Source organism: Paenibacillus sp. FSL R5-0517, assembly GCF_037974355.1.
GTDB lineage: Bacteria > Bacillota > Bacilli > Paenibacillales > Paenibacillaceae > Paenibacillus.
Map to the genome: position 1 here is coordinate 6,516,735 of NZ_CP150235.1, position 115,343 is coordinate 6,632,077.

107 protein-coding genes and 1 pseudogene (1 of these 108 only partly in view) are annotated in these 115,343 nt (G+C 47.7%); 31 read left to right on the plus strand and 77 right to left on the minus strand.

The window, feature by feature from the left end:
• The 13 genes from MKX40_RS29080 to lspA all read right to left on the minus strand — a co-directional run.
• Positions 1 to 586, minus strand: partial view of a response regulator transcription factor gene (locus MKX40_RS29080; RefSeq protein WP_339238580.1) — the 5' portion only. The gene continues 125 nt to the left of window position 1, outside the view; the window shows 586 of its 711 coding nt (coding positions 1-586); its start codon is at positions 584 to 586; the stop codon falls past the left edge of the window.
• Positions 587 to 797: 211 nt separating this feature from the next.
• Positions 798 to 1,637: an Rpn family recombination-promoting nuclease/putative transposase gene (locus MKX40_RS29085; RefSeq protein WP_339238582.1), complete on the minus strand. Its 840-nt coding sequence runs from the start codon at positions 1,635 to 1,637 to the stop codon at positions 798 to 800.
• 85 nt (positions 1,638 to 1,722) lie between these two features.
• Entirely contained in the window at positions 1,723 to 2,619 is an 897-nt protein-coding gene (locus MKX40_RS29090) for an AraC family transcriptional regulator (RefSeq protein ID WP_339238584.1), read from the minus strand.
• Positions 2,620 to 2,799: 180 nt separating this feature from the next.
• Positions 2,800 to 4,209 (minus strand): MATE family efflux transporter, encoded by a 1,410-nt coding sequence (locus tag MKX40_RS29095; RefSeq protein ID WP_339238586.1) that lies wholly within the window; start codon positions 4,207 to 4,209, stop codon positions 2,800 to 2,802.
• 236 nt (positions 4,210 to 4,445) lie between these two features.
• Positions 4,446 to 5,309 (minus strand): carbohydrate ABC transporter permease, encoded by an 864-nt coding sequence (locus MKX40_RS29100; protein ID WP_339243237.1) that lies wholly within the window; start codon positions 5,307 to 5,309, stop codon positions 4,446 to 4,448.
• A gap of 54 nt (positions 5,310 to 5,363) precedes the next feature.
• Entirely contained in the window at positions 5,364 to 6,245 is an 882-nt protein-coding gene (locus tag MKX40_RS29105) for a sugar ABC transporter permease (protein ID WP_339238588.1), read from the minus strand.
• A 38-nt stretch (positions 6,246 to 6,283) separates the two neighbouring features.
• A complete protein-coding gene (locus MKX40_RS29110; RefSeq protein WP_339238589.1) occupies positions 6,284 to 7,603 on the minus strand; it encodes an extracellular solute-binding protein in 1,320 nt (439 codons plus the stop codon).
• Between the two features lie 126 nt (positions 7,604 to 7,729).
• Entirely contained in the window at positions 7,730 to 8,512 is a 783-nt protein-coding gene (locus tag MKX40_RS29115) for a response regulator (protein WP_339238591.1), read from the minus strand.
• Positions 8,502 to 10,274: a sensor histidine kinase gene (locus MKX40_RS29120; RefSeq protein ID WP_339238593.1), complete on the minus strand. Its 1,773-nt coding sequence runs from the start codon at positions 10,272 to 10,274 to the stop codon at positions 8,502 to 8,504. The genes MKX40_RS29115 and MKX40_RS29120 overlap by 11 nt, the downstream gene beginning before the upstream one ends.
• 335 nt (positions 10,275 to 10,609) lie before the next feature.
• Positions 10,610 to 11,437, minus strand: a complete 828-nt coding sequence (locus tag MKX40_RS29125) for a carbohydrate ABC transporter permease (protein ID WP_105600348.1) — start codon at positions 11,435 to 11,437, stop codon at positions 10,610 to 10,612.
• Positions 11,437 to 12,303, minus strand: a complete 867-nt coding sequence (locus tag MKX40_RS29130) for a sugar ABC transporter permease (RefSeq protein ID WP_339238595.1) — start codon at positions 12,301 to 12,303, stop codon at positions 11,437 to 11,439. The genes MKX40_RS29125 and MKX40_RS29130 overlap by 1 nt, the downstream gene beginning before the upstream one ends.
• Before the next feature lie 24 nt (positions 12,304 to 12,327).
• Positions 12,328 to 13,566, minus strand: coding sequence for an extracellular solute-binding protein (locus MKX40_RS29135; RefSeq protein WP_339238597.1), 1,239 nt, complete (start codon positions 13,564 to 13,566; stop codon positions 12,328 to 12,330).
• Positions 13,567 to 13,829: 263 nt separating this feature from the next.
• Positions 13,830 to 14,321: a signal peptidase II gene (gene lspA, locus MKX40_RS29140; protein ID WP_339238599.1), complete on the minus strand. Its 492-nt coding sequence runs from the start codon at positions 14,319 to 14,321 to the stop codon at positions 13,830 to 13,832.
• A gap of 225 nt (positions 14,322 to 14,546) precedes the next feature.
• Here lspA and MKX40_RS29145 point away from each other — a divergent pair, with 225 nt between their 5' ends.
• On the plus strand, positions 14,547 to 15,026 hold the full coding sequence (locus MKX40_RS29145) for a heme-degrading domain-containing protein (protein ID WP_339238601.1): 480 nt from the start codon (positions 14,547 to 14,549) through the stop codon (positions 15,024 to 15,026).
• 71 nt (positions 15,027 to 15,097) lie between these two features.
• Here the strand turns inward: MKX40_RS29145 and MKX40_RS29150 are convergent, their stop codons facing one another.
• The 12 genes from MKX40_RS29150 to MKX40_RS29205 all read right to left on the minus strand — a co-directional run bounded on the left by MKX40_RS29150 (position 15,098) and on the right by MKX40_RS29205 (position 25,117).
• The gene (locus tag MKX40_RS29150) at positions 15,098 to 16,075 is read right to left on the minus strand and encodes a permease prefix domain 1-containing protein (RefSeq protein ID WP_339238603.1); all 978 of its coding nucleotides are present in this window, start codon (positions 16,073 to 16,075) and stop codon (positions 15,098 to 15,100) included.
• A gap of 6 nt (positions 16,076 to 16,081) precedes the next feature.
• A complete protein-coding gene (locus tag MKX40_RS29155) occupies positions 16,082 to 16,411 on the minus strand; it encodes a PadR family transcriptional regulator (RefSeq protein WP_339238605.1) in 330 nt (109 codons plus the stop codon).
• A gap of 161 nt (positions 16,412 to 16,572) precedes the next feature.
• On the minus strand, positions 16,573 to 17,520 hold the full coding sequence (locus tag MKX40_RS29160) for a nucleoside hydrolase (protein ID WP_339238607.1): 948 nt from the start codon (positions 17,518 to 17,520) through the stop codon (positions 16,573 to 16,575).
• Between the two features lie 58 nt (positions 17,521 to 17,578).
• Positions 17,579 to 17,983, minus strand: a complete 405-nt coding sequence (locus MKX40_RS29165) for a DUF350 domain-containing protein (RefSeq protein ID WP_339238609.1) — start codon at positions 17,981 to 17,983, stop codon at positions 17,579 to 17,581.
• Complete coding sequence (locus tag MKX40_RS29170; protein ID WP_339238611.1) at positions 17,971 to 19,380, minus strand: glutathionylspermidine synthase family protein; 1,410 nt, start codon at positions 19,378 to 19,380, stop codon at positions 17,971 to 17,973. Before MKX40_RS29170 ends, MKX40_RS29165 begins: the two co-directional genes overlap by 13 nt.
• A 4-nt stretch (positions 19,381 to 19,384) precedes the next feature.
• Entirely contained in the window at positions 19,385 to 19,669 is a 285-nt protein-coding gene (locus tag MKX40_RS29175; protein WP_192135170.1) for a hypothetical protein, read from the minus strand.
• A complete protein-coding gene (locus MKX40_RS29180) occupies positions 19,669 to 20,091 on the minus strand; it encodes a hypothetical protein (RefSeq protein ID WP_339238614.1) in 423 nt (140 codons plus the stop codon). The genes MKX40_RS29175 and MKX40_RS29180 overlap by 1 nt, the downstream gene beginning before the upstream one ends.
• A 317-nt stretch (positions 20,092 to 20,408) precedes the next feature.
• Positions 20,409 to 22,406 (minus strand): ABC-F family ATP-binding cassette domain-containing protein, encoded by a 1,998-nt coding sequence (locus tag MKX40_RS29185; protein ID WP_339238615.1) that lies wholly within the window; start codon positions 22,404 to 22,406, stop codon positions 20,409 to 20,411.
• Positions 22,407 to 22,503: 97 nt separating this feature from the next.
• Positions 22,504 to 22,665: a hypothetical protein gene (locus MKX40_RS29190; RefSeq protein WP_339238616.1), complete on the minus strand. Its 162-nt coding sequence runs from the start codon at positions 22,663 to 22,665 to the stop codon at positions 22,504 to 22,506.
• Positions 22,666 to 22,778: 113 nt separating this feature from the next.
• Positions 22,779 to 23,063: a hypothetical protein gene (locus MKX40_RS29195; protein ID WP_145149676.1), complete on the minus strand. Its 285-nt coding sequence runs from the start codon at positions 23,061 to 23,063 to the stop codon at positions 22,779 to 22,781.
• Between the two features lie 53 nt (positions 23,064 to 23,116).
• Positions 23,117 to 24,115: a glycosyltransferase gene (locus MKX40_RS29200; protein WP_339238617.1), complete on the minus strand. Its 999-nt coding sequence runs from the start codon at positions 24,113 to 24,115 to the stop codon at positions 23,117 to 23,119.
• A gap of 18 nt (positions 24,116 to 24,133) precedes the next feature.
• The gene (locus MKX40_RS29205) at positions 24,134 to 25,117 is read right to left on the minus strand and encodes an aminoglycoside phosphotransferase family protein (protein ID WP_339238618.1); all 984 of its coding nucleotides are present in this window, start codon (positions 25,115 to 25,117) and stop codon (positions 24,134 to 24,136) included.
• Between the two features lie 160 nt (positions 25,118 to 25,277).
• Here MKX40_RS29205 and MKX40_RS29210 point away from each other — a divergent pair, with 160 nt between their 5' ends.
• Complete coding sequence (locus MKX40_RS29210; RefSeq protein WP_339238619.1) at positions 25,278 to 25,868, plus strand: TetR/AcrR family transcriptional regulator; 591 nt, start codon at positions 25,278 to 25,280, stop codon at positions 25,866 to 25,868.
• A 184-nt stretch (positions 25,869 to 26,052) separates the two neighbouring features.
• On the plus strand, positions 26,053 to 26,634 hold the full coding sequence (locus tag MKX40_RS29215) for an NAD(P)H-dependent oxidoreductase (protein WP_339243239.1): 582 nt from the start codon (positions 26,053 to 26,055) through the stop codon (positions 26,632 to 26,634).
• Between the two features lie 533 nt (positions 26,635 to 27,167).
• Here MKX40_RS29215 and nikE read toward each other — a convergent pair.
• The 11 genes from nikE to MKX40_RS29270 all read right to left on the minus strand — a co-directional run bounded on the left by nikE (position 27,168) and on the right by MKX40_RS29270 (position 39,543).
• Entirely contained in the window at positions 27,168 to 27,968 is an 801-nt protein-coding gene (gene nikE, locus MKX40_RS29220) for a nickel import ATP-binding protein NikE (RefSeq protein WP_339238620.1), read from the minus strand.
• A 159-nt stretch (positions 27,969 to 28,127) separates the two neighbouring features.
• Positions 28,128 to 28,934, minus strand: a complete 807-nt coding sequence (nikD, locus tag MKX40_RS29225) for a nickel import ATP-binding protein NikD (protein WP_339238621.1) — start codon at positions 28,932 to 28,934, stop codon at positions 28,128 to 28,130.
• Positions 28,935 to 28,973: 39 nt separating this feature from the next.
• Positions 28,974 to 29,804 carry a nickel ABC transporter permease subunit NikC gene (gene nikC, locus MKX40_RS29230; protein WP_339238622.1) on the minus strand — a complete coding sequence of 277 codons (831 nt, stop codon included), beginning with the start codon at positions 29,802 to 29,804 and terminating at the stop codon, positions 28,974 to 28,976.
• The gene (gene nikB / locus MKX40_RS29235) at positions 29,801 to 30,745 is read right to left on the minus strand and encodes a nickel ABC transporter permease subunit NikB (RefSeq protein ID WP_339238623.1); all 945 of its coding nucleotides are present in this window, start codon (positions 30,743 to 30,745) and stop codon (positions 29,801 to 29,803) included. The genes nikC and nikB overlap by 4 nt, the downstream gene beginning before the upstream one ends.
• Positions 30,746 to 30,821: 76 nt before the next feature.
• The gene (gene nikA / locus MKX40_RS29240; RefSeq protein WP_339238624.1) at positions 30,822 to 32,456 is read right to left on the minus strand and encodes a nickel ABC transporter substrate-binding protein; all 1,635 of its coding nucleotides are present in this window, start codon (positions 32,454 to 32,456) and stop codon (positions 30,822 to 30,824) included.
• Between the two features lie 312 nt (positions 32,457 to 32,768).
• On the minus strand, positions 32,769 to 33,731 hold the full coding sequence (locus MKX40_RS29245; protein ID WP_339238625.1) for an alpha/beta fold hydrolase: 963 nt from the start codon (positions 33,729 to 33,731) through the stop codon (positions 32,769 to 32,771).
• 140 nt (positions 33,732 to 33,871) lie between these two features.
• Positions 33,872 to 34,813 (minus strand): 1,4-beta-xylanase, encoded by a 942-nt coding sequence (locus MKX40_RS29250; RefSeq protein ID WP_339238626.1) that lies wholly within the window; start codon positions 34,811 to 34,813, stop codon positions 33,872 to 33,874.
• Positions 34,814 to 35,008: 195 nt separating this feature from the next.
• Positions 35,009 to 36,046: a glycoside hydrolase family 130 protein gene (locus MKX40_RS29255; RefSeq protein WP_339238627.1), complete on the minus strand. Its 1,038-nt coding sequence runs from the start codon at positions 36,044 to 36,046 to the stop codon at positions 35,009 to 35,011.
• Between the two features lie 269 nt (positions 36,047 to 36,315).
• Positions 36,316 to 37,155, minus strand: a complete 840-nt coding sequence (locus MKX40_RS29260; protein WP_339238628.1) for a carbohydrate ABC transporter permease — start codon at positions 37,153 to 37,155, stop codon at positions 36,316 to 36,318.
• Entirely contained in the window at positions 37,152 to 38,039 is an 888-nt protein-coding gene (locus tag MKX40_RS29265) for a sugar ABC transporter permease (protein ID WP_339238629.1), read from the minus strand. Before MKX40_RS29265 ends, MKX40_RS29260 begins: the two co-directional genes overlap by 4 nt.
• A gap of 190 nt (positions 38,040 to 38,229) precedes the next feature.
• On the minus strand, positions 38,230 to 39,543 hold the full coding sequence (locus MKX40_RS29270; protein ID WP_339238630.1) for an extracellular solute-binding protein: 1,314 nt from the start codon (positions 39,541 to 39,543) through the stop codon (positions 38,230 to 38,232).
• 223 nt (positions 39,544 to 39,766) lie between these two features.
• On the opposite strand from MKX40_RS29270, the gene MKX40_RS29275 reads away from it, so the two are divergent.
• The 3 genes from MKX40_RS29275 to MKX40_RS29285 all read left to right on the plus strand — a co-directional run bounded on the left by MKX40_RS29275 (position 39,767) and on the right by MKX40_RS29285 (position 43,355).
• Complete coding sequence (locus tag MKX40_RS29275; protein WP_339238631.1) at positions 39,767 to 40,957, plus strand: AGE family epimerase/isomerase; 1,191 nt, start codon at positions 39,767 to 39,769, stop codon at positions 40,955 to 40,957.
• The gene (locus MKX40_RS29280) at positions 40,954 to 42,138 is read left to right on the plus strand and encodes a glycosidase (RefSeq protein ID WP_339238632.1); all 1,185 of its coding nucleotides are present in this window, start codon (positions 40,954 to 40,956) and stop codon (positions 42,136 to 42,138) included. Before MKX40_RS29275 ends, MKX40_RS29280 begins: the two co-directional genes overlap by 4 nt.
• Positions 42,139 to 42,278: 140 nt before the next feature.
• Entirely contained in the window at positions 42,279 to 43,355 is a 1,077-nt protein-coding gene (locus tag MKX40_RS29285; RefSeq protein WP_339238633.1) for a substrate-binding domain-containing protein, read from the plus strand.
• A gap of 75 nt (positions 43,356 to 43,430) precedes the next feature.
• Here MKX40_RS29285 and MKX40_RS29290 read toward each other — a convergent pair whose 3' ends face one another.
• From MKX40_RS29290 to MKX40_RS29300, 3 genes are all read right to left on the minus strand, one after another.
• Positions 43,431 to 44,108, minus strand: coding sequence for a hypothetical protein (locus MKX40_RS29290; RefSeq protein WP_339238634.1), 678 nt, complete (start codon positions 44,106 to 44,108; stop codon positions 43,431 to 43,433).
• Positions 44,109 to 44,387: 279 nt separating this feature from the next.
• A complete protein-coding gene (locus MKX40_RS29295) occupies positions 44,388 to 45,815 on the minus strand; it encodes a hypothetical protein (RefSeq protein ID WP_339238635.1) in 1,428 nt (475 codons plus the stop codon).
• 289 nt (positions 45,816 to 46,104) lie between these two features.
• Positions 46,105 to 46,620 carry a DUF2179 domain-containing protein gene (locus MKX40_RS29300; RefSeq protein ID WP_062836740.1) on the minus strand — a complete coding sequence of 172 codons (516 nt, stop codon included), beginning with the start codon at positions 46,618 to 46,620 and terminating at the stop codon, positions 46,105 to 46,107.
• Positions 46,621 to 46,865: 245 nt separating this feature from the next.
• Between MKX40_RS29300 and MKX40_RS29305 the strand changes: the two genes are divergently transcribed.
• Positions 46,866 to 48,182, plus strand: coding sequence for a Glu/Leu/Phe/Val dehydrogenase dimerization domain-containing protein (locus MKX40_RS29305; RefSeq protein ID WP_339238636.1), 1,317 nt, complete (start codon positions 46,866 to 46,868; stop codon positions 48,180 to 48,182).
• A 370-nt stretch (positions 48,183 to 48,552) separates the two neighbouring features.
• On the opposite strand, the gene MKX40_RS29310 is transcribed toward MKX40_RS29305, so the two are convergent.
• From MKX40_RS29310 to MKX40_RS29355, 10 genes are all read right to left on the minus strand, one after another.
• Positions 48,553 to 50,220: a hypothetical protein gene (locus MKX40_RS29310; protein ID WP_339238637.1), complete on the minus strand. Its 1,668-nt coding sequence runs from the start codon at positions 50,218 to 50,220 to the stop codon at positions 48,553 to 48,555.
• Between the two features lies 1 nt (position 50,221).
• Entirely contained in the window at positions 50,222 to 51,007 is a 786-nt protein-coding gene (locus MKX40_RS29315; RefSeq protein WP_339238638.1) for an ABC transporter ATP-binding protein, read from the minus strand.
• 258 nt (positions 51,008 to 51,265) lie between these two features.
• Complete coding sequence (locus tag MKX40_RS29320; protein ID WP_339238639.1) at positions 51,266 to 52,780, minus strand: RICIN domain-containing protein; 1,515 nt, start codon at positions 52,778 to 52,780, stop codon at positions 51,266 to 51,268.
• A gap of 364 nt (positions 52,781 to 53,144) precedes the next feature.
• Complete coding sequence (locus MKX40_RS29325) at positions 53,145 to 53,774, minus strand: PepSY domain-containing protein (protein ID WP_339238640.1); 630 nt, start codon at positions 53,772 to 53,774, stop codon at positions 53,145 to 53,147.
• Between the two features lie 247 nt (positions 53,775 to 54,021).
• Positions 54,022 to 54,822 (minus strand): PepSY domain-containing protein, encoded by an 801-nt coding sequence (locus MKX40_RS29330; protein ID WP_339238641.1) that lies wholly within the window; start codon positions 54,820 to 54,822, stop codon positions 54,022 to 54,024.
• A gap of 300 nt (positions 54,823 to 55,122) precedes the next feature.
• Positions 55,123 to 56,499, minus strand: a complete 1,377-nt coding sequence (locus tag MKX40_RS29335) for an ATP-binding protein (protein ID WP_339238642.1) — start codon at positions 56,497 to 56,499, stop codon at positions 55,123 to 55,125.
• Positions 56,496 to 57,251 carry a response regulator transcription factor gene (locus tag MKX40_RS29340; protein WP_339238643.1) on the minus strand — a complete coding sequence of 252 codons (756 nt, stop codon included), beginning with the start codon at positions 57,249 to 57,251 and terminating at the stop codon, positions 56,496 to 56,498. The genes MKX40_RS29335 and MKX40_RS29340 overlap by 4 nt, the downstream gene beginning before the upstream one ends.
• Positions 57,252 to 57,306: 55 nt before the next feature.
• Positions 57,307 to 57,951, minus strand: coding sequence for an SDR family oxidoreductase (locus MKX40_RS29345; protein ID WP_339238644.1), 645 nt, complete (start codon positions 57,949 to 57,951; stop codon positions 57,307 to 57,309).
• A 275-nt stretch (positions 57,952 to 58,226) separates the two neighbouring features.
• Positions 58,227 to 59,408, minus strand: a complete 1,182-nt coding sequence (locus MKX40_RS29350; protein WP_036606574.1) for an NAD(P)/FAD-dependent oxidoreductase — start codon at positions 59,406 to 59,408, stop codon at positions 58,227 to 58,229.
• 24 nt (positions 59,409 to 59,432) lie between these two features.
• The gene (locus MKX40_RS29355; protein ID WP_017691658.1) at positions 59,433 to 59,879 is read right to left on the minus strand and encodes a DUF1641 domain-containing protein; all 447 of its coding nucleotides are present in this window, start codon (positions 59,877 to 59,879) and stop codon (positions 59,433 to 59,435) included.
• Between the two features lie 687 nt (positions 59,880 to 60,566).
• On the opposite strand from MKX40_RS29355, the gene MKX40_RS29360 reads away from it, so the two are divergent.
• Positions 60,567 to 60,740: a CsbD family protein gene (locus tag MKX40_RS29360; RefSeq protein WP_091012520.1), complete on the plus strand. Its 174-nt coding sequence runs from the start codon at positions 60,567 to 60,569 to the stop codon at positions 60,738 to 60,740.
• A gap of 164 nt (positions 60,741 to 60,904) precedes the next feature.
• On the opposite strand, the gene MKX40_RS29365 is transcribed toward MKX40_RS29360, so the two are convergent.
• Entirely contained in the window at positions 60,905 to 61,906 is a 1,002-nt protein-coding gene (locus tag MKX40_RS29365) for an NAD-dependent epimerase/dehydratase family protein (protein WP_339238645.1), read from the minus strand.
• A 152-nt stretch (positions 61,907 to 62,058) separates the two neighbouring features.
• On the opposite strand from MKX40_RS29365, the gene MKX40_RS29370 reads away from it, so the two are divergent.
• Positions 62,059 to 62,577, plus strand: a complete 519-nt coding sequence (locus tag MKX40_RS29370; protein ID WP_339238646.1) for a cupin domain-containing protein — start codon at positions 62,059 to 62,061, stop codon at positions 62,575 to 62,577.
• A 286-nt stretch (positions 62,578 to 62,863) separates the two neighbouring features.
• Here MKX40_RS29370 and MKX40_RS29375 read toward each other — a convergent pair whose 3' ends face one another.
• The 9 genes and pseudogenes from MKX40_RS29375 to MKX40_RS29415 form a co-directional block, all read right to left on the minus strand.
• Positions 62,864 to 63,943, minus strand: coding sequence for a DUF1835 domain-containing protein (locus MKX40_RS29375; RefSeq protein ID WP_339238648.1), 1,080 nt, complete (start codon positions 63,941 to 63,943; stop codon positions 62,864 to 62,866).
• Between the two features lie 70 nt (positions 63,944 to 64,013).
• A complete protein-coding gene (locus tag MKX40_RS29380; protein WP_339238649.1) occupies positions 64,014 to 64,673 on the minus strand; it encodes a TVP38/TMEM64 family protein in 660 nt (219 codons plus the stop codon).
• 270 nt (positions 64,674 to 64,943) lie between these two features.
• Positions 64,944 to 65,378: pseudogene (locus MKX40_RS29385) on the minus strand (HNH endonuclease); the annotation flags it as partial.
• A gap of 1,253 nt (positions 65,379 to 66,631) precedes the next feature.
• Positions 66,632 to 66,781: a hypothetical protein gene (locus tag MKX40_RS29390; RefSeq protein WP_210109379.1), complete on the minus strand. Its 150-nt coding sequence runs from the start codon at positions 66,779 to 66,781 to the stop codon at positions 66,632 to 66,634.
• Positions 66,782 to 66,967: 186 nt separating this feature from the next.
• Positions 66,968 to 68,143, minus strand: coding sequence for an acyltransferase (locus MKX40_RS29395; protein ID WP_339238651.1), 1,176 nt, complete (start codon positions 68,141 to 68,143; stop codon positions 66,968 to 66,970).
• A 279-nt stretch (positions 68,144 to 68,422) separates the two neighbouring features.
• Positions 68,423 to 69,769 (minus strand): deoxyribodipyrimidine photo-lyase, encoded by a 1,347-nt coding sequence (locus tag MKX40_RS29400; RefSeq protein WP_339238652.1) that lies wholly within the window; start codon positions 69,767 to 69,769, stop codon positions 68,423 to 68,425.
• A 27-nt stretch (positions 69,770 to 69,796) separates the two neighbouring features.
• Positions 69,797 to 70,960, minus strand: coding sequence for a response regulator (locus MKX40_RS29405; RefSeq protein ID WP_339238653.1), 1,164 nt, complete (start codon positions 70,958 to 70,960; stop codon positions 69,797 to 69,799).
• Positions 70,961 to 71,221: 261 nt separating this feature from the next.
• Positions 71,222 to 74,317 (minus strand): ATP-binding protein, encoded by a 3,096-nt coding sequence (locus MKX40_RS29410; RefSeq protein ID WP_339238654.1) that lies wholly within the window; start codon positions 74,315 to 74,317, stop codon positions 71,222 to 71,224.
• 288 nt (positions 74,318 to 74,605) lie between these two features.
• Positions 74,606 to 75,031 carry an SRPBCC domain-containing protein gene (locus tag MKX40_RS29415; protein WP_339243240.1) on the minus strand — a complete coding sequence of 142 codons (426 nt, stop codon included), beginning with the start codon at positions 75,029 to 75,031 and terminating at the stop codon, positions 74,606 to 74,608.
• A 257-nt stretch (positions 75,032 to 75,288) separates the two neighbouring features.
• Between MKX40_RS29415 and MKX40_RS29420 the strand changes: the two genes are divergently transcribed.
• Positions 75,289 to 76,056, plus strand: coding sequence for a class I SAM-dependent methyltransferase (locus tag MKX40_RS29420; protein WP_339238655.1), 768 nt, complete (start codon positions 75,289 to 75,291; stop codon positions 76,054 to 76,056).
• 279 nt (positions 76,057 to 76,335) lie between these two features.
• Here MKX40_RS29420 and MKX40_RS29425 read toward each other — a convergent pair whose 3' ends face one another.
• Positions 76,336 to 77,370 (minus strand): NADH:flavin oxidoreductase/NADH oxidase, encoded by a 1,035-nt coding sequence (locus tag MKX40_RS29425; RefSeq protein ID WP_339238656.1) that lies wholly within the window; start codon positions 77,368 to 77,370, stop codon positions 76,336 to 76,338.
• Between the two features lie 44 nt (positions 77,371 to 77,414).
• Positions 77,415 to 77,609, minus strand: coding sequence for a 2-hydroxymuconate tautomerase family protein (locus MKX40_RS29430; protein ID WP_253441854.1), 195 nt, complete (start codon positions 77,607 to 77,609; stop codon positions 77,415 to 77,417).
• 405 nt (positions 77,610 to 78,014) lie between these two features.
• Between MKX40_RS29430 and pepT the strand changes: the two genes are divergently transcribed.
• A complete protein-coding gene (pepT, locus tag MKX40_RS29435; protein ID WP_339238658.1) occupies positions 78,015 to 79,253 on the plus strand; it encodes a peptidase T in 1,239 nt (412 codons plus the stop codon).
• A gap of 144 nt (positions 79,254 to 79,397) precedes the next feature.
• Here pepT and MKX40_RS29440 read toward each other — a convergent pair whose 3' ends face one another.
• Positions 79,398 to 80,090 carry a cyclic nucleotide-binding domain-containing protein gene (locus MKX40_RS29440; RefSeq protein WP_339238659.1) on the minus strand — a complete coding sequence of 231 codons (693 nt, stop codon included), beginning with the start codon at positions 80,088 to 80,090 and terminating at the stop codon, positions 79,398 to 79,400.
• Positions 80,091 to 80,373: 283 nt separating this feature from the next.
• Here MKX40_RS29440 and MKX40_RS29445 point away from each other — a divergent pair, with 283 nt between their 5' ends.
• Positions 80,374 to 81,213 (plus strand): methyl-accepting chemotaxis protein, encoded by an 840-nt coding sequence (locus tag MKX40_RS29445; protein ID WP_339238660.1) that lies wholly within the window; start codon positions 80,374 to 80,376, stop codon positions 81,211 to 81,213.
• 148 nt (positions 81,214 to 81,361) lie between these two features.
• On the opposite strand, the gene MKX40_RS29450 is transcribed toward MKX40_RS29445, so the two are convergent.
• A complete protein-coding gene (locus MKX40_RS29450) occupies positions 81,362 to 82,798 on the minus strand; it encodes an alanine/glycine:cation symporter family protein (RefSeq protein ID WP_339238661.1) in 1,437 nt (478 codons plus the stop codon).
• A 330-nt stretch (positions 82,799 to 83,128) separates the two neighbouring features.
• On the opposite strand from MKX40_RS29450, the gene MKX40_RS29455 reads away from it, so the two are divergent.
• Complete coding sequence (locus MKX40_RS29455) at positions 83,129 to 84,058, plus strand: response regulator (protein ID WP_339238662.1); 930 nt, start codon at positions 83,129 to 83,131, stop codon at positions 84,056 to 84,058.
• 175 nt (positions 84,059 to 84,233) lie between these two features.
• Here the strand turns inward: MKX40_RS29455 and MKX40_RS29460 are convergent, their stop codons facing one another.
• Complete coding sequence (locus MKX40_RS29460; RefSeq protein ID WP_339238663.1) at positions 84,234 to 84,410, minus strand: aspartyl-phosphate phosphatase Spo0E family protein; 177 nt, start codon at positions 84,408 to 84,410, stop codon at positions 84,234 to 84,236.
• 435 nt (positions 84,411 to 84,845) lie between these two features.
• Between MKX40_RS29460 and MKX40_RS29465 the strand changes: the two genes are divergently transcribed.
• Both MKX40_RS29465 and MKX40_RS29470 read left to right on the plus strand, forming a co-directional pair.
• On the plus strand, positions 84,846 to 85,469 hold the full coding sequence (locus MKX40_RS29465) for a GPR1/FUN34/YaaH family transporter (protein WP_091012490.1): 624 nt from the start codon (positions 84,846 to 84,848) through the stop codon (positions 85,467 to 85,469).
• 210 nt (positions 85,470 to 85,679) lie between these two features.
• Entirely contained in the window at positions 85,680 to 86,192 is a 513-nt protein-coding gene (locus MKX40_RS29470; RefSeq protein WP_124116913.1) for an acyl-CoA thioesterase, read from the plus strand.
• Between the two features lie 35 nt (positions 86,193 to 86,227).
• Here the strand turns inward: MKX40_RS29470 and MKX40_RS29475 are convergent, their stop codons facing one another.
• Positions 86,228 to 87,304, minus strand: coding sequence for an anthranilate phosphoribosyltransferase (locus tag MKX40_RS29475; RefSeq protein WP_339238664.1), 1,077 nt, complete (start codon positions 87,302 to 87,304; stop codon positions 86,228 to 86,230).
• 18 nt (positions 87,305 to 87,322) lie between these two features.
• Positions 87,323 to 87,916: an ANTAR domain-containing protein gene (locus tag MKX40_RS29480; RefSeq protein WP_339238665.1), complete on the minus strand. Its 594-nt coding sequence runs from the start codon at positions 87,914 to 87,916 to the stop codon at positions 87,323 to 87,325.
• A 591-nt stretch (positions 87,917 to 88,507) separates the two neighbouring features.
• Here MKX40_RS29480 and nirB point away from each other — a divergent pair.
• From nirB to cobA, 4 genes are read left to right on the plus strand one after another with little or no spacing between them, the layout of a single operon-like run.
• Positions 88,508 to 90,949, plus strand: coding sequence for a nitrite reductase large subunit NirB (nirB, locus tag MKX40_RS29485; protein WP_339238666.1), 2,442 nt, complete (start codon positions 88,508 to 88,510; stop codon positions 90,947 to 90,949).
• 15 nt (positions 90,950 to 90,964) lie between these two features.
• The gene (nirD, locus tag MKX40_RS29490) at positions 90,965 to 91,282 is read left to right on the plus strand and encodes a nitrite reductase small subunit NirD (RefSeq protein ID WP_074092734.1); all 318 of its coding nucleotides are present in this window, start codon (positions 90,965 to 90,967) and stop codon (positions 91,280 to 91,282) included.
• 37 nt (positions 91,283 to 91,319) lie between these two features.
• On the plus strand, positions 91,320 to 92,201 hold the full coding sequence (locus MKX40_RS29495) for a formate/nitrite transporter family protein (protein ID WP_339238667.1): 882 nt from the start codon (positions 91,320 to 91,322) through the stop codon (positions 92,199 to 92,201).
• Complete coding sequence (gene cobA, locus MKX40_RS29500) at positions 92,198 to 92,968, plus strand: uroporphyrinogen-III C-methyltransferase (RefSeq protein ID WP_339238668.1); 771 nt, start codon at positions 92,198 to 92,200, stop codon at positions 92,966 to 92,968. The genes MKX40_RS29495 and cobA overlap by 4 nt, the downstream gene beginning before the upstream one ends.
• A 271-nt stretch (positions 92,969 to 93,239) precedes the next feature.
• Here the strand turns inward: cobA and MKX40_RS29505 are convergent, their stop codons facing one another.
• Complete coding sequence (locus tag MKX40_RS29505) at positions 93,240 to 93,878, minus strand: TetR/AcrR family transcriptional regulator (protein WP_339238669.1); 639 nt, start codon at positions 93,876 to 93,878, stop codon at positions 93,240 to 93,242.
• Between the two features lie 196 nt (positions 93,879 to 94,074).
• On the opposite strand from MKX40_RS29505, the gene MKX40_RS29510 reads away from it, so the two are divergent.
• Entirely contained in the window at positions 94,075 to 94,842 is a 768-nt protein-coding gene (locus MKX40_RS29510; protein ID WP_076332059.1) for an SDR family oxidoreductase, read from the plus strand.
• Between the two features lie 433 nt (positions 94,843 to 95,275).
• Here the strand turns inward: MKX40_RS29510 and MKX40_RS29515 are convergent, their stop codons facing one another.
• From MKX40_RS29515 to MKX40_RS29525, 3 genes are all read right to left on the minus strand, one after another.
• Positions 95,276 to 95,530: a hypothetical protein gene (locus MKX40_RS29515; RefSeq protein WP_339243243.1), complete on the minus strand. Its 255-nt coding sequence runs from the start codon at positions 95,528 to 95,530 to the stop codon at positions 95,276 to 95,278.
• Between the two features lie 259 nt (positions 95,531 to 95,789).
• Positions 95,790 to 97,142: a HAMP domain-containing sensor histidine kinase gene (locus MKX40_RS29520; protein WP_339238670.1), complete on the minus strand. Its 1,353-nt coding sequence runs from the start codon at positions 97,140 to 97,142 to the stop codon at positions 95,790 to 95,792.
• Positions 97,142 to 97,819: a response regulator transcription factor gene (locus MKX40_RS29525; RefSeq protein WP_339243244.1), complete on the minus strand. Its 678-nt coding sequence runs from the start codon at positions 97,817 to 97,819 to the stop codon at positions 97,142 to 97,144. The genes MKX40_RS29520 and MKX40_RS29525 overlap by 1 nt, the downstream gene beginning before the upstream one ends.
• A 253-nt stretch (positions 97,820 to 98,072) precedes the next feature.
• On the opposite strand from MKX40_RS29525, the gene MKX40_RS29530 reads away from it, so the two are divergent.
• Genes MKX40_RS29530 through MKX40_RS29540 form a run of 3 tightly spaced genes read left to right on the plus strand, consistent with a single transcriptional unit; the run spans position 98,073 to position 101,894 of the window.
• On the plus strand, positions 98,073 to 98,897 hold the full coding sequence (locus MKX40_RS29530) for a polyphosphate polymerase domain-containing protein (RefSeq protein WP_091013215.1): 825 nt from the start codon (positions 98,073 to 98,075) through the stop codon (positions 98,895 to 98,897).
• Positions 98,890 to 99,570 carry a DUF4956 domain-containing protein gene (locus tag MKX40_RS29535; RefSeq protein WP_339238671.1) on the plus strand — a complete coding sequence of 227 codons (681 nt, stop codon included), beginning with the start codon at positions 98,890 to 98,892 and terminating at the stop codon, positions 99,568 to 99,570. The genes MKX40_RS29530 and MKX40_RS29535 overlap by 8 nt, the downstream gene beginning before the upstream one ends.
• 26 nt (positions 99,571 to 99,596) lie before the next feature.
• Positions 99,597 to 101,894 carry a carbohydrate-binding domain-containing protein gene (locus MKX40_RS29540; protein ID WP_339238672.1) on the plus strand — a complete coding sequence of 766 codons (2,298 nt, stop codon included), beginning with the start codon at positions 99,597 to 99,599 and terminating at the stop codon, positions 101,892 to 101,894.
• Positions 101,895 to 102,057: 163 nt separating this feature from the next.
• Here the strand turns inward: MKX40_RS29540 and MKX40_RS29545 are convergent, their stop codons facing one another.
• On the minus strand, positions 102,058 to 102,636 hold the full coding sequence (locus tag MKX40_RS29545) for a class I SAM-dependent methyltransferase (protein ID WP_339238673.1): 579 nt from the start codon (positions 102,634 to 102,636) through the stop codon (positions 102,058 to 102,060).
• Positions 102,637 to 102,662: 26 nt separating this feature from the next.
• Positions 102,663 to 103,334 (minus strand): FHA domain-containing protein, encoded by a 672-nt coding sequence (locus MKX40_RS29550; protein WP_339238674.1) that lies wholly within the window; start codon positions 103,332 to 103,334, stop codon positions 102,663 to 102,665.
• Between the two features lie 450 nt (positions 103,335 to 103,784).
• Between MKX40_RS29550 and MKX40_RS29555 the strand changes: the two genes are divergently transcribed.
• From MKX40_RS29555 to MKX40_RS29575, 5 genes are all read left to right on the plus strand, one after another.
• On the plus strand, positions 103,785 to 103,940 hold the full coding sequence (locus tag MKX40_RS29555) for a hypothetical protein (RefSeq protein ID WP_017691624.1): 156 nt from the start codon (positions 103,785 to 103,787) through the stop codon (positions 103,938 to 103,940).
• Positions 103,941 to 104,433: 493 nt separating this feature from the next.
• Positions 104,434 to 105,036 (plus strand): hypothetical protein, encoded by a 603-nt coding sequence (locus tag MKX40_RS29560; protein ID WP_339238675.1) that lies wholly within the window; start codon positions 104,434 to 104,436, stop codon positions 105,034 to 105,036.
• Between the two features lie 53 nt (positions 105,037 to 105,089).
• Positions 105,090 to 105,254 carry a hypothetical protein gene (locus MKX40_RS29565; protein ID WP_339238676.1) on the plus strand — a complete coding sequence of 55 codons (165 nt, stop codon included), beginning with the start codon at positions 105,090 to 105,092 and terminating at the stop codon, positions 105,252 to 105,254.
• A gap of 33 nt (positions 105,255 to 105,287) precedes the next feature.
• Positions 105,288 to 105,590 carry a hypothetical protein gene (locus MKX40_RS29570; protein ID WP_339238677.1) on the plus strand — a complete coding sequence of 101 codons (303 nt, stop codon included), beginning with the start codon at positions 105,288 to 105,290 and terminating at the stop codon, positions 105,588 to 105,590.
• 56 nt (positions 105,591 to 105,646) lie between these two features.
• Positions 105,647 to 105,973 (plus strand): hypothetical protein, encoded by a 327-nt coding sequence (locus tag MKX40_RS29575; RefSeq protein ID WP_339238678.1) that lies wholly within the window; start codon positions 105,647 to 105,649, stop codon positions 105,971 to 105,973.
• Between the two features lie 132 nt (positions 105,974 to 106,105).
• On the opposite strand, the gene MKX40_RS29580 is transcribed toward MKX40_RS29575, so the two are convergent.
• A complete protein-coding gene (locus MKX40_RS29580) occupies positions 106,106 to 108,694 on the minus strand; it encodes a DUF2339 domain-containing protein (RefSeq protein ID WP_339238679.1) in 2,589 nt (862 codons plus the stop codon).
• Between the two features lie 192 nt (positions 108,695 to 108,886).
• Entirely contained in the window at positions 108,887 to 109,930 is a 1,044-nt protein-coding gene (locus tag MKX40_RS29585) for an LCP family protein (protein ID WP_339238680.1), read from the minus strand.
• A gap of 112 nt (positions 109,931 to 110,042) precedes the next feature.
• On the opposite strand from MKX40_RS29585, the gene MKX40_RS29590 reads away from it, so the two are divergent.
• On the plus strand, positions 110,043 to 111,017 hold the full coding sequence (locus MKX40_RS29590; RefSeq protein WP_339243246.1) for an aldo/keto reductase: 975 nt from the start codon (positions 110,043 to 110,045) through the stop codon (positions 111,015 to 111,017).
• A 144-nt stretch (positions 111,018 to 111,161) separates the two neighbouring features.
• Here MKX40_RS29590 and MKX40_RS29595 read toward each other — a convergent pair whose 3' ends face one another.
• From MKX40_RS29595 to MKX40_RS29605, 3 genes are all read right to left on the minus strand, one after another.
• Complete coding sequence (locus MKX40_RS29595; protein WP_339238681.1) at positions 111,162 to 111,623, minus strand: MarR family transcriptional regulator; 462 nt, start codon at positions 111,621 to 111,623, stop codon at positions 111,162 to 111,164.
• A 130-nt stretch (positions 111,624 to 111,753) separates the two neighbouring features.
• Positions 111,754 to 112,431, minus strand: coding sequence for a TIGR00266 family protein (locus MKX40_RS29600; RefSeq protein WP_339238682.1), 678 nt, complete (start codon positions 112,429 to 112,431; stop codon positions 111,754 to 111,756).
• Positions 112,428 to 112,823: a winged helix-turn-helix transcriptional regulator gene (locus tag MKX40_RS29605; RefSeq protein ID WP_017691613.1), complete on the minus strand. Its 396-nt coding sequence runs from the start codon at positions 112,821 to 112,823 to the stop codon at positions 112,428 to 112,430. The genes MKX40_RS29600 and MKX40_RS29605 overlap by 4 nt, the downstream gene beginning before the upstream one ends.
• 164 nt (positions 112,824 to 112,987) lie before the next feature.
• On the opposite strand from MKX40_RS29605, the gene MKX40_RS29610 reads away from it, so the two are divergent.
• Positions 112,988 to 114,202 (plus strand): MFS transporter, encoded by a 1,215-nt coding sequence (locus tag MKX40_RS29610; protein WP_339238683.1) that lies wholly within the window; start codon positions 112,988 to 112,990, stop codon positions 114,200 to 114,202.
• Positions 114,203 to 114,396: 194 nt separating this feature from the next.
• Positions 114,397 to 115,254, plus strand: coding sequence for an aldo/keto reductase (locus MKX40_RS29615; RefSeq protein ID WP_339238684.1), 858 nt, complete (start codon positions 114,397 to 114,399; stop codon positions 115,252 to 115,254).
• Positions 115,255 to 115,343: the final 89 nt, after the last annotated feature.

Here is a 115,343-nt window from a genome sequence, read left to right on the forward strand (position 1 = left end):
GTGTCCCACCCGCATATTCCATGCCCCATACCCGATCCAGCAGATCGTCTCGTGTGTACACCCGCTCAGGATTGGACATGAGAATGGTCAGCAGATCAAACTCTTTCGGTGTCAGATCCAGCTTCTCCTCATTCACAGTCACCGTGCGATGAGCAACATGAATACGCAGTGTGCCATTCACGATGGCCTGATTCTTCGAATCGTCAGGTGGTGGACTGCTTTTCTCGACACGACGCATGAGCGCTTTCACCCTTGCCAGCAATTCTCGGATCTCGAATGGTTTGGTCATGTAATCATCGGCGCCCATTTCCAGGCCAACGATCTTATCCACGATATCATTTTTGACGGTCAGCAAAATAATGCCTATATCCTCCCGGTCCTCCAGCCTGCGGCATACGCCGTATCCATCGAGCCTGGGCATCATGACGTCCAGAATCATGACTTGCGGGTGAAACGATGCGACCTTAACCAAGGCCTCTTCGCCGTCACTCGCAGTCTCAACTTCATATCCTTCGCGCCGCAGCGCGTAAGCAATGGCACTGACGATGCTTGATTCGTCATCTACCACGAGCACTTTTTTATTCATGAGATTCATCCTCTTTATCTATGTCATGGGTTAGCTTATGGGTCTATGTTAGCAAGGTCTATGTTAATTGGCTATGGATGAGTTGCAATTTGTATGACAGGTACATATCCTCTCAGCTTAGTCTTGGCTTAACTTTCTTTATACCCCAAAGGCAACAAAAAGAGCCAACCCGCGATTGGATCAGCCCTTGATCTATAGATTCCGATTCATGTTACGGTTTAGGCAACAACTTGTTAATTTCGTCTTCCGAGAGTCCAGATGCTTTAACTATAGCAGAGAGATCTACGCCAAGCATGAGTAACTGACGAGCCATTTCTCTCTTGCCTTCAGCCGCTCCTTCAGCTCGTGCGCCTTCAATCATTGATTTTTCGTCACTCAATGCTTTCATCCGAGCATCATAGGCCATTCTCGTGGACGCATCTTGACTCAAAAATTCCAGCGTATCCATCGCCTTTTTCAACATCGGTTCATTCATGGCCAGCACCTCCCAGTTTGATGTATCTATTCCTTTCAGGAATAATAACCAGTTCACGAGTCCGCCTTTTTCCATCGGAACAGAATACTGATCCAATTTGGTTAGTTCCATCACATGTATTTCGATATCATCCGTCAAACCAATACCTGTATGATCTTCCCGTAAATGAAAAACATTGTGATACCGCTCATTATCCAGACAGGAGTAATTGAGAATATTAATAGTCACGCATTTTTTTAGTAGACTGTAGTTTTCACCCTTTTTTATCTGATGAAAGTACATCTCACTCCAATAAAACAACGTCCTTTTCTCCATGTTATACGGGTTAAACAGCTGCATTTCAATGTTAATCAGTTTGCCTTCTACCGTCTTTGCTTTAATATCCAGAATGGATTGTTTATCCTCTGGACTATCCTTATCTGTATACGTGTTAACCACAGTGATCTCCGTAAGAGGAGATTCGCCGGTCTCTATAAACGTGCTGTTCAGAAAAGCTAACAAAACATCTTTGTTTTGCTCACTTCCAAAAATGCGCTTGAACACAAAATCTACTCGTGGATCGAGTAATTCCGTCACTTAGCATCAGCTCCATTCTCACCAGCATTATATCATAATTCCCATATAACCTCAGCTTGATAATGGATCTACACATATATTGCATTTACTCCTCAAATGACAGATTGAGCGGCTCGTCCGACATCTCATACTCTGTCTCCATATGTGTCAGCGGCGTGTTCAGATCAACCTCTTCGAAGCGGAAACTGTCGACCCACACTTTTCCTTTACCGTTCAAAATCACCCCGAACGAAATGACCGCGCTGCCCTCCGGCACATCAAGCACAATACTGTACTGGTTCCATGGCTGCGTACCCGTAATTGGCCGATCATGCATGTTATCAAATTGGAGCACATCATGAACGTTATTATCCACACGCATCCATAATCCGCAGAACGCCTCCACACGCTCGGTCCTCACGAATCCCGATAATTCCATCCGCTTGCCCACATACTTGTCCGCTTTGAACTGCTGCATCATCGTTGCGAATTCATTAGGCTCCATCGGTGTAACTGCCTTCAAATAACCTGAAGCTTTCCCCTGATGCACTTCGGCAGGATCAATGCCCATCTCATAATTTTGCGGATGACTTCCGGTTAACATCCAGCCTGTAATCGTTGACGTCTGACTCATCTGTACTTCTCCTCCTCTGGTTCTTCCTTCGAATAATTTTAGATCGAACAATTTGCGGAAACGTCCTGGTGGCATGCCATAACATTTGCGAAATGCACGAGTGAAGGCTTCCTGACTTTCAAATCCACATGCCAGGGAAATGTCCAGAATGCCTGCATCCGTCGATCGGAGGGTCGTGGACGCCAGACTCATCCGGCGATTGCGGATATAATCCACCACGGTCATGCCCACCTCATTACGGAAAATTCGATGGTAGTGATATGGCGACAACAACGCCTCGGATGCCACTTCTTCCAGCCCGATCTCTTCATGCAGATGGGTTTCAATATAGAACAAACTTTGCTGAATCATTGCACGGTAACGGCTCAACTGTGGTAAATCCCCCTTCCATATCCTTACTATACGTGAATGATGTATGTATCGTTTTGACCATTTTTGCTAACTTCACTTCGGTAGTCCTCTGCCGAAAACGCAAAAAAGAGCCAACCACGGATTGAATCTTTTCCGTCATTGACTCTCCTTTTATTTATCCGCACATCATATTCTTCGTCAGACAGCCGGTACCGGCTGTGCGCCAACCTCTTCGTCATCATGCTCCACCAGTTCATGTTTCTCCCAAGCTCTACTCTTCCAGCGGAAGAACATAATGACTGCACGGGTCCACTCATCCGCCGCAATGGCAAGCCATACACCAGCAAGCCCCAGATGAAGCTGGAATATGAGCAGGTACCCCAGTGGCAGACTCATGCAGACCATGGAGATCAGACCCATATATACCGGGAACTTCGCATCCCCTGCCGCACGCAGGGAACCAATGATAACAATGTTGCAGGTACGTCCGGTTTCGAGTAAAAGACTGAGCAGAATCACTTGAGCACCCAGCTTGATAATCTCCGGATTATCCGTAAAAATGCTCATCAGCGGCACACGGAAAAAAATGATAATTACATCAATGATGACCGTGGCCAGAAGCGCCCATTTTACACTGTCAAAAACACGTTTGTACGCATCGTCTTTGCGGCGCGCACCGACAAGCCGGCCTACAATGATCGATGTCCCCATACCAATCGCCATGCTGAACAGGTAGATATAGCTGGAGATATTGCCCGCATATTGCTTGGTTGCCATGGCTTCTGCGCCCAGATAGGTCACATACAGTGTGAACACGAGCTGGCAAGAATGATATACCATGGACTCCATCGCAGATGGAATGCCAATCCGCAGAATTTTGCCAATAAAATGTTTGGACAATTTAATGTAGTATTCGAAATCCACCCGCACCTCGCTTACACGATACAACAACCAGAAGAAGATCAGCAGGCAGATAAACCGACTTCCTACCGTGGAGATGGCTGCACCTTCCACGCCAAGCTTCGGCAGGCCGAAGTGACCAAAGATCAATGCATAGTTACCAACAACGTGAATCACGTTCATGAATACAGCGACGTACATCGTTTCTTTGGTGTAACCATGTGTACGGATCGTCGCAGCCAGCGCATTAATGAGTGCCTGGAGGAAGATCCCGCCACCGACGATATTTATATACGAACGGGCAAAATCATAAATTTCGCCTTGAATATTCAAGAGTGATAACAAATGTCCTCCGAACAGAAGGAAGATTCCGCTCAGGACCAGACCCACAATAAGGTTCAGTGTAATGGCATTACCTGTAACCTGTGCTGCTTCACTTAGCTTTTTCGATCCGATATATTGTGCCACTACAATCGCAGCACCATGTCCAATGACTTCCAATACAAGGATAGCGATAGAAATAATCTGATTGGCTGCTCCAACGCCCGAGACCGCATTATCGGATACCGAGCTGAGCATGAGCGTATCCACGCTCCCCATCAACATAAATAAGAAGAGTTCCAGGAAAATAGGCCATGTTAGTCGAATCAGATTCAGATCCTTGGCATCAGAACGAAGGGACTCTTTGGTTGAGGATATTGCTGTCATTTTCTCACCTTTCCCATGTGGGCTTTAATTCTTAGGGTATGTTAGCACAGGTAGTTTGAAAATGCAGTAGTTTTGCGAAAATAGTTGAAAGTTTTTTGTAATTCCATAAATAGGTATTTTCAGCGTTTTCATCTTGTCCTTTTTCCGTACGACTATCCAAGGTTTTAGAAGACAAAAAAGGCCCCTCCCCACTCGCTTTTAAGCAAGTGATGAAAAGACCTTCGACGTTCAGCCTTTTAACCTTTAACTGAACCCGCAGCAATTCCCTCTACAATTCGATTACTCAGGATGAGAAAAGCAATCAGGATCGGCATAATGCTAATCATCAGCGTGGCACCAATGGCTCCCCAATCCGTTGTATATTGACCGATAAAGTTCTGTACCCCCACGGTCAGGGTCTTGTATGAATCCGTACTGATGAACGTATTCACAAAGATGAACTCATTCCAGTTATAGATCATGTTGATGATTGCCGTTGTGGAGATAACCGAAGCTGTCATCGGCAAGATAATCCGAAAGAAAATCCGATGCACGGAGCAACCATCCATCACTGCGGCCTCTTCCACTTCCCGAGGAAGTGCGTAGTAGAATCCGAGCAGAATCATAATAGTGATTGGCATATTAAAGGCAATGTAAGACAAGATAACTGACAACGGATGATCTGTGAGATGAAGCTTCAGGAACAAGCTGAACAGCGGAATCAACGTGGAGTGCACAGGGATCATGAGACCCACCATGAATAACCCCAATACCAGCGAACGACCCTTCCAGCGCATACGTGTAATGGCAAAGGTAACCAGACTGGCAAACAGCACGGTGAACACCACTGAGACTACCGTAATCCATACACTGTTGAAGAAGTATAAGCTGATATTTCCCTCTGTCCATACCTTGACATAGTTTTCCCAACGTGGGGTAGCAGGAAGAGAAAAAGGCGCCATGTCGAATACTTCCTGATTATTTTTAAGCGAGAATAACATTAGCCAGACCAAGGGCAAAATTTGCAGCAAAGCGACCAGGGACAAGAGGAAATACAGCAGAACATATCCGAATCTCCTTAACCATGCCGAGCCTCGGCCTGTCCCCGGGTAAGTTGGCAATCTAACGGCCGTTTCCGTCTTCACCGGGATGGACCTCCTTTCATTTGACATGCGTCAGGAATACTGGATCGTATCTTTGGATGCTGTCGCTTTACGAAGCAGCCAGGTAACAAACAGACAGATCAATAGCAGGAAGAACCCTACAGCACTGCCGTAACCAAAGTCGAAGCTACGGAACGCCTGACGATACATATAGGAGGCCATCACTTCGCTGGAGCCATTCGGTCCGCCATCGGTCATCACGTAGATAAGATCGAAATACTTGAGTGAGCCTACCACAGCCAGTACTACGGTCACCTTGATGACTTCAGTAATAAGCGGCAGCTTGATTCGAAAAGCGATCTGCCAAGGACTTGCCCCATCAATCCGGGCTGCTTCCACCAGAGATTCCGGAATGTTTTTGAGGGCCGCATAATAGATCAAAATATAGAAGCCTGCATACTGCCACAGAATTGGTACGAACAGTGCATACAGTACCAGGGATGGCTCCGCCAGCCAGGCTGGCGGATTGCTGAAGCCGATCGCTTCCAGAAAGGTGTTAAGCACACCGTTGCTGGGATGATAGATCTTCAGCCATAACTGGGCGATCGCGACCGAAGACAGCAGCATCGGGATCAAATATATTTTGCGGAACAGGTTGGCACCCTTAATCTTGCCTGACAGCACCAAAGCAATCATCAGATAACCGATCAGACTCAGCGCGGAGAACAAAGCAAGCAAAAAAGTATGATTCGCACTCTGCCAGAATGTTCCGTCCTGAAGCAGTCTGGCGTAATTATCCAATCCGATAAAGGTCATTGCACCGATCCCGTCCCATTGCATCAACCCATAATACCCGGTGAGCACAATCGGGATGTAAACCAAGATCAGCAGCAGAAGCAGTGCAGGTAGCACGTACAACGCAGCAACGAGACGGTTGGACATGACTTTGTCCATCACATTATCCTCCCTTCAAGCGTTCAAGCACGTGTACGTCAATTGCCTTTATCAATCGCAGCCTGATGATTCTTCACAAAGTCCTCCGGTGTCACCGCTTTGCCAAACAACGCCTGAATCATGTCCAGATGTGCCTGAGCGGCTGCCGGTTTCATCTGCACGTCTGCAAAGAGTGTGAGACTGCTGGCCTGATTCAATTCGTTCAGCAGGTCGATGTAGAGCTGTGGCAGCTGTACTGTCGCCGTATCCACTTTGGTTGCCGGGATAACACCTGCTTCAGTCACCGAACTCTCACCCCATTTTTCCACAAAGTATTGCACGAACTTCTGTGCTTCTTCCTTCACTTTGGAGTTCTGGGCCACGAACAATCCTACGCCTGGGCCACCTACCCAGCTGTTAATATCGCTCTTGCCATCTTCCATCGTTGGGAATTTGAAAAATCCGATCTTGTCCTTGAACTCCTGTGGAATATCCGGGTTGGTCGTAAAGTTCGGAAGCTCCCAGGTGCCCATCAGATACATGGCAGCCTTTTCGTTCATGAATTCAGATTTGCCCTCATCGTTGGACAACCCGTTGAAGCCTTTGTTGAAGGCATTCATATCCACCAGCTTTTGTACCTCGGCAGCAGCTTGAGTGAGAGCAGGATCGTCAAACTTGCCGGAGCCATTGATCGCCTTTTCCAGTGCATCTCCACCTAACCGATTCGCCAGATACATATACCAGAGTGATCCGGTCCAGCGGTCCTTATTGCCTAGTGCGATCGGAACCTCACCGTTCTCGGTCAGTGTCTTCAGCACACTCAGGAATTCATCGTACGTTGCTGGCGGCTGCAAGTTATATTTCGCAAAAATGGCTTTGTTATAATAAATGGGGGAGATATTTAACTCGATAGGCAGGGCATATGTTTTGCCGTCAATCGCATAGGCTTCTGTTGTTCCGGCTATGAACTTGTCGCTAAGTGAGCCGCTAAGCACATCATCCAACGGCGCAAACAGATTGCCCTTTACATAAGGCTCCAGAAACCCGGCAGCCCAAGTTACACCCACATCGGGAAGTTCATTGGATGCAGACAGAATTTTTAATTTATTCTTGTATTGTTCATTCTCCAGCACTTCCTGCTTGATGGTCACATTCGGATGATCCGTCTGATACTGCTTGATGATATCGTTGACCAATTTATTTTGCTGTGCAGAACTGCCTGCCGGCCAGAGGTGCATGAATTTGAGGGTTACTTTCCCATCTGTGCCGCTGCTGCCCGTTTCACCCTCTTGATCCGAACTTGAACTGTTACATCCGGATAAAATTACGGCGAGAACCAGCGTCCATGACAGAAGTATGGCCATCGTCTTTTTGCTCATTTTCCCAACCCCCTTGGTTTTTTCGGTTAATGTAACCGCTTTAACCAAATTGTAGCATGGGTCTATCTCCCCCATAAGACCAGAGTAATTAGGAAAAACTCCACTTTTTTGAGGTTATTTGTTATTTTATTTAGATAGGGAATGCCGATATTTGCTTGGACTAAGCCCCTCCAGACTTTTAAATACCGTGATAAAATACTTATCCGTCTGATACCCCACCTGTTCGGCAATTTCCGAGATCGGCAGGGTCGTCTGCACAAGTAGCTCCTTTGCCCGCTGAATGCGTTTCCGGGTGAGGTATTCACTAAAATTGATGCCGATCTGTTCCTTAAACAATACGCTAAAGTAACTGGAGTTGAGATGGAGTAAATCAGCAATTTCACGCATGGTCACATGTTCCCCCAGATGCGTATCCACATAGGCCAATGCTTCACTGATCTGGCTATTGAGTCTCTGTTCCCCACGCTCCTTAACATCCAGCAGCTTGGGGTCCACCAGTTCCTGCATCGTTTGAATACGTCGCTGTTGTTCGCTAAACTTCAAGGCCTTTTCGACGGTCTGCAGCAGCTGTTCCTTATCAATCGGTTTTAACATGTACTCCACGACACCCAGCTTAATGGCCTGCTGAGCGTATTGAAAATCGGCATGTCCCGACATAATCAGGACGACAGGTTTGTTTGCAAAATGCTGAATGGCTTCAATGAGGGACAAGCCGGAGAATTCTGGCATGCGAATGTCCGTGATTAATAGATCTGCTGGCTGTTTCCTGAGACACTCCACGGCCTGGGTGCCACTCTCCGCGGTCAAGATGTGATTTCGTCCTGCCGACCATCCTTCCAGTGTCTTGCGAATACCCTCTCTTGTACGCGGTTCATCATCGACGATAAGAATCGTTTTGTCATGAATCATATTCACCCTCCGTCCCCTTGGGAATCTCAAAGCAAATGACAGTCCCTTCCCCAACCTGACTAGTTATGGAGAGCTTGCAACGTTCACCAAGTTGGCCGCCAAAGTAAAGCTTCAGTCGCTGATGTACGTTGATTAGCCCTACACCTGTCCCTTTCTTGGATACAGCGGGGCCACCATCTAAAGCATGAATGACAGATTGAAGACGTGATTCATCCATTCCTGGGCCATCATCCCTAACCTCAATACGAACCAGGTTTCTCTCGGTCGAAGCATCCACATGGATGCTTATCTTTCCCGGTCCCAGTTTACTTTCAATGCCATGGAGAATCGCATTTTCCACCAAGGGCTGTATAAGCAGTTTGGGAATGGGGACCTTACGCACCGCATCGCTGAGCTCAATTTCCCATTGCATTCGATCTCCCAACCGCATCTGCATAATTCGAAGATACCGCTCTGCGTGTTCCAGCTCGTCGGCAATCGTAACCCATTCATCCTGCTGCGAACTGGAGATCGTGTAGCGGAATAATCGGGACATCGCCACAACCATACGTGCCATCTCCTCGTCTCCCTTTTCCTCAAGGGACCAATAAAATGCCTCCAGCGTGTTGAATAGAAAATGGGGATTAATCTGAGACTGCAACGCCTTCAGCTCAGCCCGGGACTGCATGACTTCCTTCTCATGAACCACACGGGTCAATTCGTTCTGCCTGTAGACCATCTGGTTATATACGTTGTTGAGTTCGTTGATCTCCATCGTAGCGCTGACCATTAGATTAGGCCTCATGGCTCCCGGTTGTGCACTGCGCATGGCCCGCATCAGACGTATGAGCGGACGTGTAATCATCGTGGACAGAAAGAAGGACATGATCAGGAACAGAACAACACCAATGATTCCCGAAACAAGAAGCGCCGTCCTCAGGATGGATACCCCTTCCGTTGTCTCCCGCAGCGGAGTTAGCACAGCAAGTGTCCATCCCGTTAATTCAGACTTTTGCCGAACGACGATATAGGATTCCTCCCCGTTTTGCACGACGGATTCGCTGTCCAATATGGCTTTTGGATCGAGATTAATCTCCAGATCCGAAGTCACCACTTCGCCTGCCCCATCCAAGAGCATGATCGAGTCCTGCGAACCATCTGCCCCATTGGAATCATTGAGTTGAAAAAAACTGCGTTGCATCCGCACCACAATATAGCCTCCATGTTCGAAAGAATGATCCAGCAGATTAATGCGTCGAATAGCCAGCAGCACTCCCGGGTCTTCAGGATCATCACCTGCCCATACCAGTCTGCCCTTTCCTTCATCCGCCTTGGTTATCCAGCTGCGTTCTACTCTAAGATCGAGGGATCGGTCATCCATAGGGAAGATGCGATGGTAACCGGTTGTGTATATCTCCATACTTTGCGCACCATTGATGAAAGACTGATAACTGCCTGCAATCTGCAAGAGAGCTTGACGCTGATTGAAGGTGGCCGGGTTGCCTTGCTTCTCATCGCTGAGCAGACGCTGCACATAAGAATCATCCGCCACCTGGGCGGTCAGCGAGTTCACTTGTGCAATGAGTGCATCCAATCTGCCACTGGCTTGGACGGCAGTTTGATGAATATGTTTCTCCGCATTGCTTGTCAGCAGAGCAGCTACCCGATCATAAGCCGATATGCCTGCGAGTAGCAGAACAACAAGCATCACCAGAACGAAACCAATGAAGATCTGATTGCGGAGGGAGTTAAAATGTCCTTTTTTCCTATGCAACTTCCCCATTCTCCTCTCTTTTCTGCATGTAAAAGAACCCACCACTTTACGCCCGTGCTCCTGAAGACTGGGTACTAACGATGCCGGATTTATCTACGTATTCAGTTCTTCTCATTAAAGCGCTTGCAAAAAAAATAAACCTGAATTCCCTCTTCTCTTCTAGTCTTTGTTTATTGATTAAACTAACGACTAAAAAATAGCATAGATTTACAGGTTAATCAATCCTTCTGACAGTTCCCGAACGTCAAATGACAAGGATCAAAAAAAGAGAGGGGACTCTTAGAGTCCACCTCTCTTGGTTCATATCCCATTCACACCTATTCTTTTCTTTAGCACATCTTCGGTTATTTTACAGACCCCTGTGTAACCCCGTTGATAATCCACTTCTGTGCAAACAGGTAGATGATAATCATTGGCAGCAACGCGAGCAGGTAGGATGCAAACGCAAGGTTAAACTCGGTATTAAACTGTCCTTGGAATACATACTGTACAAGCGGCAACGTGTACTGTCCCGGATCACTGATAATAATGAGTGGCAGCAGGAAGTCATTGTACGTGGACAGGCAGGTCAGAATACCAACCGTGGCACTGATGGGTGCCATGAGCGGGAAAATAATTTTCCAGAACGTGCCCCAAGTTGTTGCACCATCCACAAAAGCCGCTTCCTCCAGCGCTACCGGAATGGACCGGATATATCCAACGTACACAAATACGTTGAATGCCAGACCATAGACCGTGTGCAGCAGGATCAGACCTACCAGATTTGTCATCTCCAGCGATGCCGTCAGCTTAACAATCGGCAGCATGATGATCGGGAACGGAATGAACATCGCACTGACGAAGTAATAATAGAGTCCTTTGAAAAACTTGCGTTTCTCCATATTCCGCGCGATGGCATAGGCCACCATGGAGTTACTGAGCAACGTCAAAAGCACGGTGGAGGCGGTAACGATTGCACTGTTACGGAACGATTGGAAGAAGTTCGTCATGTCGATGGCTCTTGCGAAATTCTCCCAGTGAAGCGTTGTCGGAAGGGCAAAGACCGATTGGGCCATCTGCTCCGGATTTTTCAAAGCAATCGTAACGGTCATATACAATGGAAACAGGATAAACAGGGTACCCAGTACAACGAGCAGCATAACGAGCCAATTGATTCTTGTACGGCTTCTCATTACAGATCCATCTCCCTTCTTTGCAGGAACCGGATTTGCAGAATTGAAATCACCGCAATAACGATGAAGTAAATAACCGAGTTCGCAGATTGATATGCATATTCGCCGCCTTCAAATCCTCCGGTGTAGATCAGATGGGAGATGGACTGCGTCGCCCGTCCGGGACCACCGTTGGTCAAGGCTACGATTTGGTCGAAGACCATCAGCGAGTTTTTCATCGCCAGCACCATATTAATGGTGAAGAATGGGGCAATGAGCGGGAATGTAATGCTCCAGAATTCACGCCATTTGCCTGCACCGTCGAGGTTGGATGCCTCGTACAGTGTTGTTGGTATCGTTTGCAGACCAGCCAAATACAGGATCGTATTCAGGGCCACGGATTGCCATACGGCAACAATGACGATACCGATCCAAGCCAGACTCTCGCTACCAAGTATGTTCGTGGAGAGCGCATTGATGCTCAGATTTTGTCCCCAAATCGGGAATACGTTGGAGAACAGGTAGTTAAATATGTAACCTACGATCAGTACACTCAGAATATTGGGCAGGAAGTAGATGCCACGGAAAAAGTTACGGAACTTGATTTTGGCATTCAGCCCGAGTGCAATGAGCAGGCTCAGGATATTGGTCAGGATCGTCACCACGATCGCGAATTTGAACGTAAACCAGTAGGCGTTACCTACATTGTCGTCCTGGAACAAATTGAAATAGTTTTTGAAGCCAACAAAATCATACTCTTTCCCAAATCCGTTATAATTCGTAAATGAATAATAGATACCCTGGAGGGCCGGCAGTGTCATAAATACAAAGAACAATACTACCGCCGGAACCGTCATCCAGTAATAAGGTGCGATACGCTTGTTCATACTCCATCCTCCTTCAGACAAGGCTTAGCGCCGATTGGCAACCTTGTCCCATTCTTTGTCGAGTGTATCTAGATAGTTATCGATGTTTTGGTTCTGCAAAAAGGACTGTACGATGGAATTCAGCTGCACCGCAGCCGGAATATAGTGATCGGGGAAGTCAATAACCTTGCCCTGCTCGATATAAGGCATCAGTTCCTGCACGGCAGGATCATCCTGCTTCACATCTTCGACCGCAGAGAACAGCGTCTGTTCGTCAATATATCTTCCGATATTTTCAGGCTTTAACAGAAACGCAATAAACATCTCTGCCTGTTCGCGATTAGGCGTGTCTGCCGCAATGGTAAACAGGGAGTCGATCCCGTTCACCAGCTTAATCTTGCTTGCATCGTTGCCCGTTGGGAATGGGAAGAAACCGATGTCTACATTCGGGTTCGCTTTGCGGATCTCCGAGATGGCCCAGGTTCCCTGGATGTACATGAAAGCTTCACCATTTGCGAAGGCACGGTTACCATCTGAATAGGCCTTACCAAAGTTATCGCCGTGGCCGTACTTCATAAGCTCCAGCTGCTTCTCAGCAACCTCGCGGTATGACTCCTTAAACGTCACTTTGTTATCCCGACGCTCCTGATAGAAATCAATGCCGACCAGGTTGGAGGCAAGTGCATTGAACGGCAGGCTTGTCTGCCAGTCATCCTTGTATGTGAAGTAAAATGGAATTTCGCCCGCATCCTTAATCTTTTGGGCAGTCGCGATAAGTTCATCCCACGTTTTGGGTACGTCCAATCCCATTTCCTTAAACAGCGTCTTGTTGTACATGATGCCGTTTGCATTCGTCGCATAAGGAATACCCGTCACTTCGTCCATACCTGTGAGATCCTTAAGCATTTGTATGTAGTTTGGATCAATCGTCTGGAGTAATGAGCTGTCCGTCAGATCGGTGAAAATATCACTCTGGGCCAGAATGGAATAGGTGTCGGTTGCCCCCATGGCCATAATGTCCGGGATATCATTTTTGACAACACGTGTCTTCAATACGGTCTCCGCATCTGGCGGATTCACCTGTGTCACCTGAATATCGTCATGCTCCGCGTTGAACGACTTGATCAATTCGTCAAAGGTTGTTTTGGCTTCAGGCTTGTTCTGGAAAAATTCAATCTGCACTTTGCCATTTGCACTATCCCCACTGGTACAGGAAGATAGAAGTACAGCCATCATTCCGCATAGCAACATTGTCCCGAGAGCCTTGGTAAGCGTTGTTCTCATGTTGTACCTCCCTCAGCTTTATATACGTAAAGATTTACCCATTCAGGTGGTGAAATAACCAATTGGTTAATCCTTCCACACACTCATACTATGAGCGTTGGCTATACAAGCCTTTATTATTCCTAAAACGGTTTCGATAAAAATGAATCAAGGCATTTCTTCCCACGACCCGAATTGGGCATAAGAAAAGGGACACTGGATGATATCCAATGTCCCTTATTTATTAAGCTATATTCACCCACTATACAGCTTTTATCCGTGTGTCACGAACGCTCAGCTTTTGGCAAAGCATTGCGTAAACGCTTGGCTCGATAACTCTGATATGCACGAATCAACATGCCGATGATGATCATAACCACACCGATGTTAATTGCGACATCAGCCAGATTCAAAATGCCGCGTCCTGACGGAAACACGAGGAAATCCGTTACCCGCGCATAGATAAATCGATCGATTGCATTTCCTAAAGCCCCGCCAACCATAAAACCCGCGCCAGCTTGCATCCAGAAACCACGAATCTCACCTTTACTCCGGTAATACAGCATGCCCGCTATGAACAGAACAGCAATCACACCAAACAGACGTGCATTTCCCTGAAACATGCTGCCTGCCATTCCACTGTTCTCATAATGCTGTAACTGCATGCCCGAGTCACCCAGTCTCATGACATCGCCAACTTCCATATACATCCTCACTGCAATCTTGGTTCCCTGATCCACCAAAGTCACCAGCAGTGCTACCAAATAAAACAGCATCGTGCTTCTCCTCCTGCCTACTGAGCGCTAACTTATTTTAACTTTAAGAGTTTTGTATATTAGGTTACCTTCACTTTAACACAGCTGATGTACGGTCTCCAAATGAGCCAGCTCCAGCCACATATATAGCGTCCAGTAACATGGTCCAGTCGCACTTGGAAGGTACTGTCCCCATTCATGTCGAATGTAGACATCAACCATATATGTAAAGGGGATGCCTGTAATTTGAACCTCACCATGATCGAAAAATTAAAGGAAATGGCACAGGAAGAAATAGAATTGGTATTTGGCACATTTGCTTCTGAAACGGCGCTTAACCTTGGCCTGCATCTGGTTGAAGAAGCGAAGCGTCGTTCCCAGGCCGTGACCATCGACATTACCCTGAAGGGACATCGTCTCTTTTTGCATGCGATGGAAGGCACTCATCCCGACAACGAGGACTGGATTCGACGTAAAAACAACGTGGTGAATCATTTTTCATCCAGTTCTTGGCATACCGCCCTGCGTTTGAGAAACGAGAACCAGACCCTTGAGCACAACTTCAATCTGCCTTCATCGGACTATGTACTGGCTGGTGGCGCTTTCCCGCTGATTCTGGAAAATGAGGGACAGGTCGGCACCATTACAGTATCGGGTCTGCCTGATGAGGAAGACCATGATCTGGTCACGACAGGAATTCGCTCGTTTTTGTTGCAGCAAGGGTAGATTAAACGTGTAAAAAGCCCACGTGATCTATATAGTAGATCACGTGGGCTTTACTATCCAAAGCAACATGCTCAGGACGGATTTTTGCTTTTCATAATATGGTACACATTGCTAAAGCTGCCGGAGAGAATACCGGTAATCGGAAATATGGCCCAATTGATATCCCACCGTTGATATACAAAACCTGTGAACAAGAAGATGGCTGTCGCCAGCGGCCATACAATCGCTTCCACGGCTCTCACAACCTTGACCTCCTGCTTCTTCTCTACCGTCAACTGGTGCTTCTCCAGCAAGTTTGTGTAAGCCCCCTGAATATTACCGTAATATACAAACAGGAATACTCCTACCCCAGCCATGACCATAAAGGCAGATACACCATAAGAGGCGTAGTTATCATTGATAGAAGAGGCTCCGAAAATAAACACCGGAGACAGAATGCACAGGCAGACACCCGTAATGATGGCTATACGATAAGTCAGAGCGAAGCTTTCCCGACTATGCTGAATACTCATTTTGAGTGTATAAGGAAGCTGGAAGCCCTTCTCCATATAATTGAAGCGTTCCAACTTCATACCGCTGTATATGAACATGCTTACCGCAATGGCAATCAATACGAACATGCCGATCAGGCCTAGTACAGCGCCCGTTTCCACCGAACGGTTTGCAGCTGAAATGGCATAGTTCTCAAATAAGGCATCCATGAAAATCAGAAATGCCACACCTGACGCGCACAATAAAACACCCAGCCCAATCCAAAATCCGGCATTTCTCTTCGCAGTGGTATATGCGTAAATCTCTTCTTCCGTTAACACAGGTACTGTCTCTTCCGGGCTCACTGGCTGAATACCGAGTTCGGCTGTTAATTCCTCGATGTTACCAAATTCCGAGATCACAATGCCGATGGCTTCATTCTCCGACTTGCCTTCTCGCTTCAATTCCAGGTACTTATCTTCCATCCCCGAAAGGAGCTCCTGCTTCAGATGTTCCACCTCGGATGTCTTCGGCAGACCAACAAACATGTTCTCCAGATACACCATAATTGTCTCCATGTTCCGTCACAACTCCCTGATAAATAGATTAACAACCTCCTGCGTAACCTTCCATTCCTCACACTTTTCTCTGTAATAGTCGAGGCCGGACGGCGTAATCCGGTAATAGGTACGACGCTTCCCCAAACTATTCTCATCCAGGTAAAACGATTGAATATAACCGTTCTTCTCCAATCGGGTGAAGGCCGAGTATAATGTCGTTTCCTTCATGACGTACTTTTCCTCTGTCAGCTGTCTGATGTTCTTGGAAATCTCGTAGCCGTACGACTCCCCTTCGAGCAGCATGTAGAGGATCAGCGTATCATTGTAGCCACGTATAACGTCACTGCTGATCACAAAAGATACTCCTCCTCGTTACTTCATCTGTCGTAGTAGTTGAAGTATAGCACAACTTACTACGACAGGTGAAGTAGTTATTCCAAAAATGGGCAATAAAAAATCCGTACCTGGGAAAGGTACGGATTTTTTTTGTTTTTCCTGCAGATTAATTCCTGCGTTTATTGGATCGTTGAGAGCACATCGAGCAACATGGATTTGAACTTCGGCCGATCAATGGCTTCACAGACACGTACATTCGGCTCTTTGCCAAAACGTCCGTTAATATCAACCACACTGTATCCGCGTGTCAGCTCTCCTGCCGCTTCGACATCCACATAATACTGACCCGACTTGGTCATGACGGATTCATCTGCTGCAACAGCCATCAGCAACGTATCGGGATGAGTAGTACCATTCAGCTTATGTACCGACTTGTTGAACTGCATAACCACTTTGTTAATTGCGGTGAAGAAATCAGCACCCGATGTCCCCAAAGCCGCAATCTCTGCATGATCGTCATCGTCCATCACCGAATATTGCGTACACATCTCCCAACCAACCATTGTGATCGGAATGCCCGCATGCAGTACAATTTTCGCAGCTTCCGGGTCTACGTAGAAGTTATACTCCGCTGCCGGGGTGATATTGCCCAGTGCATTATTCGTTCCGCCCATGATGTACAGGTGAGCAATCTCCGGAATAATCGTAGGGTCTTTCTGAATCGCCATGGCAATATTGGTCAGCGGGGCAATTGCCAGCAGTTCAATTTCACCTGGATGTGCATGCACCTTCTCAATGATAAAATCAACCGCATGCCCGCTCTCAGGACGCTGCTCCGCCTTCGGGAAATGCGCGCCGCCCATGCCGTCATCGCCATGCACGTCTTCCACTGTACGGTGCTGAGCTTTACCGTAAGCCATTAGCGGTCGCTCGCATCCTTTATACACAGGCACCTTGCCGCCATGTCCAGCAACCTGTACCGTGTACAGGGCATTTTCAACCTCTTGGTCGAATTGTACGTTACCGCCCGTAATGGTGATGCCTTCCACCTGAAAGTGATGCAATGCCGTCAGGATCGCAATCGTATCGTCTCCTGCTGTATCTGTATCGATGATGACTCTTCTCATGATGCCGCGCCCCTTCTTCCGTTTATATAGTACATTCTATAAAACACTATGTCTTATTTTACATCAAAAATGTACCGATGACGATGGAAACGCCGATGATAATCGAACGCAGCAGCTGCGCTACCGCCATATTCCCTCGTGCAATTTCGTCGCAAACTCGCATTTTGGGCGTGAGGAAGTCAAATATAATATAGACCAGGCACAGCACAATAATTCCAAACGCCGACCACAGCAGCATATCCAACCACGAATGTGTCGAGAAAGATACCATGCCCACAATAATACACAGTCCTAGCAATTTGCTGCCCATGTACATGCCTGCCGCTTCGTTTCCTTTCGCAATCTCCTCACTATCGTTATACCGGGTCAATTTACTAAAAGCGAAATACCCACATACCAATACCACCAGCAAAATGCCTATACCCACCGCAACATTCAGCAAGTTCAATCCTAAGTTCTCCATTCCTTCTCCTCCTCATCATTCATCCGTTCACGAACCGCAGCCGCGCAATAATAGGCCATATCACCGGTTACTTTCTCCCCGACCCTGGGTAACAACCCAGCCAAACGCCCACCGATCACAAATACCCCTGTAAGCAGATAACCGCTGTACGCGCCATCTTCTGTCTCGATCACGACCTGCTCCATCGGGACCAGTTTCTGATAGATTTTGGGCTGGTTATTGTAGTAGGCCGCAATTTCTTCATCCTCGTCTTCTTGGAGTGAATCTGCCGCTCTCAAGGTTAGAGGAGAAGCCGACTTTTCCTCCAGCTCCGTAAGCCTCTGATGATCCAACTTCTGCTGTACTTCATTCCCATCCAGCAAAAGAGTTCCTCTGCCTTCGCGCCCCCAATAGCTTTTGGCTACATATGGCATGGCGTTCAGCTCGAAGGGTTCAGCCGAAAAATAGGTTGGCAGCAGATATTGGGAAATGATGTCCATCTCTGTATCATCAAAGAGGGTAAACCCGCAATATTCTGGGGTTTGCTCATTACGCTCGTAGAGCGACCAGATCGCCGCCATGAAACCTTTGCTCTGCATCAGCACATGCTGAACGGGGTTCATCAGGCCCAATCGTCCCTCCCGTACCAGATCAAGAAGCGCAGCCCCAATGTCCACCCCTGTTGTCTCATCCCGATCATCAACTAGATATTCCAGTGGATAGAGACGGTAGAGCAGATTAATCTCCCGACCTTTATGGTAAAGCGCCTCTCCCGGAACAATCTCCAGTTCCTCCAGCGGGGCATAACAGGCTTCGTATCCCGCTTCCCGGCAACGCTTCATCAGGTACTCGGTATTCGTTCGATCTTCAACATGTTCCCCAAAAGAAGTGAACGTCACGGGTCCCTGTAACCCCTGCGCTGCATAGAACTCCAGCCATATCCTGAAACATTCTCGAATACGTTCATCCATCTCGGCAGATGGCGCTGCTAGCGTAGCATCCTCGGCAAGACCGACCAGGATATTTTCCAGAGCAGCAGCTTCCGGTATCCCCGTAGGGGTGTCTGTATTATTTTCAATACACTTTGGCCCCGCTTCTCCAATAATCCAGTCCTGGCGGGTAATGCCTCCAGTCACCATCTCCATACGTGCCGCCGGAATAAGCCCAGGATGAATACCTAACTGATGCTCCAAGAAAGAATCCGGCATATATTGTTGGATAAATCGCATCACTTTACAGTAAATGCCGTCTACCGCCTCTGCTGCAGTACGCAGCTCTTCTACCTCCGAGGGAGAATAGACTGTTAATGCAGGCACACAATATTGCTTTCCATACATTCGATGATATGGAACCTGTTGTGCCGTTTCTCCCTGAAATACCTCTTCGTGACTTAATGGCAGTTGGATCACGTGCCTCATCCGGTTATCCTCCCGAACTGCGGAAGAAACTGCCGAAGCCGCTTGATTTGGACTTGGATTTGCTATAGGAGCTGTTGCTGTCCTTATTGCTTCGATACGACGACCCGCCATAGTAATAGTGCCCGCTGCTGGAATCATATTCACATCCGGTATCATACTCCGGGTCACATTCATCATTGTTGCTGCCGCAACCGGATAACACGGCAGGAACTGCCAGCATCAGGGAGAAAGCAACCAGCTTCGCTTTTGATCCGGGTTTCGATGCTTGCCCCCGCTCTTGCTCACTCATCACAGATCCACCTCTTTCATATAAAACAACACTTTCTTGCGATCCGCATCCAGCACGGAATACAGGAATTCATACGTCTTGCCATCCCGAACCATATAATGGTCAAGCAGCTGCTCGGCAAGCTCCATCGTATAGGTAGATGAAGCTGTGAGTTCCAACTCCTGAAATGAACTTCCATTCCACAACATATACTCTGCGCTGTACATGGAAGACATTTTGCACATCGCCAGCGCAGCATCCGCAATGGCTGCACCGTACTCGTCCGGCATCTGTTGGTCATACGCAGTTACATATACCGCATGTTCCCGCCCATCCTGGCATTCATTGGACAGATGCGCCCAGAGTTTATTTTTCACCAAGGTGGCATCCACCAGTTTGCGCATGAACAGTTCATCCCGTGTGACTGAAGTCTGTTCCAGCACCCCCGTCTCCGCCTGTCGATCATCTGACCAACTCCGATACGTCAATGAATAATAGATACCGATAACCTCCCTTTCTGTAAGCTCTTAGGTGAGCCGTTTCCATTCATACAAACGTATTTAACGCATGTGGAGGAAAAAAGTTACACTATTCACCATGACATGTAAAAATGAGAACAGGTTGTCGCCACGTTCTTGGATCAATAAAGCTTGAGAAAACTAGCAGATTCCGCGTTTGGTATGTTTTAACCCCGCTCCAAAAAGGCCGGAGAAGATTCCCCGACCTCGTTTGTTCAACCTTATGCTCATGCCATTCGGACCTATAACTCAGCCCACTGAGCCAATACATCATTATATTCAGCGGACAATTGCTCACGATCATGCCAGATTTGTTCCAGTTCAAGCGGATTGTTCTGCACCGTTTCCAGCTGTTGATCCAACACCTGAATCTGTGCCTCAAGACGAGCCAACGTCTGTTCCAGCTTCTCCGCAGACGGTTGGTTGCCATTGCCACTTCTATCGTTCGATGCAGTTGCTACCGAGGTAGCTTCTGGCTTCTTCCCTGATCGGATAGTCCCGCTCGACGCTGTGGTCATACCTGACTTCATCTCTGAATTGCCTTTTCCGCCGGATGGTACGGCGGCTCTCCCGGCTGTACTCTGACCTGTCGCCGCCGCACGAGCTTGCAATTCAAGCTTCTTCTCGCGATACGCCTCATAGTCTCCCAGATAAGCGTTCATCTGTCCGTCCTCCAGTTCCCAGACACGGGACGCCAGGCGATTGACGAAGTACCGATCATGTGAGATGGCAAGTACGGTACCTTCAAAATCAACCAACGACTCTTCCAGCGCTTCCCTGGATGCGATATCCAGATGGTTGGTCGGCTCATCAAGAAGCAGTACATTGGGTTTACGCTGCACCAGCAGAGCCAGCCGCAGGCGTGTCCATTCCCCGCCGGATAATTGCCCCACTGCGCGGAATACATCCGCGCCATAGAATAGATATCGTGCCAGAATTCCGCGTGCTTCCCCTTCCTCCACACCTGCTTCAAGTCGGAAGTATTCGAGTACATTCAGCTTCGGATTCGTAGGTTCCTCCTGTTGAGCCAGATACCCTACATCCACACGCGCCCCCCACTCCAGCTTGCCAGCATTGGGTTGCTCGTCACCAAGCAACAGCTTGAACAGGGTCGTCTTACCGGAGCCGTTCCGACCAATAAGAGCAATTTTGTCACCATATTCCAGCAGACCCGAAATCCCGCGTAGAATCACTCGCTCGCCATAACTCTTCTCCACTTGTTCAAGAACCACGACCCGTTTACCCGTTCGATCCGTAGGACGCACATCGAAATCGGCATTGCGCCGCTCCAATATGGGACGCTTCACCTGTTCCATCCGCTCCAGCGCTTTGCGCATGGAAGCGGCCCGCCGGAAGAACTTTTCATTGCCACCAACTCGGCCCCACTCCTCCAGTTGGCGGATCGTTTCCTTCATTTTTTTGATCACCTTCTGCTGCTCCTTGAACTCCTCAAATTGCTGCAACAGCCGCTGTTCTTTCACGGCCATATATTCCGTATAGCCCCCCGCTGCCGTTAACGCCTCACCATCCTCCAGCTCCAGCGTTCGATTCACCACCCGATCCAGAAAATAGCGATCATGCGAGATCAGGACAATGGTACCGGAGTATTCTCGTAAAAATCCTTCCAGCCACTCCACCCGCTCCAGATCAAGATGGTTCGTCGGCTCATCCAGCAATAACAGATCGGGTTTTACGATCAGCTGCGAGGCCAGCACCACCCGGGTCTGTTCCCCACCGGACAGTGAACCGAAGCGCCATTCATAATGCGTCTTGACAATATCCAGACCGTCCGCAACCTGATCGATTCGGGCATCCATTTCGTATCCACCCTCACGCTCAAACTGTTCTTGCAGTGCCGCATATCGTTTGAGCAGACGCTCCAATTGATTAGGGTCTGCTGCACATGCCGGATCGGACATCTGCTGCTCCATTTCCTTCATTTGCGTGCGACATATCATAAGCTCCTTGAATCCAAGGCTCAGCACATCCAGTACGGTATAGTCATCCAGCCCTTCTGGAACTTGTGCCACGTAACCGGTCCGTGTATCTTTTTTGATCATCAATTGCCCTTCATCCGGCTTGTTCATTCTTGCCATCAGGCGCATAAGTGTGGTCTTGCCGCTTCCGTTGCGGCCGATTAAGGCAACCTTGTCACCTTCCATAATTTCAAATGTAATGCCGTCCAGCACCAGATGTGCTCCGTGGTATTGAGTCAGTTGTTGCGCGCTAATCATCATCATAATAAGGTTCCTCCTATAGTTGGAAGATCCTGACCGCAACACAAAAAGAGCCGCAGGAGGTTAGCTCCGCGGCCCTTCAGAATTCAAGCAATATCGCTTATCGTCCGAATGAGGTCAAGGCAGGCATCTTCTCGCACATGTTAACTTCCGTATATTCATAATTGGACAGACTTCTCCCGTTGGTCAGAAAAGTATGAACAATGCCAGCCATAGCAATCGGCAGCTGGCTAATACGGTTGTTAAGCATCTCGTGATTCACCTGTCTTCACCTCCCTTGTCATAATTAATGTCAATATATCACAGACGAATGCATTCCTGCAACCATCCTTTGGCCCAATTCATCCTTACTCGACAATAGCTTTACTGCTCGATCTAGTTCCTGCCCCGTCGTCGAAGCATCACATCCCTGATCGCCACCGTAATAAGTGTTAACATTCCGGCAGTGCCGAGTGATACACCGAGCAACGCATATCCGATGCCATTCCAGCCGCCCATATCGATACTGATCATGATTACAACGGCACCACCGAGCAAGGCCACACATGGCAATATATATTGTACCCACGTCATTCGGCGTCCTTGTAACCGATAGATCAGCCATTCAATCAGCAGCTGCACCGCCCACATTCCCAATGTCCATAAGATCAGTACTTCCATAAGGTTCCCCTCCTGTTGCTGGATGGATCAAGCGCTTTATTACAGACATTACGTTACTTCAACCAATCGGAGAAAAAGTTCCTGTATCCTTCTTTCATCTTCGTGCGCGAAAAAGCACCAAAAGCATACTCCCGATTGTCTTCCGACACACTGCGCGGCGCTGCCGCAGCCATGTTCACCAGTTCAAACCAGTTGTCCTCGTTGCCTGCAAAGGCATGCGTGGATCGAATGTGACCGTAGCAAGCGTGTTCCGGCTTCACAACCATTTTGCCCATCGCCATCGCTTCGGTCAGCGGCATTGCAAACGTATCAAAGGCGGAACAGTTCCAATAGACCTTAGCGGAATTCATCAACGTAAATATCTCATCCTGTGTGAGCGCGAACTTCAGCTTCACGTTGGCAGGAATGTCGTACTTCTTCATGGTTTCCTTATAGCGAACACCGCCGAACACCATGTACACTTCCTTATCCGGGTTCTGCCGCGCATATTCCAGCACCAGATCCGGACGACGGTTTGCTTCATCCCGACCGATCCAGAGCACCCGATTATGCACGACCTGGCTCGGGTCATAGTGCCGGTTCGCCAGCTCTTCACTAAAGCCAATCGGGATGACGTTCACGTCATGTACGCCGAAGTTGCGGCCTAGTTCTGTTTTCAAAAACTCGGTCTGCACAATTGCTTTGTCCACCATCGTGTAAAATGGCTTCATCATCTCATATCCCGTCAGCGCGGGATCGGGGAAACTGTGCGGGAACAGTACACTCTTGGGTAGGAACATCTTCAAAAACGTAAACCCGGATACCGTGTAGATGACATGCTCTATATTTTGGCTATAAATCTGGTCCAGCACGATATCGTAGTTCACCAGGTCACCTTTCTCATGCTCATACCCCGGCAACCAGTCGTATCCGCTGACATGACGCTCCGGCGAGATGAACACAATCTCCACGCCCAGCTCCAGGCCGATCTGCTTCAGCCGATCCGCAAATACACGCGGCCCCTGTGCTTCTGTGAATTGAATTTTACGCATTACAAGTCCGACTTTACGCAAGCTTCTCACCCCTCATTTCTATTCCTCACGCATCTGCTTCATGCACTGTTCCAGCGTCGCTGTCGTCTCAAGCCACTGGTTATTCAGCTGTTCCTTCGGCCATACACATTCCTCACTTCTCAGGTCACCATCAATCAAACGCAGCATCCAGAGTGAGAATACAATAGCATAGGCGTTGTACCATCCTGCCAAAGAATCCCGTTCAATCTGCACGCCCAGGCTCTCTAGTTTGTCCAAATAAATGTCTATGACCCGCTCTCGCAAAGCAGGCGTAACCGTTCTGGGAAACAGCGGATGCGAGAGATCTACCAGATGGTACATGTCCCAGAGCGGCGTATTCAGATGGGCATGCTCCCAGTCCAAGACAACCAGCCTACCGTCAACTTCCGCCAGATTCCCGGGATGCAGATCTCCGTGACACAGAACGGTAGGAAGTTCTTCCTCTGCTGTGAGAATCAACATGGCAATCTTGTCCCAATCCGATGAAGACAACCGCATATCCAGCGTAGACAACAGGTCATCCACAGATTGTCTGTGCATCTGCAACTCATCCAACATGGTGCGAATAGACGGTTTCTGGCCCACGCGAGGCAACTCGCTCCATTCCGTAACAGGCAACGCATGCCACATTGCCATATGCACCGCTGTGTTCAGCATTGTCACTTCTTGCGAATCATGTACCAGTTGCCCCAGATCCTCATAGATCATCCAGCTCTGTGCCGGTGCAATGGTAGGGTCCGACGTTGCAACAAGCTGCGGATAGATGGGGGGTAGACCAGACATCACACGCTCGTACATCCATCGTTCTCGTCCGTGCTGTGCGGGATTCGTCAGCGGTTTAAAAATATAACTTTTACCGGTAGGAACAGTAAATCGCTCCACATATCGTCCGTTCATTCCTTTATACAACTGTTCGCGGCTTGTTATATGGTGATCATCCAGCATTCCTTCGGGTGTCACCCAGCTATATGCATCCATCTCATCTTTCACGCAATCCACCATCCGTTTCGTTCTTCCTGCTGCTCCGATGTTGATTTCTATTCATCATACGTTGCCTCTCTCAAGCCTGCAAGCTTTGTTCGTAAGCGCTTATTCCGTGTTTCCAATTAGAGTTTCAAAATTGCTTGTTGCATTTTAGTTAGTAACCACTTACTATACGAATATGAAGAACAAACCTCATGTGGATAGTAAAAAGAAAGATATTTTACAAGCGGCGATGCGCTTGTTTGCAACCAAAGGCGTTGACGGCATATCCGTCAAAGAGATCGGTGACGCCGCCGGAGTAACCGATGCGGCGATCTACAAACATTTTAAAAACAAAGATGCCGTTGCCCTGGAAGCCTTCACTCAATACTGCGCGGACTATACTTCACTGATTGACGGGTATGTTCGACAGGAAGGTCCCGTGTTGAAACGCTTCAAGCAACTGATTACCGAGGTTCTTCACCTGCACGATGAAGATCCCTACGGACTGCTGTTGATCTCACAGAATCATGAAATATTCATTGAAGCCGGCAGCAGTGAGGACTACCGTCAGCCATTGGATGCGTTAATGGATCTGATCGATCAGGGAATGATGCGGGGCGAACTGCCTCAGCAGGATTCACGGCTCACAGCCGTTCTGGTGATCGGTGCGATTACACGTATGGCCGTCTCGAGTATGCAAGGTGAATTGCCAGAGTTGTTGGTACCTTACACCGGGGAAACCGTCCACCGACTATCATTGATGTTGGGGCAAGTACCTCAGGAGTAGAATTGGAGAGGGGCAACCCTTCTGACCTCGCAGAACACCGGGTTCAGAGCTGCACGATATAAAAACAGAGTCTGTCTTCAACATACCATCAGGATATACCGATGGATTACCGGGTCATACGTGACCTTTTCTTTTTGCACATGAGGTTAGTGTTCATTAACTAAAATAGTCAGGACGTGTCGTCATCATGAAGAAAATATTAATCATCCAAGGCAATCCCGTTTCCCCAAGTTACAATGGCTCAATCGCCGAAGCTTACCGTAAAGGTGCGGTGCAGGCTGGTGCCGAGGTTCGCATGATCACCCTGAACGAACTGGAATTCAACATGAATTTAGAGGGAGGTTATCGTAATAAACTGCCGCTTGAACCGGACTTGTTAGAAGCACAAGAGGCGATTAAATGGGCCGAGCATCTCGTATGGGTATTCCCGATTTGGTGGGGAGGACCGCCTGCCCTGCTGAAAGGTTTCGTCGACCGGATCTTTATGCCAGGTTATGCCTTTAAGTATCAAAAAGGAAAACCTTTCCCGGATCAACTGCTCAAAGGCCGCACCGCTCGCATGATCACCACGATGGATGGTCCTAGCTGGTACTTCAAATGGTTCCAAGGTGAGCCCGCACACAAAATGATGAAAATCTCCACCTTTGCGCTGACAGGCATCAAACCTGTGCGGATAACAACTATAGGTCAAGTCGGTAAGAAGTCCGATGAACAGAGAAAGAATTGGCTGGATAAGATTGAGCTACTTGGGCGGAAGATGGGGTAAAAGATTTCTGCAAGGAATCCTCATCGGAAGTATAGGTTTCTTTCCAGATGTCCACCTTATATAAGTTAAATCAAAAATCTGGGGATACGTGTAATTCAAAGGTAGTTCTGTACTCCGAGTGGCGGAAGTGTAATTGTAGTTTAACTTGTATCAGAAAGCAGGAAATGTGCCTATTCCCAGGTACAAAAAAGGGTTGTCCCCTACGTCTTGTTCAAGGCGTAGGGGACAACCCTTTTAGCATTCATTTTCATTATGGTCTAACGAATCTTACACACGTTAATAGCTCCATTTCCGACAAGTCTGCGGTTTAACGAATCGTAGAAGCGTTATACTCCCCATCTGTATGTGCTTTCGCAGGTTTTGGCAGGTTTGCATCGAAATAACTTCACTGAGGTTCGTTACATTTTGCATTCCGCGCTAAATCGCCATTTAACGCTCACTGGGTTCGTTAGCGACTTCGTAGCCGTCATGCAATGGAGCAACCATGGTACGCAACTCCAACGAATAGCCATCTACAACCATACAAGCAACCACTACCCAAACGAAATACGACCAGACGGATGCTCAGGCAAAATGGACGATACCAACTGCTGCACAGCCGGATGATCCGACTGCATGACCGAATTCCCGGCATCAGCGCTATAGACCAGCTTCCCCTGATCCATCACGGCAATGCGGTCACAGATCGTCATGGCGGCCCGGATATCATGCGTGATAAAGAGATACGACAACCCATAAGATGCTCTGAGCTCTGCCAGCAAAGATAGGATTTGTGTCTGGTGCACCATATCCAGGCTGCTGATCGATTCGTCCAGTACGATTAACTTTGGCTTGAGCGCGATGGCTCGTGCGATGTTGACCCGCTGTAATTGGCCACCGCTGAACTGGTGCGGAAGCTTGCTCCCATCCTCTGGTGTAAGTCCGACCTGCTCAAGCAGTTGTCCAACCACACGAAGTTGTTCTTTTGCCGACAATCGCTCGTAATTATCCAGCGGCTCACCGATGATCTGCGCGGCAGTCATAAGCGGATTCACAGCCGAATAACAGTCCTGGAACACGACTTGCAGATCACGTCGTAATCCCTTAAGCACGGGTTTGCTGGATCGATAGATATCCTGACCTTGAAATAAAACCTGACCCTGTCTGGGCTTCTCCAGACCAAGAATGATTTTGCCCAAGGTGCTTTTACCTGCCCCGCTCGTACCCAACAGTCCCAGACAAACACCCTTTTCAATCGTAAGTGAGATGTCTGCCAGCACAGGAGGACGTGCTCCCGAACGATCTAGCCAATTGCGTTTGCCATAGCTATGGCTCACTTCACGTACCTGAAGCATCAGGTCATTCTCCTCTCTTGTACTTGGCAGAAGCAATCTCCGAAGAAGACGAAATTACACATCACCATGTCCATTCCACCCCTACACTGCCCGCTCAAAATACAGTTCATACCTGCTCTACACATACACTCACTGAACGATTCAATTCACCTGTAATCACTATCGTCCCAAAGACATACTGGGTCTGGCATTTAACAACATCCGGGTATACTCATGCTGCGGGTGATCGAACAGCTGGTATACATCTGCCTGCTCTACAATTCGACCCTTCTGCATAACCGCGACTTCATCTGCCATTTGCGAGATCACACCCAGATCGTGGGAGATGAGCAAGATGGATGTGCCGTATTCGGTACGTAGTCGATCCAATTCCTGAAGCACCTTCAACTGATTCACAACATCCAGTGCCGTCGTTGGTTCGTCAGCAATAACCAGGGCGGGGCGCAGGCACATCGATATCGCGATCATCACCCGCTGCAACATGCCGCCACTCAGTTGGAAGGGATATCGCTTCATCAGCTTGGCCGGCTCGGGCAGGTTCATATCTGCCAAGGCAGCAATGGCCCGCTCTCGGGCCGCGGCTTTGGACATTCCCGTATGCGTACGCAAAGTTTCAATGAATTGAGATCCAATCGTATATACGGGTGTAAAAGCATTCATCGGATTCTGCATAATAAATCCGATGTCCTTGCCACGGATGCGCCGCATCTCCTCGCCAGACAACGAGCCAAGCTCCCGTCCATTCAGACGGATGCTGCCCGATACCTCCATCCTGCGCGGATCAAGCAGATGGAGCAATGCGTTACAAGTAACGGTCTTACCGCTGCCACTCTCGCCGACCAGACCGAAGACACGACCTTTTTTCAATTCGAAATCAATGGGCGCAAGTAACGGGACGGAACCCTCGGCTGTTCTAAGATTCACTTGCAGACCTCGAACTTCGAGTACTTTCGTTGCATCATCCACCGTTACGTTCACCTCCGTGTGAGTTTGGTTCCGAATCAACTACCGTTTTGCAATGCCATAACGCTCGGATAATGCTTCACCCAAGATGTTGAACGTAATGACGACCAGCAGAATCAATGCACCCGGGTAGATCATTAACTCCGGATGACTGCGAATATAACCCGTTCCTTCATGAATCATGGCGCCCCACTCTGCATTGGGTGGTTGAATGCCAAGCCCCAGGAAGGACAGTGCGGATATATCCATAATCGCCCAGCCCATCTCTAACGTGCCCATGACAACAATGGGACGCTGCACGTTGGGGATGATATGTTTACGAATAATCGTCCACGAGGAAGAGCCGCTAATCCGCGCCGCTGCGATGAAGTTCCTTTCCTTCAGACTCACGACCATATTCCGGCAGATGCGTGCATAATGCACCCACTGTACCATCATGAGTGCTAGGAGCACCTGCATCAGACCTGGACCAAAAATCCCCACAATACCAAGCACTAGCACCAGATTCGGAAATGCCATAATGCCTTCACACAAGCGCATTAGCAGACTGTCCACCCAGCCACCAAGATAACCGGAGATTGAACCTACAATGACACCTATAAGCAATGAAGACAGAAAGATCAGGGTAGCAAAGCCGAGCGATACCCGCGCTCCATATATCAGTCTGGTGAGATTGTCGCGTCCCAGATGATCCGTTCCGAGCCAATGCTCAAGCGATGGACTCGACAGCTTCTGCAACAGATTCACCTTCACCGGGTCATGAGGGGCAATCCATGGAGCAAGTATAGCAATCCCGAAGAAAAGCAATATGATCACCGAGCAGATCTGGATGGCTCTCTGTCCTTTAAATACCGCACGCCATTTGTTTATCAATGTTCTGCCCGTCCTTTCGCCGAAATCCGTGGGTCCATATAGAGCTGCACCAGATCAACGAGCAGATTGCATACGATGAACAGGCATGCCGCGAGGAAGACATAACATTGAATCACGGGAATATCCCGGTTAAATATCGCATCAACAAAATATCGTCCGAACCCCGGCCAGGAGAACACCTGCTCTACAATAATCGTGCCTGTGAGCAGCTTGCCCATACTCATCCCCATCCCCGTAATGAGGGGGGATATAGCGATCTTCAGGACATGCTTGAGCATAATGACTCGTTCGCGAATTCCACGTGTTCTCGCGTACTGTACATACGTTTCCTGCAATTGCTCCAGTACACTGGAACGCAACAATCGGGTGTAGACCGCAATAAGAATCAAGGAGAGTGTAATCGTAGGCAGAACCAGATTCTCCCACGATCCACGCCCCTCCACAGGCAGCCAGTCCAGCTTCACCGAGAAAAAGAAAATCAGCAGATAACCGAGCCAGAATTGCGGAATAGATGCTCCAATATAGGAAATGGCCCGGCTGACCATATCAATCCAGCTATTCTTATACACCGCTGCTAGGACTCCCAAAGGAATACTCACCAAGGCCGATAACAATATACTCCAAAAGGCCAGTTCAGCCGTAGCCGGAAGCCTTAATTTCACTTCATCCCATACGGGTTTATTGGTGAGATACGAGGTGCCGAAGTCAAGCTTGGCAATCTTCTGAATTGTATGCGCATATTGGGTTAACAAGGGCTGATCCAGACCGAATTCATGCCGTTTTTGCGCAAGCAGCTCCGGTGTTGGATAGATATGAGCTGCTGTCAGATAAGCCTCGGCCGGATCAACTGGTGAGATATGAATAAGTGCAAAGGTAACAAGTGTAGCGATAAAAACGATAGGAATGATCGCGATCATTCGTTTACCAATATAGCCGATCACCAAACGTTCCTCCCTTTCATCAAGCTACATGGCCTTACCAAGGACCATCCACTTCCCTAATTAAAGTATTTACTATTTATTGATTGCCCAGTTCAATGCCGACAAACGGATTCTCATCACGGTTCGCCGGGAAAATAAAGTTGGAGATTTTCTTCTGATATACAGCCGTTTTCTTAATGTAAGAGATCGGTACGATCGCCGATTGCTCCTGAAGAGTTTTCAGGATGGAGCCATATAACTCCTGGCGTTTCGTCTCGTCTGTAGATGAAAGGGCTGCATGCACCTGATCGTCCAGTTCCTTTTTCATCGGCAACGCACTCAGGGTCTCGGAAATCCCGAATCCAGGGCTCGCTACAACGTTAATGAAAGAATGGGGATCATACGGCGCGCCATAGTTATACCAGAAATACAGGTCGAAGTCATTGGCTTTCAGACGTTTGATCTGAACCGTCAGTTCCAGTCCAGTGAGGTTTACTTTAACCCCCAGCTCGCTCCACTCAGCCTGAATGGTCTCCACCATCGCTTTCTGAATCGGGTCCGTTTTGTCAAAAATCATTTCGAAATCAAGCTGCTGTCCGTCTTTCTCACGAACCGTACCACCAGCCGGCAGCTTCCAGCCCGCTTCATCCAGTAATGCTTTGGATTTCTCCACGTCATACGTGATCGGTTCCAGGTCTACATTGGTGTACGGATAGTTTTTGGACAATACGGTGTCGGCTGGTTCTTCCAAACCGGAAGTGACCCCCTCAACCATCGCCTGTTTGTTAAACCCTTGCTGGAGCGCCATCCGCACTCTGACATCGGACAGCTTGGGATTGGAAGAGTTCAGCAGCAGACTGCGTGTGCCCACCGGATCAGACAATTGCGTCACATATTCATCGTTGTCACGAAGCTGTTGGAATGCATCCAGACTGATCACACCTTCCCCGTAGATCAGGTCGAGATCGCCTTTTTCAAATGCAAGGACACGGGTTTCACCGTCAGGAATGATTTTGACCGTAATCTGATCTACCTTCGGTGCTGTTCCCCAATAATTCGGATTGCGTTTGAAAACAGCATATTCGTCCTGCTTGTAATCAGCCAGCATCCACGGGCCCGTTCCAACTGGCTCTTTGATGCCTTGGGAAGTATCTCCGTTATCCGGGAATCCAGCTTCACCCAGGAAGCGGAAAGGACGAACCACCGACAAATCCTGAAGAACAGGATAATACGGCTCTGTAAGTGTCAGTCGGAAAGTCTGGTCGTCCACAACCTCCGTCTTGTCGAGCACGCCTACAATGCCCAGCCAGCTATGTGTATCTTTATTTTTCATTACAGCATCAAAGTTCTTTTTCACAATCTCAGCATTAAATGGCGTACCATCTGAGAATTTCACACCTTGGCGAAGCTTGAATGTATATACTTTGCCGTCATCGGAGATGGTCCATGATTCTGCCAGCGCAGGTTCCAGTTTTCCGTCCTTCTGGTAACTGATCAATGGCTCATAGAGCATGGATTGGGCAAATAATTGCGAAGGATTGTACGTATGCGGATTCATTGTACCGATATCACGCGGCCATGACATCGTAATCGACTTCGTAGATGTTTGATCCGAGGCAGCAGATGAGGACTCATCTCCACTTCCTGTATTGCTGCAGCCCACGATAACCAATAGCAACAACAGCATCGTTGCCAGTGTGAGAGCCGAAGATTTGCGATGTTGTACAGACATGGATGTTGAACCCCTTTTCTCTATTTTATGATAATGATTATCATATTCATCCATTAAGAATAGGCAGGAGTCCTTCTTTTGTCAACAAAATTCGACATTATATGTATCCCTATTAAATATGCCAAAAAAGCCCTTCCTGTGGGAGGAAGAGCCACTTGACCTGAATATGCCCTCATATATAGGAATAAGCTTGCCTTTACGAGTTATTCCTTGCTCACAGCACGAATATCATCAAAGATAACGTGCCCGAAACAGGTTGGGTTGAATCCACCGCATAGTATAGATGGAGAACTCCTGAATGATGATCTACATCTAAAGATCCAAAAATGCCTGTAACGTTCGATCGGATAAACCCGGAATGTACTCGTGCCCGTACTCGTGATAGACCACTAACTCTTTTTCCGAACGAATCCGGTTGTATGTTGCAAACTGGGTGGATGGCGGGCAGATGGTGTCTGCAAGTCCGGTAACAAACAAAACCTTGGCCTGAATCCGTTCAGCCAGATTGGAGATATCGATGTATCCCAGCTTGTTGAAAATAGCATCCTCCCGCTCATGATTTGGATCAAATAACCGGAAGTAATACACCAGTTCCTCATAGGCAGAGGTTGAGGCACCCAGTTCCCAGGCTTGTCTGTAATCTGATAAAAAAGGATATACCGGCACCGCCAGCTTCACGCGTGGTTCAAGTGAAGCACACGCCGTGGCTAACGCCCCACCCTGTGAACAGCCGTAGACACCCACCCGCTCCGCATCAACATGTGGCATTGACATCAGAATGCGTACGGTCTGTACCGTATCGAGGAAAACATTACGGAAATATAACTTATTGGGGTCAGGGTCATCGATGCCCCGAATGATATGTCCCCGCAGAGTTGTCCCCTTAACTTGCAGGTTATCCTCGGAAAGGCCTCCCTGTCCACGGCAATCCAATGCCAGCACGGTGATGCCATGAGCTGCATATGTAATCTTGTCGAACCAGTCGCCGCTATCACCGGAATATCCATGAAACATGGCCATTGCTTGGCCCTTGTCATCAATAGATGCTGCTATAGGCCGAACCAGCTTACCATGTATACGTGCGCCTCCCACACCCGGGAAATAAAGATGGAAGCATTCTGCAAGCGGCGATGTGAAAGCCGCTGGAATCAATTCATATTCAAGCGATTGCGCATCAAGCTCCGCGAGGGCCAGGCTCCAATAAGCATCGAAATCTTCCGGTTTCGGACTGCTTCCGCTGTATTTTTTCAACTGTTCCAATGACATGTCGCCCATGGGATTCACTCCTGTCTGCATGCACACAACACGTCTCTTCGTGAGTCATGTTCATCTCGTATTTTAAATTGATACCAAAAGAGACGCATATGAGGATATCACTAAAGGTTCATCTTCACATACGCCTTCTTGCTTCTCGTTTAAACTTCTACAATGATGCCCTCATAGAACCGACGAATAACCTTCTCCGCTGGCTTACCAAATACTCCATATCCGTCATCCATCAGCGCATCCTTCTCTGCGTACAACTGTGCGCTCCAGTCCCATAGGCCGAATCCGCGCACCCAGTCACGCTGACCAACATGCCGGAACATGGCTTCATAGAAACGTTCCTGTTCCTCCGCGCTCACTTCGCCTTCCAGTCCCCAATCGTTCGGTACATGAGCTGATCCGCTGCGGCTAGGACAACCGGCTTCCGCAAAGAAAAAGGGTTTGCCATAGGGAGCAACTTCCTGCTCAATACGATCGAGCTGTGCCTCCCAATCTCCAATGGGGTAATAACCGCTGGATGAGATTACATCCACAGCATCCCACCACTTCACATGGGCTTCCTGATATTTGTCCGTGTTGTATGACACCAGTCCAGTGTACACTTCACGCACGCCAGCGATCACCTCGCGCCACTCCTGATCCCGACGCTCGGATTGCACCATCTCACAGCCCACGATAAACATCTCACACTTTTCCTGCTCTGCAATGGCTGCATAATGCTTCTGAAATGCCGTGTAGCTGCGGAACCAATCCTTCCACTTCGGTTCACAAGGCACATCGATATCAAAAAAGTTAATATGTGCACGCCATGTGCCATCGGTGCAGTTGACGGTTGGTTTCAGAATGACACGCAGCCCGAGTGCCCGGGCATAACGCATCATATCGACCAGTTCATCATCATCCACCAGATGGTCACCCCGATATTTGACCTCTACCGCCTGCGGATGATCCTGATGTGCCGCCAGTGCAAAAATAACATGCGAACTGCCTGTACGTTCAGCCATCAGGCGCAAGGACTCCTTCGCTTCCGGCTTGCGGAAGTCTCCCCTGCCACTCATCCAGCCAAATGTAAATCCTTTGATATATTCCATGTGCAATACTCCCCTGTGTCCCATTCACTTCATTTAAAAAACAGTCGAATATATTCACTTCCACTACGATTGCAGTACCATCTTCCGATCGCCGTTATCCCCAGATTTCTGTAAATCCCTTTTATACAAGGGAGAAATCCGGGGATAAATGCGACCACTTCGCTTCTTCAGATTGGTTCTGCACTTTCACTTCAATTACAACTTGCCTTCCTCGTGATCTCCTGCAATGACTTCGTCCGTCTCGATCACATAGTTCACGATTTCTTCGATGGTCGTATAAGCCACACCGACATAGGTGTCGGCAGCACCGTAATAGATGGCGATACGCCCGGTATCGGCATCATGCAGTGTTGCACACGGGAAGATGACGTTATCCACGAAGCCTTGCTCTTCATACCATTTTTCCGGGGTCAGCACAAAGTTGGAGGAACGATATTTCACTTTGGACGGCTCATCCAGATCCAGGATAACCGCCCCCATGCTATAGACGAAACCGTTGCACGTTCCAGTTACGCCATGGTAGAACATCAGCCAGCCTTCGGACGTTTCGATCGGAGCAGGCCCGCCGCCAATTTTTACCGATTGCCACCAGCCTTGACCGCCTTTGCTCATGACATGACGATGTTTGCCCCAGTACACGAGATCCGGGCTTTCGCTCAGGAAGATATCCCCGAATGGCGTATGTCCACTGTCACTTGGTCTGGACAACATCACATAGTTATCGTTGATTTTGCGCGGGAACAACACACCATTCCGGTTGAACGGCAGCATCGGATTTTCGAGACGGACAAACGTTTTGAAGTCATCCGTCTTCGCCAGTCCTAATGCAGCGCCGTAGAAGTCCGTACACCAGATGATGTAATATGTATCCTCCACTTTGACCAGACGTGGGTCGTAAGCATAGTTCGGCATAAACGGATCGCCATTTTCATCGACAAAGGCAATGCGTTCCTCTTCAATCGTCCACTCCAGACCGTCCTCACTCGCTCCCATGTGAAGATGCGGACGTCCATTAACGGTTTCAGCGCGGAATACCCCAATGAATTTCCCTTCATAAGGTACAACGGCACTGTTGAAGATACGGGCAACGCCTTTAACCGGGTTACGCGGAACTACCGGATTCGCCGAATGTCTCCATACCGGCCCTTCTGTTCCCTCCGGTTTGGCTTCCCACGGCATATTCGGCAAAGCATCCCCCACAATGTGTACGTTTTTCTTTTCAGCAACTGACATTTTCATTTCTCCCTTCGGTTAGGCTTTTATGAAATGAACATTTTAAATTTACACAAGGCCACTTTGATGACAGAACAACCTTCCGATCGCCATTATCTCCAGATTTTTTGATCCCTTAACAAAGGGGAAAATCCAGTTATAGCGTATGCTTACGAAGTGAGCTTTCTTTCAGAAATCTTTTAGCGAACACTCCGTTTCTCCTGCTTTTTTCTGTCCTCTTCGTTCCTGTGCATTCTCATTGCATTTCATAAAACCTTTCGTCGTTTCATTCATTTAACAGAGCCTTGTGCGAAGCCGTTATAGATGTACTTCTGTAACAGCAGGAAGATGATCATCGTTGGTATAATGGCGATCATGATGCCGGCACTGATGACCTCCCACTGCGATCCGAACGGTCCCTTGAATTTGAACAAGGCAGTGGATATGACCTGTAGATCGGTCTTCGGCATGTACAGAAACGGTGTGTAGAAGTCGTTATAAATGTTAACGCCCTTCACGATAATGACCGTTACAATGGCCGGTTTCAGCAATGGCAAGATGATTTTCCAGTAGATCGTGAAGTACGAAGCACCGTCCAGCATGGCGGATTCATCCAATGCACTGGAGATGGAGCCCAGAAATTGCAGGAAGATATACACCGCGATGATATCTGTACCCAAGTACATCACGATGGCTGCCCAGCGTGTGTTGAACAGGTCGAGCGCGTTGATGATCTGGAATGTGGCAACCTGCGTTGTCACACTGGGGATCAGGGTAGCGAGCAGGAATGCGGCGACCATGATCTTTTTGCCTTTGAATTTGAACCGATCCAACACATACGCAATCATGGAACCCGTTAAGGTTGCACCGATAATGGAAATGACCAGGATAATAATTGTATTTTTGAAACCGACCAGCATGTTGCCGTCCACAAATGCCTTCGCATAGTTCGCAAAGTTCAGCCAGTTGGCCGGTGGGGCAAGCGGGCTGCTGGTGGCGTATTCCGCATTGGTTTTGAGGGATGCAAACAGGATCACCACGATAGGTAACAGTGCAATAAACGCCGCAATAATCAAGGAAGCATATTTAACTACGCTCGCAAGGGTGTATTTGAATTGTGTCACGTTCATTCCTCCCCTTTCATGGTGACGCGCTGCACGAGCGTAACGAGAATAACGATTAAGAGCAGCACGACTGCCATGGCAGATGCCAGTCCTAGCTTGCCATATTTAAACGCCAAGTGAACCGTTTGGATGACAAATGTCATACTGCCGTTGGAACCATCGGTCATGATATATGGAATATCGAACGCACTAATTGCGCCGCTAATGGCCAAGATCAGGTTAAGCTGCAGGATGCGCGTAATACTCGGCAGAATGATATGGCGGAATTGCTGCCAGCGATTGGCGCCGTCAATATCCGAAGCTTCATATACATCCTTCGGGATGGAGGAGATTGCACCCAGAAAGATAATAAAGTTGAAGCCCATGTATCTCCATACCGATGCGCCTGCAAGGGACACATTGATGATATTCGGATTACCGAGCCAAAGCTGCGTGTATTGTCCAAGCCCTACAGCATGCATGAGCATATCGAGTGTGCCGTCCGGTTTGAAGAAAAAGAGGAAGATAAAACCGATAGCTACCCCATTCAGCAAATAAGGGAAGAACAATATGCCTTTGAAGAAGTTTTTGCCTCGGACTTTGAAACTCAGAATTGTGGCAAAGTAAAGCGCCAAGCCCATCTGCACAAACGTAGCTGCGAAGTAGTACAAACTGACAATAAATACTTTGAAGTATTCCGGATCACTGAAGATGCGTGTATAGTTCTCAAACCCAACATAATCGAATCTTTTGCTGTATCCATTCCAATCGGTGAAACTGTATTTGAACATGTTGATGACCGGTAAGTATGCAAACGTGAACAGCAACGCCAGCGGAATAATTGAGAAGGCACAGATGATAAATATGCGTTGCGCTGAGTAACCCCAATTCGAAACCTTTAAGTACTTCATGCTCTCCACACCTCCAAGCGGTTGACCCGCCTATATATCGAAAGACTCCCGTTCAGGAGAATTGGGCTGAACAACTGCCGGGGAAGGCATCCGGCACCATAACTTCAGACACCATTTGCCCCCATACAACATGGATTTTCACCCATGCTCCCGTAGTCTGTTCACCACCTGACCACTTACGTTAATCCCATTATTTTGTGAGTTCTGCTCGTGCTTTTACCCACTTGTCATTCAGGTCCTTCATGATGTCGTCATAGGATTCCTTGCGGTTACCAATACCTGCTTCGATAATGCGTTTCTTAAAGTCAGGCTGCCAGAGGCCGATTTCGCCTTCGTTATCAATCTTGTCAACGAGACCTTCCTGACCTTCTTTGGCAGGGGTGAGCGTGGAGAATTTCACATCTTTATATTGATCCAAAATCGGTGGCAATTCCGCGTTTTTGTCTGCATCCATACCGCCGCCCTGTTCAACTGCATAGTTTGACTTCGCCAAGAACCAGTCAATCCAGGCTTTAGCAGCAGGTTTGTTCTCGCTGTTCACGTTCATCCCGATGTTATAGTCTGCGGAGAGTGGTACCACAACATCACTTGCATTGGTTGGGAAAGGAAGAAATCCAATGTCGTCCGGCGTATCTGTCATCCCTTGAATCTGTGTGATGGCCCAAGAGCCAAGTGCCATTGTGGCAATTTTGCCTTTGGCCAGATCCGCTTTGGAACTTTCCCAGTCGGTTGTCGTTGGATCTTTCTCAATCAGACCATTTTTGGCTGCATCATAGAGCACTTTGTACAGTTCATAGTGCGGCTGACCAGGCACAAAGTTATCATCTGTGTTCGGTTGGTCCACGTTCACATAATCTACGCTACCCGCAACGGTTGGCAGATCCGCTTCCCATTGAGTAAGCGCCCAGCCGGATGCATAGTTGGTATACAAAGGAATTGCATCGGTGTTATCTTTCACCAATTGAAGCGCTGCCTGGAATTGCTCAGGCGTCTTAGGCACTTCATTGATACCGGCATCCTTGAATACCTGTTTGTTATAGATGATTCCTGAGAACGTAATAACGGTTGGTATACCATACACTTGACCGTCTACCATACGTTCTTCAATGGCCGTGTATTTGTCTTTTAATTCATCATAAGTGCCGAGCGGCTCGAAGAAGTCAGGGATATCCGCGATTGGAACACTGGTCGGAATCATCAATACGTCACCATAATCCTTGGTGCTCATACGGATCTTCACTTGTCCTTCATAGTCAGCCAGCGCTTGGAAGTTTACTTTGACATCCGGGTATTCCTTATTGAACTCGGCCGCGTAGTCTTTGAACACAGTATCCACAATATCTGTCCGTTGTGTAAGGACGGTAATTTCACCCTTAATATCTGCCGGATCTGTACTGATCTCCTCCCCTGCCTGCGAAGATCCACCTCCGGATGAACATGCAGCAAGTAGTGAAGTGATGAGCAGCATCGTCAGCAACATCATCCAACCTTTGTTTTTTCTCAATTGTTTCGACCCCTCTCTTAATTTAATTAAGTTATCGTTAAGGTTACAAAATGAATTCTATTATGGTAACGCTTACCTGTCAATTGATTTATTTATAACCTAACAAGAAAAATTGCGAGGTAATTCGTTGACATCTGTTTTTCAGAGCACTAATATTATTTTATAAAGTTACCGTTAACTTAATAAATTGGATTGATGCACTATTTTGAAGGAGCGCTCACTTATGAATACAAAAACATCCCAACTCCAATCTGAGATCAAGGAGCATTGGGAAAAGCAGATTTTACCCTTCTGGTCCAACCTAAAAGATACATCCCACGGTGGGTTCTACGGTTGGGTGGGCAATGATCTTCAGGTGAATCAACAGGCCCCGAAAGGCGGGATCGCCACGGCACGGCAACTCTGGTCTTTTGCAGCGGCGTATCGGGTTACCGGGCAGGAGATCTGGCGGGACCACGCCGAACACGCATACCGTTTTCTCGCCGACCATGTGATGGATACCGAACATGGTGGGATGTACTGGATGGTAGATTACACAGGGGAAGCGCTGGACACGAGCAAACATGTGTATACGCAATCCTTCGGCGTGTACTCACTCAGTGAGTACTATCGCGCTACCGGGGATGCTTCTGCATTGGAACTTGCGAAAACGCTTTTTGCTCTCATTGAGGACAAAGGTCTGGATGCCGAACTGCTTGCGTACAAGGAACAATTTGATCGTACATGGAAGGAACAGCCCAATGAAATGCTGAGCGAAAACGGGGTGATTGCGGATTACACCATGAATACGCATATCCATGTGTTAGAGGCCTACACCACACTCTATCGCGTGTGGCCAGATCAGCAAGTGAAGGCGGCGCTGGAACGCCTGCTCGGCATTCTATATGAACGGGTGTATGACCAAGACACCACGTTTCTCGGGGTATTTTTCAACAAACAGTGGGAGTCCATCATTGATCTGCGCTCGTTCGGACATGACATTGAAGCCAGCTGGCTGATCGACGAAGCACTGAAAGTTCTGGGGATGGAACAACATCCGGAGTATGCGGCGATGGTAACGGATATTGCCTATAACATCTCCAATGTGGCCGTAAATGCCGATGGTTCCCTGCTCAATGAACAAGAAGGTGAACATATCGATGAGAAGCGAATCTGGTGGGTTCAGGCGGAGGCGATGGTCGGTTTCTATAACGCGTATCAGCGCACAGGTGATCCACTGTTTCTGGAGAGAGTGGAACGGCTGTGGAACTACACGAAGGAGAACATCATTGATCAGCGTGCTGGCGGAGAATGGTACTGGTCGGTGGACGGGAACGGAACACCGGATCAGAGCGAAATTGCCGGACCGTGGAAATGCCCGTATCACAACAGCAGATTCTGTATTGAACTAATCGAGAGGATGGGATCAGAATGATACACCCGAAATACAAGGAGTTACTGGAGGAACAGGAGCAGTTGCTTGCCCGCCCCAATGAGATCAACTCTTCCTTCTACAATGGCGTATATGATCGGTATCAATATCCGGTCATCACTCGCCATCATGTACCGCTGCATTGGAGATTCGATCTGGATGAGACGACGAACCCGCATTTTATGGAACGCCTGGGCATTAACGCAACGCTGAATCCGGGAGCCATCTATTTCAATGGCAAATACATCATGGTCATTCGTACGGAAGGATTGGATCGTAAATCGATCTTTGCGCTTGCGGAGAGTGACAATGGAATTGACGGGTTCCGTTTCACGGGTAAACCACTGGTCTGGGATGATATCGATGCCGATGAAACGAATCAGTATGATATGCGCCTCGTTCAACATGAAGATGGCTGGATCTACGGCATCTATTGTTCGGAACGCAAAGATCCGGAGGCTCCTGCATTTGATACATCCAGCGCAGTGGCACAGGCAGGACTGGTTCGGACACGAGATCTCACAAACTGGGAACGGTTGCCCAACATCACAACGAATTCCCCTCAACAGCGCAATGTCGTACTGCACCCGGAATTCGTGGATGGAAAGTATGCCTTCTACACCCGTCCACAGGACGGATTCATCTCGACTGGCAGCGGCGGCGGTATCGCCTTTGGTCTATGTGAGGATATCTTGAACCCGGTCATTCATGAAGAGACGGTTATTGATGAACGGCAGTATCATACGGTTTACGAAGTCAAAAACGGCCAAGGCCCTGCTCCGCTCAAGACGGATCGTGGCTGGATTCACATTGCTCACGGGGTTCGGAACACCGCAGCAGGACTGCGCTATGTGTTGTACACTTTCGCAACGGATCTGAATGATCCGACGCGTATGATTGCCAAGCCGGGCGGCCACTTCATTGCCCCTTATGACGACGAACGTGTAGGCGATGTGTCCAATGTTATTTTCTGCAACGGTGCCGTAGTCAATGAGAAGCAAGAAGTCTTTATCTATTACGCATCCAGTGATACCCGCTGTCATGTGGCAACTACCACTCTGGAGAAATTGGTTGATTACACGTTCAACACACCGGCCGATCCATATCGTTCCCTGGACTGTGCCAGCCAGCGGGGTCAGCTGATTGAACAGAATGAGAAGCTTTTACAGAAACAATTAACGTAACATCGGTAGAGCGTCCTCTCAGGGAAACCTGCAATGTGCTGAAAATTAGCGAAGCAACAGCCAGAATGGCTTTATTCCAAGTGGGTAACGATGTATACTGATATGGATTGTTATTATGTTGGAGGAAAGCACTCATCATAGTGACAGCACATTGTGCCTATACCGGCTTGAAGGAGGCGACCATACTGAAGAACAATATCACCATGCGGGATATCGCCGACAGGCTCGGGGTCAGCAGTGTGACCGTCTCGAAAGCGTTGAATGATAAAGATGGCGTGAGTGGCGAATTAAAAGAAAAAATTAAAGTGCTTGCTGTTGAAATGGGCTATCGGTATAATGCCGCTGCCCGTTCGATGAAGGAAGGCTTAACCCATAATATTGGCGTAATTATCCCGGAGCGTTTTACCGGACCTACGCAGTCGTTTTATGTACGCGTGTTCCAGCGCATCACCAAACATCTGGAGGAACAGGGCTACTACGGCATTCTGCACATTCTGAATGTGGAGGATGAGGAAGAATTAACATTGCCCAAGCTTTACAGCGACAACAAAGTCGATGGTTTTATCGTGCTCGGGCAGATCAGCAAAGAGTATATTGAACTGGTGCGATCAATGGAAGTTCCCAAAATGTTTCTCGACTTCTATGATGAACATTCGGACATTGATTCCGTCGTTACCGATAACTTCTACGCTGCCTATGAGCTGACGAACTATTTGGTTCAGCAGGGCCACCGTAACATTGCTTATGTAGGGAACCTGTATTCCACGAGCAGCATCCAGGACCGATTCCTCGGGTATTACAAATCCTTGCTGGAACATCGGTTGCCGATGAATCCAAATCTAATTCTGAATGATCGGGATGAACGGGGTACGTTTATTGAGATCGATCTGCCCGAGCAGTTGCCAACGGCCTTTGTATGCAACTGTGATCAGGTCGCCCATCTGCTGGTTCAAAAACTGAATTCGATGGATATTCAGGTGCCTGGCCAATGCTCTGTTGTTGGTTTTGATAATGATATCTATGCCATGCTCTCCGATCCCAAGCTGACAACTGTCGAAGTGGATGTGGAACAGATGGCGCGCACGGCAGTCCAGTCGATGCTCAAAAAGGTCGACAACCCGAACCGCAGTTTCGGCCGTGTTCATGTGAAAGGTAATATCATCTATCGCGACTCGGTGAGTGCTGCGTCTGCCTCATCAGATACCATCGATAGCTGAATAATAGAATTTAAAAAACGAACACAGATGACTGGCCTCTATCTTATTGGCCAGTCTTTTCTGATGCTCCGGGGCTTAATAACGACGACGATCGGTTGAATCCATCAAAAATGTAGTCGTTCTCCAAATCGAGAGAATGAGAATCAGCTCATACACATTGGTTAAAGCCCCACTCTTCACGGGCAGGGAGATTAGCTGCCCTGCAAACAATAACGCAGTCCCAATAAACAGCCATACCCATTTATGTTTGAAAAGCACAATCAAGCTAACAAACAAGAGTACAATGCCCACGATGATAACCATCATCGGCGGACCTCCATGACCTTCTGCCATATATCGCAGTACTCCATACTCTTCTATAGCAGTGAGATTTTTAACCTCGGATAAAGTAAAGCCTGCAATCTGGTAGATAACCAGACCCAGTGTAAGCAGCCAGGCGATCACTTTCGTTATACTACTATCTGCAAACTTCGCACCCGAGCTGAGCAAGATATGGTAGCCAACAAGAATAAGGGTTGGCGTAGCGAAGGCATGTAGCCAAAATCGAAGGCTACTAAGAACGGTTAACAACTCCCCTTCTCCTATCAGGTTACCTACAGCAATAATTCCATTATCATATGCCAAGCTAAACGCTACGAATAGCTGAAAACTGGAATATGTGAGCCATTGCTTTCTCTGGGTTAAAACGACGGCCATCCGAATAACAAGTATCAAATAAACAAGAGTCAGTGCGGAGTATAGCCATACATCCAAGCTATTTCACCATCCTTATATCCAAACTCATATTCACTTGCTCATTTTTGTTTATAATTAACTAGTTATCATTTCCATTCATTTATTATATTTACCAGTAAGTATAATTACAAGACGAACTTGTATTAATATCAGTTTATAGAGCTAATTTATACAATAAAGAGTACTCCCGGCTATCTCGCAGCTGCAGGAGTACTCTTTTCTTGTTTGAAGAATGAACCAGCAACAGGATACCCCGATACCCCTCGCTTTGTTCTCAGACTTACATCACATCATCGCCTAATAACTCGTCTTCAACCAATTGTCCTTGGACCAAGTCAGTTTACCCGAACCCGCCCCATTGGATGCTGTGAGGCGTGCATTCAGCGTAGATGGATCATCCGTCGTATAGCTGTAAGGAAGTGTCGAGAAGCCATTCCAGGAGAATGATTTTACCACGGCCGGGACTGGTGCCAGTGGACTGCCAGATGTATCACTGCTGCCTCGGAAGGAGCTTCCATCCAAAGAATACATCGTATCGGTCACTCTGATTTTGCCGGTATAGGTCGGATCTGCCGGATCGGTCTGATTGTTACGAACAGGATACAGCACGTCCTTGATGACCGATTTCTCCACCAATACAGCTCCGCTTTCCGTAGAGATAGCGCCATTGCCAATAATATCGAACTTATAACCTTTGGACGCAATCGCTGTTGCCATTGCCGTTGTAATTTTGGCTTTAGCGGCACGTGCCCCTGTTGCATCCATCACGATGTTATACGCATGTGCGTTGCCTCCACGCAGGCGTGGCATCCGGTCCTGAATGTCTTTGTAGAGATTATGGTGCAGCGTCATGGACAGATTGGCATTAGCCGACTCCAGGCTGGTGGAACCGACCAGATGTCCTTTCTTTTGCGGTCCAGAGATGGCAATAATATCGGCTTTGCTGAGACCTACAGCACTGCTGCGCAGGTAGTTGTACATCGGATAGGAAGCCTTATTCGCTTCCAACTCGTTAATCTGCTGGGTAACCCAGCTGTTCGAGCTGCCGTCATCCCCTTTGAAGAGGGACCAGGAGATGGTCACGCCGCTGGTTCCTTTTTTCGAATCGATGAGTCCGTCATAAGCTTTATTGAATGTACAGTGATCAATCCATACGTTGCTGTTCTCTTCCAGGGTGATATAATCCCAATCGTTCTTGTCGTAATCGCCTTTGGTCGATTCATCCCATTCCCATAACTCATCGAATTCCAGGTTGCGGATGATCACGTTGGAGCTTCGCTTCACGCTGATCGCAGCGTGTTTGATTTTGGAACCATTGGCGGAGAAAATGGTGAGTCCATTGAAACCGTCCACTGTAATTTTACTTACACCTGTCTGTTTCAATACAGGATGCGTCAACGCATCATTATGCTTGGCAAACGGCGAAGTCTGCGCTGCACTCGGAATCTCATTCCATCCCAGATTCAGATCGTTCATGATCTCAACGACTTTGACACCGGAGTTCTTTTTCAGAGCCAGTGCCAGATCAGTCGCATTATACACTTTCTTATACGTAGCTGTGTTGGATTCGCTGACGATGCCGCCGCCCGCGTTGCCTTGGGAGAAACCTGTAAGATTGTAGTCCGCATTGCCCGCTGCCTGCACACTTGCCGGTCCGGACAATAATGTTAGCCCCAAGGTTAGAGCCAAGGCTGCGCTGCACCAGCTTCGAATTGTAGTTTTCATAGAATTCATTCCTCCCGAAATATGATGATTACATTCGTCCATCGCTGCCAAGCCATGTTACGAAGGACATGCCCTCAATGTAAGTGTTGAGAGCGATTACAACAATAATCCCTGTCTCACATGTAGGAGGAACTGCCGATGTGGCAAGGATCTGTACTGTAAGCAACCTTGAATCGTACAGAGTTAACTTGAGGAGTAAGATTTCCGGGATACTTTGAGACAGCAAGGCGGTGTCGGATAAAATGAAAACAAAAAAGCAGGACTGCATCTGCTGCAGACCTGCTCGATTTTACTTTTTGATGGAACGTGTCCAGAAGCCGCCATGGAACTGTTTGGGCTCTACGGTAATGACAAATGCTTTGGGGTCCAGATCGAGAATCGTCTGATAGAGCAGTTTCTGGTTTTTGCGTTTCGCCAGAATCTCCATCACAAGCCGATCCCCGTCACGTCCGCTACCCACCCATGCAGTAACGCCGTACCCTTTATCTCGAAGTGCATTCGCGACGTTGCCCCCCATCTGGTTACAGATGACTTTAACGGTAACGTAACCGAGTGCAATCTTTTCTTCAATCCAGGCTCCGAGCAACACACCAAGTCCGTATCCCACCGCATACACGATTAAGGCAGAAGGTTGGGTCAGATATTTAAGCACCAGATTCAGGCCGAGCACATAGATCACAATCTCACCCATGCTGATCAGTGCGGCGATATATTTCTGTCCTTTGAGCGTCAGAATCATCCGGAGTGTATAAGCCGATACGTACACAATCTGGATCAAAAAGATAAATACCAATATTTTAAACAATCGTAATCCCTCTTTCCTGGCCTTCACAAGTGAATCGGCCCTTTGCTGCATCTACTCGACGATTTCGTTTTATCCATACTTCCTGTACGTTCGCTCTATCTCCATCATTGGACGTTATACCCTCATTCTAAACGGTTGAATGTCAATTCGGAGGCATTTTCTGCTCTTCGTCATGCCGGAACTGCCATTATAGAACCGTTTATACCGATTATCAACCCGGGCGAAGGTCCCAGGGGCGAAAACTGGTGACTGTGAATATGCTGTATCATCATAAAATCGAGCATAATTGCACAGGATACCGGGTCAGAATCAGGATGGATGAGGCAAAACAAAAAGGAGGTACCGGCATGCAGCTATGGCAGGAGATGGAACGGGAAGGCATGGAGGAACTCATTTTTTGCCATGATGCAGTTAGTGGGTTGAGGGCAGTCATTGCGATTCATAGTACAGCCCTTGGTCCTGCACTGGGTGGATGCCGCTACTGGACGTATGCATCCGAGGAAGAGGCTGTTCGGGACGCCGTGAAGCTTGCCAAAGGCATGACGTACAAAAATGCAATCTCTGGACTGCCCTATGGCGGCGGGAAGGTGGTCATATGGGATGGTCCTTTTGCAAGGAATGCAAAACCGGATGAGGTTAGTTGTGAATCTCAGAGCGTTGAGCATGTCGCTGGAGATCTGAAGATAGAGCAACAAGAGAGCCTTGCCTCTGAAGGGGAAATCGTTGCTGAGGAAGTGTCGCATCATATCGATGGGAGCCCGGATACAGACGTATCCAGGCGGGCGCAGCGCTTTCGCGCACTGGGTCGTTGTCTGGAGCGGCTGAACGGGCGCTACGTGACCGGCCTTGATCTGGGTACCACGGCGACAGACATGGACCAGATCCGAATGGAGACCGCACATGTGACGGACACCACCGGTTCACTTGGGGCGCAGGATGACTTCACTGCCGAGATGACCGCCTACGGCGTACACATCGGCATTGTGACCTCGCTGCGCCAGCAAGGCATTGCATCTTTGCAGGGCATTCCCGTTGCCGTCCAGGGACTGGGCAAGGTCGGGCATGCCCTGTGCCGTTACCTGCATGCAGCCGGGGCACGGCTCATTGTGGCAGACGTTGTACCAGAGCGTGTACAACGTGCCCTTGTGCAGTTCAGCGGCGCCATTTCGGCCGATCCGGCCCATATCCACGCCGCTGACTGCAAGGTCTTCGCCCCCTGTGCTCTGGGGGGCGTACTGACCCCGGCAACGGTGGAGGAGCTGCGCTGCTCCATCGTTGCCGGGGCGGCCAACAACCAGCTGAGTGAACGACAGCTGGTTGTTGGCCGCATGCAGGCGCGCGGCATCCTGTACGCGCCTGATTACGTGCTCAACGCAGGCGGAATCATCTCTACCGCCTACGAGCTGGAAGGCGCCGGGCCTGACCAGATCCGCCAAAAGGTGGCGGGGATTGCAGGCACGCTAAGCAAGGTATACGCAGAAGCTGCGCAATCTGCGATCTCTACAGCCGATGCAGCCGATCGGCTAGCAGAATCCATCCTTCAATCAGGCCACAAGAGATAGGGCGCCCCCTCCTGGAGAACCTCCACTGCTTTACTTCATTCTAAAGAACCTGATACACGCTATTTGGTCCTTTTAGCATGGATCTAATATCTAACGAATCTCAGACACGTTATTGTGCCTAGTTTGGTCCTTTTTCAAGCTAAATAACTACTTTTCCGAAGGATAGCGTTCCTGAGGTTCGTTAGAATTTATATTTCATGTTTTTTCCCCGAATAGGTTGTCTCAGGTTCGTTAGCGCTGAGGCCGAAGATTTCTTTGGGGTAGTATCACCTATCAAAAAGAGCTAACCCCCGACATCCGTGTTCAGGTTAGCTCTTATACCCTCTCTTATTGTTTAGCCCTCTTACTCTCTTTCTCTACTACTCTATTCTTAAACGGCAACCGGCCTCTTATCCGCTGTCTTCTTCTCCCGAAACAGCAGCGTCCACAGCAACACATTCGCCACAATCAGAATTGCACCATAGATCCATACGCCACCCGACACTGAGCGGAAAAAGACATGGACTCCCCATAACATGGCAAGCACAGGGAGGGCGGCAAATACATACCAGCCATCACTTTGTTGCGCCATACTGAAGGATTGGGAGAACGGCGGCTTCCGCAGCAACAACTTGCCTGCCAGCGGAACAAGCGCAGTCGCCGTTAACAAGATGATCGCAATATCCGGCAGTATCCGTAATCCAAATGTCCAGGTGAACAGAATGGCATTTGCCAGAAATATAGGCAGGAACATGTTGCACAGGAATGCCTTCAGAGCGCCTTTATACAATGCACTATCATTCGCCATCGGTGCAGCGCGAAAGGTCCAGAACGCCTTGTATTGTCCCGAAAATTTCAGCATGACTACCACCGTTACAACCAGCATCAGCACGATGTAAAACGTATATACGAACGAACTTTGCCTGAACTCCGCCCAGGTGGAGGATTGCAATTGGGTAAACCAAAATATATAAGGCAAAACAAAGGATAAGCCAAGCGATGGATACACCTTCAGCTTAAATTCCCGTTCATTACGCATCATGCTGGCGGACAGACGGAAGCAAGCCTGCTCCTCTCTGGAACGACTGACCACCTTGGAGATTAACCGATCCCAGGTTCCGCGTCTGCGTCCAGAAGACTCACCCGAGTGTGCCATTTTCTCCAAATACAACTCAAAGGAAGGCATTAGCTTCACATATACGATCAGACTCACCAAAGGAACCAAGACTGCGAGTGCTGTAAAGGTATACATCCATATATTCCCGCCCCCTGCAAATAACCATTCATAGACAGCCGCATACCATAACGGAGGTAACAACAATTGCCACCAAGCGGGGGTAAATACCATACCAAAATCAAACATGTCGAACGAGCGGATGACCAGCTGATAACCGATTGCAATTCCCACGGACAGCAGAATCTGCACCATATTGATCATATCCTTCAGCTTCTCGCCATCCAGAAACTTCATCATGAGAAGATAAACCAAGGACGTGGTCACTAGAATCAGCATGTTGATCAGAATTAATTCCACAAGGAAGATCAGAAAGAATCCGATGCCATGCGTAATTAATGCGGCAATTAGCGGTACACCTGTTAACGAACCCGTCAGCAGGAACAGATAGATACCTGCATGAATGGCTCGGGCCATACCTACCGTTCGCCCATTAACAGGCTTCGTCATGATAATATTACGGTCCCGGATGTCCAGCAGTACGGAGGAGAAATCCGAGATCATGGACGTCATGATCATAAACATTAAGATGCCGAACACCAGACCCATCTGAAGCATGAAATGCCCTGTATCCCACACAATAAAGGGAACCATCATCAGTCCCATTAATCCATACAACCACAGGGATCGATGAAACTGATTACCTTCCTTGCGCTCTTTTTTCCCTGAATTGTTGGACAAAATAGTAGGAACTCTGCGTTGATCCATCTGGAACTTCACCCGCAAAATCAGGCGCAGTGCATCATAATCTGCTCCTGTTCTGGCGATGATTGGACGAAAGCGATCCAGAATCTTCAGCGTGCGGAAGTCGGAGGTTTCCTCCATATCAGTACACCTCCTGCACAATCGATACGAATCGCTCAGCAATGGCTTTGTGCTCATTGAAACCCGTCAATTGATTAAATACTTCCTCGAGCGTGCCTTCCATGGATTGTTGTTGGAGCTGCTTAAACGTACCGTCTGCCACGACGCGTCCTTCAGCGATCAGTACAATCCGACTGCTGATCTTCTCCACCACATCCATGATGTGGGACGAATAAAAGATGGTTGTACCCTTGGCTGACAACTGCGATAAAATCTCTTTCACCACCATCACACTATTGGCATCCAGTCCGCTGAGAGGTTCATCCAGGAACAACAGATCCGGGTCATGCAGCAGTGCAGAGATTAACAACACCTTCTGCCGCATACCTTTGGAAAAGGAGGCAATACGGGAATGATATGATTTTTCGAGTCCAAAACAATCCATCAATAGCTTGGCTTTATAATCCGCATCTTCATAGGACATGCCGTATAACTCTCCCGTAAACGTCAGGTACTCCGCAGGAGTTAATTGTTCGTATAATTCCGCGACCTCCGGAACATAGCCTATTTTGCGTTTATACTCCACATCCCCATCCGCAATATCCTTACCAAAGATTCGCACCGTGCCCACATATCCTTCAACCAGCCCGAGTAAAATCTTAACCGTCGTACTCTTGCCGGCTCCGTTGGGACCAATATATCCAATCATCTCACCGCGATTCACTTCCAGATCGATGCCATTCAACACATAACGCCCGTTGTATCTCATACGCAAGCCTTCAATGGATAGCACATGTTGTTCACTCACTTCGTTATCCACTCCTGTCTCTACTTTTTCTACAATTCTACTAGTTTACCACAGTTTGGTATGATGTTGATCGGAATTAAATCATGATATGACCCAACATCTGCATATTCCATGGAGTAAGAGCATCACATAACAAGCGTGAACACATCACAAAGCCCCTGTCTCATCTTAAGGGAAGAGACAAGGGCTTTATCTGTAGCTTTATCTATAATGTAGCTTTATCTATAATTGGAATCTTATTTCTAATATCTAACCGTCTTACTGCACTTTAACAATCTGAAAATGCTGATTCGTACCGCCATTATCCGTCCACTGGATGGCCGCAGCACCATCTGCCAACGATTGACCGGAGATGTCCAAAACCTTGCCTGTACTGCGGTTCTTCAGTTTATAATAACCACCACCTACATGGACGAGCTGCCATTGCTGGCTAGCCCAACCCCCGTCATTCCACTGTTCAATAACAGCCCCATCGGCCGTGGAACCATTCTCCACACCGATCAGCTTGCCGCTGGAACGGTTGATGATTTTGACATAACCGCCACCTGCATCGGTAATCTGCCACTGTTGACTCATTGTTCCCCCATCTGTTCGCTGCTCCACATCCGCACCGTTGGCAGAAGAACCCCCGATGACATTTAGCAACTTGTTACTCTTACGGCTAATCAGCTGATATGAAGCATTCGGGTCCCAGACATCCGGTGTATTCACTCCAGTCACGGTACCTGTTGCTGTATCAATCGTGATACTGCTGGCCCAGTTCATCGCCAGACTGGTTGCGCTTGGGAACGAGAGTGGCAGCCAGACATACTTGGAATCCTGCACAGGTCCGCTCCACGCTCCAGCCCAGCGATCGCCCATGTAGAGATAGGATGTGGTCTGAGAACCTTCTACCGGAACGACATAGGTGGATTGGGAACCATATGTTGTGCTGTCTCCGAAGTTGCTAAGGCCGCTCCATGTGCCTGTAATACTGGAGGCTGTTGCATATTTGGCCTGATTTGGATTCCAGCCGGTTGCACCCGAGGTGATCAGGAAGTAAACGCCGTCTTTTTTGAATAAAGCAGGTGCTTCACGATATTGTCCGGGCCACAGTGTTGTGACAAGGGATTCCACACCCAGGAAATCCGGGGTCAGTTTATATATATTCAGATCGGCATTCACTCGGGTCGCGGAGATCAGATAAGCGGTTCCGTTATCGTTATATACCGTCATATCTCTGGAATCATACCCAAGTGGACGATAGCTGCCCACATACGTGTAGTTTCCATCAACCGTACTAGAAGTAGCTACAGCCACTCTGGCTTCGCCATAATCCAGACCATTCTCCTTGTGCATCCAAAGCACGTATTTGCCCGTGGCACTGTTGTAGATGACCTTCGGGCGTTCAATGTTGGAGATATTCAGCTCGGTCGCTGAGCTGCTGGTGAGCACATCATTACGGTACTCCCAGTTCTTCAGATCCGATGAACGATACACGGACACGGCCTTGAACGTTCCATTCGCATTTCGGTTCTCCCCAAACCAATAATAGTACCCATTCGCCTTGATCATCCCGCCCCCATGAGCATGAACGATGTTGCCATTGGTGTCCTTGAACTGTACCCCGTTCGTTACATTGAGCGGAGCAGCTGAAGCATTTGGTCCGGGTGCGAGCAGCATGCCTACTGATTGCAGCACTAGCACCAAAATAAGCAGATAACTCAAGCGCCGAGTAAATCGAAAACGGCGTGAGTGTGTATTCTTTTTCAACCATCCATCGTTCATAGCCATATCGTAATGCACCTCCATGTTTTTTATGAAGCGCTTACATAAAATAAAGTCGATATGTCACATCTGCCTCCGATCGATGATGCATTTTAACATTAGAATTCCTGGCAAGATTAATTGGCTCAGCTTCACCTCCTTGTTTCCGATTGTAGCTGCCATGTCCCTGCTCGAATAGTGAACAATCCGGCGGAACATGTACAATTCCATACTCCCCGCTCTCCAAAGAAAGCAAAAAGACGCTTCCTCCGAAGCGTCCTCTGCTATACCTGATCTGCCCCTTCATGATGTAACAATCTCTAGCTGTGTAGGCTGTTCATAGGCAGGTTTTAAATATGATGTTTTATCAGCGTATACTCGCCCTTATAGCTTAGTCTTGGTCGTCAAAATCCTGGTCGAACGATAACACTTTACCCGTGTTGGCATCGATATCTACATCTGCTTCACCTTGAGCGGTTCTCAGTTCGATCTCATACACATAGCGTCCATCATCATGATCCAGCTCGACTTTGGTTACTTTACCACCCGTAACTTGTTTCAACGCAATGTTTGAAGCTTGGGATGCCGTCAATTTGACCTGCTTGGAGGCAGAGCTGTTGGATGTATTGCCTGTAACAGAGCCTTGATAGTCATCGTCATCATCGTAGTCTTCATCATCCACGACCGCCAGGATCTTGCCGGTATAAGCATCCAGACGAACGACAACATCATTTTTGCCTTTTCTGTCGATCTCAACTTCATAGAACGTTTGGCCGTTTCTGCGCTCCAGATCCACGTCATCCACTTTCCCATCGGCTGCTTTTAGCGCCAACGCTTTTGCTTGGGATGCATTCAGCATTTTGCCTGTGCTGTTCTGATTCTGTGTTACGGATTGTGTCGTTGATGTTGGTGTAGTTTGCACCGGTTGTCCGTTCACATTCCCGCTAGCCGCTACTGCCGATCCTCCGAGCAGCACCGCTGCTGACAAGCTACCAATCCAAAGTTTATGTTTGTTCATCATCATCATTCATCTCCTCGTATGTTGTTTCGTTCTCGTCTACATTCATAGAATAACCTGCAGGAATGAGAGATCAGCGAGAGTTAGATTAGAATTTGATGAGAAAATGAGGAGATTGCTCATTTAACCGGTGTTCATGATGTATGTATTCAACAACGCGCATTCGAAACAAATTAAAAAAGATGACTCCACATGAGGAATCATCTTTCCAACGAGTTAACGTTATATTTAATCTGTCCCTTGCAAAAGGTTAATCATCGTCCTCATCCCAGGTTACGGAACGAATGGCTCCCGAGATGGCATTCACCTGCACAATAGCCTCCCGGCCATCCTCCAGATCAATTTCCACCAGATAATACGGATTCCCGCTGTTGGTACCACGCAGTTCGATGTCATCCACTTCCCCCGGAACCTCCGCAAGTGCCTTCTGCTTGGCTTGTTTCTCGCTCAGAAACTGGGGCTTGGGATCATCCTTGGTTGGTTCAGTTGTTGGGGCTGCTATTGTTTTGGAAGATATCGTCTCTCCCGTATATGGATCAATCGTGAGTTCTTCACGGCTGTTATCCTTCGCCTTCACTATCGCAGTGTATACCGGACTGCCTAGTTGCTCCACAAGTTCAAGTGAGACCAATTGGTTATCTGTTTGTTGTTTTAACAACGCCGTCTTGATCTGCTCGCGGCTCCATAACGTCTTCTCTTCCGCTTGCGGGTTCGACTCCAGCCGTTTGATGGAATTCACGGTAGCCGTAACGGCATCCACCTGAACGTCATATAATCCGGTCTCCGAACGGAGCTGCATAATATACGTCCCGTCCTTCAACGTGGAATTCACAATCTCGCCCGGATATTGATCCAGTACGGATTGGGCTGCCGCATCTGCCGTAAGTACCGCTCCAGTCGATTGCCAAGGCTTCCACCAAGCAACTGCTGCCACAATCAGCACAATGAGAAGCCCTGAACCCCACCAGAGTGATCTGCGCGATTTCGCCCATCCACTGTTCCCCTGTTCATGCCGCTTCATTTCCGGTGGCCGCTGCTCATGCTCTGTCATCACGTATCCCCCCTATAGCTCTCCCCATAGCCCAAGTTCAAATGCTATATATTCGGTCTGAGTTTAGTTTCCAATGGCTACTACATAAAATGAACTATTCTTTTACACAGCGCGGAGAGGACAGTAAAAACCTGAAAAAGCGAAGCGTTCGCCTTTATCCCCGGATTTTCCCCTTTGAGCAAAAGAGAATCCAAAAAAATCTGGGGATAACAGCGATTGGAAGGTTGTTCTGTCATCGTAGTGTCAGTGTGAACAATCTTTAGTTCAGTTTATATAGTATATAAGAGAAGAATGAGAATTTCATGAGAGCGGCCCGTTCTGAACCGATAAAGGCAAAATAATTGAAGCTTCGGTGCCTTCACCCTCGGTACTGCTCAATTCAATCCGGGCTCCCACTGCACCTGCCAGTTCTTTGGCTAGCGATAATCCCAGACCCGAACCGCTTGCACCCAGGCTGCGTGTTCTGGCCGGATCAACCCGGTAGAATCGGTCAAATACCTTCTCCAGCTCGTCCTCCCGCATACCAATCCCGGTATCCACGATTCGAATTTGGCACTCCTGCCCCTTGGCTTCAAGCCTGACTTCAATGGAATCTTCACTATACTTCCGGGCATTATCTAGCAAAATAAACAACAGTTGCTTCAGCTTGCTCTCATCGCTGATTGCCCAGATTGGACCTGGATCGACACAACGGACTTCCCGGTGGTAGGCTTCGCGAAAAGCTCGTGTAGAATCCATCGCAAGTCTCGTGATATCCACTCGCTCCAGTTGCACATTCCACTGCTCCGGCTGCTTCGCAAGCAGTAACAGTTGCTCGGTCATCTCCCGCATGCGAACCGATTCGGACAGGATCGCTTCTACAGCTTCATCGAATACTTCAGGTCGCTCTTTTCCTCGCCGCTGAAGCAGACTGGCATAGCTCTCAATAATGGTCAGCGGCGTTTTGAGTTCATGAGATGCATCCGATACGAATCGCTCCTGCCGATCGAAGTTGGATTCGAGCAGGTCCATCATCCGGTTGAACGTCTGTCCCATCGTTTTCAATTCATCCTTCGATCCTTCCTCCAGAGGAAGACGTTTGAATTGTCCGCTGGACTGAATGTCACTCATCGTGCGTGTCATCTGCTGAATCGGTCTGGTCATCCGGTTCGCGAGGATTCGGCTGGAGATAATGGCCGGAATCAGGGCAATAATCGTGACAGCCACCAGCACGGTACGCAGTACAGACAGACGATTCTCCGTCTCTGCAATGCTCTCGGTGACCTGTACATTCACCACCTCACCATCAGGCCAGATGACCGGAACGGAAACCCACACATAACCAACCTGTTCCACTTGGGTATACTCCGATTTCTTCTCACTTTCATACTTATAGGGCAGCTTGCTCAGCTGCTCGGAAGCTGATGTTGTCGTCACCGGAGAACTGGTGCCGTCTTCATTAACGATCCGAAGCATGCCGTTCACAGGCGCGTAGGCCCGCAGCAAGTCGTCCGGCGGAATAGAGCCGGCAGACTGACGCACTCCTTTGACAATAGACTCTGCTTCCGCTTCCACCCGATTAACCTCGTTATCAATCGACATTCGTTCAAACACGATATAGACCGACAGGTTCACCGCGATTAACAGCACAGCAAATAATACAGACGAATATCCGTAGATTTTACTGCGCAGGCTCATGACTGTTCCTTCAGGACGTAACCTACGCCCCGTACCGTATGTATTAAGGGCGGTGTGAATCCGTTATCCACCTTTTTGCGCACATAACGGATGTACACATCCACCACATTGGTGTCTCCATAATAATCGTATCCCCACACAGCCTGCACAATCTGATCACGACTGAGCACCTGACGTTGATTCTGCAGCAGATACACGAGCAAGTCGAACTCACGTGGAGTAAGCTCAATGGCCACACCATCTCGGGATACCTCTCGCGTTCCTTCATTCAGTTTCAACCCGGCAGCCGTCAACCAGCCTGCATCAGCTTCAAGCTTATGTCCAGGCGAGTCATTGCCTGTATCAGCAGGTGTAGATGAAGAAGCGGAAGAAACAACCGATGCCACTGCACCAAGACGCAATGCGGCCCGAACTCTGGCAAGCAGCTCTTCAATCTGGAACGGCTTGGTGATGTAGTCATTGGCTCCGAGATCCAGGCCAGATACCTTATCTTCCACGGAATCTTTGGCGGTGAGCATAATAATCGGAACTGTAGCATCTTTGGCCCGAATTCTGCGCAACACTTCAATTCCACTCAGGCCAGGCAGCATCACATCAAGCAGAATCAGATCCCACTGACCTTCCCCATATTTCTCCAGTCCTTCTGTTCCACTCCCCGCCTTGCCTACCTGATATCCCTCATACTGTAACTCGAGTTCAAGCAGACGTGCTATTTTGGGCTCATCTTCTATGACCAGCACGGCTTCGTTCATGCAGCGCTCCCCCTCATTCCCATCATTTCATTCTCCCGTTATCTTACAATACCTTTTACAGTTTGCCCAAGGCATCATCAATCTGATGCTCCCCGGCAATCAGATCAAAGGCCATCCGGTATGTCTTCTCTTCCTGCAAAGAAGCCACGATGACGCGGGCCACATCTTCACGCGGAATACTCCCGGGTTCAAGATCAGTTCCTACCGCAATCTTGCCTGTGCCTGGTTCATTCTTCAGACCACCCGGGCGGATAATGGTGTAATTCAGATCACTTGCAAACAAAGCACGATCCGCATAGTGTTTCGCCACGTAATAAGGCTTGATGGACTCTGACCATTTCTCCCGTTGATCCGCACCATATGCACTGACCAGAATATATCTGGAGATGCCTTGCTGCTCTGCCGCTTCCATCGTTTTAACTGCTCCATCGAGATCTATCAACAGAGTTTTGTCCTGACCCGTAGATCCGCCAGAGCCTGCTGTAAACACTATGGCATTATGATCCTTCATGGCTTCAGTCAAGTCCTCCACACTGCCCTCCAGATCCCCGATCACCACATCGGCACCGAGTTCCTTCAATGCATTCGCCTGCTCTGGTTTGCGGATCATGGCCGTTACCTTATGTTTGCCTTCCTGTGCCAGCTGCTCTACCACAAACTTACCGATTTGCCCATTTGCTCCTATAACTAAAACGTTCATACGTCATTTCTCCTCTCGGTTGAACGGACCACTTGTTGCAACTATCCGTTCGTTATAAATATATAGATACTCATCTATAATTTAAACGAAAGCCGGCGCTTCTAAGCGCCGGCTTCCAGGTTCATATTCGTTAAGTACATCTCTGAAATGTGAATTTTTCCGTTGCCCCATTAATATGCCATATCCCATATGTGGTTTATACGCGGCCTCACATCGACCATCCACTGACAACCAAAAAGGACGCCCAATAGGGCGCCCTTGAATAGCATTTAAGATTAGTAAGCCAGTGCGAACAAACCGTGAATATGAGCCAGGTAACGGATGTTACTTGCTTCTTTCATCATGGTTGCAGGCAGACCTTTCAGACGAGTCTGGTTGCCACCGATCATGCCGACAGCATCTTTACGACCCAGACTTCCCAGCGTACCGGAGAATACTGGTGTGAAGGATTCCATTGCGCCACCTTTGAACATAACGCCCAAGTTGTGACCAATAGTCTCACCCATTTGCCAAGCCAATTGTGCTGTTGGAGGATAAGGGCGAGCGCCTTCGCTTGGGAAGACCACTGCGCTGTCACCAGCAACAAACACGTCTTTGTGAGAAGTGGATTGCAGAACTTCCGTAACTTTCGCACGGCCACGATCCACTTCAATTCCGCTGTTAGCAACAACAGCGTTGCCTTGTACGCCACCTGTCCATACGAGTGTATTCGTAGGGATGGAGCTGCCGTCTTTCAGCAGAACTTCATTTTCTTTCATCTCGGTAATCGCTACGCCAACGATGAAGTTAACGCCACGTTTCTCAAGACTTGATTTCGCACGCTCAACCAGCTCTGGCGGGAAACCTGCCAGGATGGAAGGACCTGCTTCAACCGTGTACAGGGATACTTCTTTGAAATCGATCCCTTTTTCTTGACATACTGCAGGGAGCAGGTCAGCGAATTCGCCAACAAGCTCAATACCTGTCAAGCCGCCGCCACCAATAACAAACGTAGCGTCTGCTTTGTTGCCGGACTGTTTGTAAGCATCAAGACGAGCTTCAACGTGTGCACGAATACGGTTTGCATCGCTAACCGATTTGAGCGTGAAGCTGTACTCTTGCAATCCCGGAATTCCGAAGAATGCCGTTTCGCTGCCCAGAGCAACGACAAGTGCATCGTAAGAGTATGTGGAGCCGCTAGTCATCAGAACTTTCTTTTCGTCCGGCTTAATTGTATCCACCGTATCGATTTTCAAGTTCACGTTTTTGCCACGCAGCAATTTTTCAAGTGGAAGAGCAACAGCTTGTTCAGCAATGCTTCCTGCTGCAAGACGGTGCAGTTCCGTGATAATTTGGTGTGTAGGGTAACGGTTAACGACAGTAATTGTCGCTTCTTCCGGAGACAAGTATTGACGTGCAGTCAATGCAGTCAACAGACCGCCGTATCCTCCACCCAAGATCAAAATTTGCTTCGACATATCCATCCTCCGTTCTTCTAAGTCTTAACGTTTCGGTTGTTGACGCTCGTTCAGGATGCTCAGGAAAGATTGAGCAAAACGAAGCGATTGTTGTACGTTTGGATCTTTGAGCATTTTCAGCATAGCGAACAAGCCAACTGAAGTTTGCTCTGTTTGCGCACGGTCATTGGCTTCGATGGCAGCAGAAGCTACACCTTTAGCTTTGTCTACAACAGGCTTAGCGAACTCGCCCATTGCGCTCATTGTGTCGCTGATCAGAACTTTGTCTGTTGCTACACTTTGTGCAAAGTCATAAGCTTTCGTCATAGCAGTAACCATTTCAGCCAATTTAGGCAGGTTCTCCACCAGAACGGTTAAAGACTCCTGTACCTCAGGCTTCATCAGTTGATCCAGAACGTCCAAGGACTGGCGCTCGGAAACGTTGGCACCTTCTGTAACTGGCACCTCTTGTTGAGTAGGCGATTGTGACATAAGAGAAAGTCCTCCTTTACTTTGGGATAGAAGTCCGCGACTTTCATGATGCCTGTCAAGCAGAGCCGAACCACAAAATACATCGAATACATCTAAATGTACCAAATTTCACACAATAGGATGAGCGTAGCTCATGGCTACTTCCACATCATGCATTGTATCTTGGATCTATTGCGGACAACATGTGTTGACGCACAAAACGACAAGCAGGCCGAAACCGAACTCTATACCCTTATATTACACCTCTTACACATGAACATGAAAAAGAAATTTTTTACACTTGTGAAGATATTGTGAACATTGTAACAAAATCGATTTTTTTGTCAACCCGTTCAGGCAAGCCAAGGCCGCCAATCCTCCTGTCCAAGATCCGCTTTCCTACCACATGTGGTATTAAGACAAGATCACATATGACCAGATGTGCGATATGTACACAAGGAAGGATTGGTTTGCTGAATATTTACAGGAATTGTTTTCCAAATCCAATCATTTCGCGCAACGAAATTGGTCACTGTCGTTATTATGCAGCGTTGAGCTCAGCCTTATTCCATCGTGGAGATATCTTTTCTAGCTCAAGTATGAACCTCTTCGACTGCGAATGCAAAACTTGGGTCAAACCTTTGGCGTTTAGAATGCTGGCATCCCGGTTAATAAGGACTACACCAGACAACGAAGGAGATGTTCGATATGAGTAATTCAACTGGCGATAAAATCAAAGCAGGCGTAAACAAGGCCAAAGGCGAAGTGAAGGATCAGATCGGTAATGCAACCAATAACAGATCCCTTCAGGCTGAGGGTAAGAAAGACAAAGCCAAAGGTGCTGTACAGGATAAAATTGCCGACATTAAAAAAGATCACTAGATCCTTTTGATGTGAGGTCAAGAAGCACGAAGACTTCGTGCAATAGATCGAAGTAAAATAGCCTAACCGTCCCTTTTCGGAGAAAACGGAAGATGAGACGGAGGCGCAAAAAAGCCAAGGAAGGTGTTACTCAATACACCCTTCCCTGGCTTTTTTTGTGCATTTTATACGGCTGGAACTGTGTATCTTGCCATATCAATAATGAAACTGCGCGTTTCCCTTGTTGTATGATATTCACGGCTGAATTGTCTGACCCATTCAGGATGTTCCTGATACCAGCGGAAGGTTTTTTCCAGTCCCTTTTCCAATGTGGTTTGAGGTAACCAGCCCAATTCCGCCCGTAATCTACCTGAATGTACGACCAGACTGGACCCTCTGGACTGGGTTGGCTCTTGCTCCCGAATCTCTACAGCAGCTACGGATCGATCCATCGGTTTCAATATATCCCCAATCTCCTGCATGGTTGTTCCAAGCCCTGTCGATATATTATATACCTGTCCGTCTTTGCCTTTTAGCATGATCTGTTCAATGGCCCGGAGGGCATCATCTACATACAAGAAATCACGCACTGCCGATCCCTGAATATCCAGAGGAAGTCCGTCCAGCATCCGACCGAAGTTGCGAGGAATAATACGGTCTGGCAATTGCCACGGACCATAGAGGTTGGTCAAACGAAAGAGTTTGACTGGAAGCTGGTAACATTGTGCGTAGGAATGAGCAAGCATTTCACAGGCGACTTTGGACGCAGAATAAGGAGAGACCGGCGCATACGGATCTGATTCATGATAGACCCTGCCCCAATCTCCGCCATACACTTCAACAGATGATGCCAGCAAGACAGGGATGTGATGTTCGGTAGCATACTGTAAAATAGCCTGGGTGCTGAGCGTATTATTGCGGAAGACTTCCCCGGGTTGATGATACGAATAATCCACGTGAGGCATGGCTGCCAGATGAATAATGTAATCTGTTCCAGAAGGCAGATGAATCCGGTCCGATGCAAGGTCACAACAGATGAACGGCATCTCGTGCAGAGGAGAGACGTGAACGAGCCTCTGACAATAATCATCCCGATCCAGAAGGGTAATTCGATGTCCCTTTTGCGCCAAATACTGTGACAGATTGAATCCTACAAATCCAGAAGCCCCTGTAATCACAATGTTCACACACGATTCCCCCTTGCGATTTATACAACGAGTGCATTGAAGAGAGTCTATGTACTGAGTATAACCTTAAAATGATACATTTTGTATCATTTTACAATTGTTTTTTGTTCGTCCTTGCGGATATCGGGTAATTTATCATGAGGTGATATGAGATGAGTGATTGGAAAAAGAATATAGAGACGTTATATTTTCAGGATAACGGTATGATTCCCAATCATCCGACCCTGCCTGTGCTTTTGTATAAAAACGTATGGGCTGAAGAGGCTCTTCATGCAGAATCGTTGCTGAACCGTCATGGATGGGGAAATAGCTGGTTGAATGGTGTGTTCAATTATCATCATTATCATAGTAATGCTCATGAAGCTCTTGCGGTGGTGAGTGGATTCGTGAAACTGATTCTAGGCGGAGAACATGGGCAGAAAGTTTATCTTCAAACAGGTGACGTTGTTGTGCTTCCTGCCGGGACAGGACATAAACGACTGGAGGCCAGCGCCGACTTTCGTATTGCGGGTGCCTACCCAGGCGGTATGAGTTACAACACACGTACAGGTGAAGAAAACGATCGCGCCAAGGCTCTTCAGGAAATCCAAGAGGTTCCGATTCCGGATACCGATCCGGTCTATGGGCAGGATGGTCCTCTAATGGAAATTTGGAGTGGGAAGAAGCCATAATACGAATGAAGATCATAAAAATGAATGGTATTGGAAAGGTATTGGACAATGTTCAGACGATGCTGGTTCAGCACTTCACGAAAAACAAATAGACTGTTCCCCGGACATGTAGGAGTTGCTCACCGGAGAACAGTCTATTTAAGTGGGAATTCTAAAAAGCTGGAATTCGAGATACTTTGTGATTATCTTCTTGTATGAGGAAGGAAACGCTCAGGTCTTCGTCTTATTTCAACCTTTTCGATCACGTAGCTTGTTTTCTATCTGTCAGTTTCAGCCTTAGGCCCTTTCAGCGTTCGGCAAGCCGAACACTGTAATACCTCATTGCAAGTGGCTTTCCATCCATCTCAAGCTGGCCTTGCAGCACCAGTTGTCGTAGACGGTACTCCACGAACGCATCACCTATATGCTGGCTGCTCGTCCCAATCACTTCCCCCACAATACGAGCTGCTCGGATATACTTGCCTGGCTCCCAGTTCGGTGTCAGTTCCCTTACCTTCTGCATAATGTACTCGTCCAACGCATCTTCAGGCAGACTTTGAATCTCGCCATTCTCCATCATACGCAATAGTCCGGGCTGTACCGAGAGTTCCAACCAATCCTGCTCCAGTTGCAGGCGTTCTTGCTTGGACAGCGGCTCTTGCTCAGAGCAGACGTGCCACATCGCCAGAAGCTTCTCAGGAAGAATCTCGCCTGTGTGGAGCACATCATATTGAACGTCAGGTGTATTAAATAATTGCTGATATAAGCCGCTCGTTTCGATCAGATATATAGGACTCTTACTGTCGCGTAATAAATGCATCGCATAGAGTAGTCCCGTCTTCTCACGTGCATTATTCGAATACCAGATGATGATTGACGTCTTGGAATCGAGAGACTGCATTGTGGAGTTAAGCTCAATTAATGATTCAAGTTCATGCATGGCATAAGCCTCGCGGTCACTGAGACACATTCGTTCGGTCAGCCAGAGATGCCTGCGCTGCAGTTCTGCACGATGAGTCAGATCACCTAACGGGCCCACAGCATAATTATCATCCATAGAGAAAAAGCTCCGCTTTTCCTGATTATCTAAAGTGCTCATTCCCATTTTCAGACTACTCAGAGGTGATTCTCCAAACGTAATATGCATTTCATTTGTCTTGTCGGTCTCAGCCAGAGCTTGTTGTTCCAGCAATTCCAGATCAAAAGGGGTATCCATATTCCGAAACAGAGACTGTACCACATCGGCAAAATCCACCTTTTCACCTTGCTCCTCCTGCCGCTTAACCACCTGTGCTGATTTCATATAAAGCACACGCAGAGCTGAACGAAGGTCATTCTCATTCATGCGATTCAACACTCGACTGAAAGCAAAGATATCATCAATCATGCTGATCCTCCTTCAAGCTAACGTCAATATTGACAGAGATTAAATATCTGAACACTGATATTCCTTTTGTTTATGAGGAGATTGATTTTCCAGTTGGTTGATTCAGATCACTCAACTCTTCACCATCTGACGATGACCGGGTAAAGTGTCGCTCCAGTTTGCGGCTTGCCCACAAGGAAACCGCAATGAACAACAATACGCCCACCCAGCGTGCAGGGTGCTCCAGAAATTGTTCCACATTGGAACCGATATACGTCACAGAGAAGATCATGATCGCTTTACCACAGGCCACCGCAAGCAGGAAGGATAATAACCGCATTCGCGCGATCCCTGCCGCCACATTAATAATGACGAACGGACCCACCGGGAAGATACTGAGCAGAAAGACATACCCGAACGCGTTCCTCCGAATCCACACCATGCTGCGTTGCACACGAGGTTTGCGTGCCCACCGTTCCACAAAGGCAGATTTCCCGATCTCCCGTACGATCAGAAATGTCACGGTGCAACCGAGAATCATGCCAATCCATGAATATAAGAACCCTGCCCACAGACCGTATACCGCACCGTTCACGCCCACAATCAACAACGTTGGAAGTGGCGGCACAAATGATTTCATAAACGTAAGCAATATTCCCGGTAACGGGCCGAAAGAGCGAAACTTCTCCAGCCAGAAACGAATATTTTCTTCCGTAATATATGACATAATATCCAATGCTGCCGGGGTCATTAGCATCCATCCAATCTATACAATCTACATTCTTAGGTTTGATGCTCACTATACCTTTCATCATTCAAGTGAATGATGAAGCTTCTTTCACAACTCACTCCAAGTATAACGTACATCTTCCATGAACAACGTTGTCAATTTGAAGAAATTATCGCACAGTGAACTGACGTCCCACCGAAATCAAAATGAAATCCAAAAAGCACACCTCGACCCTCTAGTGGTCTTGGTGTGCTCTTCATATTAAAACCCGATGTTATCTTCGGGAGTATATCATCCTTCTTCCAGCTGTGCTTCCTGCATTGCGAGTTCAATCAACTCTGCCTGATGGGCAGCATTCCATTCAGGAATCCCGGAACGCATGAACTCTTCAGCATCCATTGCCGCTTTGGACTGGTTGCAGAGATTGCAAGCGCAGACACAGTTAAGCGGGGTGGTATGTCCACCTTTGGCACGCGGCAGCAGATGGTCGATTGTATCCCCGTACGATCCACAGAAGTAACAGGTATAGTGATCCCGCGTCAGAATATACCGCTTGAAATCCTTGTTGCTGAACAATCGGCGAATCGTGTACCGATTGACCACCACAGCAGCTTTTTCCTTGACCAGGGTGACCGCAAGTTCCATGTCCACTTCTTGATGCCAGCGACGTCCCTTGTCCGTTTTGCCGCGCATCCGTACCATGCCTTGCCGGTTGGTCCGGAGCGAAGCCGGATCTTCCGGATCGATGGCTACCGGAGCCGCCGGCGTCTGGCGGCGAGGACGGCCATCCGTGCCAGCCCCGTGACTACGGCTGGCATGCGCGGGCCGCTGCCCGGATGCACCGCGGGCAGCGTCTTCGCCGTTCGCCTTAGGCGCACGCTCCTTGCGCGCCTGGCGCGGCTTGGTCCCTGGCGAGCCAGGCTGGCGCACGGGCGCAGGAGGCCCTGCCTCCGCAGCAGCCCCCGGCGCTTGCCCAGGCTCGCGCCCGGTGGCGGCAGGCTGTGCCTCCGCCGCCGTCGGTGCAGCGACCGTGGTTGCATCGCCACGGTCGCTCAGTGCCGGCGCATGGGCCTCAGCAGCGATGCTGCGGGCCTGCCCTGCGCCGGGCGCGAGCGCGCCAGCACGCTTGCGGCGGCGCTTGCGCTTGCGTTTGGCTGCGGTCGGTTGATCCGCAGCCATGGGCTCTGCTGCCGGGCCTTGCGGCTCAGCAGGCAGCAGAGCTTGGTGGGCCGCCGCAGTCTGTTCGGCGGCCTGCACTGCAGCGGCTGCTCGCGCGCCAGCCCGCTGTGCAGTGCCCTTTGCATTCGCAGCAGCAGGGTCCTGCGAATGCATTTCCCCACGCCAGCGCTCGCCTGGCTGTGGCTCAGCAAGATCAGTTACTACCTCACCCGCCAAACCATCATGCTCCAGACTAGCCTCTTTCTGCGTATTACTTTGCATTCCGTCTGGCTTGCTCTTCCTCCGTCTTCTCCGCTTCTTCCGAATTCCCGAAGAAGGGGGGGAGGAAATCACCAATTCAGCGTGTTCATCGTCATCCGAAGATGTCGAATCCAATGTGGGCTCAGGCACACGACTTCGATCTGGCTCAGTTGACATAACAGATCCCCGCTCCATACCATGAGCGATCTGACCTGCTTCATTTTTCGCAGAGACAGATGATCTGTCCGTAACCGCAGCACGGGCGACCATGCCATCCCGTTGACGCTCTATCTGTTCACCTGTATGCCCGATTGAACGAGTAACGCGTTCAGCCTGTCCACCGAGCTGACGACAGCTGCGGCAGGCTCCCCGCCTGGCTCCGGGACCTGCCCGCTTTCCGGTTCTGCGCCGGAATTCGGACATCGCCCGCTGTTGTCCGCAATACATACACGTTTTGCTCAGTCGCGCTTCTTGTTCCGTCTTTCCTTGCCGGAAAGGGGCTGGACCCGTCTCCATGTTGTCACCTCGGTTCCGTATGAATCCGGTTTCTTTCTATTGTATCACATCTGCTCGTGAACACCCTCATGGCCATAGGCCTGATAATCTTTCGAGTTGTACTCCTGTGCCTGTTCATTACATTCGTGAAGAATGTGTTCCACATATTCCAATATATCCTGCATCGGTCTCCCGCATTTTTCGCATGTTGTCATGTTATTCACCTTAACCCTGTTATCTATAATGTATTAACGTTCCGCCATATGATTACCCCTCAACCATGAAAAAGAAACACTCGTTCCCCATAATCCAGATTATCGTATAGATAAAAAAAACCGCTCCTTGTTCTCCCCTAAGGTCGACCAAGAAACGGTTTATTATTCCTGTGTTGGAAATACATCTTAACGAACGTCCAGTTGGCCCGAGTTCTGTTGAGGTACCAGTCGCGGTTTCGGTTTCGGCAGATTGCCAAAGATGACCCACGCATAGGGAACGAACCTTGCCGTCAATCCAACGACAATCCACGAAGCGATCAGCGCTACCCCGAATCCTCCGGCATACCACAGATGCACTAACCAGGAGACTCCTGTTTGCGGTGGAAATTCACGATACACCAGCAGGAAGAATGGATGAATCAGATAGATCCCAAACGACAGAGCTCCAAGCCGGTTTAGCGGCTTCACGATCAGTGATGGCCCTTTGCGATAGAGCAGATAAGCGACCTGGATCAGGACCAGGGCACAGGCGAAAGTATGAACATTCCAGAAGAATTCATACCATAGTGTGTTATACGTTGCGATCTTCAGACGCAGCAGATAATAGATATACACATGGCCAAGTCCGGCAATGATCCACACCGCCCAGAGCAGAATCCATGAAGCTACGCGCCCTTTGGTTGCATTGGCCCGACTGATGACGAACCATTGCTTGATTTTAGGGAAATACACCCCGATAAAAGCACCAAGCATGAAATAGGAAAAATACGAGAACGCCCAGCTTCCCTTGTTGGGTACCTGGAATCCATATTTATTACTTACGATGAATGCCCATTGAATCAATAGACCAATTGGTACAGACCATTTCACCACAGAAGGATACTTCTTGAGCAGCCATAACACCAATGGGAATAACAGATAAAATTGCATGTTAATGAATACAAAGTACAGATGCGTATATGCTTTCCCCGTAAACAATTTCGTTATGAAGCTTACAGCCGTTTCGCCGAACGGTCGACCCTGATAGTGCGTGAAGTGCAGAATAACAAAATACATCAATGAGAACAGGAAATACGGAAGCAATATATACACGAATCTTTTCTTGTAAAAATTACTTACGAGTTTCTTGTCCAGCGGACGGGAATAATAGTTGTAGAACAGTACGAAACTGCTCATAAAAATAAAGGTTGGCGTACCATATTTCATAAAAATATTAATAAAGTTGTACAGCCAGTAGTAGCCTGAGCCCGTCATGTCCACCGTCGCATAAGATGTGGAGTGCACGCATAGTACGCCGATAATTGCCATGGCACGTACCAGATTCAGCTCTGGAATTCGCTCTCTTTTCAGTGTTTCACTCATGTTCACGTTTCTCCTTCATATGTTCGTCAATATGTCAGATATGACTTAATACATTAAAGCTCTCTATCTATTAAAAGCCATATTGCTTAAGATGGGTAGTCCAATTTCTTAATAATTCCTAAATTTTCAACACATTTCACACTATTTTCATGTCTATATATGTAAAAAAGACCGCGAGTACGCGGTCTTTCGAACATCCTGCTTTCAACCAAATTATTGTTGGTTCGTCCGGATGAGAATGGTAAATCTGGTTAGACACTAAACTCGCCCTGCCCGAGTCTACTTCCCACGACTCGCCAAAATCTGTTTGTACACCTCAATTGCTGCATGTCTCGATGCCTTGAGATCCACAATGGCATCCTTGCGCGGCTGATGGATGTCTTTGCTGTGCAAGTCTTTCAATTCAGGCAACCACTTACGAATATAATCGCCTTGCGGATCATATTTCTCGGATTGCGTTACCGGGTTGTTCACCCGAAAATACGGAGCCGCATTCTCCCCAAGCGAGGCACACCATAGCCAGTTACCCCGGTTCTGAATGTTGTCATAATCACTCAGCTTGCGCCTGAAATAGGCTTCACCCAAGGTAAACGGACATTGCAGGTTTTTGGTGAGAAACATCGCCGTGAGAATCCGCAACCGATTTGGCATATGCCCGGTTTTATTCAGTTCCGTCATGGCTGCATCAATAATTGGAATGCCCGTCTCTGCCCTGCACCACCGTTCAAAATGATTATCATGGAGTGACGAGAGATCATACACCTTTTCATATGTAAAATAGTGACTCTCATAGACCGCCCGATACAGATAAAAGTCGCGGAAGCACAGCTGTCTGATCCACTCTCCAGCTTCCGCCGTGCGATTCGCGGCATCGTACATTTTGCGGATCGACACGGCTCCAACCGCTACATACGAACTGAGATGACTCGGCTCGTAAGCCTCATATTCATCCCGATGATCCCCATATTCAGCAATTCGATCCGATAAGAATTGATCCAGCAGGAGATGCGGGTCCTCGTCATTCGAACCACTGCCCTCCAGCAACTCTGAAGGAACCATCATCGCATCCGGCCATTCAATCGGACGATCGCTCACCTTCAACTCGGCAACCGTTGTTGCCGAAGGAGGATTGGGATGTTCATTCATGAATTCCACCCACCGCCGATGAAAAGCCGCAAATACCTTATAAGGCTCCGACTTGCCCGTGAAATTCGCGAATCCATTCAGATCCATCAGCAGATGATCCGTCAGTTGCGTAAAGGGAACCTCGTATGCCTCACTGACTTTGCGTATGGCCCTATCCCGCTCAATTGCATATGGCGTCATGTCCCGATGGACCACAACCTCATTCATCTCGCCTTTGAATTCGTTCAGGATAAAATCAACCACTTCAGCCGGTTTGCCATAAGCAACATGCAGTTTTCGTTTGGCTTCAAGATACTGCCTGCCTAATGCCGCTGCATGCTGTCTAAAATTCACACCGCTGTGTTCCTTCTCTCGGCCTTGCCGCAGGAGAAATGGATCATAGATGAGAACATGCACACTCTCTTCTTCGTGTTCCCGCAAATAATCAAATGCCGCCAGATCATCCGTACGCAGATCTTTGCGGTGTATGAATAGCTTCATGCCTCACCCTCCTGTCTGAACTTATGTTTATTTGTCCGTCAAATTCTGATATAACCGGCTTGTCTCCGGCTCCGGCTGATGCCCCAGATCCTCACTTAATGTCAATGTGAATGAATGATATAAACGAAGTATGCCTTGCTGATCATCCATAGATGCATACACTTCCATCATGAGTCGGCAGATTTCTTCCAAATAAGGCTCCCGTTCCTGCAATAACGTTAATTGCTCAATTGCTTCCTTGCCACGACCATGCTCCATATCCCATCTCGCGATGTCCATAACCAGCCCTGTATACTTGCGTCTGAGTTCCCTTGCTTTGGCCTGTGCCCAACGATAATCATGCTCTTCCAGATAATCGGCACGATAGAGTGGAATCATATGTCTCAGATCATCGATATTGTCTGATGTGATGGCGTTGTAGACCATGGCTTTCTCAAATTGATCCACATCACTTACCAGGTTGCCTGATAACAGACGATAGCGGTTCATATTGTACTCCAGCTTGCCTGTCATGTTCCATTCCTTAAAAAGCTTTCGAATCTGGTACACGGAGGTATGTAGATGTGTTAGACCTTTTTCCTGGGAAACATCACCCCATAGCTGATCAAGCAGAATCTCCTTGCTTACCCACTCTTCCCTGTGATGAAACAAAAAAGCAAATAGCTCCTGCGCTTTGGTTGTGCGCCACTTATGTTTCTCCGCACCCTGTTCAAGGCTTTTATAGATGTCCAGATGTTTAAACGTTAGAAGCCCCGGAACCTCGGTATCCAGCTCCACAGAGACAGGTTCCGATGCCTGTACCTCGGCACTAGCCGCAACCTGGGAATGATACGACATTATGCCCACGATCCGATCAATGGTTTTGGCCAATCGTGCGGAGCTTACCGGCTTAAGCACATAATCCAGTGCATGCAGCTCAAATGCCTCAACCGCATGATCCGCATAAGCCGTCACAAAGATGATACGAATACTCTGATCCAATTGCTGTATATATTCAGCCGCTTCCAGGCCATTCATTTCCGGCATTCCAATGTCCAAAAACACAACATCTACACGTTCCTTTGCCAGAAAATGAAGACCATCACGAGCTGTTGAAAAACATTGCACGGATGTAATCCGTCCGTCTGTCCGTAGTAAGCGCTCCAGATGGAGCTGCGCTGGCTTCTCATCATCGATCACAATGGCTCTCACCGTTCTTTCAGCCTCCTGCCATGAAAGATTCAATTAGAATGCCGATTCTATCGGCATCCGTTTATTAGGTCGTGTCTCAAAACTCGCTGAAGTGCATCTTTTACCGCCTTTTCGCCCCCTGCTGCGTCACTTTCCCTTGACGTGCCCCGGCACGCCTGCGTAAAATTTCCTGGCTTGGAACGAAAATTCGGCAAAATCTGCTTCCTTCGGAGTTTTCAGCCCCTCCCTAGTCTGTTAACCATAAATGCTTAACTCGGCACACTATTTGGTATAATCCACCTTTTGCACAGGGATGCGGAACCGGATCTGTGTGCCTTTACCCACATGGCTATGAATCTCCAGTCCCTGACCATAGAGAGACATCAGGCGGCGGTTTATATTTTGCAGCCCGACACCTCCAGGACCTTCGGTTTTCCCAGACTTGACCTGAGCCATACGCTCGGGAGGGATACCCACACCATCATCCTGGACCTGCACGACCACATGCTCACTCTCTTTGAAAATCCTAAGATGAACTGTCCCGCCGGCTGCCCGCTCCATCACGCCGTGTCGAATGGCATTCTCCACAAGTGGCTGGATGCTGAGAGGTGGCAAATAGAGCTGCACATCCGGCTCCACCTCATATTCAACCCCCAGTCTTTCCTCGAATCTGGCCTGTTCCAGATGCACATACGATTCCACCAATTCCAGCTCTTTGGTCAAAGGAACAAGCTGCTCCCTGTTCTGGAAGTCAAAGCTTCCACGCAGGTAATGACTGAGTTCAATCAGCAGATCGGTTGCTTTGTCCGGATTCACTGCACAGGTCGCGATAATGACATTGAGTGCATTATATAGAAAGTGAGGCTTGATCTGGGCCTGCAAAAAGGCCATTTCGGTCCGGATAGCTTCCTGCACCGAACTCCGCATTTCAATTAACGTCCGAACTCTGGCTCGCAATTCACCGGCATCCACCGGTTTGCTCAGAAAGTCATTGGCTCCCGCCTGAAATCCGTGTTTGATATCTTCAGGCAACCCTCGGGCGGTCAGCATCAGAATCGGCAACTCAGACAAGGAACTGTGCTCGCGCAGCTTGCGACATAACTCAAGCCCGGACATTTTGGGCATCATCCAGTCCGTAATAACCAGATCAATGGACGGAAATTCATCACGGAGTTTCAATGCAGTGGACCCGCTGTCCGCTGCAATCACACGATACCGCTCCGTCGATAACAGGTTAAGCAAGACCTGTCGATTGACGGGATCATCGTCTACAATCAGAATGGTATGCTCTCCTTCCACAAGATCTTCCGGCTCATCTGACTCTCTCGTCACAATCTCCTTCGCCCCCGCCCCTTGTGCAGCAACATATCGTGCGGCAGCGGGTTTCGTATGAGATTGCAGCAGCGGCAATTTCATAACAGGCAGGGTGAAATGAAAGGTCGAACCTTGTCCCGGCTCCGATTCAACCCAGATCTTACCTCCGCCAAGCTCGACAAGTTTCCGTGTAATACTCAGACCGAGTCCGGTTCCATTATTCACCCGTTCCACGGTTCCGTTACTCTGCTCATACGCCCGGAAAATATCTTCTTGTTTGTCCAGGGCGATGCCTACCCCCGTATCGGCAACGGATACCTTCACCCAATCCCTTTCAACACTGGCATACAACCGAATCTCACCCTGCTCAGTATATTTATAGGCGTTGCCCAGCAGGTTATACAAAACCTGCCGGAGACGGTCTTCGTCTGCCTCAACAAGCGGCAACGACTGGGGCCATTGCTGAATCAATATAACCGGCTTGTCCTCAAACGTGAACCCCGAGACTTCAACTACAGTACGAGCAACGGATTCCAGATCTACAGCTACCCGTTTCAACTCAATCTCACTATTTTTTAATTTGGAAAAATCCAAAATGTCGTTAACCAACAGTGAAAGTCGCTTGCCGGTTGAAGTAATCATGGACAGATTTTTGGCTTGCTTGGGTGTGACTGCTCCGGCCGCACCTTCCAGCATCGATTGTGCAATATTAATGATGCCATGCAGGGGAGTTCGCAACTCATGAGACGTATTCGCCATGAACTCGTCCTTGAGGCTGTCGATGGCAAGCAAACGCTCCGACAGGGCTTCCACGTCGCGGAATGATTGGGCGAAGCGGATTGCGGTCACAATCATCTGGGCAAATACAAATAATAAAAGTTCAATCAGCGCTAAGAACGCTGTGTCTAGGGTAGTGAACGCACCAATTGTATGCAACACAACAACCATGAGTATGCTCATCATGCTCACCAGTGCAAAGTGACTATCATTCGGCCGTCCTTTTAACCAATAGAACATGGCTCGCAGCGTGTAGAGCATGACAACAAGCGAGATCAGCAACATGGGAAGCTCAAGCATCGAGAATAGAGCTGGTGGGAGCGTAAGACCGACAATGGTCTGCGTAACGAGTAGCACGACAGCCAGACGTACAAACCACTGATGAACTGCTCCTGGCACCCGGGCATCCATATACCGAAGCAAAAAGTAATAGGCAAAGGCTGAACTAAGGAGTTGAATTCGAAGCATCTCATTGTTGGTCAGAAACGGTACAAACGTCCCCAGTAACTTCTCTCCATGGGTCAGAGCGTATAACGCACCGGAAAGGCTGAACAATCCGAGGAAACGAAGTTCCTTCTCCGTACGCCGCAATCTGAACAGAAGTAGGAAAAAGGCGGCTGGCAAGATAAAACCGAATAAGGTCATCAGATCCTTGAGCCAATCCTGCTGCTGGCTTTTCAGAATACTATGCTCGTCTCCAAACAAGATGGGCGCTACAATGCCCCCGGAAGAATAACTATAGTTTGATACCTGAATGATAATGTCAGCCGTGTTGCCTTCAATGGAGGTGAACCCTGTAAAGGGCAGGTTTAATTGTACATCTGTCGCCGGGGTCTTTCCTGGCAGTCCATTCCCGCCAATCTCTTTGCCATCAATAAATACCCGGTGAGCCATACGTATATTCTTCGTGCGTATGCCATAATCGTTTTTGGTCGTTCGGGGTGTAAGCTGTACTTGCACATGATAGGTTCCATACCCATGTGCTTGTCCGAGAGATTTGTTCCATCGGGCCGGAACCTGAGTGCCAGACGAAGCCGGCAATGGCTTGCGTCCAGATACACTCGCTTCAATATCTGCCGGGCTCAGTAACTGCCCAGGGTAGAAATCCCAAACTCCCTTTAAAGGCGCTGCACCCTTGCGATCAAAGTCCCATTGGGTCAGATCAATTTTCCCATCCATAGCTTGGGGGTTACCCTGCTCGCTAATTAACGTCTGGGCAATCCAGCCCAGCGGAAAAATGACAATGCATATGAAACTTAGGGTCAGCATAATCCAGTGTTTTCTCATCTATATATTCCTTCCATCCACAAGGGCGAGAGACGTCTAATTTTGTCGTTTTATTCCTATTCATCATTTTAAACGTTTCTAGTGCTCACTGAAATAGTTTCCGTATCATAATCGGTAACTTCCTTATAATTTGAAGGTTTCCTGTCTCTTTCCGCCGAATCTTGGTTTGGTACAGCAACGAACCCCAGGCCGCTGTTCACCCGAATGAACGGGCTAGAGGTCCTGGGGTTGATGGAATGAATAAACTTAGATGATGATCTTTTATGAATCTGAATCGAATCTCACTGATTATTTAACCACTTGGGCAAGCTTCTGAACGATTCCGGCCCATCCCTGTTCCATACGTTCCCGCACCATTGCATGTGCCTGTCCAAACTCAGTTAGTTTATCCGCATCCCAACCGCTGTGAATCAGTGTGAAATCCGTACCTTCCGGTTGTTCATTCAGTTGAAACGTCAACGTCCAGTCCTTACCCCAGCGAAAAGACAGCTTGTGCAGCGGCAGAACCTCCGTTACCTGACATGGTGACTGACCGAAAGGGCCTGCTTCCAATATAAATTCATGCCCTTCCACAGGTTCCAGATTGCCTGGCATGAACCAGGCCTCCAATCCTTGCGCGGTTGAGACCATCTCCCATACCTTCTTTACAGGTGCTTGGAGCACAAGCTCCTGCCGGATATCCGGTAATGCACTTGATGATGATTCCACTCGTATCGCCTCCTTGGATATATTAATTCATTGTTTGAGATTTTAAGATTCATGTCAAATGGATTCATATAACGGCCAAGAAAAGTATTGACCTCTATTCTGCTCTCACCCCATAATTGGAATATACTACATATAAGGTGCGTGATTCCTATGATAGTCTGCTCTGAAAGATCCAATTCCAACCGTTGCCGGAAGGGATAATTCCATTCCATCCCTTCTACAGTCTCGATATTATATATTGAAATGTGAGGGATACCTATACCATGTCATTCAGTTATTACGGTCCATTATGTACCACCGTTTATGATCTAACCAAGCCAGTGGGACACTCCTTGGGAGGAGATATTGAATTTTATCGCCACTATCTTCAAGGCTGCAAAGGACGAATTCTTGAAGCCATGTCTGGTTCAGGCCGGATGCTCATTCCTTTGCTTGAAGCAGGCTTGAAGGTGGATGGACTTGATTATTCAACCGATATGATTGACTCTTGTCGTTCTCGTTGCACCGAGCGTGCACTACCTATGCCCGAGCTGTTTGTTGCCGATCTGGAGAAGCTAGACCTTCCCTATCGATACGAAACCATTATCATCCCTGGAGGTTCCCTGCTCCTCATTCAAGACAGAGAGGCATCCATTAACGCATTGCGTAGTCTATTTCAACATTTGGAACCTGGCGGCAGACTTGTGTTTGATCTGTTTCTACCCGATGTAACACAGCCCTCTTCGATAGAAACATCAACCGTTCCATTACCTGATGGTGATACGATTACAGTAGAAGTCACAACCATTGAAGTGAACCTTCTACACCAATATAAACGAAGTCTGATTCGCTACGAACAATGGCATCAGGGTCAACTTGTCGCTACAGAGATGCAACAACTCACTCTGCGTTGGTACGGCGTAGAAGAGTTACGCCTGATTCTTGAACTTATTGGTTTCTCTGATATTAAAGTATACGCTGACTTTAACCCGGATCAGCCACCTACACAGTCGAATCAAAAATTCGTCTATGAAGCAACTCGAAGAGCGTAGTAATCAGTAAATTAGTCTACATGAATCTCACTAATAGAAAATTAGGCCACAGCATAAGGTTTAGCCCCTGCTGTGGCCTTCTTTTTTTACTATATAGGATTTGCAATGAACATTTACACGAGAACGCAGAGGACAGAAATAACTTGAAGAAGCGGAGCGTTCGCCTTTATCCTCAGTTTTTCACCTTTGTAAAAGCAAATCAAAAAATCTGAGGATAACAGCGCTCGGAAAGTTATTCTGTCATGGGAGTGGCAAGTGTAAATATAAATTTAGTGCAAATTAGTATCCACGAGAATATTGCTCTGCAATGGCAGCTTGATCCTTGCTGACACCCAGTTCCAGAGCGGCATGGTTTGCCCAATACGGATCACGCAACATGCCTCTTCCTACGGCAACCAGGTCCGCATCGCCGTTTCCAATCACTGCCTGAGCCAATGCTGCATCCTCCAGCATACCCACTGCGATGACAGGAACGTTCAATTCTTCACGGAAGCGACGGGCAAAGGGTACCTGATACCCCGGATAGTTCCCCGGTTTTCGCTGTCCCGAAGGTCCTTCGCCACCTGAACTGATATGGAACATGTCCACGCCTGCATCCTGGTAGGCACGGGCGATGTTGATCGTATGGTCGATGTCGTATCCACCATCCGCGTATTCTACAGCCGAAATCCGCATAATCAGCGGCATATCTGCGGGCATTTCTTTTTTCACTGCCCGAATGACCTCAACGCCGAAACGGGAGAGATCCTGCCCATATACATCCTCACGATGATTCATCAGCGGGGAATGGAATTGGTGGATCAGGTATCCGTGTGCACCGTGAAGCTCTATGGTATCCACTCCAGCCTGTACTGCGCGGCGAACACCATCTGCGAACTTCTGCACCATGGCTTCTACCTCTTCCGTACTTAACGCACGTGGCTCCTTGTAGTTTTCTCCCGGGAATGTAACTACCGATGGGGCAACCGGCTGCGGTGCATCCTCTGCTTTTCGTCCCGCATGTGCGATCTGAATGGCGACTTTGGAGCCGTAGGCATGGATTCCCTCTACCAGTTTGGTGAAGGCAGGTACATGCTCATCTGACCATATACCCAAGTCATTATCGGTAATACGTCCATCCGGATCGACATCGGTCATCTCAATCACGATGAGTCCAGTACCACCAACCGCACGGCTTACATAGTGGACCTGGTGCCAATCGTTTGGAATGCCATCCTTCGCAGTGACAGAATATTGGCACATCGGTGCCATAACGACACGGTTATTCAATTGCAAGCTTTTGAATTGATAAGGCGAAAATAATTGCTCAGTCATTGTTGCTGCATCTCCTGTTCCTTTTTCAAGATATATATGAAGCCTTACTTATTGTCCAAATCCGAAAACAGTTTACCATTCTTGCCGTAATTGTCCTTCTCCAAATCCTCAATGAAGATAAAGACTTTGCTCGGATCAACATCCAGTGTCTCACAAGCCACCTGAGTCATACGTTCAATCAACTGACGTTTTTGCTCAACCGACTTGCCTTCCAGTACCTTAACCGTGATAAATGGCATGTCTAGAACCCATCCTTTCTTCATCATTCATTATGAACCTCAGTTATAGAAATACAAGTACGTACATTTTTGTGACCTAGTACCCTTTTTGATACCTAGTTATCCTCATATATCGCTCTGTCCCATTCTGGAAATGCCTGCAAAACATGATATGATAACCTTAGAGAGCCACAATAATTAATATACCCAATTTACATAAGTTGCGACGAACGGATACACGATAACAGAGAGGACGTAAATAACCCGTAGAAGCTACAAGCTTTCTGCAAGAAAGCTGCTTCGTGATAATGGATTTATAGCATCTGGAGATAACAGCGATCACAAGGTTATTCTGGACTCGTAGTGGATCAGTGTAAAACAAAGTAGCTCAACTTATATACTACTCAAGCTAGGGAGAGAAAATAGATGAAAGATATATTAATTCAAAGACTGAGTACTTATGTTCAGATGGATACCCAATCCGATGAAAATAGTGAGACATGCCCTTCCACACCCGGCCAACTGGCCTTGGGCAAACTGCTCGTTGAAGAGTGCACCTCCATTGGTCTGCAAGATGTAACGATGGATGAGAACGGTTATGTCATGGCTACCCTGCCATCCAATACCGACAAGGATGTTCCCGTCATTGGTTTCCTGGCTCACCTCGACACAGCGACCGACTTTACTGGCAAAAATGTCAAACCACAGGTTATCGATAACTATGACGGTGCTGATATTGTGCTGAACTCGGAACTGGATGTCGTGCTGTCCAACAAGGATTTCCCGGAACTGCACGAATATAAAGGCCACACCCTGATCACAACCGACGGTACAACGTTACTTGGTGCAGACAATAAGGCAGGCATTGCCGAGATTATGACCGCAATGGCCTATCTGATTGAGCACCCGGAAGTGAAACACGGTAAGATTCGGGTTGCTTTTACCCCGGATGAAGAGATTGGCCGTGGACCGCACAAATTCGATGTAGCTGCTTTTGGAGCCAAATATGCGTACACGGTTGATGGCGGACCACTTGGCGAGCTCGAATACGAGAGCTTTAATGCAGCAGCCGCCAAAATTACCGTACGAGGCACCAATGTACATCCCGGAACAGCGAAGGATAAGATGGTGAATTCTTTGAAAATTGCGATGGAATTGAATCGACGACTGCCTGTGGAGGAAGCTCCTGAATTCACGGACGGTTATGATGGTTTCTACCATCTGTTGTCTCTGGAGGGTGACGTTGAACTGACTAAGATGAGTTACATCATCCGTGATTTCAACCGGGAGAAGTTTGAAGAGCGCAAAACAAATCTGCTCCAGATCGCGAACGAACTGAAGACCAAGTATGGAGAGAAAAGCATTACGGTTGAGTTGAGTGACCAGTACTATAACATGCGCGAGAAAATTGAACCCGTACGCCAGATCGTCGACATTGCTCATGAAGCCATGACCCGACTGGATATCGAACCTGTTATTCGTCCCATCCGGGGAGGGACAGATGGTTCCCAGCTATCCTATATGGGCATGCCAACACCAAATATCTTCACTGGCGGCGAGAACTACCATGGCAAATTCGAATATGTATCGGTAGACAATATGGTGAAGGCAACCCATGTTATTGTAGAGATCGCTCAATTGTTCGAGCAGCGCGGAGATATCTAATCCACTTGACGTGCAGTGCACAAAGAGCACAAAGAGTACCCCTTCGTATATTCGGGAGGGTGCTCTTTGTTATGCCATATTGTATTTTGTTGTACCGCGTCATGTCGTACATATATGCTGGCTTGATCTTTATTTTAGATGCCATCACTCATATATATTGCCCCCCGCGATGGCACGCAACTGTTCCAGATCACAGATCAGAAGCTTACGCTGCACCTTGCGAATTATATTTCGATTACACAGATCTTGAACGACTCTATTAAGATGTCTATAGCTGGTACCCAGCATATCGGCGAGTTCGGTGAGCTTGGAGGTCTGGATTTCTTCCGAAGAGGAATCGTCCTGGCCCATTGTGGACAACAGATAACTGGCAAAGCGACTCTCGACCGGGTATAACATATTCAGACTCGACAGGTTGGAAAAGGTATACAATTTGTGTGTAACTTGACTCAGCATGAAGTGGAGAAATTTAGGGTTCTCTGCATACGTATTCTGGAGAGAACGATAGCTGATACCCAGCAACAGGCTTTTGCTCACAGACTCTACCGTATTCATAGCCTCCTTGCCATTCACCAGTTCCAAATCTCCCACGAGCGAAAGTGATGTACTGAAACGAAGCAACAGAGACTTTCCGTTAGGCAGGGTAGTATAGATCTTGAGCTTGCCCTGCACGAGAAAATACAATCGCTCGGGTCGCTCACCTTTGGAACAGATCATCTCGCCCTTTGCAGCCTCAAGTAGTCGCAACTCAGCGAGTGCAGACTCTTCCAGCACCTGATCCAACCCATTCTCACGGGCGAGTTGTCGCACAAGTCCAAAGTCCATGATTTCTTTCATTCCGACGTCCCCTCCGTTGTCGTATATAACGTACACAAAGGGACATATGTCCCATAATTGATATACACTCGTACAAATATCTTGATATAAAAATAGTTACAACTAACACTTATATCCAGTAAATCATTTCAAATGGTAAATATTTAAAAATTTAATCATAAAATGTTCATTCATTCGTGCAAAATGCCGTTCACGAAACGCACTTTCTGTCCGATGAAAGATAGAGCATTCCATAGATCGTTAAATATATTACATTCAAATATTGAAAGGATGGTCCTCTTCCATGAACGTTGTAGATGCCCTGCTTAAAGTAATGCCTTATATCAGCAAGATCCTTAGAGAACCAGCCAGTTTAACTGTATATGATCACGAAAAGGTATTGGAGGTTATAACCACCGACAAGTTTGACCTTGGTTTTGAAAAAGGAATGGCGCTCTTGGACTCATTCCAGAACTTCGCCGTCTTGAAAAACGGAAGAGAAGCCAGTCTTTCCACGATTCCCAAGGAGGTTTTTGGTATTGAACTTGATACCCTGAATATTCCGATCTTTGATGATAACCAAAATGTTGTTGCTGTTTTCTGTGTATCTTACGACCAATCCAATCAGAACCAGCTTGAAGACATTATACAAGAAAATCAAACCATCAATGGAAACCTCGTTGATATGGTGCAGCATGTCGCCGCCCATGCCGAAGAATTGCAAGCAACCAGTGAACAGATCTTGCAGAACACAAGACTTGCTGTTCAGAACTCTTCCCAAATCAACAAGGTAGCCGGATTCATTCGTGAAATCTCTGAACAGACCAATTTGCTTGGTCTGAATGCCGCTATTGAAGCTGCTCGTGTTGGTGAAGCTGGTGCCGGCTTCGGCGTGGTGGCTTCGGAAGTACGCAAACTCTCTGTGGATGCCAAACAGGCTACAAGTGATATCGATACCAGCCTGAGAGATGTACAACAGGTTATCAAACAGATGGAAGTTGAAGTCTCCCAGATTGCTGCCTCTTCACAGGAACAAGCAACGCTTGTATCATCCTTCACGGATGTGATTGAGCAGCTTAATGAAACAGGTGCACGAATGAAAGCTCTGTCCGAGCAACTGATCAGCTATTCGGTTAATAAATAAATTATATGTATATCCAGATGAACTTCAACTCGTGTGAAGATACATCTTATATGCAACAAACAGGACTCGGGTTGCCCATGATGGATAATCCAAGTCCTGTTTTTTGTTATGTCCATTTGTATATGACCAACGATATTCAGATGAAATCTTAATTGGCTACATGTATTGATTTATCTCCAATAACTTCTTCTTCCGACTGCCAGCACTCCACTTCACCCGGAATATGAATCCGGTCACGCGTAAAGACAGGATCACGTCCTTCAGCCTTCTGTTTCTTGTAGTCCTTCAATGCTTCAAAGGTGACCTTGGACAGCATCAGGATGGCAATCAGGTTCACCACCACCATCAGCCCCATGAACAGGTCAGCCAAATCCCACACGAGCTGAACTTTGGCAACTGCGCCAAACACCACCATCGCGATGACGCAAATGCGGTATACCCACAGCCAAACTTTGTTGGATTTGATAAACTCAATGTTGGTTTCCCCGTAGTAATAATTTCCGATGAGTGTACTGAAGGCAAACAGGAACACCATAACCGCCAGGAATCCCGATGCCCATGAACCAATATGAACACTTAATGCAGCCTGAGTTAACTCAATGCCACCCAGACTGGAGCCCTTGTACACTCCTGATAGCAAAATAATCATGGCGGTACTTGTACATATTACCAACGTATCTGTCAGTACGCCAAACGCCTGAATGAGTCCCTGTTTCACCGGATGTGTTGTATCCGCTGTTGCAGCCGCATTCGGGGCACTACCCATGCCCGCCTCATTGGAGAACAATCCGCGTTTCACACCGTTCATCAGTGCAGCGCCCAACGTTCCGCCAGCCACCTGTTCGATGCCGAAGGCACTTTTCACAATTAATGCAATCATGGCCGGAAGCTGGGTAATGTTCGCCAGCACCACAAAAGCCGCCACCCCAATGTACAAAACAGCAAGCACAACGACGATGTATTCCGAGGCCTTTGCAATTCGTTTGACACCGCCCATAATAATCCCAGCAAATATCACAGCCATAATGATCCCTACCGTTAACCGATCCGTACCAAATGAGTTTTGGAATGCTACGGTAATGGTGTTGGACTGCACCGCATTAAAGACCAAACCGAATGAGAGCGTAATGAGAATGGCGAATAAAATCCCCATCCAGCGTTTGCCCAGCCCACGCTCCATATAATACGCCGGACCCCCACGGAATCCACCCTTATCCTTCACTTTATAGATCTGAGCGAGCGTACTCTCCACAAAACTGGAGGCTGATCCGATAATTGCAATGATCCACATCCAGAATATAGCACCAGGACCCCCCAATGCGATAGCCAATGCTATACCGGTAATATTCCCTGTACCTACACGGGCCGCCATACTGATACAGAACGCCTGAAAAGGGGAAATTTTGCCTGGCTCCTTGCTTTTCCGCTCTAGAAGCACCTTCACCATATCTCCAAGCATGCGGAATTGCATGAATCGGGTCTTGGTGGTGAAGTATATACCACATACTACCAATAATATAATTAACACTTTGGACCATAGAAAATCATTGAAAATGCCGACAATATCTTGTATTGTTTGCTCCATCGGTATGCCCCTTTTATGGTGTATTTCAATTACAGAGATGGTTCACGTGAAAAGTTTGTACCATTCTGCACAATACTTGCCCCGGACTTGGGGATGTTACTTATACTACAAGGGCATCTACGAAAATCGACAAATACCTACATGCAATTTCAATATTTAAATTTAAAAATGTTCTTTGATCGCCCAATCATTGTCATTTAACCTAACATGTCAGGTTCTATACAAGAGGGAACGGAACGATTACACTGGAACGAGAGTTCATGGCGGAGTTAACCGCCTTTACCATAGATTTTTCAATCACACCATTCGCAGAGAAAGGGAATGACTGACATGCGTTATTTTATCGTGGATGATGATCCTGGCGTTCGTTCCATGCTGATGGATATTATTGAGGATGAAGGCCTTGGCGATATTGCCGGGGAAGCTGAGGACGGAGCACATATTCACGCGGAACTGATGGAACTGCATAAGGTGGATGTCCTGCTGATTGATCTGCTGATGCCACAACGAGACGGGATTCAGACCGTGCGGGCGCTTGAAGGAAGGTTCGAGGGCAAGATCGTCATGATCTCCCAGATCGAGTCGAAAAATATGATTGGCGAAGCCTATTCGCTAGGCATTGAATATTATATTACAAAGCCCATTAACCGATTGGAGATCCTATCTGTTCTGCGGTTGGTCAGCGAAAGGGTTCGGATGCAGCAATCCATCGCAGATATTCAACGGACGTTGCAGGGATTGTCCGGTTTGCATCTGAATGAGCGTACTGCGGCTCCGGTTCCGGACAAAACCATTACAACAGCAGGACACTTCCTGCTGTCCGAGATGGGCATGATCGGCGAAGCGGGCAGCAGGGATCTGCTGGACATGCTGGAATATCTGGAGCAGGTAGAGACCGATGAGCATAAACTGTCCCCCTATATGTTCCCGTCTCTCAAAGACATCTTTCATAACGTAGCGATTCGCAAGTTGGGTGAGAACGCCTCACTCGCAGAGATTAACAAGGAGATTAAGGCATCGGAACAACGGGTTCGCAGAGCCATCTTCCAGACACTGAGCCATGTGGTGTCTCTTGGATTAACCGATTATACACATCCCAAGTTTGAGAACTATGCATCCAAATTTTTTGATTTCACCGAAATTCGCAAGAAAATGCTGGAGCTGCAAAACAACGTGGAACCTTCCCTGTCCCAGACACGCATCAATACGAAAAAATTCGTACAGGTTCTATATTTGGAAGCCAAACGAATGCTGCATTAGACAGATAGATATTGACTGTGGCAACAAAAACAAACGGACATGAATATGACGCCGGTAGGATACCGCCTCTTCAACTGAGGCTGTTTATACCGGCTATATTCATGCCCGTCTGTACGATCAAGTGTTACTTATCTATGTGATTCGTTCTGTATATAAAATTAAAATCCCTTCGGGTTCAGGCCCGTGAATGGTTTCGGCTAATTCGGTTATACTCATTAATCAATTCGTCCAATGCCATAGACTGCCGAATCACATCGGGATGTCCAAGACCACCCTTGTTATGCTCTACCAGCATATAAAGGTTATGTCTGGCCTTTTCTATTTTATTTTTCAAATCCAAACTCATAACCATAACCCCTGATACCTCCTTATTCTGTGAACCATTTTAGTTTTTCCTGTCAATCTATAGTGGGATTAACATATGGCATAGGAGACAAGGATGTTTTGTATTCTTCTCCATTTTTTGATAAAGAATATTTTATCATACAAGTGCTTATCCGAAAATGGCTGATATGACGCAATTTTAGCGGTAATCACGGGGGCTTTATTCTTATATCCAACCTCATCATTCACGGCCAGAATGGATTGTGTCGTAAATGTGTATATTAGAAAAACAAAAAGTCTATTGGTTCAAAAGGTAATAAAATCCCTTTCCATAATGGGGTCATTCAGGTACAATAGGGCGATGTGTGTGTCCGGACCCGGCGGATACAAATGATGTAATTTAGAGGACGGCCAACGACGGCCATTGATCCTGATTTGATATTATTGGAGGCTTATCATCAACATGCAGACCGATTCACAGACTAAAGTCAAAATTGTTAACGCCGATCCCAGCGCAATGGGATTATTTGGGTTGGCTATCGTAACCCTGGTCGCTTCTTCCCAAAAGCTTGGCATCACAGATGGACTTAGCTACGCTATTCCTTGGGCAATCTTCCTGGGCGCCTTTGCCCAGTTATTTGCATGCATTCAAGATTCCAAACGCAACAATACCTTTGGCACAACCGCTTTTGGTGCGTACGCATTCTTCTGGTTCGCCATGGCGGCCAATTGGATGATCAAAATGGGCGTATTTGGCTCCACGCTTGCGGAACAGGCTGATGGCAAGCAGCTCGGATTTGCTTTTGCCGGATACCTTGTATTCACCCTGTTCATGACCATCGGTGCGATTGAAGCGAATAAAGTATTGCTGATCATCTTCATTCTGATTGACTTCCTGTTCCTTGGCTTGACCTTTGACGCTTTCGGCGTAGCTCCTCACATTTTCCACACCATTGCAGCATACGCTGAAATGGCGATCGGAATTGTGTCCCTGTATGGTACAGGTGCTTCGGTACTGAACGCTCACTTCGGCTATGCGTTCTTGCCAATCGGCAAACCGTCCGGCATTTTCAAGCCCAAGGCTTAATATACAGCAGTAAACCGCCAGCGCGCCGGTCCGCGCCTGGCGGTTTTTTTTGCAGTCCAACTTCATTTGAATATGGTTCTGACCGACACCTATACTAGGGATAACAGATCAAAAAAGACCCTGCAACACCTCAAATGAAATGTCACAGCAGCCATACGGTAAGGAGGAACAAGCATGAGAGAAATACCGAAACCTACGGAGATGGATCAGGTGGAGAAAAAGTATGTACGCGAAACGCGTTGTTTTAAGACGGCACGGGTGTTCCCAACCGATGTCAACAATCACAACACCCTGTTCGGCGGGAAGCTGATGTCCTACATCGATGATATCGCATCCATTGCCGCTTCCAAGCTATGCCGGGTCAATACCGTTACCGCATCAACCGACTCGGTAGACTTCCTGTACCCGATTAACCCAACAGATTCCGTTACGCTGGAATCGTTCGCGTCGTGGACCGGGCGCAGTTCCATGGAGATTTTTGTGAAAGTGATTCGTGAGGATCTGAAGACCGGAGAGAAAAAAATCGCGGCGACTGCCTTTCTGACCTTTGTGGCCCTGGACGAAAATAATCGCAAACTGATCGTACCCCGCATTATCCCAGAGACGGAAGAAGAGAAGAAACTATACGAGACCGCTCCGGATCGGGCGGCCATGCGGAAAAGGCGGCGGGAAGAGAGCAAGAAATTCGCTGACTTCCTGACCGTTACTTATCCTTGGGAATAAGAATACGCTAAACAAGCACAAGCTTGAACCAAGGGTTACCTGGACGATGCCGGATAAATGGATACCGCCCTGTTATCCGGCAGTTCGCCACCCATGGAGACACACCACTGTTGATAAATACGATATGCCGCACCACTCTCCAGCAATCCCTGACAAGTGTATATGCCCTCTTCGATGGAATTGACACGCCCCGCTGCGTACAAGCGGAATCCTCCATTTAACAGAACCTGATTCACAAAAGCAATATGACCGTCACCGCTTAATACACTTTCCGCCACTTCCAGCTGCTTCGCAGCCGTCCAGACCAGTTCCGGTACGGGCATATCCAATTCATAGGCTGCAGGATCAACCAATTCCAGCTTCATATCACCATCTTCCACGGCGTATACGCGGGTTGGCCGATCAATATACAGATCCTCAGAACCTTCCATTCCCTGCACCACATAAGCACGACGATAATTAAACCGGGTAAGCAGCTTCGCAATCCGATCCAGAAAGGTATTATGAAACACACCAAACACCAGATACGGTGAATGGTTATAATCAATGAGTTTCTCTGCTGTGTTAAACACCGTGCGGAATCCCAGCTCTTCCCGTAACGGACGAAGCTTGCGAAGAGGCTCACACCACTCCTCGGAGGATACATACATGACACCTGAATGGAGCGCAGCGCCTTGGGCATCTGCCCGATCCATCTTACCCGTATCTATTCCTGCTTCCTTCAACAGTACCGACAGCGTAACGCCCCACTTGGGCGGTAAAGGATCACTCCCGTGCAAAGTCACAGGCAACCCGGCTGCCGCGAGTACAAATGCAACCGGAAACGTGGCCATGAACGACTTCGTCCGCCCGTCATAGGGACCAGCACAGTCCAATCCGTCCTGAAAAACGGAGAAACGTTCCGCACTGTTACGACATGCATGAACAAAGGCTTCCAGTTCCTCGACGTTTTCCATTTTCATTCGTTCAGCCATGAGAAAGGCAGCCGTCTGGGCAGGGGAAACCTCCTGTTTCAGGATTTTCTCTGCAACGGTCAGTGCCTCTGTATAATTCAGATCACGCGAGCCTCGTTTCCCACGTCCGACCTCTCGGAGTATCTGAGACATATCCATGGAGAATCCTCCTTCCAATTAAGACTGGAGCAGTTGATGCGCCTTCACAATGGCTGTGGCTACATCGACCATCCGTTTGCGTTCATCCATCGCTTTCTTGCGTAACAGGTCATAGGCTTCAGCCTCGGAAATCTGCTTCAGATCACTAAGGATGGCCTTCGCCATATCAATCCACTTCCGATCTTCCAGCCTGGATTGCAACTGCTTCCGTTCCTGTTCCCACTGCTTGCGTTCCATGTAGCGCCGGGCTGCAAAGTGAAGCGTCCAATGTATCTCCGACCCGGTCATGGAAGGGGTAAGTATTCCATCAAATGAAGTTTCGATCTCGCAGGAGTCTGCGGAGGAAGAGGCTGTGTCTGGCGCGCACCACCAGAGCAGCGGGGAATCCGACTTTCCCTTTCCCAGGCAGTTCACCCAGTACTCCACGTCAGCCAGCGACAGATGCAAGATGGATGCTTCCGCCGCACGAGCCAGCTTCACCGCTTCCGCCTCACTGCCTGCCACCTGTACATGGTACCCGTTCGCTCCCAGCAGCCTCTCCGGTGTCAGAGGGATTGCATCGGACGAATCAGCTATCGTTGATTGTATACGGATGACCAATAAAGATCGCATGATGGAGCAATCCCTCCCTGATTACGTATAATTAGAATCGTATTATTTAAGACATTAACACATGAAAGTGCTATATATGTTATATTACCTGACAAAAGCGCAAATCAATCTGATTTTATAAATGATTCCGAAGTAATAAATACAACAATCATGACGGATCGTCCTAGTGACCCAAAAGAATAAAACACTAATCATGACACGTTTTCTATGCTTTTTGTAGTTACTGCCACACTATTTGCCACTAAAACATTCATTTTCATGAATATATACCCTTAAAACCTCTTCGATCATTCGTGTTCCAATAAACTCATGTAAACATAATTAACTTTAAATTTCAAATACTTTTTTGTGTCAACTATATTGACATGGTTAGATCGATCTTTTATAGTTAAGCCATAACAACTCCATATTTGAATCAATCACAGTTACAACGGCGTAGCTGGTTGAAACGGCAATGAAGCCTGTTTTGCAATCTCGGAGCAAGGGATGCGTATGTATATGCGCAGTCCTCCGAGGCATAACAGGCTTTTTCGATTTTAGAGACAAGATTTTGAGGCAATTTGCACAATGGACCTAAGGGGGCTAATCATAATGAGTACAACGAAAAAGTTGGTATTGGTCGGTAATGGCATGGCGGGAATTCGTACAATCGAACATATCCTTAAGCTCGCTCCGCACGCTTATGAAATTACAGTCTTCGGCGCAGAGCCGCATCCCAACTACAACCGCATCATGCTCTCCTCTGTATTGGCTGGCGGAACATCCATCGAAGATATCGTCATCAACGAGTGGAGTTGGTACGAAGATAACGGCATTCAGGTATACCCGGGAGACCCGGTTGTTCAGATCGATACCGAGCGCAAGGAAGTTGTATCTCAGAACGGTGTACGCGCAGCCTATGATGAGCTGATTATGGCAACCGGATCACAAGCGTTCATCCTGCCACTTCCCGGTGCCAACAAGGAAGGCGTGATCGGTTTCCGCGATATTAAAGATTGCGAGACCATGATGTCAGCCTCACAAAAATATCGCAAAGCTGCCGTCATTGGAGGCGGATTGCTAGGACTTGAAGCAGCGCGTGGGCTGCTCAATCTGGGCATGGACGTCACGGTCATCCACATTAACGGTCATCTGATGGACCGGAATCTGGATCTGCCAGCAGGGCTGATGCTCCAGCGGGAGCTTGAAGAGCAGGGCATGAAGTTCCTTTTGAATAAACATACCGAAGAAATCACTGGCAAGCATCGAGTGAAAGCCATTCGTTTCACGGATCAGACCGTACTTGAAGCTGACCTGGTTGTCATGGCTGTCGGGATTCGTCCTCAGATCGAACTGGCTCGAAATACCGGCCTGGATGTCAATCGTGGTGTCATCGTAGATGATTATATGCATACCAGCATTCCTGGGATCTCTGCCGTCGGCGAATGTGCAGAACACCGCGGTATTGCCTACGGACTGGTTGCTCCATTATATGAACAAGGTATGGTGCTCGCGAAACGCTTGGCTGGAGCGGCCACCGAAGGATATGCAGGCTCAGTAACTTCCACCAAACTGAAAGTATCCGGAGTCGACGTATTCTCTGCAGGACAATTCAAAGACGCTGCAGATACGCGCAGCATTCGCATTCAGGATGATGTCGACGGTGTGTACAAAAAGATGGTGATCAAGGATGGGCAGCTGATTGGGGCCGTACTGTTCGGGGATACCACAGATGGCGCATCGCTGTTTTCCCTCATTAAAAGTGGCGAGAACATTAGCGGCCGTGAGAAAGAAATTTTGCTCGGCGTGCCTTCCGGCGCTTCAGGCTCTGGTCCATCTGTCGCAGAACGTATGGCCAGTATGCCAGATGACGAGATCGTCTGTGGTTGTAACGGTGTTACCAAATCTTCCATCGGAGATGCCGTTCTGAATAAAGGCTGTAATACGCTCGGTGCCATCAAGTCCTGCACCAAAGCTTCCGCTTCTTGTGGTGGATGCAAACCGATTATCGAAAACCTGCTCACGTATTATGCCGGTGATAATGTAGGCGAACAGACCAAAGAAGGCATCTGTGGCTGCACCTCCTATGATCGGGATGAAATTGTTGCACAAATCAAGGAAATGGGACTCAAAAGCGTGAAGGAAGTGATGAACGTTCTCGGTTGGAATGAACCGGAAGGTTGCTCCAAGTGTCGTCCGTCCCTGAATTATTATCTCGGTATGATCTGGCCGGCTGAATACAGGGATGAGCGTGTATCCAAATTCACCAATGAACGTTATCACGCCAACATTCAGAAGGACGGTACCTATTCCGTTATTCCACGGATCTATGGTGGTGTTACTTCCCCGGCTGAATTGATCAAGATTGCAACTGTCGCAGAGAAATACGATGTTCCGATGGTGAAGTTCACGGGTGGACAACGGCTCGATCTGCTCGGAGTACAGAAAGAGAACCTGCCGAAGATCTGGGAAGAGCTCGATATGCCTTCCGGTTTCGGTTATGGTAAAGCACTGCGTACGGTGAAGACGTGTGTAGGCAACACATTCTGTCGATTCGGTACACAGGACTCCATCGAAATGGGCATTCGTCTGGAGAAAAAACTCGATAAAATGGTTGCTCCAGCAAAAGTGAAACTTGCTGTATCTGGATGTCCGCGGAACTGTGCGGAAGCGACCATCAAGGATCTGGGTGTTGTCGCCATCGATGGTGCATGGGAGATTCATGTTGGTGGTAACGCCGGAGTTAAAGTTCGCACAGCCGAGCTGCTCTGCACAGTGAAGACCGATGCGGAAGTGGAGGAGTGGACTTACTCCTACCTGCAATATTATAGAGAGAACGCAAAATGGAATGAGAGAACAGCGGCTTGGATTGAACGGGTAGGTCTGGAACATGTGAAGGAAGCATTGGCGGATCGGGATGTACGTCTCGCTCTGGTCGAACGTCTGGAAGTTACGCTGGGTCACACGGTTGATCCTTGGAAAGAAATCATTGAAGACGAGAAATTGCGTAAAAACTTCACCCCACTGTCCGGTGCCGAGCCGGTAACTCACTAAAGAGGAGGAACAGCGATGAACAAATTCCGGATTGGACACTTGGCGGATATTGATGAAAAGGGAGCACGGACTTTCCTGATACAGGATACCGAAATTGCAGTCTTCAAACTGAGCGACGGGAGTCTGCACGCCGTCGAGAATCGTTGCCCTCACAAGGGCGGCAAGCTGTCGGAAGGCATGGTATGCGGGACAGCGGTTCATTGTCCTTTGCATGATTGGAAGATTGATCTGCGTAACGGTAAGGTACATGAGCCGGATGAGGGCTGTCTGAACACCTACAAAACAGAAGTAGACGGCAACAGTGGAGAAATCTATATCACAATTGCGGGTTAAATGCTAAAGATACTCTGACATCAAGGAGGCGTGCGCTATGGATTTTGTTAAACCTGCAGAAGTGCTGCAATCGATGCTCGAAGCTGGTGAGAGCAAAGCCAGAATGAATCGGGTACAGATGCTAATCCGCGGTTTTCTGGCAGGGGCTATCCTTGCTTTTGCAACCACATTGGCATATACCGCTGTAACTCAAACTTCCGTTGGTTTGGCAGGTGCACTGATATTCCCCGCGGGATTCGTCATTATTGTTCTGCTGGGCCTTGAATTGGTGACAGGAAACTTTGCGATGCTCCCACTCGCACTGATGAAACGCAGAATTACATGGATGGATATGCTCCGAAATTATTTTTGGGTGATCACAGGTCATCTACTTGGATGTGCATTCTATGCTCTTTTATACGGACTGACCATTACGAAGATGGGTACGAATATGAGCAACCCACTCATTCAAACGCTGATTCAGACCAGTGAAGCCAAAACATTAGGATATCAGCATTTGGGCGGAGCAGGCATTGTTCTGGTGATCATCAAGGCCATTCTATGTAACTGGATGGTCACACTCGGGGCCGTGATGGCGATGACATCCACATCAACTCTAGGCAAAATCGTAGCGATGTGGCTGCCTATTACGATATTTTTCGCCCAAGGTTTTGAACATGCTGTAGTGAACATGTTTGTCATTCCGGCAGGCATGATGCTCGGTGCACAGGTCAGTGTCGCTGACTGGTGGCTGTGGAATCAGATCCCGGTGTTGGTGGGTAACCTCATTGGCGGAGCTGTATTTACAGGCCTCGGCCTATATGCTGCCCATCACTGGGGGAAACCGGTGAAGCTATCAACCAAACTGGCAACCATTCAGGGTGGTCGTTCCGGATTGGCAAGTTCCGATGCGGCACCGAAATTGGGGACACGATCATGAGCCGGGGCTTGGTTAGTATCGTTGGCGCTGGCCCTGGAGATCCGGATCTGATTACGGTAAAAGCCCTGAAACGTATTCAGTCCGCAGATGTCATTATGTATGATCGGCTTGTGAATGATCAATTGCTCGCTGAGGCTCGCGTCGGAGCACTCCGCATCTACTGCGGCAAGGCTCCAGGGCTTCACTCCATGAGTCAGGAGATGATTGGACGGATGCTTGCTGCACATGCAGCGGAAGGCAAACAAGTCGTACGACTCAAGGGTGGCGATCCGTTCATCTTTGGCCGTGGTGGTGAAGAAGCGCTTGTGCTGGCAGAAGCAGGGATTGCATTCGAGATCATTCCCGGCATCACTTCAGCTGTAGGTACATCCGCTTCCTCCCTTATTCCGTTAACCCATCGGGGGATTGCTTCATCGTTTGCATGTGTCACGGGAACCGGCAGTGACGGAAATGTTTCATCCGTTCGCTGGGACCTGCTCGCCCATAGCGTGGATACACTGGTCATCTATATGGGCATTAGCCAACTGCCCCAGATCCAACATGAATTGCTTCACCATGGGAAAAGTGGACACACCCCTGCGGCTCTAATCGAACGGGGAACCACTTCGGAGGAACGCATTATTACCGGCACACTTGCCGAACTCCATTCCCTCGCCCTGTCACATCAAGTGAATAACCCGGCATTAATTATGGTCGGCGAGTCCGTCCTGATCCGCGAACAGTTGCTTCAGATGCAACAGGCCGCTAATGCCTCCATGACCGGATAATCGAATTGGATTCCTTCATCTATATCAATTGAACTAAACATTTACACAAAACGGAGAGGACAGAAAGGACCTGAAGAAGCGGAGCATTCGCCTACAAGCTTTCTGTAAGAAAGCTACATCGGAAGCATACGCTATCCCCGGATTTAACCTTTATAAAAGAAATCAAAAAAATCTGGGGATAACAGCGATCGGAAGGTTATTCTTCCATCGAAGTGTTCAGTGTAAATACTCTTTAGTTCAATTTATATAGAACAAAACTTCTATCCGACCCTTAATCCAACAGCATACGCTCGTGAATCGTCCGACCCTTCTGCCCTGGTTCAATCAGCAGACGGGTCGGTTTGATGTTGATCAGTGCCGTAAGCTGCTCTCCCATATAATGCGCAGAATATTTGAATCCAATCTCCGCCCAGTGCATAATCACGCCCACCGTAGCAGATACCAGATAACTTAACATGATGTCGTAATTAATGGTGTGCTCGCTATCTTCGGTCACCAGTACAAAATCCTCGGTTAAATAGGTTCTAAACATATTGCACAGACGGGAACCCATATCGGAATGCATCGTCATTAATGCGCGGAAAATATCCTGATGCGCTTCAATATATTCAAATACCGGCATCGTGGATGGCAGCAATGCAGTCATATCCACTTCTTTGAGCTGTGCGTATGGTGCTGCATAAGCCTGTCCTACCCCCTGCATGAAATCATCCAGAATGAACTGCAACAACTCCGGTTTGCCGGGAAAATGTAAATAGAAGGTTCCGCGGTTGTAATCCGCCCGCTCCGTAATATCCCGGATGGTGAGGGCATCCGCTCCCTTCTCCAATATCAAAGAAACCGCCGCAGCGATGATGGCATCCTGCGTTCTTCGTGCTCTCCGGTCCTGAGGATGTTCAATAATCAACATTTTCGCCTCCTTTGTTCATTATTGTAAACTAAATGAACACCGCTTACATCTCTGTCCGATAGCTGACATATGCGCTGTCAATGATTATTGTCACATGGCTATGTATATCTTAACATTGAGACAGGAAAGATAGACGACAGGTTGAAACTTTTTTTAAAAAAATACCTGCCAATAATGAATAAGGAGCGAATCATTCATGAGTACATCGTATACACATACAGCCGTTATTACAGGAGCAGCCGGAGGCATTGGTAAAGAATTGGCACGCCGTCTCGCAGAGCGCAAAATTAATCTGGTTCTGGTTGACCTGAATGAAGAAGCCATCCAGCAGACGATCACTGATCTGAACCTCGACAAGGAACACGTCATCGCTGTAAAAGCGAACGTATCCCAGGAAGCAGACGTGAAAAACTATGTGCAAAAAGCACTGGATGCGTTTGGACGAATCGATTATTTTGCCAATAATGCCGGCATTGAAGGCCCAACAGGACTGATCGAAGACCTGAGTGTTGAAGCACTCGACACCGTGTATAACGTCAACATTCGTGGCGTATTCCTGGGTCTGCAAAATGTCATTCCCGTTATGAAAAAACAAAAATCCGGTGCGATTCTAAATACCTCTTCCCTTGCGGGTCTGATGGGCGCACCTGCCGTATCTCCATATATTATGTCCAAACATGCCGTAGTTGGCCTCACACGTACCGCTGCCAATGAACTGGCACCTTACAATATCCGCGTTAACGCTGTATTGCCAGGCACAATCAATACCCGCATGATGCGCCAGATCGAAGCTAATTCCGGCAACGTGGAAGATTATCAATCTGCTACGGTATCTGCCATTCCAATGGGCCGTTACGGTGAACCGGAAGAAGTCGCTGCGGTAATGAACTTCCTATTGTCCGAAGAAGCATCCTATGTAACAGCTTCCCTCTACACCGTAGATGGCGGTATGATGGGTCAATAAGAAGCTGTAAACTGTAGGAGTTATACCGACAAGTATCCCCCAAGGGATGCCTTGTCACTACAATCTAAAAAAAGGCCTCAACACCACAGTAACGTGGAGTTGAGGTCTTTTTTACAGTACGATACTTAGACTTAAACTTAGCATGTTGAAGGCTGCGCATGTGAAATGTTACTTTTGGAACAGCCATTTAACGCCTCGCCGTTGCCCTTGTGATCACTCACGCTAACGAACCCAGAACACCTTATTTCGGCTAAAAGTGCTTATTCCCCGAACTAACGAATCTCAGACACGCTAGTTCCGCACAAATGCTGCAATTGCACCAAAAAGCCCTAGAATCCAGAGAATAACGTATCTGAGATTCGTTAGATTTCCAATCGAGCGAGAAATACCTGAATAAGGCGTGTCAGGTTCGTTAAACTTTGCCTACGATCACTTAATCGACGTACCCCGCATGACCCTTGTCCATCAAGTAGTCCATCTCAGCATCCAAAATGCTTTCTACGGTCAACTCATCCAGCTTCACATCTTTGCGACTAAGGATGTAGTCCGCCAGATCATCGCCGTCAATATCCACATCGTTACCTTTGGCATTTTCATGCGCCTTGTTGATGTACGCTTGCTCATGCTTCAGTACAAGGGCGATGTTCGCCTGGCTTGCCTTCGTTTTATCTACAATATACTGCATCATTTCTTGTTCATTAATTGCGTTTGCTTCTGCCACGTTCAGTTCATCTCCTTGATTCATACATACTGTTGCCATTGTAGCATAGGTTAACCCATTACAGGCAGAACTTATGCCTAACGAATGATTATAGAGCGGCAGCGAGGGTTAGTGTGGGAAACCGCAATGCAGGTAAAATACTCTATTCTCATCTAGGTGAAAATAAGACGTTGTTGCATCGTAGTGAGTTGAGAGTTCAACTCTACGCCAGCGCCTCACTCCATCCCTACGACAACCGTACGTAAAATGTAGCGCCCTCTCCGACCACACTTCTGGCGTATAGCTCTCCTTTGTGCTGATCCACAATGGACCGAGCAATCGCCAGTCCCAGACCGTGTCCACCATGTGTGCGGGCTCTGGAAGAATCCGTACGATAGAATCGATCGAAGATCCGATCCAGATGTTCGGGTGCAATGCCTTCACCTGTATTGGACACGGCCAGCATGACATCATTATTCTGTTTCTGGAGCGTAACGTTTACGGACCCTCTGGGCCCGGAATACTTCACCGCATTATCGAGCAGGATCAGAATGACCTGTTTGATCTGCTCAATGTTCCCATGAACCGTAAGATTCGGCTCAATGTTGTAATCAAGGGAGATGTTTTTCTCAAAAATAACGGCTTCCATTGGCAAAATAATACTCTCTACCGCATCGCTCATATTAAACTTCGCATGAATCATCGTCGAGCGCGAGTCGTCCATCTGTGTCAGATAGAGCAGATCATTCGTAAGTCCGGTCATGCGCTCGGTTTCCGACTTGATATAGTGAAGCCACTTCGCCTGGTTCGCTATGGTATCCTCCTGATTTGCAAGCAGCACGTCAGCATTGGTATTGATGATCGCCAGAGGGGTCTTCAGCTCATGTGAAGCATCGCCGATGAATTGTTTTTGTTTCTCAAATGCTTCTCTAACCGGCGCAATGGAGCGATTCGCAAAATAACGGCTCAGGAAGTATATTCCAATCAACATGATTAATCCAACAACAGCAAATGTATAGATCAGATTGGTCAGAATACCCTGTTGTGCCGTCACATCAATGAATACGATCATATGGCCATCACCGCTCGGATCAACTACATAGGCCCAGTCCGTTCCATCCAGTGCAAATTGTCCAGTCTGCCGTTCCGAATTACCAACTTTATTCTGGTCAACCTTTTGCAACGCCTCGGTGTAGAACGTATCTTCCATATCAAATCGGGATTGCGTATCCGTAATCTTCCACTGGTCATCCGTTTTGATCATGAATGAAATGGAACGCGCCGGAGGTGCATTGGGGTCTCCACCGGGTCCTTCATTGTTACCACTCATGGCATTGGAAGGTAGCGAATCTGAACCGGAAGCACCTGTACTAGCGCCTGATCCAGACCCCGTCCCCATCCCCCCACCTTCCCCGCGCGGCATCTTGGATGAATTATAAGGACTATGATAGAAATCAGAAACCTTGTACAACTCCATATTTGTCTCCCGTTGCACATTCTGATACGTAATCGTATAGATCGTCGCAAATGCCACCAGCATCATAATCGATATGGACACCAGATTCACGATCAGGAATCGATTCCGGAGTTTATTAAACATCAGGACGTCACCTCAAGCACATACCCCACACCCCGAATCGTGTTAATGCGGACAGCCGAGTTCAGGAACGTTAATTTTTTGCGTAAAAACGAGATGTACACCTCCACATTGTTATACTCCACTTCCGAATCGAATCCCCACAACTTCTCAATAATCTGCTCTTTGGAGGTAATCGCCTGTTTGCGCGTAATCAACAGCTCCAGCAGTTCATTCTCCTTCAGATTCAGCTTGATCTCCTTCCCCTGAACGCTCAGCTTCAACTGAGTTGTGTTCAGCTCCATGTCGCCGAATTTCAGTCCGTCCTCCGGAACCACTTCGCCCTTCCGTCTTAAGGCTGCACGAATTCGGGCCAGCAATTCCTCTGTGGCGAAGGGCTTGGCGATATAATCATCGGCACCATAATCGAGGCCTGTGACCTTGTCCGATAATTCACCTTTGGCCGTAAGCAGAATGACAGGCGTATGATTGCCTTCACTGCGAAGTTTCTTCAGGACGGTGATTCCGTCCATCTCTGGCATCATGATGTCGAGCAGTAACAGGTCATAAATACCGCTCTGCGCATAATCAAATCCTGATCTGCCGTCGTGGACCATGTCCACGGAGTAGTTGTTTTTTTTCAAAATCTGAGATACTGCCTCTGCCAAATGAACCTCATCTTCCGCAATTAATATTCTCATCATCTATTCATTCCTCTGCTTGAATTATTCGTCTTCATGAACGCTGTATGATATCTCCCATTCTATCAATTAAACCTTGAATCAATCTTAATTCATTTTGCGGATGCGAACTATTATAGGAAGGTAAAAAAATGTTAACGCAATGTAAAACCATTTAAGATTCATTCAAGGTTGGCCCTCTAAGATACAGACATGGAAGCAATACACGATGGAACAAAACATACAACCCACCAACGAAAGGACTGAACCCCACATGGCAATTGAAGTATTCAACCGATATGAGAGCAAATACCTTCTGACGGATGAACAGTACGCCCATTTCTACAACGACCTGCTGAAATACATGGAGCTGGATGCCTACAACAAGAAACATGAATACTACTCCATCAGTAACCTGTACTTCGACACTCCACAGGATTCCCTAATTCGCGCCAGTCTCTCCAAACCAAAATACAAGGAGAAGCTGAGACTGCGGGCATATGGAATACCTGAAGAGAATGCCAAAGTGTATCTGGAGATCAAAAAGAAAGTCTTTGGCCTGGTGAACAAGCGCAGAACCGCCTTGAAGCTGGATGAAGCGTACGAATTCGTTCGTTCAGGACAGGCACCGGAGCTGGCAGATTATATGAACAAACAGGTTGTGGAAGAGATCAAATACTTCCTTCGCCTCTACGATCTTGAACCGAAAGTGTATCTGGCGTATGAACGCAAAGCACTCTTCGACAAGAACAGCCGGGATCTCCGCATTACCTTTGACACCAACATTCGCAGCCGCAGATACGATCTGAAGCTGGAACAAGGAGATTACGGTGAACCGCTCGTGAAGGACGGAAGGTGGCTGATGGAAGTGAAAGCCGAGAAAACCGTTCCGCTGTGGCTGTCGCAACTGCTCTGTGAGCATGGTCTCTACCGCACTGGATTCTCCAAATACGGCAACGAGTTCAGACATCTGGTGAGAACAACCAACCTGAATTACCAGTCGGAGCGCATTCTTGTACCAGGTACTGACTTCAACCCATCCATAGAACAAGAACAAGATAAAACGATTATAGAAAGAGAGCGTGTCCTATATGCTTGATTCACTATTCAGTTCAGCCCTAACCGATACCGATTTAACATTCAGTAATGCAGTCATCACCATTGGTCTTGCCATCATTCTGGGATTAATCATCAGCCTCACGTACATGAAGACCAACCAAGCCACATACTCCCAGAGCTTCACCCTAACGATGGTGGTCCTGCCCGTCATTGTCGCCATCATCATCCTGCTCATCGGCAGCAACATTGCTCGAGCATTCAGCTTGGCAGGTGCCTTCTCGATCATTCGTTTCCGCAGTGCACCTGGTGATCCAAAGGATATTGCTTATGTGTTGTTCACGATGGCTTCCGGTCTTGCCTGCGGTGTAGGTGCTTTTGGATACGCAGTGCTGTTCACGATTATCCTGTGTGTGCTGATGTTTGTCCTGAGTCGCTTCAACTTCGGCGGCAAGAAGAGTCAGCTGAAAACACTGAAAGTCACCATTCCTGAGAATTTGAGCTATGAAGAAGCGCTTAACGAAGTGTTCCATACATTTAATGTACCTTTTGACCTGAAAAAGATCAGAACGACCGAGCTCGGCAGTCTGTATGAGCTGGTTTACAGTGTAACCATTCACGAAAGTGTTAGCCAAAAGGAATTCCTTGATGCCATCCGCACACGGAACGGCAACCTGGATATCTCGTTAACCATGAGTCCAACAACGGAATATTAATTCTTAATTCGAAGGGAACGATCTATATGAAGAAAAACGTGATAACAGGCAGCAAACTTTGGTCTATCGCCATGATTACCAGCCTACTCGCCGCATGCAGTTCACCTGCAACCACAAGCACAACCGCCAATGCCGCAACGTCAACGACAGGAACAACCAAAACGGTATCGGTCAGCGAGCAAACCTCTGTGAAATATGCAGATCTGGTCTCTCTGGATGCTGACGATACCAACATTAGCTGGAGCGAGGCAGATTCCACAGCGATTAAGTTGAACGGCACAACGGCAACGGTAACCGGTTCGGGCGCCAAAGCAGCCAATGGCTCAGTAACAATTACGGAAGCAGGTACTTATGTACTTAGCGGTGAGCTAACCGACGGTCAGATCGTGGTCAACGTTGCCGATAAGGGTACCGTACATCTCGTATTAAACGGAGCTACGATCCATGATAATGACAGTGCAGCGATCTATATTCAGAAGGCCGGTAAAGCGGTAATTACGCTCGAAAAAGGAACCAAGAATACCGTATCGGATGGTAAAACGTATGTGTACGCTGACGCTACAACAGACGAGCCGGATGCTGCAATCTTCAGCAAAGCGGATCTTACGTTCAACGGTGCAGGTCAATTGACCGTCACAGGTAACTATAATGAAGGGATTACGAGCAAGGATGATCTGAAGATCATTAGCGGTAACATCAGCGTCAAAGCAGCCGATGACGGCATCAAAGGTAAAGACATGGTCGCCATTCAAGCGGGTACGATTACCATTGAAGCCGAAGGCGACGGTATCAAATCCACCAATGACACGGATACCACCAAAGGTTTCGTTGCCATCGCAGGAGGTACCTTCGATATTCAAAGTGGTAACGACGGTATTCAGGCCGAAACCGCACTTGTTACGGATGGCGGCACATACAACATTGTGACTGCTGGCGGTAGCGCCAATGCTCCAGCCAAAGTCGAAGAAGGTCCATTTGGTGGCGGTGGCGGCGGATGGGGTGGCGGAACACCTCCAACCGATATGGGCACACCACCGGATGGCGAACCTCCTGCAGATATGCCGGAGATGCCTAATAACAGCGGCAATGCAGGTACTAATACAAACGGTGCAGCAGCATCCAGCTCTGCCAACACAACAGCAACAACCGATAGCGATGCCGATGCGGACACTGCAACAACAGCAACCGAGTCCACAAGTGCCAAAGCACTGAAAGCAGGTACAGACCTTACGGTGAATGGCGGTACGTATACCATTGATTCCATGGATGATTCCCTGCACAGCAACAATAACGTGACAGTCAACGACGGAACATTCAACATTGAATCCGGTGATGATGGCATTCATGCCGATCAGGAACTGACGATTAACGGTGGCACCATCACCATTGCGAAGAGCTATGAAGGACTTGAAGGAGCAATCATCACCCTGAACGATGGGGATGTGGATGTAACGGCATCCGATGATGGCGTCAATGCTGCAGGTGGCGAGACGGAAACAGCTGCAAATACAGCGGCAAGTACAGATAGCGCTACTACAGCAACCGATGCAACAACGACATCCAACATCTCTGTAACCGAAACGACAGGTACAACATCGACTACCGATCAAGCATCCCAAGGTACAGCTACCACTCAGCAAGGACGTGGACCGGGCGGAATGGGAGCAGCGAGTAATAACGAGTTCCACATTAACGGCGGTACACTTACCGTGAACGCAGGTGGTGACGGACTGGATTCCAATGGTTCCATTACCATGACTGGTGGTACAGTTATTGTGAATGGACCAACGGATAACGGTAACGGAGCATTGGATTATGACGGTACATTTGTAATCAGCGGTGGATACCTCGTGGCTGCCGGAAGCTCTGGTATGGCACAAGGAACATCCGATGCGTCTACGCAAAATACCATTGTAATGACGTTCCCTGAAACGCAAAAAGCTGGAACACTTGTCCATGTACAAGACAGCGAAGGCAATAACATTCTGACGTTTGCTCCGGCAAAAGATTATCAAACTGTGGTTGTCAGCTCACCGGATCTTGCAAAAGATGGTTCATACGTGATTTACTCCGGTGGTACGTCTACAGGTAAAGCGGTGGATGGGCTCTACACAGACGGTACTTACAGTGGTGGAACCAAGGTAGTTGCATTCCAATCGACCAGTAATGTGACTTGGGTGAATGAATCTGGTGTGACCACAGCCAATACAGGTATGGGTGGTCCAGGAGGAGGTCGTGGTCAAGGCGGCTTCGGAGGCGGCAGAAACAGATCCCAATCCGGTACAACATCCGACAGCACAGGCACTACCGATTCTGCAAAATAATCATCATGTCCTGAGGCATGAAGCATAACTCGCTTCTCAGGCGCAGGCGAAACAAAAAAGGCTCCGAATTCACGTTATGTGAGTTCGGAGCTTTCTTTCGTTATTCTTCTGGAACCAGAATGACAGCATTCTGCTCAAGGGGAAGTCCAAGTACTCCTTTTCCTCAAAAGCTATATACATACACCTTGGTACGCAAGGCATCACGGCATGTAATCGTACGTAGTGGTTCCTTACCCGGGAGCGCAAAACAGACACTAATCACCTTGGCGCCCGGCGGAAGCTCCCGACTGAATTTGTCCAGAAGTCGGGTCATTGCTCCCGGAAACAGATAACAGATCACACAATCCGCATGTTCATAGGAACTGGTGTAGATATCCCCGCGCATGAAGCGCAGCCTGCCCTTGAGAGAGTGCTTTTCCCCCTTCGCTCGACGTAAGCGAACACTGAGATAGGCAATTATTTGGGATGACCATAAGGGAATGACTGAATTCTCAATCCCGGTCAGCCTTTTACCAGGACAGTGCCTTACAACATCCAGCCCCAGTGTGCCCCATCCGGAACCCGCTTCAAGTACATCCCCGTAACCGGGAATCCGGTTCACCTCTTGAATGACCACCTGCCTGACGCGGCCGGATGTGGGCATCGGGGAAATACCGTTTTTCCAACTAACAAGTACGATGGATATGACACCGATCAATGTCACCACAGCAATCAGCCATGGAATCAGGTAAATGATGAACATGAACTCATCCCTTTGTTATGACTCATTCAATCCGGCACATGAGACTTCATATATACACCCTTTTTATAAACAGACTTGATGGTAAAGTGTACACCCAGCTTGCGATTCGTCCGATAGATGAGCGAGTTAATCTCGTCAATCCCTACCGCTTCACTCTCCAGCATGCTCCGCTCCGGCCACACCTGAGCCACAATCTGTTCCCTTGTCACAAAGTGGTCAAGTTCGCTGTACAACAGCTTGAACAGCTGATATTCCTTCTTGGATAATGGAATTTCCACCTCTCCAATCTGCACCGTTTGCAGGTGATCCTGCAAGCGTACACCCTCACCCAGCAGATCCGACACACGATACTCCCTCGTCTCTCCAAGATCCCCTTCAGCGCGAAGCTGGATCAAACCGTTGACGAGCGTCAGGCTGTCTCCTTCGCCAAATGGATATTTCTCATAGGGAACGAGACGCTGCCCATTCAGTTCGGTTCCATTTTTGCTATCCAGATCCTCAATCCATAACTGTTGCTGTACATCATAATGAATGCGGCAATGCCGCTTCGATATCATCTGATTATAAACAGACAAGTCCAATTCACTACCGCCTGTATAACGTCCCACCGTAATGGAGCGACCCTGGCTTACATAAGCGAACGAGCCGTCACTTTCCTGTCCTGGCGTACGAATGACGATTTTTGCCGTCTCCCGCATATTATTCTCCCACCTTCAACGATCACTCGATCTCTATAAGAGGTTGTTCAAAAAACCGCTTTTGATTACAACGGATGCCTAACGGCATCATCAACATCGAATATGGAATTCAGCCGAATAAGCATATGCTTACGAAGTATGTTTCCTTCGGAAACATGTAGTTACTCACGTAGGTTTGCCTACGCTCCGCTACTCCATTTCTAGCTTCATCCCATCTTCTCGGTACTGAAAACCGGTCTTTTTGAACACGTACTATAAACATATCTTGAAGCAATAATGATAAATTCATCAGATTTGTTCCATTGTTTGTACCGCCATACACCAATATAGTGGTATACAGGAACGATTTATATTTGGTTCTGCTCACTCTACTATACCAGACGTTGTGCTTTTTTTCTCATGACGGCCGGATATCTACTATAGCTCATTCAACAAGAGAGGTACCTTCCTATGAACAAAAAAAACATTTTCATATACGTATTGCTCGCCTTCGCCTTGTCCATGACATTAACCGTGCTCTCCCGTATGAATGATGATGGCGGAGAATCACTGAAAGGCACCTCGGCTGCCGAAACCTCATGGTTACAGATGAAGATCCAACCCTGAGTCTACTCTATTATAACGTGATCTCCGCGCAAAACGTTTCACGAATGTCATAATAGGCTATGGCATCGAATCCAAATTAAAACAGATCAATAAGGCCCCCGATTGCTGGTCACAGCAGCCCGGAGCCTCATTTTGGATTGTAAAATAATACCGAAAGTTGTAGATGATTGCTTGACTACAATCATAAACTGCCCGGCACGCAGATGGATTTCAGCCATTTGTGCTGGTGAAATTTTTTAGTTTTGTGATTTTGGTTTCCTCTCCACCTTTCAACCCAACAATTTCTCCATTTAATCACGGTGTTAAGGGGGAGAGTATAGACACTTGCAAGTAGATTTCTGTTAGGTGCTTTTCGATTATCGAGGAACGCCTTTTTTTGGAGGATTATATAACATAAATTTAACTTAAATTATAAATAATGTTAATCATATGTCATTCATGGTTTCATTTTCTTTGATATACTTTCTGCTAGGTCTACGAAAGGAGATCATAGGTGAAAAAAGAGATTGGTGTATTGATGTTGTTATGTATCATTTTTCTTTCAGGATGTGGTCGATCAGTTAATCCCGCATCGGTTATGCAAGGTTCGGGTGTCTCCCCAAGTAAACAAGTAACAACACAGCAAAATAATGAGTATTGTTCTCTAGAACGTACAAGTTTGGATAGTGAAACTGAAAAATATTTCTATGGAAATTGGAACGTTGAGAAGCTTTTAGGATTTGCAAATTCATATAATGATGCCTCAGAATATCCAACAGGTCAAAAATTTATTGGTGATGAATTAATCATCAAGAAAGACTTATTTTCATCAAAAGGAATTAAAAACTACAGTAGATATCAAACTGAACTAAGAAACCCATTATATGAGTTTACAGCGACCTGCAATAATTCAGATTCTTTTTATAGATTATATAAATTAGATATTCCAAACTTAAATAAAAATGATGTCGTAAAAGCAATAGGTGTAAGTAACCCTTCTACAAAAATTAGTATACCTGTAAGTTTAAGTTTTTTTGTTGTTAATAACGAGAAGCTTATCTTGTTATCAGAGGCAACTATCTTTGAGCTTAAGAAAATCTCGGATAAAACGAATTAAGGTTACCAGAAAGGGCCTTGGACAGCTCCAGTTTTTTTGAGGAGGCTATGTAAATGTTAATTAAAGTATTTAAGGAATGGTCGGACCAAAATAATGGTCGAATTGAAATACTTGCTCCTACTGGGAAAATGACTGCTAGGAATAAATTCAAACCAGGTGCATCCGAAGATAAAATTAAAGAGCTTTCGGAGTATTTTACTCCATTACCTCCAGATTAAATAAGCTTTTTACAATTATGTAATGGAGCGTCATTGTTTGAAGACCCTGAATATGGCGGGGAGAGCCTCTTATATTCAGCCCAAGATGTTATACATTACAATGAAGCATCAGATAATAAGATTGTAGTCGCCAATATTCTTGATGATCGAATCCTAATTGATTTAGAGCTTTGGAGTTCAGGTGATGAGCAATACCTGTTGCTTTGTGAGAGTTTATATTCTGTTGAACATACGGGATCTTTTTACAGTAACTTTGAGACATGGTTAGAACGGTTTATAATCTCTCAGGGCGAGAAGTTCTGGTACTGGAAAACAAAGCGTAGTTTTGAAGAATAAAAGATATGATCAGTAGTCTGACCCGTAATTAAAGCTTAATTTGCGGAGGTGTGCGTATGCTCGATGAAAGAGAGATTCAAATTAAAGAGAGGATACAAGAAAGGTACGATATTACGGAACAAATATATTCAGCTTGGTTTACTGAAAATCCCGCGATACTTTTACCGAAAAATAGATTCTACCAAAAGGAAAACATAGAAAAGTACAGGGCCATCTCATATCTGCTAGACAGAGGATATATCGTTGCACAGCCCGTAAAGAATGATCCGGAAACAATTGCAGTAACTATAACCCCTGACGGGATAGACTACTATGAGCAAGGATATCTTCATGGAAAAGCAAACGGCTTTCAAGTCGTCGAAGAGATTAAGAACACGAAGTAAAGAATTGTGGAAGTCCTCTGGATATGAAACACTCCCAGAGGCCTTCCATATTAGTTCAATTGAAAACATACACCAGCAATAACGCAGTCCAAACCTCCCCAACACATCATGGGCTGGAAGTATAATTATATATCAATCTTGTTCATCCTTCGGCATAGTCGGTTCGTCGTCAGGCTTCGCTGTCTCTCTGGACTGAATTTCCTCCATCCGACTCGACACCTTCTGATACAAGTAAGAGATGCCAAGCAGCAGCACACCGAAGCTGAAATAGGCAAAGATTTTGCTGCCCGAGGTGAGCATACCCACATCGTAGAACACCATTTTACCTGTAGCGAACAACGTTAGGCCAAGACCCAGACGCCGAATCATGACATATTTTCTACGGAATCCATAGGCAATATAGAGAATCGCGAGCAGCAGATAGATCAGGCTGAACATCAGCCCCACATCACCCCACTGGAACTGGATCGTCAGGAATACGGTGATGACCCCTAGCAGATATACCCCTGCGATAACCGGGTACCATTCAATGCTCTTGAACTGCCTGCGGATGCCTGCAATCAGCAGATCCCTTCCTGCAAAGAACACCCCTACGTTAAAGATGATTAGCACCAGCAAACCCACAATCTCTGCCGCTGTATGCTGCTGAACTTCCGGCTGAAGCGCTGGCATGGTTAAGGTGACAGCCAGTGCAATACAGCAACCAATGGCATGCAGGAAAGTGGTATACATCTGTACGTATGGATCACGCAACAACTTCACTTTACTCAATCCATAGGCCAATGCAATGGTCAGCGCTGCAAACATGAGTAGCTTGTAGAACATGTATAACAGGAACGTTCCATCCACAGCTCTGGTATACAATTCATTCGATTCATACAGCACGTATAACCACAGATTGGCGAGTGTCACATACTTGAATCCGTTCAGGAAGCCCAGCTCCAGCGGGCTATAGTTGAATCTCTCCCTGGCAGATAAGTTGCTGTGAACTGCCCAGGCATAATAAAGTGTAATCAGCAGGGTCCCCAGCGTGATGCTGGAGTATTTTAACATGAAGTAAGAACGTTCCCCGATGAAGAATAGCGTGAGCAGGTCATAATACACGAAAGTGATTAGACATAGCAGCACAATACCCCATCCGGCTCGCTCCACCGACTTGAACCGTTTCAGATGTCCAAGCGTAACCAGCAGAACCCCTTCAATTAACCAGCCCATCGATAACCACTTGGCACCGAACTGGAACGGAATAATTAGAATGGCAAAGGTCAGGGAAGTGATATAGAAGAGCAGAATGGTCTGTTTCTCCTGAGCCATATTGCGCTGAACGAATCGTGCGAGACCCAGATATACCAGGCAGAAGATTAATGCCAACAAGCCCTGAGCATCATTCCAATCTGCCACATCAAATAACACGTATAACATTAGGCAACTGATGGTCGTATTCATAGCAAGCAGAGCGAAATCCCACCAGGTTAACTTCATCCGATGTTTGAACGGATATGCCAGTGTAATGCCCAGATATAATGCAAACGTCACAATGGAATACAACATGCCAATCTTCTCACTTGGCGACAGCCACAAGAGGATAAGCATGGATGGTGTGTTGAACAGGAAACTGATATAGTGCACTACCGGCCATCGTTTGCCGAATGATATGAACACAATAATGCCGTTTAAGAGCAGCAGATAGATCATGGCTACATAGACAGCAGTACCCTCAAGCCCGAACGAGAACATATAGGAGAATAGCGGGAGATATCCGCCCACCAGACCGAGTGAACAGATGGTCTTCGACTGATACCTTAGGGACAACAATACGGAGATTGCCGATACCAATACAGACAGGGCAAGTCCCGTATATAACCCGATAATATGCAGTAAAAAGTAGCTATAGAAGATTGACCCGAATAACACGGAGATCCCGCCCCCTAGCAGCCCCATTGCAAACGTCTGCTTTTTGCGGCGGAACAGCCACTCTCCTCCAGCGAGCATTAGAGCACCCAGCAGGAAAAAGGCTCCGCTCTTCATCTCGTCATTAAACCAGGTCGAGTACGAGTATTGGAACGCTGCTCCAACCCCCAGAATGAGGAGCAGGATGGCTACTTTGTTGATCCAGCTAAGCCCAATCTTCATCTCCATGCGATTCTGCTTGATCCGGCGCTGAATGGTCTCTTCGCTCAATCCCTCCTCCGCCATCTGCTCATATCCATGTTCCATATGCCCACGTAGAGCCTCTTCTCGTTCCCATACGGCTCGCTTGTGTGATTCAATGCGCTCCTTCACCTCTGCCGCCAGGTAAGCAATCCTCTCCTTCATTTGTTGGGAATCCTCTTGTAACTCCTGTGCTGCCTGGTTGTACAGCGCGTTCAGGTTGGACTTGGTTCGATGTTCATGGAAGGCAACTCGATCATTATGTACCGCCGTTTTTCCTTGAAAATACGTCTCCATCTTCTCCCGCGATACCCGGATCAGATTAAGCTTCTCATCCAACATCTGTTCAGATAACGCCATGCGAAGACGTGCATTCTCTTCTTCCATCTTGCGCGAGCGAAGTTCAAGCTGGTGCAGCTTGAACTTCTGGGCTTCATACTGTTCCTGTAACTGTTCATTCTTAACGATTAGGTCATCGGACTGGTATTCCTGGAGCAAGGCGTGATACTCCTTCGCCAGCTGTTTCTGCTGCTCCTGAACCTGTTCAAGTCGATCCTTAAACTCCTTCATGTACTTCCTCCATTGGTTGATGTTTAATCTTTTCCCTGTATTTTACTATATGTATGCCATAAAAAGAGCTTTAAACATTAGATATATCCGTACAACGTTTCATCAGTGGGATCTCAAACGCAAAAAAAGCCGGGAAGCAACCGCTTCTCCCGACTTTTTATTCATATGAGCATTTTGTACAAGAATGGATGCTTAGGCTGCATCCGGTGTATCTGTCTGATCCGCTGTTTCCGGTTCAATAATCTCGGTCGCATCCGGGTCCAGCCAACTGGCGATCATGCCACGCACATATTGCAGATCGTCCTCTGACAGGTCATAGTACCATGTACCACTGCGCATCGCGCCATCACCCTTCAGCATATAGTTGCTGATCGTGGGTGCATTGTCTTTCATATATAAGGACTCGGCAAACTTCACGATGAAGTCCGAAGTCATGTTGGTTGTAAAATTCGATCCGGCAATCTGGATGACGTCCGGGATCTTGGTCAGATTTTTGACCTCCAGCGCACGATTCATGAAGGCACTTAGGAAAATCCGGTGACGCATCGTCCGATTGAAATCGGAATCTTCCCGGTAACGCACATAACCAAGCGCTTCTTCGCCGCTATAGATCGGTTTGTTGGCTTCAACGAACAGTTTCTCATGCGCTTTTGATTTGTTCTCGATGTTTTTCTTGATCGGCAGTTCAACACCACCCACCGCATCAACAATATCCTTGAGCCCATTAAAATTAATCGCGGCATAGAAATCCACTTTGTTCCCGAGCAAATTCTCCACCGTATCCATCGCCATCTTGGCTTCACCGTGGGCGTACGCTGAGTTAATCTTCGACTTCACATCCCGCCCGACAATCTCGGTATAGGAATCACGTGGAATGGACAGCAGCAGCACTTTATTGTCTTCTGGACGCACGACGGAATAGATGATCGTATCCGAACGGCTTGGTTCGTTATCGCGTTGATCAATACCGAGCAACAACAGCGAGAATGGGTCCGTATGTTCCACGACAGGGGCATCCTTATCGCCAGCTGGTTTAAAGGAGTCATCCAAGGCTTCCTTCACCGTACCGGAGGCGAACATATTAAAGGCAAACACGACGAGTTGCTTTTGATAAATAAATCCAAGTCCTCCGAGCACAAGCAGCACACTTAGGGTGATGATTAATGGCTTCTTCCATTTCTTCTTCGGTTTCTTCGGCTTCCGTCTTGTTAAATGTGCAGCACTGTTTTCCATCATATCTCCTTTAATAACGGGTTCTTAGAATCATTTAACTATATTAATAACACGTTGACAATAGATTACGTTATAATCTGCATTACATAAATGAACATAAAGGGAGCGATGAATGATGGAATATCGACGTTTGGGCAATAGTGGTTTACGGGTATCGGCACTGGGGCTCGGCACCAATGCATTTGGCAAACGCGCGGATGAAGCAGCTTCTACCCGCATTATTCATGCAGCGATGGATCAGGGCATCAACTTTATCGATACCGCCAATATCTACGCAGGTACCGAATCAGAACGCATCATTGGACAGGCCCTCACAGGTCGTCGGGAAAACGCGGTGCTTGCGACCAAAGCCGGACTTCCCCGGCATGACGGTCCCCATGGGCGCGGTTCCTCCCGCTACCATCTGCAACAAGAGCTGGAACATAGCCTGCGGCGTCTGCAAACCGATTATGTGGATCTGTATCAGATCCACACCTTTGATCCGCATACACCGCTGGATGAGACACTCCGCACGCTAGACGATATGGTCACTTCCGGCAAAGTTCGGTACATCGGCGCCTCCAATTACGCAGCCTGGGAGCTGATGAAAGCTCTCGGGATCAGTGAACAGAAAGGTTATGTGCGCTACATCTCTACCCAAACCAGCTACTCCCTGGCAGACCGTACGCCTGAACTGGAATTGGTACCGATGTGTCTGGATCAGGGTGTAGGCATTATCCCGTATTTCCCGCTCGCAGGCGGTATTCTGACGGGTAAATATAACGGACAGGCCAGCATACCTTCCGGCTCCAGAGCCGACACCGACCCGACCTTCAATCGTTTTCTGCTGGAGCATAATCTTCAACTGAGTGAACAAGTGAGTGCCAAAGCTGCTTCATACGGGTGTTCCCCAAGTGTGCTGTCTCTCGCATGGCTACTGACACGTCCGGCTGTATCCACAGTCATTGTTGGCGCTACAGGCACCGAACAGCTGGAGCATAATCTGGCTAGTCTGGATATGTCACTGCCCGATGAGCTGTTGACCGATCTGGATCAGATCAGTGACTCTTTCCGTCGCCGCGAGCCATTTGCGTCCTACCGAATCGATTAAAGTAAATGAAATGAACCTCCCGACGGATAAAGTCAGGAGGTTCATTTTGATTTTTGTATAGACATTATAATCATAAGTATTCAGAAAATTCCCAATTCCACTACAATCTGTAGTTTAATAAATTAAAAAAAATCTTATTATGGATTAGCCCTCTGTTTTTTGGCGAAGAAACTCCTGCATGATCTGCATATACTCTTCCTTACGATCATCCAAAGTTTCGAAAAAAGCCTTGTCCGACTCCTCAACCAAGTGGATTCCTTCAATGGCCAATCGGGTTCCTTCTTCCGTTGTGGTAATTATATTGGCACGTGTATCCGTCTGATGACGAGCACGCGTAATCAAGCCTCTCTTTTCAAGAGCACGCAGAACCTGAGAAGTCACATTAACATCTACTTTGGCAAATTGTGCAATCTGAACCTGAGTGACTCCCTTGCCTTCCTCATCACGTTCATTGAGCCACAGACAGGCATGCAACAATACAAATTGGGGCTGTGTCAGTTCGAGTGGCTCCAGCACCCTGCGTACTTCCTTTTGCCACATCGCTGTAACCTGCCATAACAGATATCCCGGGCTTTCTTGTGCGTTTTTATACCGTGAGCTTTTCATCTCATACCTCCATGATGTGCGACCTTATGCAACAGATTATGTACCCACCAGTCAATGAAGTAAATCCATTATTCATATAACGATGATGGAGATACATCCGTTGCAACCCTGTATGTTCTTTTGAATAAAATTAGCGCGTTGGGATGAACTGCTTCACCCATTGTCCGAATCCTTGCGGATTACGGCTCTGTATAAGAATGGTCCCTTCTCCACGGAACCGGCATACCAATCCTTCTCCACTTGTAACACTGGATAACCAGCCCTGTGAAGCCTTCTCTATACGGTAATCTACATAATGAGGCCATGCCACCAGATGAGCGTTATCCACGATCATTTCTTCACCTGCTGCCAGATTAATCGCATGGATTGCTCCATAGGAAGACAGAAATACAGTTCCACGTCCACTGATCTCAATAATGAAGAAACCTTCTCCCGAAAAGAGACCTTTCTTCAGGTTTTGCATTTTGGTATTCACCTGTATGCCCTCGGTCCCCGCTAGAAATCCATCTTTCTGCACATAGAGTGAATAGGAACCGTCCAATTCGACAGCTTCTACATCGCCCATGCTTGAAGGTGAGAGCAGAATCTCTGCTGGCCCGCCCGCAGCCGTTAGTTCCTGAAAGAAGAACTTCTCTCCGCTCAGCATTCGACCGAACCCGGCAAACATTCCACCTTCTGCCGAACCCTTCAGTTCAACCGTTGGCGTCATGGATACCATCGCACCGCTTTCGGCCTTGAAACGCTCTCCCCGCTGCAAATGTACCTTAAGCATCGCAAAAGCACCATCATATAGAATCTCATAGTTCACGGCTGCACCAGCTCCCTATTGTCAGAGTTAAAATCATTGAGCCCATTGTCTTCCAGAACTGCTGATTTGTCTCCGTATTCCTTCACAATATGTTGATCTCCCCAATTACAGAGCGCATTGAGAATCGGTTCAAGACTCCGCCCGTAATCACTTAATTCGTATTCTACTTTGGGAGGGACCTGATTGTATACGATTCGGTTAACGATCCCGTCGTTTTCAAGCTCTCTCAGTTGTTGTGTTAACATTTTCTGTGTAATTGCGGGCATAATACGCTTGAGATCACTGGTTCGTCTTTTCCCATGTGTCAGATGACAGAGAATGACGCATTTCCACTTGCCACCGATCACCTCCAGAGTAGCTTCAACCGAGATGTTATATTTCTTTCTGACCATAACTTGTTACCTCCCTGATGAATTGGATTACATCCGTCGCATGCTGTATAGGCACCAAAAAGTACGTAGGGTACTAAAAAGTACGTACTATTCAATCTATACTGAATAACTCATAATAGCATTTGCCGGTACGTAAATCTACATTCGGGGGAGTTGAGCAAGAAATGTTACAAGATTCAAAACGCAGCACATGGGCGCTGCTGGCACTGGCCATTAGTGCGTTCGCCATCGGTACCACAGAATTTATCAGCGTTGGGCTCCTGCCCCTCATTGCAGATGACCTGGGCATTTCCGTAACTACAGCGGGACTGACCGTTACTTTATATGCATTGGGCGTTACCTTTGGGGCTCCTGTTCTGACCTCACTGACGTCTACCATATCACGCAAAACGCTATTGCTTGCCATCATGATTGTATTCATCGCAGGTAACACGATGGCTGCGCTATCGACAGGCATTACCATGTTACTCATAGCACGAGTGATATCCGCGCTTGCACATGGCGTATTCATGTCCATCGGCTCCACCATCGCAGCGGATCTGGTACCTGCCAACCGTAGGGCGAGTGCCATTGCCATCATGTTCTCCGGTCTAACCATTGCCACAGTAACCGGTGTACCTCTCGGTACACTTATCGGTCAACATATGGGATGGCGCGCTGCATTTATCCTGATTGTTGGGGTTGGCATCATTGCGATGATTGGAAACCTCATACTCGTGCCATCCACGTTGAAGCGAGGAACACGAACGGCATTTCGGGATCAGCTGAAGCTAGTTACAGGTGGGCGCTTGCTGCTTGCTTTTGCCATTACTGCTGTTGGGTACGGAGGAACATTTGTTGTCTTCACGTATCTGTCCCCATTGTTGCATGATATCAGTGGATATTCCGAGAAAACAGTCGCGTTCATTCTGTTGTTGTACGGAATTGCCATTGCTGTCGGCAACATCATCGGCGGCAGAGCAGCCAATCGTAACCCGCTCAAGGCGCTCTTCTACATGTTCATCATTCAGACCATCATTCTAGGTGTCATGTACTTCACCGTTCCGTTTAAGCTGGCAGCACTGCTCACCATTATGGGGATGGGACTACTTGCCTTCATGAATGTGCCTGGTCTTCAGATGTACGTTGTAACTTTGGCTGAACGATATGCACCACAGGCCAAAGATGTAGCCTCAGCCTTTAACATCGCCGCATTTAATGCCGGGATTGCTATAGGTGCCTATTTGGGTGGCGTGATCAATGACTCCATGGGTCTGATTCACACGACATGGGTCGGAGCCTTGATGGTTCTTGTAGCTGTAATCCTGACCGCATGGGCTAAAATGCTGGAAAGCAAGGATCAACATGGGTCCGTCAACATGGAGAAAGCTTCATTCTAATTTCCATTCCGATTTTGGGTCTCACTCTGATATATTTCCATGCCAGTCTTCAAGGGGAACCGGTTTCATATCGTATTTTATTATACTATATACGTTGAACCCAATTTGATCTACTATGATTTAATTTTGTATGATAAAAAATGATAATTCAGCTTGAAATCACTGATTTTTACACACTTTAAGGAGGAAATCTCATGACAACAGCTCAAACCGCACAACATTTACAATCCACAGTAAGTCTGCATAACGGTGTTTCTATGCCTTGGTTCGGATTAGGTGTATTTAAGGTAGAAGAAGGAACTGAATTGGTTGATGCTGTGAAAAATGCAATTAAACATGGCTACCGCAGTATCGATACTGCTGCAATATACGGTAATGAATCCGGTGTTGGACAAGCGATTGCAGAAGCTTTGCAAGAAAACAATTTGAAGCGCGAAGAACTGTTTGTTACATCTAAAGTATGGAATGCAGACCTCGGATATGAAGAGACACTTGCTGCTTTTGATACCACATTGAACAAACTAGGATTGGAATACCTGGATCTGTATCTGATTCATTGGCCTAAGGCAGGCAAATACAAAGCAGCCTGGAAAGCCATGGAGGAGCTGTACGCAGCCGGCCGCATTAAGGCCATCGGTGTGAGTAACTTCCAGATTCATCACCTCGAAGACCTGATGCAGGATGCCGAAGTGAAACCGATGATCAATCAGGTGGAATACCACCCTCGCCTGACTCAGGTAGAACTCAAGGCTTTCTGCGAAAAGCATGGTATCCAGCTCGAAGCATGGTCACCTCTGATGCAAGGTCAGCTGTTGGACAATCCAGTACTCACGGCTATTGCTTCAGCCAAAGGCAAATCCGTTGCACAAGTCATCCTGCGTTGGGATCTGCAAAATGGAGTCATTACCATTCCGAAGTCCACCAAGGAACACCGGATTATTGAAAATTCCTCCATCTTCGACTTTGAACTTTCCAATGAAGAGATGGATCAGATCAGTGCTCTGAACGAAGATGTACGCGTTGGACCTGATCCGGACAACTTCGATTTTTAATGAATAACCTTTTGCGAGCCTGTGTTGTTTGACATAACATAACGAAAAACCACCGGACCAGGAGCCGATGGTTTTTCGTTATACTCTCT

What these genes read in the sequence shown, in the direction of transcription:
- MKX40_RS29095 (WP_339238586.1), bottom strand. Translation starts at nt 4,209, where the DNA reads ATGACAGCAATATCCTCAACCAAAGAGTCCCTTCGTTCTGATGCCAAG.
- MKX40_RS29105 (WP_339238588.1), bottom strand. Translation starts at nt 6,245, where the DNA reads ATGGACAAAGTCATGTCCAACCGTCTCGTTGCTGCGTTGTACGTGCTA.
- MKX40_RS29110 (WP_339238589.1), bottom strand. Translation starts at nt 7,603, where the DNA reads ATGAGCAAAAAGACGATGGCCATACTTCTGTCATGGACGCTGGTTCTC.
- MKX40_RS29115 (WP_339238591.1), bottom strand. Translation starts at nt 8,512, where the DNA reads ATGATTCATGACAAAACGATTCTTATCGTCGATGATGAACCGCGTACA.
- MKX40_RS29120 (WP_339238593.1), bottom strand. Translation starts at nt 10,274, where the DNA reads ATGGGGAAGTTGCATAGGAAAAAAGGACATTTTAACTCCCTCCGCAAT.
- MKX40_RS29125 (WP_105600348.1), bottom strand. Translation starts at nt 11,437, where the DNA reads ATGAGAAGCCGTACAAGAATCAATTGGCTCGTTATGCTGCTCGTTGTA.
- MKX40_RS29130 (WP_339238595.1), bottom strand. Translation starts at nt 12,303, where the DNA reads ATGAACAAGCGTATCGCACCTTATTACTGGATGACGGTTCCGGCGGTA.
- MKX40_RS29135 (WP_339238597.1), bottom strand. Translation starts at nt 13,566, where the DNA reads ATGAGAACAACGCTTACCAAGGCTCTCGGGACAATGTTGCTATGCGGA.
- lspA (WP_339238599.1), bottom strand. Translation starts at nt 14,321, where the DNA reads ATGCTGTTTTATTTGGTAGCACTGCTGGTGACTTTGGTGGATCAGGGA.
- MKX40_RS29150 (WP_339238603.1), bottom strand. Translation starts at nt 16,075, where the DNA reads ATGGAGACAATTATGGTGTATCTGGAGAACATGTTTGTTGGTCTGCCG.
- MKX40_RS29160 (WP_339238607.1), bottom strand. Translation starts at nt 17,520, where the DNA reads ATGAGAAGAGTCATCATCGATACAGATACAGCAGGAGACGATACGATT.
- MKX40_RS29165 (WP_339238609.1), bottom strand. Translation starts at nt 17,983, where the DNA reads ATGGAGAACTTAGGATTGAACTTGCTGAATGTTGCGGTGGGTATAGGC.
- MKX40_RS29170 (WP_339238611.1), bottom strand. Translation starts at nt 19,380, where the DNA reads ATGAGGCACGTGATCCAACTGCCATTAAGTCACGAAGAGGTATTTCAG.
- MKX40_RS29175 (WP_192135170.1), bottom strand. Translation starts at nt 19,669, where the DNA reads ATGAGTGAGCAAGAGCGGGGGCAAGCATCGAAACCCGGATCAAAAGCG.
- MKX40_RS29185 (WP_339238615.1), bottom strand. Translation starts at nt 22,406, where the DNA reads ATGATGATGATTAGCGCGCAACAACTGACTCAATACCACGGAGCACAT.
- MKX40_RS29195 (WP_145149676.1), bottom strand. Translation starts at nt 23,063, where the DNA reads ATGGAAGTACTGATCTTATGGACATTGGGAATGTGGGCGGTGCAGCTG.
- MKX40_RS29205 (WP_339238618.1), bottom strand. Translation starts at nt 25,117, where the DNA reads ATGGTGGATTGCGTGAAAGATGAGATGGATGCATATAGCTGGGTGACA.
- MKX40_RS29210 (WP_339238619.1), top strand. Translation starts at nt 25,278, where the DNA reads ATGAAGAACAAACCTCATGTGGATAGTAAAAAGAAAGATATTTTACAA.
- nikE (WP_339238620.1), bottom strand. Translation starts at nt 27,968, where the DNA reads ATGCTTCAGGTACGTGAAGTGAGCCATAGCTATGGCAAACGCAATTGG.
- nikA (WP_339238624.1), bottom strand. Translation starts at nt 32,456, where the DNA reads ATGTCTGTACAACATCGCAAATCTTCGGCTCTCACACTGGCAACGATG.
- MKX40_RS29245 (WP_339238625.1), bottom strand. Translation starts at nt 33,731, where the DNA reads ATGGGCGACATGTCATTGGAACAGTTGAAAAAATACAGCGGAAGCAGT.
- MKX40_RS29250 (WP_339238626.1), bottom strand. Translation starts at nt 34,813, where the DNA reads ATGGAATATATCAAAGGATTTACATTTGGCTGGATGAGTGGCAGGGGA.
- MKX40_RS29255 (WP_339238627.1), bottom strand. Translation starts at nt 36,046, where the DNA reads ATGTCAGTTGCTGAAAAGAAAAACGTACACATTGTGGGGGATGCTTTG.
- MKX40_RS29260 (WP_339238628.1), bottom strand. Translation starts at nt 37,155, where the DNA reads ATGAACGTGACACAATTCAAATACACCCTTGCGAGCGTAGTTAAATAT.
- MKX40_RS29265 (WP_339238629.1), bottom strand. Translation starts at nt 38,039, where the DNA reads ATGAAGTACTTAAAGGTTTCGAATTGGGGTTACTCAGCGCAACGCATA.
- MKX40_RS29275 (WP_339238631.1), top strand. Translation starts at nt 39,767, where the DNA reads ATGAATACAAAAACATCCCAACTCCAATCTGAGATCAAGGAGCATTGG.
- MKX40_RS29280 (WP_339238632.1), top strand. Translation starts at nt 40,954, where the DNA reads ATGATACACCCGAAATACAAGGAGTTACTGGAGGAACAGGAGCAGTTG.
- MKX40_RS29295 (WP_339238635.1), bottom strand. Translation starts at nt 45,815, where the DNA reads ATGAAAACTACAATTCGAAGCTGGTGCAGCGCAGCCTTGGCTCTAACC.
- MKX40_RS29310 (WP_339238637.1), bottom strand. Translation starts at nt 50,220, where the DNA reads ATGGAGGAAACCTCCGACTTCCGCACGCTGAAGATTCTGGATCGCTTT.
- MKX40_RS29320 (WP_339238639.1), bottom strand. Translation starts at nt 52,780, where the DNA reads ATGGCTATGAACGATGGATGGTTGAAAAAGAATACACACTCACGCCGT.
- MKX40_RS29325 (WP_339238640.1), bottom strand. Translation starts at nt 53,774, where the DNA reads ATGATGAACAAACATAAACTTTGGATTGGTAGCTTGTCAGCAGCGGTG.
- MKX40_RS29330 (WP_339238641.1), bottom strand. Translation starts at nt 54,822, where the DNA reads ATGACAGAGCATGAGCAGCGGCCACCGGAAATGAAGCGGCATGAACAG.
- MKX40_RS29335 (WP_339238642.1), bottom strand. Translation starts at nt 56,499, where the DNA reads ATGAGCCTGCGCAGTAAAATCTACGGATATTCGTCTGTATTATTTGCT.
- MKX40_RS29340 (WP_339238643.1), bottom strand. Translation starts at nt 57,251, where the DNA reads ATGAACGAAGCCGTGCTGGTCATAGAAGATGAGCCCAAAATAGCACGT.
- MKX40_RS29345 (WP_339238644.1), bottom strand. Translation starts at nt 57,951, where the DNA reads ATGAACGTTTTAGTTATAGGAGCAAATGGGCAAATCGGTAAGTTTGTG.
- MKX40_RS29350 (WP_036606574.1), bottom strand. Translation starts at nt 59,408, where the DNA reads ATGTCGAAGCAAATTTTGATCTTGGGTGGAGGATACGGCGGTCTGTTG.
- MKX40_RS29355 (WP_017691658.1), bottom strand. Translation starts at nt 59,879, where the DNA reads ATGTCACAATCGCCTACTCAACAAGAGGTGCCAGTTACAGAAGGTGCC.
- MKX40_RS29360 (WP_091012520.1), top strand. Translation starts at nt 60,567, where the DNA reads ATGAGTAATTCAACTGGCGATAAAATCAAAGCAGGCGTAAACAAGGCC.
- MKX40_RS29370 (WP_339238646.1), top strand. Translation starts at nt 62,059, where the DNA reads ATGAGTGATTGGAAAAAGAATATAGAGACGTTATATTTTCAGGATAAC.
- MKX40_RS29375 (WP_339238648.1), bottom strand. Translation starts at nt 63,943, where the DNA reads ATGATTGATGATATCTTTGCTTTCAGTCGAGTGTTGAATCGCATGAAT.
- MKX40_RS29380 (WP_339238649.1), bottom strand. Translation starts at nt 64,673, where the DNA reads ATGACCCCGGCAGCATTGGATATTATGTCATATATTACGGAAGAAAAT.
- MKX40_RS29390 (WP_210109379.1), bottom strand. Translation starts at nt 66,781, where the DNA reads ATGACAACATGCGAAAAATGCGGGAGACCGATGCAGGATATATTGGAA.
- MKX40_RS29395 (WP_339238651.1), bottom strand. Translation starts at nt 68,143, where the DNA reads ATGAGTGAAACACTGAAAAGAGAGCGAATTCCAGAGCTGAATCTGGTA.
- MKX40_RS29400 (WP_339238652.1), bottom strand. Translation starts at nt 69,769, where the DNA reads ATGAAGCTATTCATACACCGCAAAGATCTGCGTACGGATGATCTGGCG.
- MKX40_RS29410 (WP_339238654.1), bottom strand. Translation starts at nt 74,317, where the DNA reads ATGAGAAAACACTGGATTATGCTGACCCTAAGTTTCATATGCATTGTC.
- MKX40_RS29420 (WP_339238655.1), top strand. Translation starts at nt 75,289, where the DNA reads ATGTCATTCAGTTATTACGGTCCATTATGTACCACCGTTTATGATCTA.
- MKX40_RS29425 (WP_339238656.1), bottom strand. Translation starts at nt 77,370, where the DNA reads ATGACTGAGCAATTATTTTCGCCTTATCAATTCAAAAGCTTGCAATTG.
- MKX40_RS29430 (WP_253441854.1), bottom strand. Translation starts at nt 77,609, where the DNA reads ATGCCATTTATCACGGTTAAGGTACTGGAAGGCAAGTCGGTTGAGCAA.
- pepT (WP_339238658.1), top strand. Translation starts at nt 78,015, where the DNA reads ATGAAAGATATATTAATTCAAAGACTGAGTACTTATGTTCAGATGGAT.
- MKX40_RS29440 (WP_339238659.1), bottom strand. Translation starts at nt 80,090, where the DNA reads ATGAAAGAAATCATGGACTTTGGACTTGTGCGACAACTCGCCCGTGAG.
- MKX40_RS29445 (WP_339238660.1), top strand. Translation starts at nt 80,374, where the DNA reads ATGAACGTTGTAGATGCCCTGCTTAAAGTAATGCCTTATATCAGCAAG.
- MKX40_RS29450 (WP_339238661.1), bottom strand. Translation starts at nt 82,798, where the DNA reads ATGGAGCAAACAATACAAGATATTGTCGGCATTTTCAATGATTTTCTA.
- MKX40_RS29455 (WP_339238662.1), top strand. Translation starts at nt 83,129, where the DNA reads ATGCGTTATTTTATCGTGGATGATGATCCTGGCGTTCGTTCCATGCTG.
- MKX40_RS29460 (WP_339238663.1), bottom strand. Translation starts at nt 84,410, where the DNA reads ATGGTTATGAGTTTGGATTTGAAAAATAAAATAGAAAAGGCCAGACAT.
- MKX40_RS29465 (WP_091012490.1), top strand. Translation starts at nt 84,846, where the DNA reads ATGCAGACCGATTCACAGACTAAAGTCAAAATTGTTAACGCCGATCCC.
- MKX40_RS29475 (WP_339238664.1), bottom strand. Translation starts at nt 87,304, where the DNA reads ATGGATATGTCTCAGATACTCCGAGAGGTCGGACGTGGGAAACGAGGC.
- MKX40_RS29480 (WP_339238665.1), bottom strand. Translation starts at nt 87,916, where the DNA reads ATGCGATCTTTATTGGTCATCCGTATACAATCAACGATAGCTGATTCG.
- nirB (WP_339238666.1), top strand. Translation starts at nt 88,508, where the DNA reads ATGAGTACAACGAAAAAGTTGGTATTGGTCGGTAATGGCATGGCGGGA.
- nirD (WP_074092734.1), top strand. Translation starts at nt 90,965, where the DNA reads ATGAACAAATTCCGGATTGGACACTTGGCGGATATTGATGAAAAGGGA.
- MKX40_RS29495 (WP_339238667.1), top strand. Translation starts at nt 91,320, where the DNA reads ATGGATTTTGTTAAACCTGCAGAAGTGCTGCAATCGATGCTCGAAGCT.
- cobA (WP_339238668.1), top strand. Translation starts at nt 92,198, where the DNA reads ATGAGCCGGGGCTTGGTTAGTATCGTTGGCGCTGGCCCTGGAGATCCG.
- MKX40_RS29505 (WP_339238669.1), bottom strand. Translation starts at nt 93,878, where the DNA reads ATGTTGATTATTGAACATCCTCAGGACCGGAGAGCACGAAGAACGCAG.
- MKX40_RS29510 (WP_076332059.1), top strand. Translation starts at nt 94,075, where the DNA reads ATGAGTACATCGTATACACATACAGCCGTTATTACAGGAGCAGCCGGA.
- MKX40_RS29515 (WP_339243243.1), bottom strand. Translation starts at nt 95,530, where the DNA reads ATGATGCAGTATATTGTAGATAAAACGAAGGCAAGCCAGGCGAACATC.
- MKX40_RS29520 (WP_339238670.1), bottom strand. Translation starts at nt 97,142, where the DNA reads ATGTTTAATAAACTCCGGAATCGATTCCTGATCGTGAATCTGGTGTCC.
- MKX40_RS29525 (WP_339243244.1), bottom strand. Translation starts at nt 97,819, where the DNA reads ATGAGAATATTAATTGCGGAAGATGAGGTTCATTTGGCAGAGGCAGTA.
- MKX40_RS29530 (WP_091013215.1), top strand. Translation starts at nt 98,073, where the DNA reads ATGGCAATTGAAGTATTCAACCGATATGAGAGCAAATACCTTCTGACG.
- MKX40_RS29535 (WP_339238671.1), top strand. Translation starts at nt 98,890, where the DNA reads ATGCTTGATTCACTATTCAGTTCAGCCCTAACCGATACCGATTTAACA.
- MKX40_RS29540 (WP_339238672.1), top strand. Translation starts at nt 99,597, where the DNA reads ATGAAGAAAAACGTGATAACAGGCAGCAAACTTTGGTCTATCGCCATG.
- MKX40_RS29545 (WP_339238673.1), bottom strand. Translation starts at nt 102,636, where the DNA reads ATGTTCATCATTTACCTGATTCCATGGCTGATTGCTGTGGTGACATTG.
- MKX40_RS29550 (WP_339238674.1), bottom strand. Translation starts at nt 103,334, where the DNA reads ATGCGGGAGACGGCAAAAATCGTCATTCGTACGCCAGGACAGGAAAGT.
- MKX40_RS29555 (WP_017691624.1), top strand. Translation starts at nt 103,785, where the DNA reads ATGAACAAAAAAAACATTTTCATATACGTATTGCTCGCCTTCGCCTTG.
- MKX40_RS29565 (WP_339238676.1), top strand. Translation starts at nt 105,090, where the DNA reads ATGTTAATTAAAGTATTTAAGGAATGGTCGGACCAAAATAATGGTCGA.
- MKX40_RS29575 (WP_339238678.1), top strand. Translation starts at nt 105,647, where the DNA reads ATGCTCGATGAAAGAGAGATTCAAATTAAAGAGAGGATACAAGAAAGG.
- MKX40_RS29580 (WP_339238679.1), bottom strand. Translation starts at nt 108,694, where the DNA reads ATGAAGGAGTTTAAGGATCGACTTGAACAGGTTCAGGAGCAGCAGAAA.
- MKX40_RS29585 (WP_339238680.1), bottom strand. Translation starts at nt 109,930, where the DNA reads ATGATGGAAAACAGTGCTGCACATTTAACAAGACGGAAGCCGAAGAAA.
- MKX40_RS29590 (WP_339243246.1), top strand. Translation starts at nt 110,043, where the DNA reads ATGGAATATCGACGTTTGGGCAATAGTGGTTTACGGGTATCGGCACTG.
- MKX40_RS29595 (WP_339238681.1), bottom strand. Translation starts at nt 111,623, where the DNA reads ATGAAAAGCTCACGGTATAAAAACGCACAAGAAAGCCCGGGATATCTG.
- MKX40_RS29605 (WP_017691613.1), bottom strand. Translation starts at nt 112,823, where the DNA reads ATGGTCAGAAAGAAATATAACATCTCGGTTGAAGCTACTCTGGAGGTG.
- MKX40_RS29610 (WP_339238683.1), top strand. Translation starts at nt 112,988, where the DNA reads ATGTTACAAGATTCAAAACGCAGCACATGGGCGCTGCTGGCACTGGCC.
- MKX40_RS29615 (WP_339238684.1), top strand. Translation starts at nt 114,397, where the DNA reads ATGACAACAGCTCAAACCGCACAACATTTACAATCCACAGTAAGTCTG.